We start from the raw sequence: 115,343 nt of genomic DNA, 5'->3' as shown, positions 1-115,343 counted from the left end.
CGCTTGGACCAACTAAGGCAATCTGTTCCCCTTCATAAATATTAAAATGTACATCATCAACTGCTAATCTATCCGCATCCGGATAACGATAGGACACATGGTTCAAACGAATCAATGCTGCTTGTTTCGAATCAATTTCAGGTTGCGTGACTGTGGTATGATCTGCATCTTGATTTAACATTTCAAACACAACATCCGCTGCCCCTTCACTTTGTTTCCCTGTATGGAACGCTTGACCAAGGTCTTTAATTGAGTTGTAGAATTCAGGTGCTAAAATAATCGCAATGGCCGCAGTTTCGAAATTTAAATTATGGAAGAGTACTAAGCCGAGTCCTGCTTCTAACGCAACCAAACCAATCCCTAACAAACTGATAAACTCCAACAATAAACCAGATAAAAACGCACTGCGTAAAATCCGCATGGTTAAATCTCTAAAACGTGTACTTTCCTGATAAATAGCTTGTTTGGCTTGTTTAGAACGATTAAACAACTTCAATGTGACTAAACCTCGCGCTAAATTTAAGAAACGTTGACTGAACTGTGTCAAATAGGTCATTTGTTCTTTAGATTCATCGCGTGTTTTTAATCCGAATATGATATAGAAAACAGGAATAAACGGTGCAGTCACCATCATAATAATAGCTGTGTTTAAATGAACAAAACACATCGTAATGATAATCACGATAGGCACAAGTACCGCTTTGAAAACTTGAGGCAAATAGTCTTGATAAAATGGTGTGACTCCATCAATACTTTCAGTCATCACACTCATTTGTGCACCGACAGGTTGTTTCGTGTGTTGATCTACCAAACGCTGGCGCAATGTCTTTTTCACTTTATATGCCAGTTCTGTTCCCATCCATTGATTAGCCATATTCAATACTGCACGTAGTAATAAGGCAGCCAATAAAATCATTAATAGTGTCTGGATAGTGAAATGTTGTGTCGTTTTCATCAACATGATATCTAACACTTTCGCAATGGCAATGTTTTGAACGACTACAATCACAGCTAATAGCGCACAAATGACACCCATTGCGATGGGGTATTGCTTGAATTTCAGTGCGTAATGCATTAAATGTTTCATCTTCTTCACCCTTTTTATTTAATCAGGCCATCAAATGCTTTTGACACAACAAAGGTGGAACACGTATGTATCTCACGCATACTTGTCCCACCCACTGTACTTTCGTTTCATCTTTAGTTAATAGATGTCAGGACGTCCGGTGTCCCTTGTAGTCATTTGTGTCAAAAATGTCTTACCTTCAACTTAAAACATATAAGTAGAATTTTCAATTTATTCGACTCAAAATTAATTTTAATTAAGAAATTAAACTTCAAACTTTTGTCATAATCAGTGATAGACATACATCTTAAGTCCTATCTTTCAATTTACTGCGAAAATTTGTAGCACAATGAAATTTTTATGTGCTATCATAAAAGTTGTTTCAACTGGTAATTACATACATTAAACGAAAATATACTGAAAATAAGGAAGGTACGCTATGTTATTGTTAGAATTAATCAAAGCGTTGATTTTGGGGATAGTCGAAGGTTTGACAGAATTTGCGCCTGTATCCTCAACAGGTCATATGATTCTTGTAGACGACATATGGTTGAAATCTACAGAATTCTTAGGTTCTGAATCTGCTTTCACCTTTAAAATTGTTATACAATTAGGTTCTGTCTTTGCGGCAGCATGGGTATTTAGAGAGCGTTATTTAGAAATGTTCCATCTTGGTAAATATAAGCACGCTGCACATTCAACGGAACTTACAGAAGGAGAAGCTTTAAGCAGAACCGCACAATCTAAACAAAAACGTCTTACAATTTGGCACGTTTTAGTGGGAATGATTCCTGCTGGTGTTTTAGGTTTATTATTTGATAATGTAATTGAAAAATACTTATTTAGTGTGCCGACTGTTATGATTGGACTTTTATTAGGTGCGTTCTATATGATTTTCGCACAAAAGTTCAGCCGTCGTTACGCACAACGTGAACACCTTGATCAAATCACTTATGTGCAAGCATTTATCATCGGTTTATCACAAGCAGTTGCGATGTGGCCAGGGTTCAGTCGAAGCGGCTCTACAATTTCAACTGGGGTATTAATGAAATTAAATTATAAAGCTGCATCTGACTTTACATTTATTATGGCCGTACCTGTTATGTTAGCCGCAAGTGGTTTATCATTGGTAAAACATATTGGCTATATTCATTTAAATCATATTCCATTTTATTTAATCGGCTTTATTGCCGCATTCTTATTCGGATTATTATCTATCCGTTTATTCTTAAACTTAATTAACCGTATTAAATTAGTACCTTTTGCGATTTACCGTATTATCTTAGTTATCTTTATCGCAATCCTTTACTTCGGATTCGGTATCGGAAAAGGCATTTAATTGATACTAACGCCAGCATTGGATATCAATGCTGGTGTTTTTTATTGCTTCAGCAATAATTACTTTAACTTCCGAAAAAAGTTGTGTATGATACAAATGTATTCGTTTATCCCCTAGTCAGTCGGGGTATTTAAATGTTATATACTAATAAATGGAGGCCATTCAAATGGAGAAGAAACGATTAATTAGAACATTGTTAACGGTATTACCTATCATTCTTGTACCTTTAATTGTGGAAAGAAAACGTATTAAAGATCATCCTGATGTACAAAAATTGAATGATAAAACCGCAGATTTCAGACAAAGTGTTTCAGACAAGTCTTCACAATTTGCGAGCGGTGTATCAGATAAATCTTCACAATTTGCAAGCAGTGTATCAGATAAGTCTTCTAAAGCTGTATCAGCGGTTTCTAATAAATCTTCTGACCTTAAACAATACGTGAGTGAGAAGAAACAAGAAATCGAAGAAAAACGTGAAGCTAAAAAAGAAGCAAAAGCCAATGACCCAGAACGCATCAAAGCTAAAGGCGACAAGTTAGAAAAACAAAACGCTAAAGAAGCTGAAAAAATGGCGAAGAAATTAGAGAAAAACATTGAAAAACGCCATAAACAAGAAGATAAAGATGCGGAAGCAACACGTAAACGTCTCGTTAAAGAGTTAAAAGATGCTCAAAAATACGAGAAAAAAGTCGGACTTGTACCAGGCGGTCCATCTGACAAACAACTTCACAATAAAGGTGAAGACCTTGAAGAAGAAAATAAAGACGAAGCTTATGACATGAACCGTATTTTGGAAGATCGCATTGAACAACGTTTAAAAGCTGAAGAAGAAGCACGACGTGCTAATGAAGAAGAACGTATCGCAGAAATTCAAAAATATGAAAATAAGCCGAATCTCTAAATGACACAAGTCATTATTGATGGTGATGCTTGTCCCGTTACAGATTCAATTATTCAATTGACTGAAGGGACAGGCATTTTTGTTGTGTTGGTACGTAGTTATGCACACTTTTCAATGCGAGATTATCCTGACCATGTACGTGTTGTATATGTCGATGACGGTCCTGATCAAGTAGATTATAAAATTGTTCAATTAGCCAAACCAGATGACATTGTCGTGACACAAGATTATGGTTTAGCTAATCTGTTGATTCAAAAAACACAGTACGTCCTGCATCATAATGGTATGCTATATAGTGATAAGAATATTAACACCTTACTCGAACAACGTTATTTGAATGCACAAACCAGACGGCAAGGCGGCCGTCATAAAGGACCGAAAAAGTTCTCAGAAGAAACACGCAGTCAATTCGAACAAACATTCCAACGTGTAATTAATCAAATTTCTTCATAGGAGATGACATGTATGAGCAAATTAAAAAGTATCGCAGTCTTTTGCGGCGCAAGCAGAGGGAAAGATAAGGTTTATATGGAACAAGGTTATGCGCTAGGTAAATATATGGCAGAACATGGTTATACACTCGTCTATGGTGCTGGTTCTGTTGGTGTGATGGGCGCAATTTCTAATGGTGTCTTAGATAACGGTGGAGAAGCCATTGGCGTTATGCCGAAAAGCTTAGATGATAAAGAAATCACAAGCCAACGTTTAACTGATTTAGTATTAGTCGACTCACTTCATGGTCGTAAAGCCAAAATGAGCGAACTGGCTGATGCATTTATTCTCGCACCAGGCGGTGCTGGTTCACTTGAAGAGTTCTTTGAAACATATAGTTGGGCACAAATCGGTATCCACGATAAACCGATGGCTGTCTACAACATCAATAACTTCTTTGAACCGCTTCAACACCTCATAGAATCTATGATTGAAGCTGGTTTCATCGACGATAAGTATCTTGGCTTAGCACCGCTTTACGATAACATAGATACTTTATTCCACGGCTTAGAACACTATCATTCTGTTGGTACACGGACGTATGATTAATACATCTAAATAAATTAAAACTGCTTCATAACAAAAAGCGAGAAACTTCATCAATAGTTTCTCGCTTTATTCGTTAAGCTGCTTATAATATCTGACTTGTTGTTTTAATGGATGTGCTGCAGATACATTCGGTAATTCATAGTCATCTAAAAACTGCATACCGATTTTCTCCATCACTCTTCTTGAAGCCATATTAGATTTCGAAGTCAGACTATAAACTTCTTCAATACCTTTTTCTTTGGCATATTCCAGCACTGCTTTGGCCCCTTCTGTTGCGATACCATTATCCCAAACTTCAGGGATCAAACGCCAACCGATTTCAAAGAAAGGCAAATCTTTAAATGGATATTGGCTTCGTTTAGGAAGATAGTTCAACCCGATAAAACCAATCCATTCTCCGCTTTCTTTCAATTCTACCGCAAACAATCCAATACCTGATTGTTTCAGTTGTTTCTGCATCGCCTTCATATCTAATTCAGAACGGCGATAACTTAATATACTTGGGAAGAATCTGCGTACTTGTCGATTCGCATTCATTTTTTGAAACGACAATAAATCTTTATCTTCCCAATCTCTTAATTTTAAACGTTGTGTTTCCAAATATACACTCATTTGATTCCACCTCGTACACCCATTCAATCTCTTGTGCTCTATCTAAAAAATTGATATACAAAAAAGCACTTTAGCAAAGTGTTCTCTACTCGTCATAGTAATGTAAAGCGATACGACTTCACTTACAAGCGCCTTTTTCTATCTTTATAAGATTGTCGAAAATGCTGTATCGTTACAATTATGCTTGAGGAAATTCTGAACGTGTATTATAGCTGATTAACTGCACCGTTACAGGCACTTCTTGCAGACGATCACGTTCGCTTTTTAATGCTGTAAATACAACATCCACAAAGTCGCCAAGATGACTTAATTTATATGTTGCTTCAAATGTGTCTGTATCTGATTCAAAATTTGGTTTTTGCGCAACTCTGCGTCTCACTTGTGCTGAAGGCGCTTCATGTTGATAACCTGTAATTTTTTCAATTGCATTGCCGACTTCTCTTAAAGTCATTTTTTTACCTTCTAATTCAAAAAATTGTTGTTCGTACATGATTCAATCGACTCCTTTAGTTCGTTTATCCATTACCTATTTAATACCCTTCTGACTTTTTAAACAAACGCTTAAGGCTGTTTGTTTTCCTTCTGACCAGAATGGGATGTTTGTGATTTTTGATTGCTTTCATTTGATGTGTGAGATGATGATTTTGCTGCTTTTTCCTTTTTATCTTTAGCTTCTTGTTCTTTTTTAGCTTTGTCATCTGCTTCAGATTGTTGTTTAGCACTTTCTGTCGCAACTTTATCTTTCACTTCATTTTCTAACTTATCTACACGTTCTTTCACTGATTTTTCTTCTTTTTCTAGCTTATCTTTTTTATCTTTTAATTGTTTATTTTCTTTCTCTAATTTATTGATGTCATTTTCCAGTGCTGTCTTCTCATCACTCTTGCCACAAGCACCTAACACCAATGTTGAAGCTAATAGCACCATCATCACTTTCTTCATATATCTTTAACTCCTTTAATCATGAATCCAACGCTTATGTAACGTCCATTTACTATGTATATTTTACCATGTATCCGACTGCACTCATAGTTTCCACACATTGTCTTAAAAAAAGAAGTGAAAATATGCATTCAACGATTGATTTATACGCTTAATTTAGTCATAATATGCTTGATTGTAAAATACGAATGGAGGATCGGCAATGGCTAAATCTACAGAACAATTGATGCGCGAAAATAACGTTAAAGCGCTGCATCTTAATAACACAGACCGTGAAATATTTGAAAGCTATATGACTTATATTCGCGCCGATTTACGTGTCAATCCTCATGACTCTGAATTAATGTTGAATCGTATATTAAAAGAGTTGCTGAAATCAGAAAATCAAGGCATGTTAGCAATGGATTTCTTCGATCACAATCCACGTGCACATGCGATAGAAACGATTAAAAAGCTCAAAAACGAAACCATCCAAAACATCTTCAAATATATTATGCATCACATTTTGTTTTTGTTTGGGATCTTTGCGTTCTTTAAAGGCTTTATCGGTTTTTTCATTGGTGAAAAACCTATCTATTATTACACGTTTCCGATCGTTGTATTAATGGGATTATTTATTATCTTCTTGTTTGTATGGTGGCTGTTCAAGACTGTACAGATACAAGCTTTTAATAAGTCTAATTGGGTTTGGCTTTTAACCTATGCGGTGATTTTTGGCTTAATCGCATTATTATTTTATGTCTTGTATATCCCGCAGTCTTATCTAGCCTTTGGGCCATCTATCCATATCAGCAATTGGACTTTTATCATTATTTCTTTCATCATCACACCGATTGCCTTTTATGTCGATCATCATTTTGTGAAAAGCAACAGCAACGCATATTTATAGAATAGCTAAATTAACAGCCTCAAAAGCAAGGAATCTCTCCTGCTTTTGAGGCTGTATTGTTTATAATCTTTCAATTCAATTAGTTAATCAAGATTGCTAAAAAGAACCAAACGACCATAATAATCATGACCAATGCTTGTGCTGCAGTACTCGCTAAGAATCCGACTACAGAACCAAAGCCGGCTTTAACTGCAGTCATTGGATCTCGTGTTAAGACCATTTCTACGACAAATACCGCAATTAACGGAATTAAAATAATACCGAATGGCGGGAAGACAAAACAACCGACAATAACACCAATTAAAGCTGTCAGCTCTCCTGCTTTAGAACCGCCGAAACGTCTTGTGAAATATTGACTCATCATCAGATCAGCCGCAAAAATAAAGATTGTCAAAATAATCATTGAGATATAAAAGACCCAAGATAATTTGCCGTTATGGAAGCCGATTTGATAAATTAAAAATCCAATCCACATCATTGGCATTGATGGGATAACTGGTTTAATTAAACCAATAAATGCGGTAACAAAACACGCAAGTATCAATAACCATAAAATTGTTGCTAGCATGGTAAACCTCTTTCTTATTCAATAAATTTCTGCTCTTTTGTAAAGAAGATTAAAATCATTCCTAGTGCCAAAGAAGCAGCGGATACATAGAATACATTCCCTAATCCTACGATTTGACTCATAGCACCGCCAAGTAAATTTCCGCATAATTGACCTATGACAAGGGCATTCGCAAACAAAGTTGAAGAATAACCCGGGAAATCAGGTAAGATGTCTTGGAAGTAACTGATGCCGATACCTAATAACACAGCTAAAAACATTGCTAAAAAGATTTGTCCAAGCATCATCATATATATATTATCAAATACGCCAATGCTAAAGAAGAACAGTGCACCGAATAACGCGCCGAATATCAACAATGTTCTTGTTTCAAGCTTCGCAGATACTACCCCTAAAATAATCATAAAAGGTACTTCTAAGCCTGCACACAAGCTCGCAAGTACGCCGACATAGTCTTCACTCTCATGAAGATAGTTGGTCACAAACAACGGCATATTGAGCGTATACATCCATTGTCCAATATGCAGTAAAATAAAGGCTACAAACGGTACGATTAGTTTCTTGTGCGTCAGCATACTTGGCGCTTTACGCTCAATTTGTGTCCCTTCTTCAATTGGGTGCTCTGTCTTCACTTCTTTAAAGAAGAACACTTGAAGTAACAAGGTAAATAATAAAATGACAACTGTGCCGCCAAACAAGCCCGCATATCCCATACTTTTATTTAATAAGGCACCAATTAAAGGACCGAATAAGAAACCAAATGAGAACATAGAACGCAGCACTGTATTCGCAAATTTAGCACGGCCACGTGAAGAAGATGCATTAATAGATTCTCGAGCTGAAGCATATAGCTGAGGCATTGCAGGTGCAAACAAACCTTGGAATAAAGCATATAATGCTATATAAAGCCAGATTGTATGCACATAGAAATAAATACCGAAACTCATGGCGCCCATAAACAGCGCACCAATAACTAAAACTTTCCTATTTACGTTTCCTCTATCGGAAAAACGTGCCACAATCGTATTGACTGTAAACTGACTGATTGCGGCAAGTGCTAATAAGATACCAAACTGTGTGGTTGTCATACCGAGTTCGTTTGTCGCAAATAAAACAAGATATGGAATGGTAATCGCAATCCCCATTCCCACCAGCATCATATTAACTGCGAATAATTTATAATTTTTAATATGCAGTAACGCTGCAAACATAGTCTAACCTCTCTCAAAACTTTATTTATATAACTTCTAGTTTAATCAATTTTCTAGTCTATTGGAATAGCTGTACAAAGATTTCACACAAAACCACTCTGCTTCATGAAATCCTATTTCAACACGTAACCATCTAAGAGAAAAAGACACCCTAATTCTAGGATGCCTCACTCACACATTCATTACTCTTGCGGTACTTTCGCAATATCATTCACTACTAGTTCTACAAATGATTCGACTTGTGGTAACTGCATCATACTCGAATCATAACTTAAGTAGGTTGAACGCACTAATGGGTGTGTTTCTATATCGACTTGTTCAAAATCAAAACGTTCTGTATCTAAATCTTTTACCATAATTTCTGGCAACACAGTTACACCTACGCCGCCAACTAACATTTCCTTACATGTCGCAACTTGGTCTACGGAAATCATCGCATGGTAATCGCGCCCTAAATTACGCGCATACCATTCTTTAATCTGATTGATGTAAATCGGGTCTGCTTGAAATTCAATAAATGGCAACTCCGGTGCTTTATCTCTTTGACCCTTCGGATAAATAAAGTAATGCTTATCATTAAATAAATGCTGGTTGTTCAAATTTAAAATTTTACTGCCACGGATAATCATGACGTGATAATCACGATGATGCGCTTTAATATGTTCTGTCGATCCTACTTTCACTTGAATTTCAACATTGGGGTATTGTTCGTTATAGTGACTAAGTATTTGGGGTAATAAAGTTTGGCCGATTAAAGAAGAGCACCCTATAGAAATGGTGCCATTCACTTCGCCCATATGTGCTTGCATCTTATCAAAAAATAAACGCTCACGCTTTAACATATCGCGCGCATGTTCAATAACCATTGCACCTTCAGTTGTAGTGATCAACTGCTTTTTTGTGCGAATGAAAATATCAACACCGAAGGCACTTTCTATCGCCTTCAATCGTTGTGTTACAGCAGGTTGAGAAATATAAAGAATTTCAGCTGCTTTACGCAATGTACGCGTTTCATCTAACGTGATTAACAAACGGTAATCCTCTATCTTCACGCTTTATCCTCCTACTTCCTTCTCCTATTCTATGAATAAAAACCATGCGGCAGTCTTGAGACAGCGACAGCATGGTACCTTTCATACAAACACCCTTTCACACGTTATGCCTGGTTCCTGTGACTGTTATCCTCGGTGATGATGCGTCGTATGTTTATCGTTTAAATACTTATGTTTAATCTTATTATAGCAATACATAATATTTTCTTGCATACTTGGAAAATCATGATCGATTTTCATCATTAACTGATGAGCAATAATGTATGCTTCATGATATTGTTTCTTCGAAATTTGTTTTGTTTCTAATGCACGTAATAAGTCATCTTCATCAACCAGCTCGTAGTCACCGTTAGGTAATACAATGACATCTAAGCATAAGTCTACTGTGCGCGCTTTACCTTTTTGTGTAATATTTTTAATGTTGATATCAAAATAATATTCAAGCGGGTTGCCTTTTTCATCTAGCATCACTGTTATACTGTAACGTTTCTTGTCCGGTACGATTTGTAGCCATTGATAATTATCATCTGCGACAATCATCGTTTTACCGACGACAGAAACCTTTAAAGGTTCTTTTACTTTCTTCATTGTGATTAAGCCAATGATTCCTTTGAATTTATTATTATTCACCTTAACTTCAGTATAATCTCTTTCAATCAGACGACGCCAGTGACGTTTATCGATGTATTTTACTTTCACTGTCACCAACTCCTTGACATTATTATATAAAACTGTCACATACATGTCACTCAATGTTTGATATTATTAATCGCATTACACAAATAAAAAGCTTTTTTACAAGTTACACACATAAAATTGCGACTCACTTAAAGTTAATAGCATACTTAAAATAACAATTAACATTAAAAATGCATTGGTTTTAGTTAAGGGTCGTTCCCATGTAGTGAACCCCAAAAGTTGAACTTTTTGGCTAAACTATTTCTTTAAGGCAAGATTTCTGTATTCAACAGGAGTCTTGCCTTTTAAATTTATTTTTCTTCTTACATTATTATAGTATTCAATATATTTGTGTATTTCTAACTCCAACTCTTCATAAGTATTAAATTCTTCTCCATAAAACATCTCTTGCTTTAAATAATCCGAAGAAATTCTCCATAGGAGAATTATCATAACAATTACCTTTTCGTAACATGTTTTGAAAAATGCGATGATTTTTAAGAGTTTCCACCCAATGTCTGTGCTGATAGTGCCAACCTTAATCAGAATGAACTGTAGTACGATAATTTAATTTCAGGATACTTCTAATAGCTTTATCTAAAGATGATATCGCCAAATCTAAAGTTGGATTTTTGCTAATAGAATAAGCAATAATTTCTTTTGAGAATACATCTAAAACAGGTGACAAATAGAGTTTTGTATCAGTGTTCTTAATGTTGAATTGAGTAATATCTGTTAATAATTTTTGATAAGGTCTATCAGAAATGAATCTACGATTCAGTAAATTTTTAGCGGTTTTTCCAGTATTACCTTATAAGAATTGTAACTTCTGCTTTTATGACTGAACTTTGTACATAAAAGATTATTTTCCCTTGTTAATCTCAAGACCTTCTTCGGTTTTGACTTTAAGCCAAGAATACCATACTCATTAAATTTCTTCTGCCACTGCGCAATAACACTCGAGCTAATAATATTAAATTTTTCAGCAGTTTCTTTATACGATAATTGATGTTTTAATCTGTATTCTAATATTTCAACCTTTTCTTTTTGAGTATACCGTTTTTTTAGTCATACCCGAAGTCAATCCATTGATACCGAAGGTATTATATTGATAAACCCATGTTTGAATATAAGAACAACGAATATTATATTTTTGGGATAATCTTCTATAACCCAGAGGACCTGTTTCATACTCTTTTATCAATTGAAGCTTGAATTCTAAATCATATTTTTTCTCATAAATAAACACCCCTAAAGTTGAATTTTTCGGGTTCAACTTTAGGGGTGCAGCACACCAATAACTAAAACTAGTGCTTTTTTAATTTATGCGCTGTCTTATTAATCAATAGATTTTAGTGCGTATTTTGTAATAACTTCAGTTAAATGCGGATACGCTTTATTAAGTTCAGCTTGATCAAACATTTCAAAGTGGTCAAACATGAAACCAGGTTGGCACATGCATCCAACCAATGCGTAACCTTTTTCAGCTTTAATCGAAGACGCAAAGATTGTTCCAGCCGGCACAACATGTTGGAGTACCTCTCCTTTTGTGACATCAGGTCCAATATCCACGGCTTCATACTGTCCATCAGGATGAATCATATGCACAGTTAAAGTATGACCATAATGATAATACCAAATTTCATCTGCATCTATGCGATGAAAATGTGAGATATTATCATCCGTTAATAGAAAGTAAATACTCGTATACGCTGGACGTGTTTGTCCTTCTGCTTGACGCTCGGCTTTAATTATCTCTTTATAATAGCCGCCTTCTGGATGCGGCAATAAATCTAATTGACGTACCCAATCTTCAACAGAATAATGCATCATTTAATCCAAATCCACGTTGTGATAAACGTTTTGAACATCTTCTAATTCTTCTAATGCATCGATTAAGCCTTCTAAAGTTGCTTTATCTTCATCTGATAATTGAATATCATTTTGAGGCAGCATTTCAAATTCAGCTACTTGGAATTCTTCAATACCAGCTTCTTTTAATGCATCTTGAACTTGGGCAAATTGATCCGGTTCCGCATAAACAATTGTTAAATCGCCATCTTCAACGACATCTCTTACATCTAAATCTTTTTCCATTAAGATTTCTAAGATTTCATCAGCAGATTTGCCTTCAAATGCGAATGTACCTGTATGTGTGAACATATAAGATACTGAACCTGATACACCCATATTACCGCCATTTTTACCGAAAGCAGCACGTACATCTGATGCAGTACGGTTAACATTATTTGTCAATGCATCAACAATCAGCATTGAACCGCTAGGACCAAACCCTTCATAACGTAGTTCATCGTAATTTTCATCATCAGAGCCTTTTGCTTTGTCAATTGCTCGATCAATGATATTTCTCGGTACATTGTATGTTTTTGCACGTTCAAGCACTAAACGTAGCGCTTGGTTCGATTCTGGATCAGGTTCACCAGATTTCGCAGCTACATAGATTTCTTTACCGAATTTTGCATAAATACGACTTGTATTTTTATCTTTTTGGGCCTTTTTCTCTTTGATGTTATTCCATTTACGTCCCATACTTCCATCTCGCTTTCGCTCTCAATTTTTAACATCAACTATTATACATGATTTTCTGCTTAATATATAGTTATTGAATACCTAGTTCCCCTTTTGTGCAGAATTACTTTGATTTAACACAAAAAAACAGCCCATTTGTTTGGGCTGCTCATCCACAATATTATATCTCTCTAGTATGGGGTGCTATGATGTATGATCAACCTAAGAATTTATCGATAGCTTTTAACATTTCATCAAGCTTCTCAATGTTTTTCTCATCCATAAAAATATATACCTTACGTTCGTCACTCTCAGAACGGACTTTGCTGACACGATCTTGATTGACTAATTTACGGATTGAAGCCAACACTTTTGTACGGCTGATTTCAAATGAATCTGTTGCTATCTTTAAAAATGGCTGCATTAACATCTTATCTTCGGTGCAATTCTCATGAACACAATTAAGTATTACAAAATCATTCATGTTAATTTTATACGTTTCTTCGATGAAACGTGTCAAATCCATAAATTTTTTGTATTCATTGAGTAATTTCTCTAAGTTACTTTTTTTCAAAGCATACGCCTCCAGATTTTATATCGATATAATACATTAAGTATGAATATTAAAAGCCTAAAAGTCTTTAGTGTTTTCCCACATTGTCTTTGCAATTTTCCTAAGTACAACAAATTGAATTGCATAAAATACATCTCACTTTTAAATCTTTCAATTTAATTCGTTGTTTTATACAAAGAAATCAACTGAAGTGAATTGTATTCAACATCAACACTTAATGTGCTGTTTTCAAAATTATGTTCAAACACATCAAACTTTGGATTATTGGCATTTTTAATCTTTCGCATAAAATCTTTCGGCCATTTGAAAGCAGACATAATATGAGGTGAAATAATCTCATTGATATTTCCATATTTATAATCTGTTACTTCGCGTGTTATTAAATAATTATCCCTTGAACTTTTATCTTTAAAACCAATATAGAAACGGTGGTTACTTTGGTTATCTTCATGCATTTCATTTTCAATAATACGCCAATCATAAACAATAATACTGTAGTGTTCATCACAACGTGTCATCAGACATGCATCATCTTCATAAAAATAGAACGTTTTAAAACCTGAAAGTTGTCTGTATAAAAAGTATAAGGTAGTCTTAAAACCATTTTTATCGAAAAGATAAGCGGTATTTTTGTCTGAATGTTGATATAAATCAACACCAATTCCAGATAATACACTGTAAAAACGGATAAACATATACATCATTAAGGGCGTACTATCTAAAAGGCTCATATCATCATTTAACAATTTTCTATTCGGCACATTAATTAAGATATATTTCCGTTCTTCTAAATGAGCCTGTCTCATGACTGCTTGCAGTGCATTCAGATTAACCAGTTGTTTCATTGACATAGTCGAATAAGATTTTTCTAAATAAGGATATTTTAATTTTTCGTTATCAATAAAGTAATAATCGAAATTCACACGCTTCATTGGAAGTTCCAATGCTTTAAATTTCTCAGGATCATTAAATAATTTAGTCACATCCAAGTTGAATTTGACATTAAACCCAAGTTCTTTCAGTCGCATTTTTTGAATATTGATGTCTTTCAGCGTTTGGTTCTGCAAGCTAAAAGTAATTGAAATCTTTGACGAATCTTTTTTCAAATCCCGGTATGCTGGATGTTCTATAAAAGTACGTGTTTTTAATAATTCATTTTTGACATAGTCAATATCGTCTTTAGATTCAAGTTCAAATGCTACTCTAATATTCTGTTGATGAATCGTATCCAACATCGCAATCAGTTCACTTGAATTAAACTGCTGATGAATCTGAGGGATACTTGGATGAATTAAAAACATCACTTCTTCATCAAAATCAAAAATCTCTTGGTGTCTGCGATAAACCATCACTTTCTTCAATTCATCAACTGTGTGAATTTGAATCGTCATGACGAAGGGATGTGCTGGTGCATAAACAAGGTTATTATCATCTACATAAATGATGTTTTCTTTATCCTCTGTCCAATTATTAAGTATATCTTTGACTTTAGATAAATATACCTTTTTATCCTCATCACTTACTTCAGAGTCTTGATCTTGTACTAAATAACATAAATCTTTACTTAATTTAGATTTATGTCGGTAATCATTAGGCGTGGTATCTAAATGGCGTTTAAATTTTCTATAATAGCCACTGAAATTGCTGAAGCCTACTTCTTCAGAGATATCCAAAATTTTTCGATCTGTCGTTATCAACATTTCTATAGAATATCCGATTCGCAATGTTTCAATGTAATTTCTGAAACCCATATTAAATATCTTATAAAAGGAAGAAGAGAGTGTTGTCGGAGAAATAAATACTTCTTTAGCAACTCTTTCTAAAGTCAGCTTTTCTCCAATATGTTCATTGATATAATCTACAATTTTCTTATCTCTATAATCTAGCGATGCACCTAACTTGTGTGAAGCATGTTTAATCTCAACACTTGCTTCTTCAATTAAGATATCGCAAATTTCACTAATATATTGTTTAATCATTTTTTCTGTTAAAGTTTCTTCCAGATACTTTTCTAATAAGACCAGCATTGCCTTCTTAATTTTTCTGCTCGACTGAACCATTTGGATATTAAAGCAATAATTAAAAAAAGCAAAATCCTTCTCTGTGAACCAATCACTCGCAATATATATCATCAACATCTTTGTATTTTTAGAAACTTGAAATACTTCATTATGATTGATAAGACGAACAGCATCGTTTACTGTTTCAGCTTGCTCAGATTTCTGGATTTCTGCCGTATCGTTCACTGGCCATAGTAATAATACTCCATCATAACAACGGTTGGCTGGCAAATTTTCAGCTGCATATAAATCAATAATACTACTTCTCATTTACATAACCTTTAATAAAATAAGCTGTTGGTAGTCGTAATGATACTTCTCTCTTTATTTTATTCCTTCCTGTAATTTCTCTAGGACTATACTCTTCAAATTTAGCACACAACGCAATTCGACACAAATTTTAAATTTTAATACTATTTTTATGTTGTTTAAAATTACGTAATGTATGATTAAATCGCACTATTCTTATCAATGATAACAAGATTATATAATATAATGAAGGACTGGAACAATCTTTAACTTGTTCCAGTCCTGTTCTAAAAGATATTAATCTCTAAAACGATTAGCTAAACTTAAAATATTAATAATAATATTCAATAAGTTCACAAATAGATTAAAACCCATTTCGCTAGGTGCGAACTGTCCGCGTTTCAATCGATTAAAATCATATAATGTATATAACAAGAACAAGCCGACCGCTACTACATTGATTACTGTATAGAAAATGGGATTATGCACAAAGAAGCCAATCAATGTCGCGATAATTAAAGCGATTAATACTCCGAATAAGTATTTACCGAGACTTGATGCGTTTTGTACGAAAAAGTACCCTATCACCCCAAATGCGATAAATGCGCCAACTGCAAGCGCGATATTCTTATAAAATAATGCTGGTCCTAAATTCTGCATATATGTTGTGAAAGCGGCATAAGCCAATAAACCAATAGCAACCGCATAGATATTAGAAATTAAAAATCCAAATTTACGCGAACGATTCACAAATAGCGAAATCAAAATTAACACAGTCAGACCGATAGAAAGCGGTCTTCTCCATGCATCAGGCAAATACTGGCCAAAATATGTACCGATACCAAATATAATCCAAAAGTACATGAAATACAGCCATACCTTCGCGTATGCACTCGATCTTGAGGCAACATGTGTTGAATTTACCAAGTTATCCAACTCCTTTTCTAAAACGATTCGTCTCTTATTATTTCACAGAGTGTCTTGTTATTTCCACTTCTTGACTTGACTATGAGCCATTCATATTTCTATTTAATATCGTTCCAACTTTCATTACAAACATTACAATGCAATTGTCAAAACTCCAACTTTTCCCTATTTTGTCAGGTGTTTTCTGACTTTTTAATCATTCTGGTTTTATTAAAAATTATTACAAGCACGTAACAACTGACAAATCATCGCATATTTTTGATAAGATGTGGAAGTATAGAAATAATGATTGATATTCGTATTACATAGTAATCATAAGCGAATGTATAAACATTGAACCGAACATAGAGGAGGAATTTCATTTGAAAAAGTTAGCAGTTACATTTTCAGTTGCAACAGGTGCGGCCTTAGCGCTTACTCAACAAGATGCTGATGCATCGACACAACATACTGTACAAGCCGGTGAATCACTTTGGTCTATCGCACAAGAATACGGCACTTCTATCGAAAGCATTAAACAAGATAACAACTTATCAAATAATATGGTATTCCCTGGCCAAGTCATTACAGTAAATGGCAGCAGTCAAAATTCAAATTCAGGAGCGACTGTTAATACTTCTGGCGGCACACATACAGTGCAAGCAGGCGAATCATTAAATATTATTGCTAATCAATACGGCACATCTGCTGAAGCAATTATCTCAGCTAACGGCTTAAATGGATACTTAATCCACCCAGGTCAACAATTATCAATCCCAGGCGCAGCTGGCGGCTCAGGCGGTACACCAACTGCAACACCTTCAACAAATCAATCACCAACATTTAATCATGCTAACTTATATGACTGGGGTCAATGTACTTGGCATGTATTCAATCGCCGTAGTGAAACAGGTCAACCTATCAGTACATACTGGTGGAACGCCGATCATTGGGCAAACAATGCACAAGCGGATGGTTACTCAGTAAACAATACACCTTCTGCAGGTTCAATCATGCAAAACTATGAAGGACCTGTTGGCCATGTTGCTTACGTAGAACAAGTAAACGGCGACGGCAGTATTCTAATTTCTGAAATGAACTATAATACACCACCAGGTATTGTTGATTACCGTACAATCCCTGCTTCAATGGCTTCAAGCTATAACTACATTCATTAATAAATCTAAAAAGACGATATCGCATCGTCTTTTTATTTTGCCTTACTCACTTAAATCCATATTAACTACTGAGAGTGTTTCTTTTGGTACTATCAATTACTATAAAGATGAATCAAGCGAAAAGGGCATAAAAAAAGGATCATTTTCGATATCTGAAAATGATCCTTTTTTAATGTATTTGACTTACTCTATGTTCATATCTCATTATTTTGTGAATTGAAATTCAATTACAAGAAAATATTCATAATCCAATAAATGGTTGCGGCGACGACTGCTGAAATTGGTAATGTAATAACCCATGTGACAATCATACGTTGTGCTGTATTCCATTTAACACCTTTGATGCGGTTAGAAGCTCCTACACCAAGGATAGATGAAGAAACAACGTGTGTTGTTGATAATGGGAAATGTAATGAAGATGCGACGAAAATTGTTAATGCTGAAGACAAGTCTGCAGCAGCCCCGTTAGCAGGGCGAATCTTCATAATGTTACCGCCGACAGTTTTGATGATTTTCCAACCACCTACTGCAGTACCTAGACCCATTGCGGCAGCACAAGCAATTTTAACCCATAATTGCGGTTCAACATTGTTACCATCTTGTAAGTTCGCAACGATTAAAGCTAATGTAATGATACCCATTGATTTTTGCGCATCGTTTGTACCATGTGAGAATGATTGTAATGATGCTGTGAAAATCTGGAATATTCTAAAGTTACGGTTACTTTTTGTTAAGTTTGCATTTTTAAATACCACTTTAATAATTGAGTACATAATGAAACCTACACAAAAGGCAATTAATGGTGATACGATCAACACAATAATGATTTTAGTGAAGCCTTGGAAATGCAACACTGAAAATGAGCCTTGAGAAGCAACTGCTGCACCAGCAATTGAACCAATTAAGGCATGTGATGATGAACTTGGGATACCAAAGTACCATGTTAATAAGTTCCAGAATATGGCTGCGAAAATAGCCGCTAATACTACGACTAACCCATTTTGCAATTTAAATGGATCAACAATGTCTTTCGTAATCGTTCCTGCTACACCTGTAAATGTCAATGCACCGATAAAGTTCATAATCGCTGCTAAAAAGATTGCGTGTCTTGGTGTCAGTGCTCTTGTCGACACTGCAGTAGCTACCGCATTCGCTGTATCGTGGAAACCATTAATAAAGTCGAACACCAATGAAAAAATAACGATAGCTACAGTGATAATTATAATATAATCCATTTTATATTACTCCTTAGCTATTTTTCATGATAATTGTTTCGAAATTATTTGCGACTGCTTGGCATTTATCTGCAATGTTTTCTAAACCTTCATAGATGTCCTTAATTTTAATCAACGTGATTGGATCTGTTTCACTATTGAAGATATGTTTAATAGATTGTCTTAAAACACCGTCACAATTTGTTTCAAATTCTTTAATATTAATAGAGTGAATACGCATATGAGAAAGTTTCTTTTCTACTAATAAGCCGATAGCTAATTTCATTTCAGCTACTGCTTTTTGAATGTTATCGACAAATTCAGCCATGTATTCATCTGAGTACTCGATTGAATACATTTCGAACATTGCTGATGTTTCTTCCATTGCATCTAAAACGTCATCAATTGCGTTACATAAAGATAAAATGTCTTCACGTTCGATTGGCGTAATGAACGTTTGGTTCAAATCTGAAATCACTTGATGCATTAATTCGTCACCATGCGATTCATACGTTTTAATATTATCAGAATAAGCTTTCAAATCTAGGTGTGTGTTAAAGTCCATTTTCCCGAACTCAATAGCTGCGCGATCTAAATTGAATACCATTTCCTCCAATTTAACCATGAACTTATCCTTTTTCTTGTTAAACATTGAAAATCCTCCATTTTCAGCGATTGCTTCTCAATCACATTTCATAAATTTAAATTCAAAAGTATATAATTGTAAAAAGTAATCGTATAGTACTTTTGAAACTAATATGTATACCATCTTCACACTAGCTTCAAATAAATTTTACCTTCCTAAAAAGAAAATAGCACAAAATTTACACCACTACAATTATATTTACAAAATCTTAACATTTGGACATGTTTGTAATGTTCAATCACTTTGCTAAATTTGCCATAGTTCTAAAATCTACGAGGAAAATGACACTTTCCTCTCTCTTAAAATTTTACCTAACTTCCCCATTCTTACACATTCCTGCTAAAAAAAATACACCGAAAACTCAATCTTTCAAGTTTCCGGTGTTAATTTACTTTTCTATACTAAATTGACTGTTTTATCGTACGTTTTGTATGAATATATGCAATCACCGCAAATAAAGCATAAATCAATGTATACACAGCCATGACAATAAAGACTGGAGAATGATCATCAGAGCCCATTAACTTTAAGAATGACCATGATGCAAAATACGCATGTGCTAAACCAATGACCAGTGGTAGACCGAAGTTAAACAGAATTTTTAGTTTTAAACCACGACGCATGTCATCTTGGGTATAGCCTAACTTTCTCAATATTTTAAAGCTATCGATTTCATCTGTTGTTTCATCCATTTGTTTAATGTAAATGATACAACCTGCTGCAATTAAGAAAGCAATACCTAAGAATGCTGCAACGAATAAGAACATACCTGTATGCTCTCTATTATCCTTAGCTATTTCTTCTCTCGTATCATATCCTGGGTTCACTTCATCCAATGCTTTAGCAGCTGCTTTCATTTGAGATTTATCTTTGATAGTAAAGCCGTATTGTGGTGAAAGATCGTCTTTGTGAATTGGTGCTTTTTCTTTCAATAAGCGATAATCTTCATCATTCACGACTAACAATACGCCGCCTCGTAACGTCATTAAACTGAAACGCGTATCCACGTTTGTAGGTTGTACTTTCACATGCACAAGTGGTTTTTGATTTTTATCTTTAAATTCTACAAAAGAATCGTCTGTAATTGACTTTAAGAATTGGCCTGTCCCAAAAGGTTGTGAGAGTTTAGCGGTATGATCAGAAAGTCCTACATTTCCGACATATTTTTCACTTGTGACACGCATACCTATCATATTGCTGATACGTGAATTATATAAATTATTCTTCTGATCTTGTATCATTACTAGTTCTTTATAGTTTAAGTCATAAGCAATATGATGTTTTTTTAACGCTTTTTCATATTCGTCTACATCATGTTTTGATTGTAAAGTCACATCATATGGTGCAAACAAATTAAGTTGTTCTTTTGCTAATTTCATTTGTATCGCAGCAAAACAAAGGACCGTCACAGTAATCGCAGAAATTACCGCAATAATTGTTAAAGATAAAGCGTTCTTTTTCATACGATACATAATAGATGAAGTGAAAATGACATCATTAATTGAAACTTGTCCTTTTTTACGTTTCTTCAACGTCTTAAACAATAAAGAAACTGTACTTCTAAAGAATAAATATGCCCCGAAAATTGTCAGGAATAAGATTAAGAATGGCATCACCATTAAAGCTAATGATTTAGTATTAAGTGCCAAGACATAACCTGAAATAATCATAATAAGGCCAACAAGACCGCTGATAGTTTCAAGTACTGTGATTTTATTTGTTTTAACATCCGTCGTGCGGCGAGTCTGCATTAATTTTAATATCGAGCGTTTCTTAATAAAGATCGCATTTTGAATAATAACTAAGACGTATGCAAGCACTAACATCAATGTCGTTGCGATAACGGCTTGTAAACTAAAGTTCAGGTGTACAGATTCATTCATCTGCATCAGTTTTGTCACAATTAAAAGCAATAATCTTGAACCTAACAGGCCGACAACCATACCGATAATACCTGTAATGATAAATATTGCGAATTGCTCTAACATCGTCATACGCACAACATTAGCTTTCGTTAAACCGATCAATTGATAGAGCCCGAGTTCTTTATCTCTCTGTTTAATGAAGAGCTGGTTCACATACATTAAAAAGATAATGATGATAATAAACAAAACGACACTACCTATACTTGCGCCTTTTTGTATTAATTTTGATGAATCACTATTATTAATCGCATTCGTATATTTTAACGTCACAAAGCTGAAGTAGAGCGAGATACTCATAATTAATGAAAAGAGATACAGTCCATAATGTCTGATGTTTTGTCTTAAATTCTTTAATACGATATGTTTAAACGTCATAAGACACACCGCCCAAGACGCTTTGTGCTTGAATGATTTCTTTATAGAACGCTTGTTTAGAACGTTCACCTTGATACAACTCAGAATAAATTTGACCATCTTTCAACATAATGACACGGTTTGAATAACTCGCAGCGGCCGGGTCATGTGTCACCATTAAAATCGTAGTATCAAAACGTTCATTCATCGTTTTCAATCGTCTTAATAGATCTTGTGCACTTTTAGAATCTAATGCGCCTGTAGGTTCATCTGCGAAGATAATGGCTGGACGTGTGATAAATGCACGCGCTGCAGAAACCCTTTGTTTCTGACCGCCTGAAACCTCTGATGGATACTTGTCTGCTAAACTTCTAATACCTAATGTTTCTGTTACTTCTTCAAAACGTGCTTCCACTTCTGTTTTAGATAATTTTTGAATCGATAACGGCAACATAATATTTTCTTTGATTGTCAATGTGTCTAATAAATTATAATCTTGGAAGATAAAACCGATTTCTTTTTTGCGCACTTCTGACAGTGCTTTATTGCTTAAATTTTGTAATTGATGTCCATTAAGTTCAACTGAACCTTGAGTAATATAGTCAATGGAACTTAACATATTCAATAACGTCGTTTTACCAGATCCTGAAGGCCCCATAATTGAGATAAACTCACCTTTGTCTACTTTAAACGAGATACCTTTTAGCACTTCTTGCGCCACATGCTTATTTCCAAATACTTTTGTTAAATTGGATACTGTTAGAATTTCCATTTTTTTGCGCTCCTTTTTCTTTTAACACTTGTATTTATAGTGTACGCATAAGTGATTAGATGGTCGTTGATTTGAGATGACAAAACGCATGTTTAAAGTGACGATTTTGTCACTTCAGACATACGTTCCAACATTTCGTTCTGTTTTGGGAAGACAAAGGTTACCGTTGTGCCCTCGTTTGAAACTGATTTAACAGTAACTTGTATATGTAATGGACGCTTAATTTGATCCACTAAATATAACCCTAAGCCTGAAGATATTGTTTCATGTCGATGTTTAGTTGAGGTAAAACCACGTTCAAAAATCCGCGGCAGATCTTGAGAAAGGATGCCGCGCCCCGTATCTTTGATTTCAAGCACACTATGCCCTTCTATTTGCTTAGAAGTAATGCTAATCTCTGTACCCGCTTCACTATATTTAACCGCATTAGAAAGGATTTGACGTATCATCATCTTGCACCATTTCATATCTGTAAAGACATCATCATCCGCTTCAAAATTTAAATCAAATCCGATACCTCGTTGTCTGCAGATATTGCGTGTTAATTGAATCTCTTCAATAACCATACGTTTTAACGATACTTGTTCAAAGTATAAATCTTGATGTTTCTGACTTAGGCGTGCTATATACAATTGCTGATCTAACATTTCATTCATGCGGGACCATTCAAACAACAAAGCATTCCGACGTTGTGTATCTTCTTCATGATCTATCATTAATTTTAAGGCGGTCAACGGGGTTTTAATTTCATGCACAAATTCAGTCAAGCTTTGTTCATGTTCCTTTAATTGTACAGCTTGTTTCGATACGATTTGTTTTTGTCTTTGAATCATCACAAATAGATAGTTCAAAACTTCTTCATCCATAGGCGTATTAGCCGCTTCTTTATGTTTCAGTTCTTCTACTTCCTTCATTTCAGCCAGCTTTTTATTAAAACCTGTTTCGTAATGATAAGAAAAGATCAGAAAGACGCATGTGAAAATCACATTACATAATATGACATACATCACAGACTCCACAGATAAATCTGGATCTAACACAGCTAAAATAACGAGGAAGCCTTGGAATCCCGCAACCAAAACAAGCCAATTCAAGCGAGAGATTAAATAATTTGAGATGCGTTTAAATATTGTCATGTGCTAAATATCCTTTACCAACCCGTGTTTCAATCGCATGCTTCAAACCAAAGTCTGCTAACTTTTTACGCAAGCGATTGATGTTGACTGTTAACGTATTATCACTGACAAACGCTTCATCATCCCATAACGCTGTGATAATCTCATCACGGCTGACAATCTGATTACGATGCTTTAATAAGATTTCTAAAATCAGCATTTCTGTTTTAGACAGATGCGCTGTTTCTTGTCCTCTTTCTAACACACCTTTTCCAAGATCTACTTGGACATCGCCCCATGAGATAATACGTTGTTCTTCTAAATTGAATTGATACACACGACGATAAATAGCTTTAAGCTTCGCAATTAAGACATTGGTATAAAACGGCTTCTGCATAAAATCATCTGCCCCAAGTTCCATACTCATGACTTGATCCATCGGATTGTCTCTCGCTGATAAGAATAAGATTGGCACATTCGATTGATTACGTATCTCGCGACACCAATAAAACCCATCATATTTCGGCAGCTCCACATCCATAATAATGATTTCAGGTTGCTGCTGTTCAAAAGTTTCCATAACTTGATTAAAATCATCAATACCAGACACTTTCAAATCCCAATGTTCTAGCTCTTTCTTTAATTGTTCAAATAAGGATTTGTCATCTTCTACCAACAAAATCTTCATGTTATCACCTATTATTTTTATTTCAAAACTATTTCAAAACTATTTCATTTACATTTCACAAATTTTATCTTACACTTATCTTTGTGCGATTCTCTAACAATCATTGCGTTCTATCATTTTAAAGTAAAATGAAACTAAAAACGATGCAGACAATCGTCATTTACGCTATACTCAGTGTAATACTACCTTATAATATGGAGGGTGTCTATGGAACATACGATTAGAGAAATAAGTATCAATGATGCAGATGCATATATTGCTTTATTAAAAGATATCTATGATGAATCTAGCTATATGCTGTATAGTCCTGGTGAATATGTGCCATCACTTTCAAGTGCATTACAACAGCTTGAACACTTCATCACTTCTCCATCAAATACGATATATCTTGCAGAAATCGACGGCAAGTTGATTGGTTTTGCGATTGTCACATCTCGCGAATATGAACGTACACGCCACGAAACACGCGTGCGTATCGGTATTCGTGCACAATACCGCAGTAAAGGTGTTGGACAATCATTATTAAATGCCGTAGATGCATGGGCATACAACCATGACATTCGTCGATTAGAAGCATTAGTCGTCCCGCAAAATGAGCACGCTGTTGAACTATTCAAATCAGGCGGCTATCAAATTGAGGGCGAAATGCGCGATAAACTCAAAATAGATAATAAATATTATAGTGAATACGTTATGGCTAAACTCTTACACTAGTCTATATCCTGATATGCAGCATACATATCAGGTTTTTTTATTTACTCTCATTTTCCATTTTACATATAACCCACTTATTATCTTATAATAAAAAGAAGTATCTACAAAGCTAACCCCTTTGCGATACTTCTTTTTATATTAGTTGGATACTTTTAGAAACGTGTATCTTCTAATTTTTGTATGGATTTAACTGAATGGGTTCAAATTGTTCATCTGGATTCTTAATTGTTGTTGAGCTGGTATTTCTACTTAAGAAACGTTGAACAGAAAGCAGATTTTCTTTTGATTCCGGTAAATTCAAATGGAATTGATACTGGTGTCTTAAGTGGTGCGAACCATCAAAGAAAAGTGTATCCACTGACGTGCCATCCTCTTCTAAGACTTGCGCAAACTCTCTATTTTGACTGAAGAACGGATCTGCATCCCCAACAGACAAGAATGTCGGCGGATAATCTTTAGTGACATGTTCCACAGTCGACATTTCGGATAAATCTCTGAATTCCGTTTCCCATTCCTCTGTTCCTGTATAACTTCTCATAAAGAGTTGAATACGTGGAAACTCAGTTTCTCTTACTGTATTCATATTATAGAAGCCGCCGAAAAAGATAGCCGCACGGATATTTTTCGGTTTAAAGCGTTGTTTAAAGTTCATATCCTTTCTAAGTTGTTCATCTGTTTGAATCGCAGTATATTGACTGGATAGTTGAGCCCCTGCAGAATCACCGCCAAAGACCACTTGCGTAAAATCAATAGGTAATTGATGCGGATTCTGCTTCACAAACTTCACCGCTTGATCCATTTGAATCAAAGGTGTCGGATATTTATACTGTGGCGCAAGCGCATAATTAATATTTACGACAATGTAGCCCTGTTCTGCAATTTTGGATAAGAGCGGATTTTTATATTGCTTATCGCCTGCGATAAAGCCGCCGCCATGCATCCAGAAGATAACCGGCAATTTCACATCTTTATCTAGTTCTGCTGGCGTAATAATATCGAGTTGACTCTTCGGAAATGCTTTACTATATGTAATGTTATTAAAGACTTTTACATTATCATTGTTGATTGCTACTTTCGGCTTCATATTTTGTTTATGCTGATAATCCATATAGAGTTTTATACCAACACCGACAGCGATGCCTAACAACACGAAGATCATCGCACCGATTGCCAGCCATTTTTTTCTTCGACTGTTCATTTGATTACCAAGTCCTCTCTTTATTCTATCGGCAAGATAATTTCCAATTTGTATTTATTGTACTTTATATTTAAAGTCATCTCAAAGGGTGAAATCAAGAAAAATAGCGCAGCAAAATCTGCTGCGCTATACCTATTGTTTTTATCATTACTGCTTACAAGCAGTAAGTTGACCTTCGCTATTCATAATTCTCTGCTATATCTAGTAAATGTCACACATTGGGCAATTTATGCGATATGTTGTTCATTCTCTTTTTTACGTTTGAAATATTTCACTAACACACTAACAACAATCGCAAGTCCGATAACACCCATTGTTGGGTATAAGAAGTTGATCAGACTTGAGAAACCTACGAAACTTAATACGTAAGCGACAAGCATCATAATCACAATTAAGATGTGATATTTTTTACTGTATGGTGTTGTGAATCTTGCTGCGAATGAATAAAGCAGACCCAAAATTGTGTTATACATTACGGCTAACATGACAATTGATAATACAATCGTTACGATTGGATGAATACCATTTGCTAATGTCAATGTTGGAATAGCCGCGTCTTTGATTGCTGGGAATTCAGTTTGCAACGCAAATGTAATTAATGCTAATAGAATCGTATAGATGATACCGCCGAACATTGCACCGGCACCTGATACTTTTCTACGACTTGCGTCACCGCCGATTGCGACAATGGTACTAAAACCAACCGCAAACGCTAATCCGCCGTATACTGTTCCCATGATAATGCCCCAAAGCGGACTTGTCTTAGGCATTTCTGCGTTAATTTGATTAAATGGTACTTGTCCTTTAAATAAGTAAACACCCGCGATAATAATCACTAAGACGATTAAGAATGGCGTAACCACACCCAGTGCGCGGACAATCTTATTGAAGTCCATTAATAATGTAATATAAATGGCAATCACCATAATCAGTGAACCTAACCATGTCGGAATGCCATAACTTTCATGGAATGCAGAACCTGCCCCTGCAATCATTGTGACAGAAATTCCGAATAAGAAGAAGACCAGTATATAGTCGACGATCCGTCCAACGTATTTTCCAAATAAATATGCCAAAGTTGATTCGTGGTTCTCAGCATCGAAAGCCGTCCCTATTTTTGCGACCTGTCTTCCGATGAATCCTAAGATAACACCTGAAATTAAAACACCGATATATGCCCATAAGCCATATTCAGTGAAGAATTGCATAACCTCTTGGCCTGTTGAAAAACCTGCGCCGACGACTACACCGACATAGGCAAAGCCAATTTTTACTGTTTCTTTATTAAACGTCATAATAACGTTGAATACCTCCTCGTGTAATTAAAACAATGCTTGCCAACGTTAATACTTACTATCCATAGCGTTTGTTTCTGTTTTTTTCGAAAAAGGTCATTACTTATTCCATGAAAAGTATATAGTAACAATAAAACACTCAAGTGCGCAATAGCGCTTAAGTGTAATAACCCAAACACAACAATAAATTACCCTCTATTTGATAGATTTACTCATTAAACTTTATAAACATATACATTAGTAAAACTTATGGATAATAGTTTCTTATTCGCAAAATAAAAAAGGATATCTCGGTTTGAGATACCCTTCAATTCATTTAAATTCATTATTTTGCATCACGATTTTGGTTCAGTTCATCAATGCTGACCACCACGTTATCCATTCGTTTCGCTGTCTGTTTAAGGATATTGCGGGCTACGTTATTATTAGGATCTAATTTTAAGATCTGCTTAGAAATATCGAAAGCTTTTTTATCAGAAATAACAGGTTCAGGAATTGCATGGAGCAACAACATTTGTAGTAAACTCTTCACTTCTTTGCCCTCAGTGAGTTTTATGGAAGCATCTGCATGATAGTACGCAGAATCCAATGCACCTTCTAAGTCACTTAATGGATAAACAAGAAGTAAGAATGCTAAATCATGCATTTCAGCTGTTTCTCCATCTTTGATCATATCTAGGATACATGTATAAAACATAACACTTTCTACTTCATGCGCACTTGAAATGTAATGTTCTTCAAATTCCATAAAATCTGATTCGGACATTAATCGTTTCACAGATTCAAATTCGCCGTTTAAGACATGTCGCTTGATTAAATCTTTCATGCCAATGTCCTCCTATTGTTGAACAGATTTTATCTACAATTAATATTAGTTTACCATATTTTTTTGGATTTCACATTAATAACTATAACCTATAACAAAATTTTATGATATGACACCTTGAGGACATGTTGATGCATCGATGTTAGTTTTGTGATGCTGCTCTTTATCGCTCAATTACAACGTCTTATACTTTTGAATAATGTTTGCACAATAAATCGTATGTGACCAACATCGGTTTACCTGTACGCGGGTCTGTACTTAATTCAGCATCAATATTGAAACATCTTTCTAAAATATCTTTCGTTAAGACTTCTTGTGTATCACCGCTCGATACGATTTCGCCTGCTTTCATCGCAATCAAATGATCTGAGAAACGGATTGCTTGGTTGATATCGTGTAACACCATAACAATGGTACAACCTTGTTCACGGTTCAATTCTTGAACTAATTCCAAAATTTCTAATTGGTGGCTGATATCTAAATACGTTGTCGGTTCATCTAAGAAAATAATATCTGTTTTTTGCGCTAAAGCCATCGCAATCCACACACGTTGTCTTTGGCCGCCACTTAAATCATTGATTGCTCTATGTTTAAAGTCATACGTACCTGTTACTTTAAGCGCCCAATCAATTTCAGCTTTATCTTCAGCAGTTAAACGACCGAAGCCTTTTTGATGTGGAAATCTGCCGTATGAAACTAATTCGCCTGCTGTTAAACCATCTGCAACCTCTGGTGATTGCGGTAAAATAGCGATTTTCTTCGCAATTTCTTTCGTAGATTGTGTATGAATATTCTTACCATCTAATGTAATTTCTCCGCCTTTCACTGATAAAAGACGAGATAATGCTTTTAGTAATGTTGATTTACCGCAACCGTTAGGTCCGATAATAGACGTAACTTTACCGTCAGGGATTTCTACATCTAAATTATCAACAATTACATGATCCCCATATCCGATTGTTACGCGTTGACCATTCAAACGATTTGTCAATATACTTCATCCTCCATTGGATACGACATGAACCTTAAATACAGTTGTTAAAACTACCGTCTCTTTTCAAGGTATGCCGCAGAATTTGTTTCCATACTTTATCTCATTGCATCGATTTATAATGAACTCATGTAAAATGATTTCTTAAAAGCTTTAATACTTTTATCAACTACCGTTTTGTAATTGATAATCATTATCATAGGCTATATTATAACATTTTTTATACTGATTTCCTAACAATTCTTATGTATCAAAACGCAAGAAATCGAGACTTTCGCCTCGATTTCTTGTCCATTATTCATCTACTAAGAAGCCATTGCCATACACATCACGTACATCGTGAATCACTAAAAAGGCATTTTCATCAATTTGTCGAATTAAGCGTTTTGCTCTTGAAACTTGTGTTTTGCTGATGACAACATATAGAATTTCTTTATCCTCTTTTGAGAAATAACCGCGACCATCAATAATCGTTACCCCGCGTCCGATTTTTTGATCAATGACTTTCGCCACTTCATCAGGTCGACTTGAAATTACCGTCATCGCTTTCTTCGTATTCAAACCTTCAATTACGAATTCCATCACTTTTGTACCGATATATAGTGAAATAATCGTTACTAATAACTTGTTCACTGGAATCACTGTAAATGAAATCGCAACAACGATTAAGTCGAAAAATAGTAAAGCGTAAGATGTGCTGACATCTAAATATTTATGTGCTAAACGTGCCAGAATAGTCGTACCTGCTGTTGTTCCCCCTGCCAGTACAATCACGCCGATACCTAGTCCGACTGAAGCACCTCCGAAAACAGCATTGACAATGACATTACCCGTTTCCACATGCCACGATTCTGTTAAACTTAGAAAGATTGAAATTAAAACCGTCGCTAAAATTGTTAAGTACGTACTCCTTTTACTTAAGAACTTATAACCAATGACAATTAACACCGCATTCATCACAAAGTTTGTGATAGCCGGTGAAATATGGAAGGCATAATACAATACGATGGATAACCCTGTTACCCCGCCTTCACCTAATTGTGCGGAAATAATAAACGTATTAACCCCTGCAGAGAACATAAATGAACCAAATACGACTAACGCAAGGTCACGCCAAGTTTTTCGTTTCAAATCAAACCGCCCCCTTATAAAATTGTGTAGTTAAGATAAATACTAGCATAGCCAATCTGAACCAACAATGTAAAATCCCCAAATAACAGTCCTGACCACATTAGATTAATTATTCTGAAAATTTTGTTTACTTTGTGTTAAAGCTTTGCTATAATAAATTTCAACTTCCTTAATCAAGAGATTTAGGAAGTTATCTCCTTTGTGTTGTTTACAATAAACAAGCAAAATTTTCGCTCGAATGCACCATCAGTACCTAGTCCTTACTGATTACGTGCATCAAATTCATTTCCCGTTGAAAGCAGGTAATGTTTGTGTCTCCCCACATCCATTAACCTGTTTTCATTATGTTTAAAAAGAAAAAGCATTGCCTCCAGTCATAATGACCGAAGACAACGCTTCTAGTTATATGCTTACCAAGCGAACAATCCTACGAATGCTGCTGTAAGTAATGAAACTAAAATACCTGATAATAACATCATAGGTACATATTTTGAAACAAAATCAGATGTTTTCTTATCAACAATACCTTTAAGTGTCCCGATAATCATACCGATTGTTGAGAAGTTCGCAAAAGATACTAAGAACGTAGAAATAACTGCACGTCTGTGCGGATCATATGATTTAACTGCATCAGAAATTTGACCCATTACTACGAATTCATTTGTAACAATCTTCTTAGCCATTTGTTGTGCAACTGGCCATGCTTCGCTCCATGGTAAACCAAGTAATAATGAGAATGGTACCATGATGACACCTAAAATTTGGTCTAAACCAAAGCTGAATTTAACATTAAACCAACCAATCACTGTACCAGATAGTACGTGAATTAAGCGGTCAATTAAGTCAGCTAAAGCAACGAAACTGATCACAAATGCGATAATGATTAATACTAATTTACCTGCGTTAATAACTGAGTCGCCAAGGAATGAGAAGAACGGTTGACGTTCAACACCTTCTTGTTGGATGTGATAGATCACATCTTCGCGTTCTTCAACAGTTACTGGGTTTAAAATAGAAGTAACAATAATCGCATTGATAATATTAAGTGGAATCGCTGTTAAAACTAATTCCCCTGGAATCATTGTGACATACGCACCGACAATTGCACCTGATACTGAACTCATAGACATCATCGCAATGGTTAAGACACGCATTTCATTCATACGTTTTAACTGTTCACTTGAAACAGCTAATGCCTCTGTGTTCCCTAGGAACATCATTTCGATACCGAAGAAAGATTCGAACTTTGGTTGACGTGTAATTTTAGCTAACGCCCAACCGATCCAACCGATGAATTTCGGTAAAATATTAAAGTACATTAAAATATCAAATAAAGGTACTACTAATAAAATTGGGAATAAGGCAGCAACCGCCATATCCATTTGTTTTGTAGCTACAAAACTGTGGAATGCAAAGTCTGTACCAGCGTTTGCTGATTCAATCAACCATGCAATACCTTCTGCCATTTTAGAAACTGCCGCATTCCCCCATGGGAAGAAGACAAAGAACCATGCTAAGAATAAGTTTACAATGACTAAGATACCAATAGATTTCCATTGGATCGCTTTTCTATTTCTAGAGAAGAGCACTGCAATACCTAAGAATACAATCAAACCAACAATGTTGATAAGTAAATACATGTTACACCCGCCATTTCTTTTATTTAATTATGTACCAGTCCACACTGATAGAATTATAACCTCCCGATTTAATTCCCTATAATCCATACAATGTCCGCCTGTTACTTGAGATCTTTCGTATTTACAAATTGTAAAAAATTAAAGTGCTTTTTTAGTATATCATGTCATTCCTTACCTTTGAATGAGATTTTTGAGAAATCACATGAAAAATCGCTGATTAAAAATCCATTGTCATAATTCGTCTATATCTCAAAATCATTATAAAAATAAGGTTGAGACTTTTTCGTTTGTCTCAACCTTTATCATTAATCTGTTAGTTTTTGCGTCATCACAAATTCTTTATACTTTTCATGCGACTGCATTAATTCATGATGCTTGCCTATGCCAGTCACACGCCCACCATCTAAGAAGATGATTTGATCTGCTTTCATAATAGTAGAAAGTCGGTGTGCAATGACTACCGTTGTACGTTCTTTCATTAATGTCTCTAATGATTCTTGAATCTTTCTTTCACTTTCGCTATCTAAGTTTGCGGTTGCTTCATCTAATAATAAGATGTCAGGGTTTTTCACAAAGCTGCGCGCGATATCAATACGTTGGCGTTGCCCGCCTGAAAGTTTCAAACCACGTTCGCCCACTAATGTATCGTAACCTTCATCAAAATCCATGATAAAGTCATGACAATTAGCAAGTTGTGTATACTGCATTAATTCAGCATCAGTTACTTTTCGATTAATCCCATATAATATGTTATCTCTAATCGTACCGCTCATCATCGCATTCGACTGCATGACATATCCAATTTTATTTCGCCAATCTGACAGCGGTAATTGATAGATAGACACACCATTATAAAGAATATCTCCATGTGTAACATCATACATACGCTCTATTAAATTAAAAATGGTACTCTTACCTGATCCAGAGGGCCCTACAAAGGCTGTTACTTTCCCTGTCGGGATATCAAAATTCAAATCATGTAAGACTTCTTTTGAATCATAACCAAAAGAAACGGCTTCAAAAGCCATGTCACCGTTATCCAGTTTTTGACCCGTAGGCAAATAAACCTCTTCTAGCGGTTCTTGCATAATTTCATATATACGGCTGCTGGCACCGACAGCTTTCTTATAATCTGTCATCAATGTCGATAAGTTTACGAGTGGCATGGACATTTGAATCACATAGAAAATCATCGCAACAAGTGTTCCTGCAGTAATCGCTCCTGAAGAAATACGAATCCCACCGAAACCTAGGATAATCCCGATTGTCAGCAACATAATCAAACCAGAAATCGGTTGGATGACTGCCGCAATTTTCGCTTGTTTCAAGCCAAGCTTATAAATTTCTTTTAAATTCACATGTGCTTTATCCAGTTCCACTTGTTCCGTATTTGCGACTTTGACTAAACGCATTTCTGTTAAGACGCGACCAAGCAAACCACTGAAGTTAGCAATTTCTGCTTGTGTGCGTGTAGAAATCCTCTGCATCACACGACCTAAAGGAATCATGATAATCACAAATAAAGGAATCGTAATAAACGTTAGTAAAGTCATCTGCCAATCCATAATAAATAACATAATCAGTGAACCGATTAATGTGATAATAGAAGGCAGAACATTCGGCAACTTTTGAGAAACAAATTCGTTAATTACTTTGGTGTCATCTGTTAAACGACTCATCAACTGGCCGCTTTCGTTCACATCAAAAAAACGCATGCGTAATCGAATGATGTGTTCCCATACGACAGTACGAATCGCATAAATAATTTTTTCACCGATTTTACTGAGTAAGTATAAACCAATACCACTTAAAACCGCATTTAGCGCAAAAACTGCGATAAAGATTAAAATAAACTGCATATTAAAAGATGCGCCAGTAAATTTATCAACCATTCTTCCAGTGAATAAAGGAACGATTAAACCACTAATGCTCCCTAAGGAAGAAATAGAAACCGCAATCGCAATTAAACCGACGGGCCATGTCAGTTTCTTCAATAAGAATAAGAGTGGATTAGATTTTTTGTTAGTCTGTTTCATTTTCACGCTTACCTCAATTATAGTTTTATGTTTTCCAATTTACGTTGTTTCATCCCATATTTCACACACATTTAGACATCCGAGCACACTTCGGTCAGACAACCGTCAGACTGACGGCTTAATTTAATGCCGTTCCTTACATTTCTTGTTCTCTTGTATCAAACTACTTTTGTGATAAAATAGTTTTACTGTGAAATTATTATTGTTGAAGGACTGAAACATACATAATGAAAAAGATAGTAATACTGACACTGTTAATATTCTTCGTAAGTACCATTATAACACCATTTTCTAATGCAGACACTGAAACCAAATCACCTGTCCAAATCGCAAACGAGCGTGGCCAAAACATTGGGGAAGGTTTCGAACCAGAAAGCGCAGTGAATATCAGCCAAACTGGACAAATCCTCTATAATTATCACATGGATAAGAAATGGTATCCTGCTTCAATGACCAAATTAATGACGATGTATCTAACTTTAGAAGCTGTTAAAGAAGGCAAACTCTCACTAAATGATAAAGTGAAGATCACAGATAAACACTATGCGATGTCAACACTTCCTGAATTAAGTAACACGAAATTATATCCTGGTGAAACTTATACCATCGCTGAATTACTTCAAATTACTGTTTCAGCCTCTAGTAATGCGGCAGCGTTAATCTTAGCAAATGAAGTTTCAGATTCAACATCCGACTTCACCGACAAGATGAACGAAAAAGCCAAATCTATCGGAATGAACCATACACACTTTGTAAATCCGACAGGTGCTGAAAACAATTTATTGAAAAGCTTTGCGCCAGAACGCTATAAAGACGAGATGTCTAGTACCTCAACCGCAAGAGATTTCGCTATTTTATCGCAACGCGTAGTCCAAGATACACCTAAAGTACTTGAATTCACCAAAGCAATCGCACCTACACAACACGGTGTCACGTATTATACATTCAACTGGTCACTTGAAGGCTCTGAATTAAGCTTACCAGGAACCGATGGATTAAAAACCGGCTCTAGTGATATCGCAGATTATAACCATACTTTAAGTACCAAACGCGATGGTTTCCGTATTGATCAAGCCATCATGGGTGCAGGTGACTTCAAACACTTAGGCGGAGACAAAGAACGCAATAAAATGGGCAACAGCTTAATCAATCGCTCATTTGAACAATATAAATACGTGAAAGTCATGTCAAAAGGCGAACACAAAATCAACAATAAAACGTATTTTGTGAAAAAAGACTTATATGATGTCGTACCAAGCAATTTCAAACCAGATGATTATAAGTTCGTAATAGAAAATGGCAAATTACACATTGATTATGATAGACAATTTATCTCTAAAAATTATGGTCCGCCAACAGTAGACGTTCAACGTCCATTGATGCATAAAGCCACTACCATTGCGGAATCTTCATGGAATACTCATCCGATTCTGACAAGTTTAGGCGCCGCATTTATTGTTGCTGTGGTCGCATATATCATTTTTAAGATACTCTCAGCATTCAGCCGCAAAAAATAAAGTCAATCATATAAATAGAACACAAAAACAGAGATGTCGCTGTCAAAGCATTGACGGCAATATCTCTGTTTTTCATTTTATCTGGCATCTTTGCCATATAATTCTTTTTTAATTTGCGTCGTAGAAATACCTTCTGTACGTTTTAAGTAAATCACTTCGCATTTGTCTTTTAGGAAGTCGAACTCGCCTTCCCAATCATGACCCATCACAAATGTATCTACATCATAACGTTCAACATCTCGTTCTTTTTGACCCCAATCATCCTCAGGGATAACTAAGTCTACATAACGAATGGATTCTAACATCATTTTACGTTGTTCGTAATTGTAGTAAGATTTTTTATTTTTAATGCGGTTAAATTCATCTGTAGAGAGTGCCACAATCAGGTAGTCTCCCATTTCTCTTGCTCTTCTCAGTAATTCAATATGACCATAATGTAATAAGTCATATGTACCGTACGTAATAACTCTCTTCAAATTTAAACCCTCCTTCACAATTTTAAGCTACTGTAAAATTTAACACATTTCAGATTTTAATTCATACAAATCCCATATAAGCTTTTATTTTTTCAACGCACTTTTTAAAGCAGCACGCCCTCTAAATGCCGTTTGTTTAGGTACCAACTGTGCTTTGAACGCTAAATAATTTGGACGTCCGATACCGACTTTATTCAGTGTTTCACGCCATTGTCTGTAATAATGTAACGACCAGCCTTTACAGCCGCCTTCCATCACTTTAACAATTCTAAATAAAGCATCGCCGTCATAATGTGTCTTCTGCATACCTTCAATATATTGAATAACTGTATCTAGGAGTTCTTGTGTCACTTTTGGTTTTTCAGTCACATAGGCTTGAAGCATATAGCTGACAATCAATTCATCCATGCGATAGCTGTAATATTGTTGAACATTGCGAAGTCTTAAGTAATCCATGACACGTCCACGCACAATATACGCATCATGCATATAATCAAAGAAACGTTCAACACTGCGTGCTGTAATAGAGTTCTCTCGCACATTATAACCCGCAATAATATCTGGCAATAGTTGAATATCATGTGCTTGGTTAAAGGCATGTGCCATAAAGGTATGTTCTTCACAGAAGACAATATCTTCGTCAAAGCGTAAATCTTTAAAGCGCGCACTAAACATCTTGTCTCTTGGTCCAATCGACTGCAGCATCGCTGGACATTGTGCTAAATTGACCACTTCATCTTTTTTAATTTCTTCATGCGTTGGGAAAGTACGCCATTCCCCATGATAATCACGGCCTGTTTGCCCGATTACGATTTCAACATCATCGTTTTGTTCATAACGACGTGCCATCACATCGATGCGGCTCGGCAAGAATTCATCATCAGCATCTAAAAACATAAAGACATCGCCTGTAATATGCGATAATCCTACATTACGACTAGCGGCTGCGCCTTTATTAGATTGACTGATAATCTTAACGTGCTTATTTTCTTTTTGGAGCGTTTCAAGTGCTTCTAATGTGCCATCTGTCGAACCATCATTGATACAAATAATCTCATGATCATATTTCGTATCAATGGAGCTGACTGCTTTCTTAATCACTTCTTCTGAGTTATAAACTGGAATAATAATAGAAATTTTCATTGTTTCACCAATTCTTTTATATAATTTGATATTTGATTTAAAGTCTCATCTGTATTGTAATCATGCCATTCTTTAAACAGCGGCGGATAATATTCTAAACCTTCTTTTAACTTATGCAGCAAGTCCGTTTCATTATAGGCTTTATAATTTTCAGGAATTTGCCAGTAAAAATGATTTAAGCCGCGTTCTGCTTCATACTCTGCTTGGTCATAAACATAAAAGAGTGCCGGTTTATTCAATAAACTCGCTTCAATCGCGAGCGAACTGTAATCTGTAATAATGACATCCGCCATCATAAACAAATGCTGCGTCTCAATATCAGAAGTACTGCCTTGTCGTACAGCTGGATGTAATTGATTAATAATTGTATAACCTGGCAACTCTTGTTCAAAGTGCTGTTTATCAATCATTCTATTCGCAGCATGATGTTCGCGATAAGTCGGAACATAAACGGCAAGTTTATCTTTAATACCATAGTGTGCTTTCAATTTTGCTTGTTGTTGTTCTATATTAACTGTAAAGTACTGTTGCATTCTAGGCAAACCAAAGCGTAACATCTGATCTGGTTTTGCATCGAATGCGTTTCTGAAACAAATCTCCATCGGGTCTCCGCCGATGAGATAACGATCTGTCGCATTGTAAACACTTAAATACTGATCCACCATTTTCTTATTAGATAAATCGACTGCGTGGTCTTTCAGCCCAAAGTATTTCAAAGCCCCTGCCGCATGCCATGTCTGTATCACCGTCTGCCCTTTCTTCTTGCGATATCCGCCCATTAACAAGTAATAGTTATCAATGAATATCACTTGAGCAGTAGCCAAGGCTTTTAATTGTGCAATGACATTTTTATTATTGTTGATGACATAATGGATTCCGTCCAACTGTGTGACGTGTGCTTGATCTTCTGCTTTGCCAATCACTGTTAAGCGGTAACCGTCTTGGTGGAACCTTTGAATTAAAGGCCAAACATCCTCTTTAAAGCTCATAAATAACACAATATGGTTATTGTCTATTTTCTTATTAAACCACAAGGTATTACATACTTTGATAATGGTTAAGTACAGCTTCTTGATGACTTGTCTCATGTTTTTCACCTCTGCTTATTGTAAAAAAACTCCAAACACGCGAAAACATGCTTGGAGTTTACTCTTAAATAATCTTACATAAAGTCTGCAAATTGATCTCTGTAGCGCATGTGCAGAATTGAACCTACAAAGAATATAAATACGACAATAAATACGTTATAAAGTGCTAATTGCCAATGATCAATGAAGTACCAATTATGATATAGTACTGCTGCACGGTAAGATTCTGCGATGAAATAAATCGGATTCAACATCAAAATCTTTTGTACAATCGAACCTGGCTTCGCGACCCATAAAATAGGTGATGCATAGAATAACACACGCATGAGCGCTTGCATCATCATTTGTGTATCACGAATCAATACGCCTAGTGTCGACGTTAAAAGAGCGACAGCACTCGTCGCAATGTACGCGAATGGTACGTATAAGAATAATTGGATAATATGTATCGTTGGATAAATACCAGAAGCGATACAGAAAATAATAATAATCCCGAGTAATGCTAAATGTCCATATAATTTTGCGGTTACGGTATAAGTTGGAATAATCGATAATGGGAAATTCATTTTCGCCACTTGATTGTATTTCGATACAATCGAGCGTGTCCCATCTAAAATTCCTTGGTTGATAAAGAACCACATACTGATACCGACAAGCATCCAGAAGATGAAAGGTATCCCATCAACCGGTGCGTTCGTACGAATCCCGAATCCGAACACGAACCAGTAGACTAAAATTTGGATAAGCGGGTTAATCAATTCCCACGCCATACCTAAATAGTTGTTATGGTTAGCAATTTTCAACTCGAATTGTGCTAACCTTTGGACTAAATAAAATCCTTTAATATGTTCTTTTAGAACAGTAATTAATGCTCCCATGTTCAAACCACGCTTTCAAACGATTTGCGCATTTCATTACATATACTTATGTAATTTTTTCTCTATGCTTGAAATATATCCATCTCAACATTATACGTAATTATAATATAGAATGGAATAATTTTCATTACTAATGGCAAAGAAATGACTTTGATAACGAAAATAATGACCAATTCTTCAAGAAATGGTAAAATTTATAGCGTTGAAGTATTCATATGCGTTTTGTCCGCTAGGCACCGCAATATGTACTATAATAGAGTAAATAGAGGTTAAGGAAGAGGTTATACAATGAAAGATGTATCTGTAAAGATGGATAATATTACAAAAGAATATCGTATCTATCGTAATAACAAAGAACGAATTAAAGATGCGCTCATTCCTAATCATAAGAACAAAACGTTTTATGCGTTAAAAGACGTCTCAATGACAGCGTATAAAGGTGATATTATCGGTTTAGTCGGCATCAATGGTTCAGGCAAATCAACCCTCAGCAACATTATCGGCGGTTCTTTATCAAATACCGCAGGTTCTATCGAGAAAAATGGTGAGGTCAGTGTCATTGCGATCAACGCAGGACTTAACGCACAATTGACTGGATTAGAAAACATTGAATTTAAAATGTTATGTATGGGCTTTACACGAAAAGAAATTAAAAAACTTACACCTAAAATTGTAGAATTCAGTGAACTTGGAGAATTTATTTACCAACCCGTTAAAAAGTATTCAAGCGGTATGCGTGCGAAACTCGGCTTCTCTATCAATGTCACAATCGACCCAGATATTTTAGTTATTGATGAAGCATTATCTGTGGGTGACCAAACATTTACACAAAAATCATTGGATAAAATTCATGAATTCAAAGAAGCTGGCAAAACAATCTTCTTCGTCAGCCATAATATCGGACAAGTACGTCAATTCTGTACGAAAATCGCTTGGATTGAAGGCGGCCGATTGAAACAATTCGGCGATGTTGAAGACGTGTTGCCTAAATACGAACAATTTCTTAAAGACTTTAAAAAGAAATCTAAAGCAGACCAAAAAGCATTCCGAAAAAATTTAGATGAAACAAGATTTGTGATGAAGTAAACAAGTGGACTGTAAAAGAAATCGCAGGATAAACTGCTTTTTCTTTTGCGCTTTCGCTTCACTCTTTTAAAGCGATATTGATAACTCATAATCTTTCCACACAAAAAATTTAAACAAACCTCTTTAAATCAAGGTAAAAAAGTATTATCATTAAATACAAGTGTATTAACAACAGGCAAATTAATATTGCACACTTGATTAATGTCAGATGCTCAAATAAAGTGACATTTTGATACAAGTATTTCTTTCAATCGTCGCGCTGCATGCTTCATTTTCTTTAAAGTGAAGGTGTATTACAGACTTGAAAAATTATCAGCCTGAATTTCAATATGTCATATCATTTCTCAAGTAAGCAGGTGATTGATATAGCTAAACAAAATAAGACACAAGCATTTGCGAACCTTGTCCGTGCGTATCGTAAGGAACATATCGGCAAAGGTCCCGAACAAATCAAAGTGTTCTTCAAAGATAACTGGGCCATTGCTCATATGACAGGAAGTCTAAGTAAAGTTGAAAATTTCTATTTACGTAATACTGAAAGTAAGGAATTCGAAAGAATGCTTAAATTCGGACGTACAGAAGAAATTAAACAACTCTACAAACAACATCCGCCTACAGAAATGGAAGCATTGGTAGGTGCGAAGTTTGTAAAATTATTTACAGATGTGAACTTAGAAGATGATGAAGTCATTTCAATATTCGTGTTTGATCGCAATATTGAATCATAAATAGAATAAATTAGGATTGGTGTAAGGTACTCGGTGCTGTTTACTAACCTGCTTTGAAACTCGTAAGACATTTCAAGGAGGTGATGTATGTAAACAGGAGCGAGTTTTTTTATTTCCATAAACGCTAAAATTGAACTTATCTTATTAAATAACCATTCATTTCTATATTTATTTTCAAGACGCTACGCTCACCACTTTAGTAGCCGATTGAAACTAGCCCAATCTGAACAATGCGCTCTATGTATATGAACACAGCCCAATCTCTATACGTAAAGCTGATACAATACAACAGCGATTCACTTGCGCCCTCTTGATTTAAAATATTTGATTGAAAAAGAATAGTACTCACGCAAGTGCTTTCATAGCTGTACAACAAATCCTAACAACAACCGATAAGTTCATTTTAAGTGCCAAATAGCAACCAGTATGCCTATAACAGCAATTGATGGTTTAAATAAACCGCGCTAAAAATTTAAAGCGCACTAAGTTTTGAAATAAGGTAACTCTGTATAGTCATCTGCTGAATGAATCCCACAATTCATCTCGCAGTGCCCTCAACTCTGCTATGCGATACGTTACTATTTCAAACTTACAACCTATACCCTTACTCAATTAAAAACAGAGTTTTAAGTCGCTCTGAATTATAACCATCGATTAAACGCACAAAGCTTATGGAAATCAGCCCAAACCCAATCATTAAACTCAATCTTGAAATCACAAGATAATTCAAAATGTAATTAGCCCAACATTTTGAATCCAACCTTAACTATATAAATAATAAAAATATAAAAAAGTCTGTGTTGAATTAAGCTCCCTCAACTTCTTAATTGAAACACATGAAACCATAAAATAATAACCCTTAAAAAATAAAACGCATTGCAGCTACCCTTTCTACTGCAATGCGTATTTTTTAATATTCAATTCTCGTTTCAAATTTACTCTACAGTGTTTAAAACATCTCTTTCTGCTTTCAATTGTTCAATGAATGCTTTGACGTCTATGCTAGTTTCTTCAGAAGCACCGCGTTTTCTTACCGCAACTGTACCATTTTCAACTTCGTTATCTCCCACAACAAGTGTATAAGGTACTTTTCTTAAGTGTGCTTGACGGATTTTATATCCCATTTTTTCATCTGAAAGATCCAAGTCTACTCTGAAACCTTCTGCTTTCAATTGACGTTTCAAGTCTTTTACCGCATCTAAATGCAAGTCTGCATTAACTGGAATCACTTCTAATTGTACAGGTGCTAACCATAATGGTAAGTTACCGCCGAAGTGTTCAAGTAAGATACCGATGAAGCGATCGCTTGAACCGTAAATTGCACGGTGGATAACCACTGGACGTTCTTTTTCCCCTTCTTTGTTAACGAAAGTTAAATCGAATTTTTCAGGCATTTGGAAATCAAGTTGTACAGTACCGCATTGGTGGCTGCGTCCTAAAGCATCTTTGATGTGAATATCAATTTTAGGTCCATAGAATGCGCCATCTTTTTCATTGACTGTATATTCAAAACCGTGTTGATTTAATACGTTTTCTAATGATTGTTCCGCGAAATCCCAAAGTTCAATTTCACCCATGAAGTCATCTGGGCGTGTAGATAATTCAATACTGTAATCGAAACCGAACACACTATATACTTTGTGAATTAAACCTAAAACATCTAAGATTTCTGATTCGATTTGGTCACGACGAACGAAGATATGCGCATCATCTTGGTTGAATGTTCTTACACGGAATAAACCATTTAAAGAACCGCTTAATTCATGACGGTGAACTTGACCGAATTCAGCCATACGAATTGGCAAGTCGCGATATGAATGTAAATGATTTTTGTAAATCAACATATGTCCAGGACAGTTCATAGGTTTTAATGCGTAAGTTTGTTCATCTACTTCAGTGAAGTACATATTGTCTTGATAGTGATCCCAGTGACCACTGTTTTTCCATAAAGTTTCATCCATGATAAATGGAGTGTAGACTTCTTCATAATCCGCTTCAAACTGTAATTGTCTCAACATATTTTGTAGTTCTAAACGAATGACTTGTCCATTATGCGCATAGAACGGCATACCTGGCGCAAATTCTGAGAATGAGAAGATATCTAATTCTTTACCTAAACGACGATGGTTCACTTGTTCATATTTATCAATAAACGCTTGATGGTCTTCTAACGCTTTCGCATCTGCGAATGCAAAACCTGATACACGTTGTAATGCTTCATTGTTCACATCACGTAACCAGTTAGTTGCGGATACTGCTTGTAAACTGAAGTGTTTCACTTTAGATAAGTTGTGTACTAAAGGTTGGTCGATAACCGCTGCGTAATCTCCATGCACCGCAACTTTCACAGGCTCTGCGGCTTGTTCAATATGATGTTGCATAAAGGCATTTTCATTAAATTGGTCTAATGCGTCTAATTTTGATAATTCACGAACTTCAATAGGATGATTGGCGCTAACTGCTTTTTGAATGTCTTTAGAAACTTTTTCTAAATCCGCTGCTTTCAAGTTTTCTTCAGGTTTGAAGTCTACAAAGAATTGTTCTTTATTTACACCGAATCCCGCAACTTTCGCACCGTGTTTTTCAAGCACCTCTCCTGCTAAATACCCTAAAGTATAACGAATGGCTTCTAGCCCTTTTTCATCTTCATATGTCAAGAATTCAACTTGGCAATCTTCTCCGATGTATTCGTTCAAACCATAAAATGTGCCGTCCACATTCGCAACCGCAACTTTTTTCGCAAAAGAACTGCCGATTTGTTGCGCAACTTGGTAAAGTGTTGTGCCTTGTGCCACCTCCAATTTGCGTTGATCTGGTAAAGTAACGATAACTTGTTCTGCCATAATTATTGCCTCCTTAAATTCTAATGGTTGATTTTATTCAATAAAAAAACTGCACTTATCCTCTGATAACAGGGACGAGTGCAGTTTATGCTCGTGGTACCACCCACATTCGAAACAAGTCGTTAAACAAGACATCATTTGGAGTTGCTCTCCTAGAAGTCTCAACTTGCTTCCTCATTAGAATGACGTAACATGCCATTAGTCGGTATGCTTTCACATACATCTCAAAAGGAGTAAAACACAAGCTTAAGTAATTAGAAAGCTTCCAGCCGCTGACTTTCTATCTCTGACTTAAATCTTGTATTTCATATCTTTTTCATCGAATCCGTTTTTAAATTAAGTACATTGTATCGTAACGATTACGATTCTGCAATATATTTTTTATAAGTTCATCATTTTGTAAAACTTGAAAACGTTTTATTCTCTAAATCATTTCCTCATTATTTTATTTAATGGCTTACCCTTTGCGAGCTCATCTACGACCTTATCTAAATAGCGAATTTCCTGCATTAAAGGTGCTTCGATGTTTTCAACACGAATGCCGCAAATGACACCTGTAATCAACTTGCGGTTCGGATTTAAGTCAGGTGCTTGCGCAAAGAAATCTTCAAACGATACTTGCTTATCTAAAACTTGTTGTAAACCTGCTTCATCATATCCTGTTAACCAAGTCATCACTTCATGCAATTCATCTTTTGTACGCCCTTTTTTCTCAACCTTTGTCACATAATGCGGATAAACACTTGCGAATGCCATATCATAAATTTTATGTCTTGCCACGCACGTCACTCCTTTTCTTATATTTATCTCCATTATACCCCTTCTTCTGATGGCGTGTTGATGCCGTCATCAAACACATCCTTTGGCACAATTTTGGTAAATGTGACCACAATCATGACGAAGATTATTCCTGTAATTAGAAAAACAAGTGTGTAGTTGAAGCCAAGAATAAAGCTGAAGAACATAATACTTAAAGGTTTGGTGAATTGACTGAGCGCAAAGCTGACAGAGAAGACCCTTGCTTTATAACTTTCCTCGATACGTTTTTGGAAGTAGATTTGAAGTGGAATATTACTGTATTGTGCGCTGAAACCTAATACAATATAAACGCCAATCAGTGCTAATACCCCAGTTAAATTTCCAGTTGCCATCATAGTCACCAATGCCAACGCAAAGAAAATCATCGCAATCGTATAACTCGATCCAATTAAATATAAACGTAAATTTTGTTTAGGAGGGAAAATCGCAAGAATAATACTGCCTAACGCCATGCTGATTGTTAAAGAAGCTTCTATCCATCCAAAAGCGCTTGAAGATAAGTGCATCTTTTGAATGGCTAACATTGAAATGCCAATCGGTATCGCATACAAAATAATATTAATCACTGCCAAATAAACCACCATCGTCGCTAAATCCTTTTTTGCCCATATGTAGTGAAAACCATTTTTGAAATTATTGATGAAAGCTTGGTTCTCTTTTTCCACATGTCTGTTTAAAGGTATAAATGCTATCGTCAACATGGCGAGTGATTCAGTCACTAAAATCACATACCCCATTTGTTCAATAGATAGGAATCCTACGACAATACCGCCAATTACCGGCGCTAAAAATGATGTGGCCATAATCACAATATTTCTTAAAGACACAAAGCGCTCTAATTGGTCTCCTGTAATCTTCGCTAAATTAGATTCAATGATTAGACCCACAGGAACATCAGTCGCAGTAAGCATCATCATTAAAACAACCAGTGCCCATAAGTGATTTTGATAACCCACTAAAAATACAGTGATGGATAGCACGCTTAATAATTGCGCAATGAAGATCATCTTTCGATTACTTTTATAATCTGCCAGGTTCCCCATAATTGGACCTAACACAATTTGAACTACAGCCATCATACCTATAACGAAACCGTATAATGTACCATTGCTTGTTTCCCTTAAAATATAAAACGAACAAGCAAAGAAAAAGATTTCCGAACCAAAGGTCGAAACTAAATCGAAAATCAATAATAGAATCCCTTTTTTCATGTTGTCACCTCTTGATGCATTAAATATTATGTATTTCGCAACATTGTTATTATTATAATCTGTTTTTTTATACACACAACAATTCTATATAAGGTTCCACAAAACAGACAAACCCACTTGTTATGGTGTTACAGTCCATATCAAGCGGGTTTGTCATTATGATTTGCGTGAATGTTTGCTTGTTTTCAAGCGTGCTTTAAATACTTTTTTAACAAAGTGTGGCAGTCTTCTCATTCTTGCCATGCGTTTCCAGTCTGTAATTAGGCGGTAAAACCATTCAAGGTTTGTTTTACGGAATAATAGAGGCGCGCGCTTTTTAGTGCCGCTATAAATTTCAATTGATCCGCCTACTCCCATCAACAACGTATGTTGAAGGCGATGACGGTGTCGTTTAATCCATTGTTCTTGTTTGGGATAACCCATACCGACAAAGACATAATCCGGATTGAATTTGCTTACTTTACGAGCTACTTGTTCATCCTTCAAATCAATATAGCCATGATGGGCATCAAAGGTAATATGAGGATAACGCTGTTGTAGTTCTTGTTTGGCTTTTGCGACAACATCTTCTGAAGCGCCTAATAAGAAGACACGTTGATGGTAACGCTCCGCAATGTCTAAACATGTTGCCATAAATTCGATACCTGGCACACGTTCTTTTAAGGGCGTACCTAATATTCTGCCCGCTTGGATAATCCCTGTTCCATCTGGGATGATATAATCCGCTTCACTAATTAAATCATGATAGCTTTGATCTTCTAATGCGTAATCTACAATTTCGGGATTGGCGGTTACGATAAACATGTTATCCGTTGTATCTGCCTCTTTAAAGCGCAACACCGCTTCTCTCATCTCTTCCATTGTCACATTGTCAAATTGAACAGACAAAACATCTACTTTATTTTGTTTATGCTTTTGTTGAATACTCATCGCTTCAAACTCCTAACTTGCACCTCTAATGATATAGATTCATTTCATCTTATTATACACGCCAGTTGAATTGATTGCATTACTCACAATAAGTGGTAATCTGAAATCATTATGACAATCAAAGAGGTTAGATACTATGACAAGTGAAAAAGACAAAATGTTAAGCGGACAGCTCTATGACTCAAGAGATCCTGAATTAGTGAGAGAACGTCATAAAGCACGCCACGCAACAAAAGCCATCAACAATGCCTTTTCTATTAAAGAACGTATGCATTTATTCCGCCAAAGTGTGGGAACTTGCGGAGAAGAAGTCTTCATTGAGCCAGATATCCGCTTTGACTATGGCTACAACATTACCATCGGCAATCATTTCTACGCGAATTTTAATGCGACTATGCTGGATGTGGCCAAAATTACAATCGGTAATCACGTCTTATTAGGTCCGAATGTACAATTGATTACCGCCACACATCCTTTGAATCCGAAGGAACGTGCGACTGGCTTAGAATTAGGTTCCCCCATTACCATTGGTGATCATGTGTGGATTGGCGCAGGTGCAATTGTTTTGCCAGGTGTTACCATTGGCGACAATGTAGTCATTGGTGCGGGCAGTGTTGTCACTAAAGACGTGCCTAAAAATCAAGTGGTCGCAGGCAATCCCGCACGCTACATCAAAGATGTGCCAATTGATTAAAATAGGTCCGAAGACGCAAGACGCAAGCATTTAAAATCTAATACAATAGAGATAACATAAAAGTTGAGATGATGTATCTCAGCTTTTTCTAATTCAAGAAGAGGTTAAATTATGCAGTTGATTAAAGATATTTTAAGTACTTCCATGACCCTCCATCTCTATTGGGTCGTATTAATCGCCATTGCGTATCTATTTGTACATCGCAATCGTCATAAACCAAGCTTTGCGATTTTAGATATTATATTAAATTATATTCCAGTACTTACACATGAATTCGGTCATATTTTATTTAATAAAGCGAGTGGTGGACATACCGAAGACTTAGTCATTGTCACTTCTCCTAGAGAACGTATACAAACATCCAGACAAGGTTTTGCGGTCACAAGAGCTAGCAGCAGAGTAACAATGATTATTACGACACTCGGCGGTTACTTAATGCCGCCATTGATGTTGGCAGTCGGACTCTTTGCGGGATACTACCATTATCCTTCACTCTTTGTATTGAGTTACCTGGCACTCTTTATTTACTTTGTGCTGATTACATCTAGAAAAGGCATTCCAATCTTACTTACTCTCTTATTAGGTATCATGATTTACGGTTTGGTTCAAAATGGCCAACCTGAGTTTATTGTTATTATTTTATCCTTGGTTTATCACTTTATCTTAGGCGTCCTGTTCGGTGAATTACTTCAATCGACTTGGACAATCATTACTTTAACGTTCACGAAACAAATGATTGACTGGGATGGTTTAACTTTACGTCGATTAACTGGCATTCCTGTCGTGTTTTTCAGCTTGTTATGGATTGCCTTTAATATCTATATCGTGTACGCTATTATCAATATTCTACTTTTACAGAATTAAGGTGATATACATGGTAAAACTTCGTCCAGCAACACAAGTTGATTTAGCATTATTTACAAAAGTTTATAATCAATCTATCGCTGCACGTAACATCACAGCAGATATAGATGCGGTCACAGAACAAGACATGGCACACATCTTTGACAATCATGATTCAACACGTCCCTTATTTACAGTGATTGATGAAGAACAACGCCCTATCGGCTACGCAAGTTTGAATCATTTCTATGGCAGACCTGCATACGATGAAACGGCAGAAATAAGTATCTATTTAGACCAGCATATCCGTGGGAAAGGAATCGGTACGAAAGTGATGAAACGCCTTGAACAAGAAGCCAAAGCGTTAGGCATCCATTACTTGACGGGCTATGTTTTCGCACAAAACATCCCGTGCAATAAATTATTTGAAAAACAAGGCTACGTTCTTTGGGGAGAACTACCGCAAATTGCACATATCGATGATGCACGCTTAGACTTAAATATCTGGGGCAAACAAATTTAATAGAATTAAAAAGAAGCTTTGCGGCATTCCACCGCAAAGCTTCTTCATGTTATATCAAATTTCATATGTTTTACCTTGTCGAATTAAGTTAATCTGCGGCAGTTTCATTAATAAATAACGGTATAACATAATTGCGCCCATAACCCAGGCAATACCTAATGAAACACCACCCATGACATCAGTTAAGAAATGTGCATGGAAGTACATTCTAGAGAATAAAATACTCGTCCATAAGACAAAAAGTACGACGCCAATACTCACTTGTATGGCACGTTGTTTCACTCTTGGAAGAAACACCGCAAATATAATAATCACAATTAATGTGCTAGATAATGAGTGCCCGCTTGGGAAAGAAAATCCTGTATCCGCAAGCAAGTGATCGTACGGGCGATGACGATGGATTAGGTCTTTGAAAACAATCCCTAATATACCGCCTGATGCCACTGTGCCTAACAACCACAAACTTAATACATAATAGCGTTTAAATAATAATATAATCGCAATAACGATAGACATGACGACAAACGTCAAAACATCTCCATACGTCGCTAGTGCGTCCATATAATCATTAAGCAGACCATGGCCAAACTGCATTTTGGGTTCGCCAAACGTTTGCGTAAACCAATTTAATGTCGATTGATCCATATGACGTAAGATAACTAATTTCAAATAGGTCCCAACCATGGTAAATAAGAAAATTAATAAACTCACAACTAAAATAGTTTTTTCTGATTGATGTGTTGTATTCCCCTTCATCTTTGTACCTCTTTTATCTCTCTTATCTTTTTTTATCATTATATGACGATTTCTTGAATTATCCATAGGTACAAGGACGGATATCTTTCTCATCAATTTGGATGACCAGACAAAAAAGACGCAACCTTAAAAGATTACGTCACTGGTTCAACCAATTGCTTTCTATTCTATTTACACTTCCACTAATTCTCCAAAAATATGTGCCGCATTTTCATAACTTAAAATAATCAATGGGTCTTCCCCTTTTTGAATCGCAATAACCTCATTGGTATCATCACGAGAAATCACGGTTACGTTATCTCCAATTGAAATAAATTTACTTGAGAGATAAATCAATAACTTCGTACGATCACGTACACGACGAATTATGATTTGATCCCCTGCTTGGAATGATTTTAATGAGTCATTATAAATTTCTTCAAATTTACCATCTCTTGGAATCACACCGCCATGTGGACATGTAGACGGATAATCGAGTAATGAATCTAAACGTTCTACAAACAAATCAGACACTCTATGTTCAAGCACTTCTGCTTCTTGATGTACTTCTTCCCAGTTATATTTCAATATTTCTATCAAGAAAAGTTCTAATAAGCGATGGCGTTTAATAATTTCTAAGGTATGTTCAAAACCTTCTTCGGATAATTTCACACCCTTATAAGGTTTTGTAGTTACGTAGCCTGCTTTTTCTAAACGATTGACCATCTCACTCACGGATGGGGGTTTAATATTTAAGTATTGAGAAAGTTTTTTATTTGTAACGAATGAAGTTGCACCGCCATTATTCAAAATTGCTTTGAGGTAATCTTCTTTTTCTTCCGTTAACATCTTGTCACCGTTCCTTCCATCCAGATTCACTTTATTGTATCACGAAAAGACTTGACACGCGAAAATTCATGCCTTATGATGAAATAAATTAGGTTACCCTAAAAATTATTTTAGGAGGTGTGGTATTGTTAGAAATTAAAGATTTGGATTTGTATTTAGGCAACAAGCATGTCTTACATAACATCAACTTGTCTATCCCTGTACATGGTGAAATTATCGGTATTATGGGTCCGAACGGTGCAGGCAAATCCTCATTAATCAAAGCGTTAATCGGAGAGTTTAAATCACAAGGCATACAATTATTAAACGATCAGCCTGTTGAATCACAACTTAAGAACATCACTTACATACCTCAAAAAGCTTACTTAGATTTAGATTTTCCAATTGACGTTGAAAACGTCGTGATATCAGGTGCTTATAAAGAAATTGGGTGGTTTAAACGTCCTTCTGCATCTATCAAACAGCGCTTAACACAATTGTTAGAAGAAATGCAGTTAACGCATTTACGCAAACGCCAAATCTCTCAATTAAGCGGTGGCCAGCTGCAGCGTGTGTTAGTTGCCCGCGCCTTGATGTCAACGAGCGACCTTTACTTATTAGACGAACCTTTTGTAGGCATTGATTTTACGAGTGAACAATTAATTATGCGTAAAATTGAAGGCTTAAAAGCCGAAGGCAAATTAATTTTAATCGTGCATCATGACCTATCTAAAGCCACTACGTATTTCGACCGTGTCATTCTGCTCAATCAAACTTTACGCTATTTCGGACCTAGCGAAGAAGCAATGACCTCAGCGCGTTTAAACGAAACATTCATGAATCAACCACAGCGCAATTAAAGAATTAGAAAGAGAGTCAGATTTATGTACGAATTTATACAACAACTCACACAGTATCAATTTTTGAATCGCGCCCTGATTATTTCCATTTGTGTCGGCATTGTGTGCGGAACAGTCGGCAGCCTGATTGTATTAAGAGGGTTGTCACTCATGGGTGATGCGATGAGCCATGCTGTATTGCCAGGGGTTGCCCTATCATTCCTGTTTAAAATTCCGATGTTTGTCGGTGCTTTAGTTACTGGAATGTTAGCAAGTCTCTTTATTGGTTTTATTTCAGAAAAAAGCAAAACCAAACAAGATGCAGCCATCGGCATCAGCTTTACAGCATTTTTAGCTACCGGAGTTATTATTATCAGCTTGATTAATAGTACGACGAACTTGTATCATATCTTGTTCGGTAATTTGCTAGCGATTACTAACAGTGCATACTGGTCGACGATTATTGTCAGCATAGTAGTACTCCTGCTTATCATCATTTTCTACCGCCCATTAATGATTTCTACTTTCGATCCAACATTTAGTAGAATGAGCGGTTTAAACACAACAGCCATCCACTACTTTGTGATGCTGCTCTTGTCACTTGTGACAGTCGCAAGCATTCAAACTGTGGGAATTATACTCGTTGTTGCACTATTGATTACACCTGCATCAGCGGCTTTCCTCATTACTAAAAAATTATGGTCAATGATGATTGTAGCCAGTCTGATTAGTGTAATCAGTGCCATTGTCGGCATGTACTTCAGCTACATTTACAACATCCCTAGCGGTGCAACAATTGTCTTGTGTGCGTTTGCTATCTATGTCGGTACATTTATCTATTCAAAATTGACTCTTAAAATCAAAAAAGGAGTTACATCATGAAAAAATTAGTACCATTATTAGCCATCATGTTATTACTATTAGCAGCATGTGGCGGAGGCAAGGATTCAAATTCAACAGCCTCTGATCATCACAAACTTAAAATCGTCACAACCAATTCAATACTATATGACATGGCCGACAATATCGTCGGGGACCATGCGGATATACATAGCATAGTTCCTATCGGCCAAGACCCTCATGAATATGAGGTCAAACCTAAAGACATCAAAGCCTTAACAGACGCAGATATCATCCTTTATAACGGATTGAATCTAGAAACAGGTAATGGCTGGTTTAAACACGCTTTAGACCAAGCTGGCAAAACAACTAAAGATGATAGTGTCGTACGCGTGTCTAAAGACGTTAAACCGATTTACCTGAACGGTGCTGAAGGCGATGAGACAAAACAAGATCCTCACGCTTGGTTAAGTCTAGAGAACGGCATCAAATATGTGAAGAATATTCAACAAGCTGTAATTGAACATGATAAAGCACACAAATCAGACTATGAAAAACGAGGTGATGCTTATCTCAATAAACTTGAAAAGTTAAATAAAGACAGTCACGACAAGTTCGATGACATTCCTAAAGATCAACGCGCTATGATCACAAGTGAAGGCGCATTTAAGTATTTCTCAAAACAATATGGCATTACTCCCGGCTATATTTGGGAAATCAACACTGAAAAACAAGGAACACCAGAACAAATGAAACAGGCCATCAAATTCGTTAAAGATCATAACTTAAAAAATCTATTAGTCGAAACAAGTGTCGATCATAAAAGTATGAATAGCTTGAGCGAAGAAACTGGCGTTCCAATTTCCGGAGAAGTCTACACAGACTCTATTGGCAAAAAAGGTAGTAAAGGAGATTCCTACTACAAAATGATGGAATCTAACATTGAAACCGTTCATCAAAGCATGAAGTAAACAAATTATCCTTCCAATTAGCGGAAAAAAGACCTCCTAGTATGTCCATTACCTTTCCGCTAATCCATAAATAATCTATCCTAAACATAAATAAGCTGTGGTCTTTCCTCCCACTGGACCACACACCACTTTATGAAAATCGGTGCTTGCGATGACATCGATTTTCGAAGCGACAGTATTCCTCAAGTACTGTCGCTTTTTTTGTACATAATACCCTGTTTTAATTCTCGGCTTTAACTATAACGCAACATTGTTTATCAAATTATTATATTTGATAAATTATCTGCAATTATTTATCAACAAATTATTTATAAACTTCCTTTACTTTTATAAAAATAAGCGTTATGATTGTTTTGATTATTAATGGAGGGATACCCAAGCCTGGCTGAAGGGGATTAATATTAAGTTATTGATTAGAAGCACCTTGGTGCTTGCGTTGGTTCGAATCCTTCTCCCTCCGCTATTTTCAATAATATGGACATCGATTGATAAGTTAACAATAGGGTTACTTGGTCAATCGATTTTTTTGTACCTAATTAGTCTTAAAAAACATTATAAGAAAGTAGGTCTTTTTTTGGAATTCTCTAAGTTGAACGTTCATGAATTTGAAAATTTTGTTAACGAATACGCATCACATTACACACAATCTTCTCAACATTTTAATTATCAAAATAGCCACCAACATAATGTCCATTTAGTGGGCGTGAAAAATGAAACAGGCGAAGTATTAGCTGCTTGTTTATTGACGGAAGCACGTTGTTTAAAGTTCTTTAAATATTTCTATACACATCGTGGTCCCGTTATGGATTACAACGACCTTGAATTAGTTAGATTTTTCTACACGCACCTGACTACATACTTAAAAGAAAGAAATTGCTTATTTGTTTTAACTGACCCTTATCTGTTGGAAAGTATTCGAAGCTGTGATGGAGAGGTTATTAAATCGTTTGATAATGAACCGTTTATGCATGTCATGAATCATTTAGGTTATCAGCATCAAGGATTTACGACAGGCTATTCAGAAATGAGTCAAATCAGATGGTTGTCTGTCTTAGACTTAGAAGGCAAAGATGAACAACAATTGTTAAAAGAAATGGATTATCAAACACGTCGCAATATCAAGAAAACCTATGAAATGCATGTGAAAGTCCGAGATTTATCCATTGATGAAACCAACAGGTTCTTTAAATTATTTAGAATGGCTGAGGAAAAACATGGTTTCAAATTCAGAGATCAGCCTTATTTTGAAAAAATGCAGGAAACATATGCGGATAATAGTATGTTAAAACTGGCTTATATTGATTTAGAGGAATTATTAGCAGCACAACAAGCTAAAATCACTGAATTAAATACAGAACTTGAACATGTTCAAGCAGCTTTAACTGAAAATCCGAATTCAAAGAAAAATAAAAATAAGTATGAACAATACCAAAAGCAATTGGCTGCACAAGAGCGCAAAATGAATGAAACGAAAACATTGATGGAAACAGATGGACCTGTTTTAGATTTAGCTGCGGCGTATTATATTTATAACCCCCATGAAGTGTACTATCTGTCTAGTGGTTCAAACCCTAAATATAATGCCTATATGGGTGCGTATAGACTGCAATGGGAAATGATTCAATTTGCGAAGTCTAAAGGAATTGATCGTTATAACTTCTACGGTATTACTGGAGACTTTAGTGAAACAGCTGAAGATTTTGGTATTCAAAAATTCAAAGAAGGCTTTAACGCGCATGTTGAAGAATACATCGGAGACTTTATCAAGCCTATCAAACCATTCTTCTACAAGATTTACCAATTACTCAGCAATTAAAGTTAAACACATACAAAAGCACAGTCTGACTTATAATTTACTTGTCAGACTGTGCTTTTATCTTCTTATTAAGTTAAACGATCCACTAAAACCATTTCATCATAGTTAATCGCTTCACGTAATTTCAGTGCTGTTTTTTCACTGATTTCTTCATCTTCCACTAATTCATTTAGAACATGACGTTGTTCACGTAAGGCATTCAATTTAATTTTAGCCACATTATTACGCGCACTTTGTTTATTAACAAAGATGTTAGAAACCGTTAGATTATCTGAACGCATTAAATAGCTGTCGCAAATCGTACCAATTTCTAATTTATTATCCGCATTGGCTTCTTTAGTTAAACGTTTTACGACGTTATAGTGCACAATGCGCATTATATTTGCGATTTCTTTAACGTTTTGATGCACATCTAATGAAGAAGATGCGTTGGTTTGTACACGGACACGACGTCTTAGAATGGCTACTTTCACACGCATAATGATTCTTCGCATTAATGAAGCTTGGCGATACACTTGTGTTCGTTCAGCATAACGCATGTAGTTATCAAAATCACTTTGTGTAATTCTGCCTTCTTTCACTAATTCATTTAAGGTATCTGTTTCTGTATCAATCGCAATACCTTGTAAACGTTCAAGTTCTTTAGAGTTTTCATCATCATCGTCAATCACTTTCATAAACGCAATGCGATCATGATAAATCTTAATGACATTTCCATAATTAAATGAGGTTTCAGGCGTTGCGTGTCTTCTTAAATAATCAATCGTTTGTTCAAGAATATAAATACGTGCTTCCCTGAAACTCATACCTTCCACTTTTACCTTCTTCATCGCAGGTGTAAGTATCGGTAATAAGACTTGGGCAATAATTAAACTTAACACTACCATACCTGCAGATACAAAAAGCAAGTCGTTACGATAAACAAAAGAAGTATGTTCCCCTAACATATACGGGAAGGTTAAAGCTACCGCTAAGGAAATGGTTCCATGTACACCGCAAAGTGTCATAATCATCGCATATTTACTGCGTTTAGGTTTCGTTTCGCCTTGTTCTTTATCATCACCCTCATTCATTGCACGTTGGAATGGGCTGACAGGTAAATAGAAATACGGATATAGAATATATACCCATAAGAAACGAAAGACATAAACAGCCAGTGCCACTAAACCAGTAATACCGAGTAAGAAGATTAAGTTCTGCGGCTCTGTTTTCACGATGTTTTTAACCGTTTCAGGTACGATATAACCCAAAATAACAAAGACAAAACCGTTTAATACATAGCTCAATAAATTCCAAGTTTGCGTATAACTTAGTTTCAGTTGGTTACTGATTTGATTAATCCGATCACGTTCAAAACCATGGACTAACCCTGAAACCACTGCCGCGATAATCCCTGAAGCATGGAATACTTCCGCTGCAAGATAGGATGCAAACGGTGTCAATAACTGAATAAAGATAAACATATTATTACTTTCGACACCTTTACGTGCCAACACAATACGTAAACGTACTAAAATAATCCCTACAATCAGACCGATAATCAAACCGCCGATTGAAGTAATTAAGAACTGACCAATCGCATCTGTAATAGAAAATGCGCCTGTAATCAGTGCAGCGACAGCAATTTTGAATGAAATGATACCTGCCGCATCATTTAATAAAGATTCACCTTCTAATATAGTCATAGAACCTTTTGGCAGTACTTTCCCTTTCGTAATAGCAGATACTGCTACCGCATCTGTCGGACAGAGTACTGCGGCTAACGCAAAGCCAGCGGGCATCGGCAAGCTCGGCCATACCCAATGAATAAAGAAACCTACCCCTATGACAGTTGTAAATACTAATCCTAACGCCATCATCATGACTGGTTTTATGTAGCGTCTTAAGCTCACTCGGGAGACATTAACACCCTCAATAAATAATAACGGTGCGATTAAAGCAACCATAAAGACCTCTGTATCAAATCTAAAGGTTACCGGAATCGGTGTTGAAAAGATAAGTGCACCTAAAATAATCTGAATAAACGCGAGCGGTACTTTAGGAAGAAATAATGAATGAATGAGTGAACTTAAAATAATTGCTGCGATAAAAACCAAAAGACCTTCAATGATTTCCACAGCGTCACCTCTTTCTGTGTTGTATATACGTCCTATATCTATCTTCATCTCACTGAAGATGCCGTACATATATCAAGTGTCTATATATAATCATACTATAATCAGTTGTGTAAAATCTATATTGAAAACTTCTGTTGTGTATGAATGCCTTACTTGTTGGTTCTATTGATGCAAACAGCTATTTATACAAATTTAAATACCCCATCATCCACTGTTTCAAAAGTTTTTGAAAATAAATTCAAAAAAGGGTGTGCTTTTTTCCTGGAAATTTCGATATATAGAGTGAGCAAGGAGGTGAACAAAAATGAAAACAATCAAAGATCTAGCCGTGACACTTATTCGTGTCGAAGACAAAAAAGAAGCTAAACCCGTTATCAAACGTCGTAGATTCGCTCGCTTAAACCCTCAAAGCACTGAAGCACAATTAAACAGCTTTAAATCAGCGATTGAAAAATTAACAGGCGAAACATTCGACAGCATCGAAGTAACAACAGTAGAAACTTTATAAAAGGAGCACACACTTATGACAAAATCGTTAGAATTGATTTACCTCAATGAAGCACACAAACCCGTCAAATTCCAAGTCCCAGATGTGAAACAACAAGTCTCAGAAGAATCTATACGAAATGCGATGAGCACTTTATTAGAAAGCAATGTATTAAATCCCCCATCAGGTAAGATCATTGCGATTAAAGGCGCACAAATTGTTGAAAAAGAAACACATGTTATTTTCTAATTAAACAAGCCGCGTTTACTCTCAAGATTGAGTAAACGCGGCTATTTTGTTGCTTAATGCCTCTTTTGAATTATATCTCCAAAGAATACACGCTTACTCCCCAACTTCTTACACAAAGCATAATCATCATAAACATCCACGACTTGCGCTAAGTTCTTATATGAATGCTTGGCATTCAATACTTCTATAAATTGGTGCCTTTTAATACAAGCATTATGTCCTGCATCTATAAAGAATGTTTCCTCGTCTAACACCCGAATAATAGTCATTTTTGTCATGATGTGCCCCCCTTTGTCTCTTTAATAAAGTGCTTTATGTAAAACATCTTGTTTCAACAAATTATATATTGATATATCAAAAAAATCTACATTTTTTACAATTTACAAATAAAAAGTGACTCAATTTACCTTTTACTTTACATAGCATGTCATGGTGTTAAGTTAATCATTAATGGCTTTTCAGTGTATTTGTGATAATTTTCTACCTCTTTTTATTTATTAAATACATGAGACACGATTACGAATTTAGGCGTTTCACCAGCCATTATATACATTGTATAATAAATTGAAAATTAAATATGATGAGGTGACCATGATTTTATTTAAAAACCCCTGGTTGATTGCGTTAACGCTCCTTCTCCTGTTAAGCACAACTGCCGTCGGATTATATGCCGCATTCCGACATTACACACTTCAGGCAAACCAAAACGTTAAAACGTACACTGCAACCTATAACCGTCCGATTCAATTTTCTGGTATTCAAACTGCCGAAACCATCCAATCCTTTTACTATGATCCACGTATGGGCAACATTCATGACTGGTATAGTGCTGAAGGTAAGACTATTAAAAAGGACCAACCGCTATTCGAATATTACAATAAGACCCATGAGCAACAATTAACCGTCATACGTAAGCATTTGAATACGCTTGATAGTCATCAGCATCGTCAAAATTATTTAAATATGCATACGTATTTAGAACAAGAATATGATCGACTTCAGCTTGGGCTCAGAACACAAGCCTTCAGCATGTCAGAAGGCATCGTCCATATTGTAGAGAAATATCCTAGTAAGAAGCATCAGTTGATTGCGCAAATCTACAGTCCAAAGCGTGTGATTAAAGCGTATATCTCTGAAGATGAACGTAAGCAGTTAAAACTTCACCAAATGGTTGAAATCAAAACACCCGCACTTGAACATTTCAAAGGTAAAATTTTAAGCATCAGCCAATTTCCTGATATAAAGAAACGAGAACCCAATCTGTCTTATTATGAAGTTCAAATTTCTACAAATGGTGCTCTTCCAATAGGAACACACTTCAAAATGACGATTCCTACGCACTTCATCGCCTTGCCAAAGGACGTGTTATACGATAAAAACGCAATATTAATTAAAAGAAATGAACAAATGGTTAAAAGAATTATTAAATACCGTGAAAAATCGGGTATGATTATTATTGAGGGTTTATTGCCGGGAGAAAAAGTTATTGCTCAACCCAAAAACTTCACTTTAAACTAGAGTTCTTATATAATTAACCCATATCAAAAGGGTAAATAGAAAAAATAGACATTATCTTAATTTATAATGTGTAATTCAAATGATGTTCAATAAATTTTCTGGGTTCATTGGGTAATTTTTTGAAAGTATCATTAGTATGAATTAGCCATTGTTTTATAATGTTTTTTTGTTTACATTTCATTTTTATTTAGTTATAATTAAATAAATAATAGGGGCAGGAATATTTTGATGCAATTGCATCTAGTCCCAATTATGAAATTAATGTTAATATTAGTCTATTTGCCAATAAACGACGATAATGGGAATGTCAAGGGAGGAAATACAAATGGCAGTATCAAAAATCAAAAATTCATCTGATCTTTTAGCAATGGTGACATATGCTGATAAGATGAAAAGCATCATTAAAAAAGAATTTACAATTAGCTTCGAAGAGTTTGCAGTGCTAACTTTCCTTAGCCAATCAAACGACGAGGAATATTTCTTAAAAGATATTATTAATCACTTAAACTACAAACAACCTCAAGTAGTTAAAGCCGTTAAAAACTTATCACAAGAAGATTACTTCGATAAAAAACGTAACGAACAAGACGAAAGAACTGTTTTAATCTTAGTAAATTCTAAACAACGTGAAAAAATCAACGAATTATTAAACCGTATTAACGAACGTATCTTAACTGCAAACAAAGAAATCAAAATCTGATCCGTCGAAGATAGATTATAAAGGATATTATAAAAAGCGTGATGCTTAGAATGAAATGCATTCTAAACATCACGCTTTTTGTGTGTCATGAAATGAAAGCCAAATATCTTTCACATGACTGTTTCTTCTTATTTTCCACGTGTAGAAAGCTTGATAGAGTAATAAATAATCACAGCTAAAATCAATACCCAGATAATAATCGTACCAATTTGTGCGATATTTGGATCTAAAATGACCGCATCAATAGTTTTCTGTGCTAATAATAAGCCCACACCTGTGAATTCAAAACGTTTATAATAAATGCCTAAACCCGCCATAATTAAGCCCAAGAAGAACACAAAGATATGTGCGTATTTCGTTACCACAATGACACCGAGATCAATATTCAAACCATGTAGTGTGACTAAGACAGCCGCTACAATCACAATGCCTATACCTATCATGACTTCTATTCTATTACTATATAGATAATTCTTCCGCACAATCCTGAAATAAACAAAGACAGTAATCGGGAAGATAATTAAACAATAGATAAGTGATAACCCTGTCGCTGCTTGAAAGGGTACAAATTGTTTGTCATAAAGATAAGAGATTAATAAGAAATTGATAATGAAAAAGAGAATCGGATTCAGCTGTAAGCCGAAAAGATTTCTTTGAATGGTTAAAATAATCTCTGCCGGTGACTTTTTACGATACTCGATGTAATCTTCGTCATGCGCTTCAGATTTAGGTAAATCCTGACGAATTTTCTCTTTGATATCGTCAATCATATTAGGCGCAATGCCTTTATAGTTGAAGTAATCACTGATATTTTCTAATAAAATTTTGTCATTCGGTCGCATGATGTGACTCCTTTAAATTTACTATCCTTACCCATTTATCATGGCACAGATAGTGCTTTCAATCAATATAAAGAAGGCAGAAGTGTCTATCACCCCTGCCCTCATGCCATACTTGTTTATTTACCAATATCGATACGATACAGTTTTAAATTCTTGTCTTTTGGTGATTGGCTAGTAAATTGATAAGATGTGTCTTTATCTTTGATATAGCCGAAATTACCTGTGACTTCATTATAGTTATATCTCCAAGTGACCGTATTGCCTAACTGTTTACGTACAGTATTAAAGCTTGGGCCATCTGCTTTGTTGTATTTCATAGTTACATGTGTCACTTTGCCGTGGTCTTTTTGACCATCTGCAGTCACAATCATTAAACCTTTGTCAGAGTTAAACTCATAATAGTGTTTTGTTTTGTCAGGTTTATAAGAGTAACCTGTGAGTTTGTGTGATTTCAAAACATCTTGGATGTTTTGACCTAGCTTAACGCCTTCTAGAGAAGTATCTCCATGATGGATTTGTTGAACGGTTTGAATCGTATTTCCAGACGCTGCATCTGCTTGAGAGATGCCAAGCCCAGTTACCACTGTTGCAGAAACAATAGCCGCTGAAAGTAATTTTTTCATAAGCAATAACTCCTTTGCTCTCTTTTTGTAAATTTCTTGTAACTTTTTCTGCGCTTATTACACTATACCCCGAATTACCCTTGATGTAATCAGTCTCTAGATGTAATCTTTTGTAATATTGTATAATATTTTGGAGTTTAATTGCTAATAAAAATGATTAAAAACATTACTGTTGATGTGTCATGCGTTTCTGTTCATCTTCTAACACTTCATTGACATTAATAAATGCTGTCACTGTTTGTAAGAAAGCTTTCTTCTCTTCCCCCATTGGATATAGACCAGAGTGTTCAAACGTTTCAACCTTTGCTTGAGTTATACCTTGTGTATACGTATTTAACTCTTGTTGTGTTAAACGTTCATCATGTTTTCCGACAATAATCAACGTCGGTGCTTTAATTTGAGATAATGCCACTTCCACTTCAGTTTGTTTAAAAGAGGCTGCGACTGCATTTCTTTCGAGATGTGTCATTAAAGTTAATGTGTCTGAAAAGTTCTTTAACATTTTCCCAGCTTTTTTCGGTGAACCATACGTATGTTTATCTAAAAACTTTTGTTGTTTATTTTCTTCTAACGTTCTGATTTGATCTGCATATTTTCTATACAAACGTGCCTCTGGCAATTCCGCTTGTAATGTTGCTGGATTAATTAAGATAATACCATCGCAATATTGTGTATGTTTAGACGCAAAATCAGCCGCAATCGTTGCACCCAGCTCTTGGCCCATAAAGAAAGCATGTCTGATATATAAGTAATCCAGTAATTCTTTAATATCCTGCGCATAATCTGCAAAATTGATATTTAATGGTTTGTCTGAATACCCATGACCACGTAAATCTACGCTGACTACTTGGTAATCATATGATAATTGCGTCACGATATTATCAAAAATCGAATAGTTCTCAAAAGCAGAATGAAGCAGCACAACAGGTTGTCCGCTTCCCTTCGTCATATAATTCAACGTTGTATTATCTTTCGTCGTAAATAGTTCCATTTGCTTTGTCACTCTCCTTAGAATTCGGGGCTTCTTTCGGCAGTATCTCAAGCAACTCTTCCAAAGTTGAAATCTCAAAATCCATCTCTTCAGGCTCCGGTGCTAACACGACTTCATCATCTTCATGATTGAACCATACACTCACCATACCCATTGCACGTGCTGGCGCAACATCATTCAATGCATCATCGCCAACATACATCACTTCTTCAGGTTTCACATCTAATTGGTCAATAATATCTTCAAAGATTTTAGGATGTGGTTTTCTAAATCCTACCATTTCAGAAGTAGATAAAAAATGAATGTAAGATAAGATACCCAAATTTTCTAAACGATATTGTTTAATTTTAGATTTGCCATTCGCAATCACACCTGTCAAATAGCCACGTTGGATTAAACGTTCTAGTGTATATTGTGTGTCATGATATGGAAAGACGTAACGATAAAAATGTGTTTCAAAATCACGAAATAGATCTTTCCATGTTAAACGGTCAATATGAAATCGTTTGATAATGGCCTTGTAGAGTTCAGGTTTATCATGATCTTCATCATCATCTAATTCAATAAACTGCTTCTTAAAATCGCGCGCTTGAACATGAACAAAATAATCATGAAAACGTTCATACTGTTCTTCAATAAACTTCTCTCTTGATTTATTACGATCTAACAGCGTACCTTCTAAATCGAATACGACGGCTTTAATCCCATCTAAATTCATAAGCTTCTCTCCTATAAATGCTGATTCAGCATCTGTGATTATTTCTTTATTCATCAGATTATTCATACGAGTGTTTCTTTGTTGCTATTAAATACCCAAGTACAGGTATTCCTAATAAAGCAAGAATGATACTTGCTGGAATTTCAATCGGATTCCAAATTTGCGCACCCAGTGTATCCGCAAGGACCATCACTGTGCCGCCGACAATCGCATTCAGCAGCATTTGTACACCTAAAGTTGTGCGGGTGGTTCTTCTAATCAATTGCGGTACTATCATACCGATAAATCCAATAATACCGGTATAAGACACTATAATTGCGGTCATAATCGATGACACCGTTAAAACCATAAATGCCATTTGTCTGACATTTAGACTTAAGGAACGCGCCTTTAAAGTACCGACTTGAAGCAACTTCACTTTCGGCAATAATAAACCAAGCCATAACACACACACTATCATCACAGGTGTAATGACGTATACTTCATGCAATTCTGCATTTGAAAAGCCGCCAAACATATACATCACAATACTTTTCATTCTGCGTTCATCAAGTAAAATCAAAAGATATAAGAACGCATTGAATAATGCACCTATCATAATACCTGATAATATCAATGCACGCATCATATAACCTTGTGAAATTGCGGCAGTCACCCCTAAAACGATAGCTAACGTTACCATACTAGCGACAATGGATGCGAATGGAATCCATAAACTGCTTAATCCGACAAATACTGCTAAACCGCTGCCTAAAACAGAACCGCTCGCTAAGCCTAAAGTCAGGCTGTCTGCAAGCGGATTATTCAAAACGGTTTGAAACATCTGTCCGGCAATCGATAAACCGATACCGGCTAATAATGCTTCAAGTATTCTTGGTAAGCGTACTTCAAACAAAATACTATGATTTAAGGGGTTCGACCAGCTGCCTAAATTCCAAAACAAGCTGATTGTGATACTCGCAATCAAAGCGAGACACCATCCTATAATAATAGCGGTTTGTTTCATATTATTTTTCATCACGGTAAATCGCATCTCTCAATGCTTTAAGACCTTGGTCGATACGAGGACCTGGTCTAGAAATCGTATCACCATCTACCGCTTCCATTCGACCTTTCTTCACAGCTTCTAGATTTTCAAAGCCGCCGCGTTTACGTATCACTTTCAAGTAATCTGAACGCGTAATCCCTTCTGTTGTAATTAACACATTCGGGTTATGTTTAATAATGCTTTCCTTGCTGACTTTCTTCCAACCTTCTAAATCTTCGAAACTGTTTTTCGCATGCAGTTCTTCGATCATGTAGTTGAAGAATGTATTTTTGCCAGCTGTATAAATTTCAGGTTCATGTGAAACTTCTAAAAAGACAGTCGGTGCTTTTTCGTGCTTCGGTACATCTTTTAGCACCGCATCCACACGATGTTTCGTATCATACACTAATGTATCCGCTTGAGATTCACGGCCTGTCACTTTACCGATTTGTTTGAACGTATCATAAATTTCATCAAAGTTATGTGCTTCAGATACATAAACGACTTTAATGCCTTTCTTCTCTAAATCGCTTAATACTTTATCACTTGTTCCTTTTTGCGATTCATGTGCCAAAATCAAATCTGGCTTTGCTTTTAATAATTGCTCTTTATTTAATTTCATCGCATCAAACTTCTGCTTATGTTTAATATCTTTAGGATAGTCGTCCACTGTAGAGACCCCTACGACTTCTTTACCTAAACCAAGTTGATATAAAATCTCTGTATTACTTGGCATCAACGAGATAATACGATGATATTTTTGCGTTTGCTTTGTCTTTTCTTCTGATTGATCTTTATTGTCTGATTTCTCTTTATTACTCGGTGCTGAACACCCAGCCGCAACTAAGATAATTAAGATTAAAAACACCCATAGTTTCTGTTTCATCAACTTCTCCTCATACTTGTATTGTAAATCTCATTTTAGCATATTTACGCGTCCTGAGAAGATGAATCTTACAAAAAAATTACAGGATTAAAAAATAAAAAAGAAGCATCCGTCAAGAATGCTTCTTTATCAAATCTTACATATTATGCGGTGCAGTTACACCTACTAATGCTAAAGCATTGCGTAAAGTGATTTGTACTGCAGCAATCATAGAGACATAAGCTTGTGTTTTCTCTTCATCGTCTGTTAAGACTTTATCCGCATTATAGAATTTGTGGAAAGCTGCTGCTAATTCTTGAATATAATTTGTGACACGATGCGGTGCACGTTGTTCTGCAGCACTTTCAATCATCGGTTCAAATTCTGCAACTTTCTTCAATAAATCAATCGCTTTGTCATTTTTAATGACACTGAAGTCTGCGTTTTCAGCTGGTACTACGCCACGTTCTCCTGCTTGTTTCAAGATAGATGAGATACGCGCATGTGCATATTGTGCATAATATACAGGGTTTTCAGCTGAATTTTCTTTCGCAAGTTCCATATCGAAATCAAAGTGCGTATCTGGGCTGCGCATTGTTAAGAAGTAACGCGCTGCGTCAATGCCCACTTCATCCATGATTTCACGTAAGGTAATTGCGTTACCTGTACGTTTACTCATTTTAACTTCTTCGCCATCTTGCATTAAACGTACCATCTGCATGATTTGGATTTCAAGACGTTCAGCATCAATACCGTATGTTTCAACAGAAGCTTTTAAACGGTTGATATAACCATGGTGGTCTGCGCCAAATAAGTTGATTAAGATATCTTGGCCGCCGTCACGATGGAATTTATCGTAGTGATAAGCCACATCTGGTAAGAAGTAAGTGTATGTGCCGTCTTTTTTGATTAATACACGGTCTTTATCATCATTAAAGTCCGTTGTACGTAACCAAGTTGCACCGTCTGCTTCATACGTATGACCGTTTTCTTTCATTAATTCTAAAACGCGTTTGATTTCGCCAGAATCATATAATGTTGTTTCACTGAACCAATCATCAAAGTGTGTATTGAAGTCAGCTAAGTCTTTTTTAAGTTTTTCCATTTCATAATCGACACCTAATTGTCTGAACACTTTTAAGCGTTCATCATCAGGAAGATCTTGAAGTTCTGGGCGTTTTTCCGCTAAATCTTTACCGATATTCACGATATCTTTACCGTGGTAACCATCTGCAGGTAATTCTGCTTCTTTACCTAAAGCTTGATTGTAACGTGCTTCGATAGAGCGCGCTAAGTTCGTAATTTGGTTACCGGCATCGTTGATGTAGTATTCACGTGTAACATCATAACCTGCCGCATCTAAAATATTACATAATGTATCACCCACTGCCGCATTACGCGCATGGCCGATATGCAAGTCACCAGTCGGGTTCGCTGATACATATTCAACTAGGATTTTTTGATTCTTTTTCTTTTCTGAGCGACCGAAATCTTTGTCTTTTTCTAACGCTTCAGGAATGATTGCAGTTAGGTATTCGTTGTTTAAATAGAAGTTGATGAAACCTGGGCCTGCAATTTCAATTTTCTCAACATTAGCTTTAGATTTATCTAAATGGTCCACAATCGCTTGCGCAATGTCACGCGGATTACGTTTTGCGATTTTTGTTAGCACCATCGCAATGTTTGTAGAGTAATCTCCATTTTTAGGGTCTTTCGGAATTTCCACTTTGACTTCAGGAACTTCTTCTGCAAGTCCAGCGGCTTTAACACTTGCTGTTATTTCTTCAATTAATGTTTGTTTGACTTGATCAATAATATTCACTTACTTCAGCTCCTTATAGGTAATTTGGTAAAGGTATGTGCCCATCTTCTCTTCATTTTGGAAGAGTTCATAACGAATTTTAAGTTTTGATTGGTCTGGTTGTACATAATGATGAATGCTTAAAGTACGAATGGTTAAAGGAATTTTCCCAGTCGGTATCTCGTATAAAGAGACCGTGTCTTTCCCTTCAACAAAATGCAGGTTCTGTTTAATATTCCCGCTGCGCATTAATCTAACTTCATCTTCTTGAATTTTTAATGTAATGTGCACCGTCAAGTCTTCGATTTGTTCATCATAACGGATAAATTCAGCATTCCGCTTCTCTTGCCACGTGCCATCTGTTTCAAATTCAAATTCATCAAACTCATCATCGCGTTCGATCGTTTGAAATGTTTGGATACGAATGTTTTGATTCAAAGACGCGCTCACCCTATTCTGAATTATTCATTAATATACCAAATTATAACATAAAGATACAGCCCACACAGTGACTAAATTCACACTGCGTGGGCTGTATCTAACGAAATCAATTAATTTTTTCTATTTATTTTGATTCATCCTTCAAATAATCTAATACAACCGTTCCTACCGCTTCTGCTGCTGACATCATTGAAGACTCACTGATATTGAATTTTGGATGATGGTGCGGATAAACTTCACCCTCTTCAGGCGCGGCCCCTGCATAGATGAATGCACTTGGCACTTCTTTCGCATAGTACGCAAAGTCTTCTGACGGCGGCCATGGTTCACAACGTTCTACTTTTTTGATAGCTGAACGTTCTGCATGATTTAACGTTTTCGCGACATAACCTGTAAAGTCAGGATCATTATAGACTGCTGGATAATCATCTAAATACTCATAGTCGCATGCCACGTTGAAAGTTGTTTCTAAACCATCGACTACGCGTTGTAATTCTTGCGCAATTTTGTCTTTCGTTTCATCATGCAGACCACGTACATCTCCTTCAATTTCTACTTTATCTTTAATGACATTAAATTGACCTTTCGCATCAAATGAACCAATCGAAACAACCCCTGTTTCAAATGGACTAATGCGTCTTGAAACGACACTTTGGACCGTTGTCACAAAGTTGGCCCCCGCTACAATCGCATCATTGGCTTCATGTGGAGACGAACCATGTCCGCCTTTACCATGGATTACTAATTTAAAGTAACCACGTGCCGTCTGTACGTTGCCTTCACGATAATAAATCGTACCGCGTTCACCGTTACTCATCACATGTACACCTAGGACATGGTCTACTCCGTCTAAGACACCGTCTTTAATCATGCCTAACGCACCACCTGGCGGCATTTCTTCAGCAGGTTGATGGATGACTACGACTTTCCCAGAAAATTGATCTTTCATCTCAATTAAAGTTTCAGCCAAAATCAACATATAAGCCGTATGTGCATCGTGTCCACATGCGTGCATCACACCTGGATTTTCTGATGCGAACGGCAAGCCTGTCGCCTCTTCAATCGGCAAGGCATCAAAGTCCGCGCGAATCGCAATCGTTTTACCCGGTTTACCACTATCAATTGTGACTTTCAGCCCATTGTCACCGACATTCGTTTCAACTTGGCAATCCTTACCTTGATAGAAGTCTGCGATATACTTTGGTGTCTCAACCTCTTTAAACGATAATTCCGGATGTGCATGTAAATAACGTCTGATTTCAACCATTCGTTCTTCTTTCTCTTGTAAACGTTTGATTAATTCTGAACTCATATGCCCTCTCCCCTTTTTATTATTTAACTTTTTCGACTATTCAAAATATAATACTTCCACTTTAACATACTTATTTAGATGATGCTTAGCAATCAATTTTGAAAATAAAAAAACAGAAACCACGTCATGTGATTTCTGCCTTTGATTCATTGTCTTTATTTATCGTGTAATGCTTCTTTTAATTCATCACTTGAGTGATCCCACATGTCTTTATCATGATTTTTAAGGAATTCTCGGATAATCGCAATATTGTCATCACCAATATGGTCAATGACAATTTTATGTTTCATAGATTTATCCATCATGTTGACATGCTCAGGCATACTCTTATAGCCTCTGCGGATTTTCTTATTAACTAATAAATAACATGCCGTCAAACCAGCATAGTAAGCCCCTTGTTCGCCACGTTCAGTTGTGACCCAACATAACCAATAGGCTTTTGCTTCAGGTCCTTCTACAGCTTCTTTGTCCGTAATCCATTTCACGCCTTTTTCAACATCTGCACGCGCATGCATCGCACCGATATCAATAAATGCTTCTTTCTCTTGTAAATCTATAAATACAGGTGCAACGTTATCCAAACTGATTGCCCCGATATTCGTTCCTTTATGGCCATCTAACGGGTCATTTTTAATAATATTGAAATTGAATCCCTTTTTGTCTGCCACAAGTCACACCTCCATTTTAATTACCTTTATCTATTTTACTGTATCATCTGATACTTTTCGAACACAATGGTTTGACCCTCAGTTTAATTCATTCAAAATACCGAGAATACGGTCTCGAATCTCATCATCTTCAATATTATGCACTAATTCCTTAGGATAATATAATTTATAATCTTGACGGTGAATACCTGTAATACTTTGAATGACCATAGACTGACTGCTGATTTCTCTAATTTTGCCATTGTGTTGGAGTAAATGAATCGGCTGGCGGTTAGACCCCGGTCTGTCATAATCATAAGGCAAGTCAGAGAAAGATTCACTGACAAAGTAATAGTCCGGATTAATGCCGCCTGCTTCAAACAGTTCTCTTAATTCGTTCATCGTTATAATCGATCCATCAAACGGTAAATATTTAAATAAATCCCGGTTGATAAAACGACGTGCTAAATCGCTTAAAATCGGATCATCTTCTTTAATCCATGCCTTCAAGTAGTAGAGAACAACCGCTTCATCCAACTCCACATACTGTTCAATTGTCATTGTTCCTTCAAAGAAAGGAATAAAATCTTTAGGAAACAGCTTAAATTCATAACCTGATTCATATAACGCCTTCGCACGTTTTAAACAATTGTTTAATAAGACCTCTCCGCCACGACTGACCGGATGGAAATAAATCTGCCAATACATTTGGTAACGACTCATAATAAAGTTCTCTACCGCATGCATGCCGCTTTCTTTAATCAAGACTTCATCCTTGGTCGGACGCATTAATCTTAAAATACGTTCCATATCAAACTTACCGTAAGATACACCTGTAAAGTAAGCATCACGTTGTAAATAATCCATACGGTCTGCGTCAATTTGTGATGAAATCATAGAAATCACAAGCTTATTCGGATGTGTTTTATTAATCACATCTGCGACAGCTTTAGGGAAATTCGGCGATACTTTACTTAAAACTGCGTTGACCTCTGTATCTCCTGTAATAATCGCTTGTGTAAATGCTTCATGATCTGTATTGAAGATTTTCTCAAAGCTATGAGAGAACGGACCATGGCCTAAATCATGAAGGAGTGCTGCACATAAAGCCAGCAGACGATCATCATTATTCCATGCTTTACGTCCCGCAAATGATTCATCAATAATTCGGCGTACGATTTCATAGACACCGAGTGAATGGCCGAAGCGACTATGTTCTGCCGTATGGAAAGACAAATACAACGTGCCGAGCTGTTTAATACGACGTAAGCGTTGAAACTCTTTTGTCTTCACTAAATCCCAAATCACTTGGTCTTTAACATGAATATAGCGATGAATCGGATCTTTGAATACCTTCTCTTCATATAACTTTTGCGTACCGTATTCTGTCTTTGCCATGAGATTCCCTCCATCGTGTTAACATCATTTGCATTAAAATGCTTTCTTCATCAAGGCAAGGTCCATCACTTCACCATATACTTCGCGATTATAGGCACGTACCATTTCAAACCCTTGTTGACGATAGTATTCTACGCCCTCTTCATTTTGGTTATCTACTTCAAGGTACACTGCATCATATTGCCCTTTAAAATGCTCAAGCCCTTTTTCAAGCAATGCTGTGCCATAACCTTTACGCTGTGCTTTAGGATGAATATAATGTGCAGATAAGAAGAGTTCACTGCCGTTAATAAAGTTCGCAAACCCGACAATTTCTCCATCTTCTTCTGCCACTAAAAATAATTGTTCTTTTAATCGTTTAAGCAAATGTTGCTCGTTATAAGCAGCTGTCAGCAATTCGTTCACTGTTGTAGCTGCGTAAATATTTAAATACGTGTTATACCATGCTTTTGTTGCCACATCTCTGATGCCGACAACATCTGCAGGTGTTGCTTCTCTCACTGTATGCATCGTTAGTCACGTCTCCTTACATAGTTCAACTTTCGAAATGAATAAATTAATTATATCATATAGATTCTAAAATTGTGGCAAAACGTACTCCTGTTTCCCGTGTACTTTTATGCTTTATTTCTCTTTAAATATCAGGCTTTTATCCAAACGCTATTCCTCTATTATACCTCAGTCGACCGTGTCATTCATTGACGCCAATCGTAAATTAACATACTTCCATGAATGCACCTGTGAACCACAACTTTTTACACATAAATTGAACAAAAAGTTAAGTTTTTGTAAAAAAGATGAATAACATACAGATAGCCCGGGTATATGAATTTTGCAAGAGGAAACAAAAAGTACCCTATTTAATTAAGCAAAAGGGACTAAAAACTCAATAAAAGGTGATTAAAATATGGATGATACGAGCTTTGGTAACATTTATATTGACTCACAACCTGTCACATTAGATTGGGACACTTTAGTCACAGATGAATCAGAAATGGCGGTAGACGGAATTCCACCATCATTGATTGACAAATGGGTGAAACGTAAAGAATTAATCCCGTCTTATACTAAAGATAATTTACGCCACTTCTACACTAAAGATGTCTTAAATGCGTGCAGATCCTATGTGGAAGTTTATTAAGAATTTAACATCACGAGTAACGTCACATCTTGAATATTCAACAGTCAATATACAAACGAATCTCGCGATAATTAAAGGATATGAAAACGGACCTGTTGACTGGTAGCACACCAGTCATTCAGGCCCGTTTTTTTTATATACGTGAAGTTATTATTTTGTTTGTTTACGTTTGGCTAATTTTTCTTTTAATTTTCGATCTTGCTCTTCTTTTCTGCGTTTACGTTCTTCATTACGTTTGCGCAAACGTTCTTCCTCTTCAGGGTCGCGAGGTTTTTGAAGTTGCTTCTCAACTTTTTCCATCAATTCATCTTCCGTCAAAGCGGCTAATGGACGGTTATTCACAAAAGCAAATGTCTTTCTGCGACCTGGACCGCAGTATGATTGGCAGCCCACCTCTATTTCAGCATCTGGATCTAGTTTCTTTAATTTTCTTTCCAAAGATTTGCAATTAACGGCTTGGCAATCATCACAAATCAAAAATTTGTTTTTCACTGCTTTGTCCACCTCACTTTATCTCTATCATTTATTTTAAACTATTTCAACTTTATCTATTTTACTCGTTTTCCGTAATTTTTCAAGCAACGATTTTGTGACTGGCCTAACTATCAAAAAAAGTGCCGCACCGTATGTTGACCGGTGAGACAGCCTGACGTCTTATTGTCCTTGGTATACATGGAAAGGCAAAGGTTTAATATTCGATGCTTTCCAACTGTCATAAATTGACTGACGATGTTTCGGGTTACCGATAATTGCGATACCGCAATCTCCGCCGCCTGCACCTGATGTTTTGGCAGCTGCGCCGTATGTTTCTGCGATGTCGCATAATAATTTCAATTGCGGGGTTTCAATGTCTACGACCGCTTCTTTGTCCATCATCTGGATGATTGAGCGGTTGCGTCTGATCATTGCTTGAACCCCTTTTAGGTTATTGGTTTTGAATGCGTAGATGAGACGTTCTACACAAGATTGTGATTGTTCTAGGAAACGGCTGTAGAAATCAATATCTGATTTGAGACGCTTCACTTCACTGACTAAGTAAGGAGAGGATGCGGGTGAGCCGGTCCAACCAATTAAGACTTCCATGTTTTCTGGGGCTTGAAGCGGTTCTGTATAAAGACCTGGCCAGTTTTTCTTCACGACTTCTGCGACAGAGGATGTTTCAATCTGCTGCATAACCCAATCGTGATCAAACGTACTGTAGGCAAGCCAGCCTGTGAAGACACTGACTGCGATATCACCGCATGAACTTAAACTTTGTAATTTCATATTCGCAATGACAGCCAATTTATATATATTCAAATTAGCTAAGTCCAATTCATAAAATTCATTTAAAGCTTTGACAACTGATACTAAGACAGCAGCACTAGAACCTAAACCATATTTATGGCCAGATGCATCATCTAAGTTACTATCAATCACTAAGTTAAAATGACGTAGTGTTTTACCACATGCTTTGGCGTATTGTTCAAATACTTCGACTGCAGTAATGACATACGCTAATTGTTTTGCAGCATCTGCATCTGATACAGATATCTTATCGCCTTCTCTTTGGAACGTAATTGGTTCATGGTGTAACGTCTTAGAATGAATAGAGCCTCCATTTTCTCCAGAAGCTTCAATGCTGGCAGTAACGAAACGATTGACCGCAATCAACACGGATTTGTATCCGGGTTCTGTTACCGCATATTCACCTGCAATATAAAGTTTACCTGGGGCTTTGACTTGAATCATAGCTCATCTTCCTCATTTATAATTTCAACGCCTGTACCGATATCACTTGCGATGATTTGTTCTGAATCAAAATAGGTTGTCAATTTATCAATCACAGCTTGTTGATGCTGTTTTTGTACTAATACTTTCACATTGGGGCCTGCATCCATAGTAAAGTATGCCGGTAAACCTGCTTCACGACATTCATGTACTAAAGCCATCGCATCATAGCTTTCAGGCACCAAATATGTAAATGGAGGTTGTGAACCTAGATTTGTCGCATGCATACGTAAACCATTTTCTTCAAAGACACGACCTAAACGATCGAAATCTTTATCTGCAATCGCTGCTTTCGCTTCTGTAATATCTGCATCTACATGATCCAACCAATATTGATAGAAGCGTGATGTATTTCTCGTTAATGACATGCCTGCACGACTTTTCACTTTTTTAGATTTTTGATTAATCACCACAAAAATCATGGCTAAATCATCTTCCCAGTGATCTGCATCAATCGCATGCGCATAAGAAGTTTCATCATCATGGCCTTTTTCCCATTCTGCGAATCCGCCAAAGATACTGCGACTCGCTGAACCAGAACCACGGCGTGCTAAACGAGATAAATCTTTATCAGACAGATTCATTTCTAACGCCTCATTACATGCTGCAGCTAATGCCGCAAAGGCACTTGCTGAAGATGCTAAGCCTGCTGCTGTCGGTACGAAATTAGTACTTTCAATACGTGCATTTAAGTCAGTCCCTGCACGTGCTCTGACAAGATCTAAATAGGCTGAAATTTTCTGAGTCTCTTTTTCATCTGCTTCTTCACCGTTTAAGAAGAAATAATCTCGATCTAACTGTGCATCAAATGTTGCACGTGTTTCTGTATAAAATTTATCTAAAGTCAACGATAGACTGTTATTCATCGGAATGATCAGTGCTTCGTCAGCTTTCCCCCAATACTTAATCAGCGCAATATTCGTATGCGCTCTCGCTTTGCCCGTCTTCACCAATTGAATTAACCTCCTAAATTCTCAATCCAAGTATGTTGCGCGCCTGCTTCTTTAACTGCTTGTGCGACTTTTTTCGCTGTCGCATAGTCTTTTACTAAAGTAATCACACTGCCGCCACGACCGCTTCCTGTCAATTTACCAGCTACTGCACCAGCTTGTTTCGCCACTTGCAGTAAACGGTCAATCTTTGGATGGCTGACAGTCAATGTAGATAAGTAAGTTTGACATTCATTAAAAATTTCTGCCAAAGAATCAAAGTTATGTGTATTAATCGCTTGGTTCGCTTTATGTACTAAACGTCCAATACGCTCGATAAATGCCATATTCGCTTGATTATTTTTCACTAATTCATGAACATCACTCACTGCCTCTTTGGTATTCCCTTTGATGCCTGTATCTAAAACGACCATATAACCTGCAACACTTAAAGTTTTTAATGGCGTAAAGACACCTTCTTGGAACCATGTCGGTTTATTAGAGACAATCGTTTGTGCATCAATACCGCTCGGTTTGCCATGCGCAATCATTTCCGCCCAGTTAACATGCTCAATCAATGTTTCATCAGATAACGGTTTATCCATAAAATCAAAAGCCGCTCTCGTAAAAGCAACCGCTACTGCAGCGCTAGATCCTAATCCTCTTGAAGGCGGTAATTGTGCATCAATTCTTATCATGACAGGTGATTCAATATGATTTTCTTCTTCGAATCTGCTGATTAAAGCCTGTAAATGTTCAGGGGCATCTGCAATTTCACCTTCAAAAACATCACTAATCATCGTTGACACAGCCAATTCCGGCATTTCTTCAATTGTTACTGTCACTTTTCCAGAAGCAAATGGCATCGCAATGGCAGGTTGTCCAAACGTTACCGCATGTTCCCCTACTAATATTATTTTCCCATTCGATTCCCCGTATCCTGTTCGTGTCATATCTCATCACCTTTAGCACTTTCCTAGTTTGTCATGGTATATCGCTCCACCCTGTTTGTGTGCATGTTAAAATATCCAGTCACTCTCTTTTTCGAGTTCGTAGAAAATGACAGGATGATAAGTCGCACCTCGCGTCTTTTGTCATTGATATACCCATAATCGATTTCCGACATTTTATTTTCAATCAATTAATTCTTTTTCTGTTATCTATTGATTCAAACACCGTTATATTATACCCTATTTCCGGTTTTATTTTATCCTACCTAGGTTGTAAAATTAATACCTGATATTAAACTACTTACTCATTTTACCGAAAATTGATGATGATTTAAACGATTTGTTCATATATCGGTCATAATTTTCACTTTCTAGGGTAAATTACAAGAATATTTTTTAAAACTCTACAAGACAAAAAGGATGTACCTAGCTTTTCAGCTATTTACATCCCTTTGTGCTTAATTGTCCATTTTCGCGTTAATTTTAGCATTACGTTCAATCATACGTTCAAAATATTTCTCGAATCGTTCCCACTCTTCATCACTGATAGCTTCCATATTCAATGTACCACCTAAATCTTTGATGGCATAAAGTAATTTAAACATCACATCTTGAACTGTCAGTTCATGTCCGAATAATGTTTCGAGTGAAGCCATACAAGTTGGATCGATATCTGGATATTTGAACTTTGTACTTTCACCTTGAAGCGCTTTATCATAGAAAGCTTTCATCATTTCAGCACGTTCTTCACCAGAACCTTCAACACACAAATAGACTTGCACAGCAATGCCGCCTCTGACCCTGCGTTGAGAGATGCCCGCAAACTTCTTATCATTGATACTTAAATCAAATTTTCCTGGGCAATAGGACCGTTCAATTTCTTTCGTTTCAATCTTGACTTGTTCATCTTCGAACATCTTAGATACAACGAGATACATCAAATTGAATGCTTCATCAATTGAAACTTCTGTTTTGCCTTTAAATATTAACGAAAAGTTTAAAATGCCTTGATCTAACACGACACCTAATCCACCAGAATTTCGAACTATCACATTATAGCCGCGTTCATCGACTAAATAACGGATACCTTCTTCTAAATGTGGCAAGCGCGCATCATGTGTTCCTAAAATAACCGTATGCTGATGAATCCAAGTGCGGACTACACTGCAAGATAAATCCTTACCCACGCTTTCAGAAAATGTATCATCAAACGCGAAAGATTGCATTGGCGCAAACCCTGTTGAATGGTCTATATAACGCCAATTTTCTCCTTCGAAATAACGTTGTGCTAAATCCATTATTGTAAAGTTTGTGCTGCAGTGATGATTGATAAGTTGAAGACGTCTTCAGTTGAGCAACCACGGCTTAAATCGTTTACTGGAGAGTTTAATCCTTGTAAAACTGGTCCAATTGCTTCATAACCGCCTAAACGTTGTGCAATTTTGTAGCCGATGTTACCTGCTTCTAAGCTTGGGAATACGAAAACATTCGCATCACCTTTAATTTGTGCGTCCGGTGCTTTTTTAGCCGCAACTTCTGGTACGATTGCTGCGTCGAATTGGAATTCACCATCGATCACAACATCTTTTAAGCCTTCTGATTCAGCTTTTTCTTGTGCTGCTTTTGTTGCTTGCGCTACTTTTTCAACATCGTCTGATTTCGCAGAACCTTTAGTTGAGAAGCTTAATAATGCGACTTTAGGATCCATGCCGAAGCTTTTTGCTGTTTTCGCACTTTCAACCGCAATTTCAGCTAAGTCATTTGCTTCTAATGTAGGGTTGATTGCGCAGTCGCCGAACACATATTGTTCTTCGCCTTTAATCATGAAGAATACACCTGATGTTCTTGAAACACCTGGTTTAGTTTTGATGATTTGTAATGCAGGACGAACTGTATCGCCTGTTGAGTGTGCAGCACCGCTGACTAGTCCTTCAGCTTTGCCCGCATATACAAGCATTGTACCGAAGTAGTTGACATTGTTAAGCATATCTTCTGCTTGTTCTTTAGTTGCTTTACCTTTACGACGTTCTACAAATGCCTCTACTAATTCTGGTTTCAAATCACTTGTTGAAGGTGTGATGATTTCAATACCTGAAATATCTAAACCTTTGTCTTTCGCCAACGCTTCAATTTTATCTTGGTCACCTAATACAACAGGTGTTACGAAATCTGAAGCTTGTAATTTTGTTGCTGCAGTCAATACACGTTCGTCTTCACCTTCAGGTAATACAATACGTACGTTCTTTCCTGAAAGTTTGTCTTTCAATACATCTAATAAACTAGGCATAATATCCTCCTTGAAAATCTCGCTTTTTAATATTTTTTCATTGATAATTATACGTCATTTAAGAAGGAATTTCCACGTTCCGACCCTCAATCGATTTGTATGCTTTGTTACTGCCTTTATGATAAAATTTGAATTGAATCAAAAGATATTTCAAAAGGAGCGATATGAATGAGTCAAGCAGCAGAAACATTAGATGGTTGGTACAGCCTCCATTTATTATATGCAATCGATTGGCCGACATTACGTCTTGTACCTAATGAAGACCGTCAAGAAATTGTCAAAGAATTCCAAGATTTCTTAGCTAAATTAGGTTCAGTACGTGAACATCATAAAGGTGATCATGTTCTTTATAATATCACTGGTCAAAAAGCCGATATTTTACTTTGGGTATTACGTCCAGAAATGCAAGAACTGAATGCGATTGAATTAGCTTTAAATAAATTACGCATTGCAGATTACCTAATTCCTACGTACTCATACGTTTCTGTGATTGAATTAAGCAACTATCTTGCTGGTAAATCTGATGAAGATCCATATGAGAACCCTCATGTTAAAGCACGCCTTTACCCTGAATTGCCAGAAAAAGATTATATTTGCTTCTATCCAATGAATAAACGTCGTAACGAAACATATAACTGGTATATGCTTTCAATGGAAGAACGCCAAAAATTAATGTATGACCATGGTATGATTGGTCGTAAATATGCGGGCAAAATCAAACAATTCATCACAGGTTCAGTTGGCTTTGATGATTTTGAATGGGGTGTTACACTCTTCGCTGATGATGTACTGCAATTCAAAAAAATCGTTTACGAAATGCGTTTCGATGAAACAACAGCACGTTATGGAGAGTTCGGCAGCTTCTTTATCGGACATAGATTACCAGAAGATAGCCTAGAAAAATTCTTCAGTCTTTAAACCATATGCTAACCAAAAACTAAGGGATTGACCTCACGGTCAATCCCTTCTTTCATATGAAGCGGCACCTGTTTCAATCAAAGAACAGGTGCTTTTCTATGTATTAAGGTCTCCATTGAACACGCATCATAATATGGAAGAGAACGCTATAGCACCCCTATCGCTATAGGTTCTCTTCAAGTCATCTATAGTATGGTGTTATTCGTTAATTAAAGCAGAAAGCTAACCAGCATTAAGAATTGAACGACACCTATGTACCACATGTACGCTGTCCCAACAGCCTGTACGTTAGCGGCACGTTCTTCGGCATCATCCACTCCTAATGTCGGTAGTTTCTGCCGTCTAAGCGTACACGTGTATGGCTTGAAATACAGTGTCGCTCATCCCTCGTGTAGTGTCCTTGGAGAACTCTGCCACTACTTGTTAAGCTGGCTAACTGATAAGCAGCTACTGTCGCTACTCAGTTAACATGCTTTAACAGCTAACCATTATAACTTTAACCGTTTAGAAATATTTGAAACATTTGATATAGTATACAAGTATATTATGTTGGATAATTAGAAATATAAGTCATAATATATCACTTTTATCTTTTGATACTGTCACCATCCGATTTTAAATCCTTTTCACCCTTCTTATTCACAACTGTCGAACAAACTTTTACCTAATTAAAATCAAATCTTAGGTTGTTTCTTAACCTATTTTCCGACATAATAGATACATTAATTGAATTTTCTAAAATTTGAAACCAGTTATTGAACAAAGGAAAATGAGTGATGTTATGGAATTAGATAATAGATCAAGTTATATCGAAGATACCCCTAAAGAACGTCTTGCGAAAGATACGATTATGTTAGCTGGACGTATCTTATTAGAGTCTGGCGCAGAAGGTACGCGTGTAGAAGGCACAATGACACGTATTGCCGAAACACTCGGCTTTTTCGAAAGTAACAGTTTCGTTACGAACACAGTCATCAACTTCTTATTAGATAATCAAACCACACCAAGAATGTACCGTATTGAATCTCGAGATACTAATTTAATCAAAATCTCTCAAACCAATTCTGTATCTCGTAAACTTGCGGCTGGAAAGATTGACTTAGAAGAAGCCTATGAAACTTTAAAGTCCATTTATGATGCTAAACAAACCCATGATTTAATTTATAAAGGGATTGCGGCAGCAATTATTTCAATCAGCTTCTTATACTTACAAACAGGCAACTTTGTGGATATTGTTGCGACTATCTTTGCGGGAAGTTTAGGGTATTTGTTAGTTGAAATGTTGTATCGTGCAAATTTAAAAACCTTGTTCATCCCAGAATTTTTAGGTTCCGTCGTCATTGGAGGCATTGCGATACTCGGACATAACTTAGTACCAGACGGCTCGCTTTCTGCGATTATCATCGCCGCTGTCATGCCGATTGTACCTGGCGTACTCATTACCAATGCGATTCAAGATTTATTCGGCGGTCATATGATGATGTTTACGACCAAATCTTTAGAAGCATTAGTGACATCGTTCGGCATCGGTGCTGGTGTCGGTACCATGTTGCTAATATTTTAGGAGGGTGATGACAACATGCTATTTTGGATTTCACATTTTTTCTTTAGTTATATTGCATCACTGTTCTTTTGCGTGATATTCGATGCGCCAAAACGCATGTACTTTTATGCGGGCTTCGTAGGGGCATGCGGCTGGATGGTCTATATCTTTTTATATTCCGGCCTACATATTCACACTATCTACGCCTCTTTCTTTTCAAGTCTGACACTCGGCTTAATCAGCCATATCATGGCACGATTAAAGAAAGAACCTGTCATTATCTTTATGATACCTGGTATTATTCCTTTAGTACCTGGAGGCTTGGCCTTTGACACGACTAAAAGCTTAATCATCTTAGAATTCAGCAAAGCTGTTCCTACAATGCTTGAGGTTACATTAATTGCTGGAGCTATCGCAATGGGCTTACTCTTTGCTGATCAGATTGCACGCTTAATCATTACCAGCAAAACGAAATTGACACCTAAAACTAAGCATTAATAGTTTGATACACAGACACCCAATAAAGCAATGATACCTACAATGCTTTATTGGGTGTCCTTATTTTATCAAGATAGAGAACATCTCCATAACGGTCAATCAAATAAAAAAACAATATAAATACACTTGCATAATATAGATATTAAAACTAAAATATAGTTGAAGGGAAATATAACATTAGGAAGAAGGCAAACATCATGAAAAACATCAAATTTTATTTCAAAGGCAGTCCTTCAGAAATTCGTTATTTAGAAAAGCAACAGAAAGAAGGATATGTATTAAAAGACATACAAAATAATATCTATACTTTTGAAAAAGACCCTGAAGTTCAAAACACAACACTTCAGGTGACATTCGCAAGAACAAAAGATTTATTAGAAGAAAGAAGTCAAAATAGAAGTAAAGCTCCTTTCCTCTCAGTCCTAGCAAAAAAACTTTTTTACTCAAAGTATACTGTGCTTTATAGTTATCTTAAAAATAATGACGATCCTATATACAGTACTATTAGCGATACCAAAAACATTGAACATGAATATCTTAGTTTCTTTAAGCGTATAAACTTTACTTTGGCAATTTTGACCATGATAATTTGTGTTGCCTTATGGTCTTATTACACTGCAATTGGCAAACCATCATCTACTTTAATAATGCCAATGCAAATTATGCTCATGATTTTTCTAATCACTTTACTTTTTAGTATTTTAATCAATCGAAGAATTCGTAAATCATGCCCTAAACTTCACGATGAATTATATTTAAGTTATTCTGTTTCCATCAAAAATGAATCAGAACTTCCTAACATTGATTCTCTCAAATATCTTGGTGCTTGGCGTTACCAAACAGAGAAAGACGGCAAACATTATTATAGTCTTTTAAGTAAAGAGACAAAAGACGCTATTATACTGGCACTTCAAAAAGAATTGAATCTTTCAAATGAGGACATTTTTGTCTATTCACAATGGGACTTATTCCCTGTCTATATGCATTTCTAGATACTTAGCACCAAGCAAACAGAGATAAACTATCCCTATAATCACAAAATAAATACGCATACCTTCTCAATTTGGAAAGTATGCGTATTTATTTTACTTATCTTTCGATTTGAACCGCTTCATAACGATATTAAATACCATTACACACGCTGCCCCGAGTATCAATGGAATGGGCTCAAAGATATTGAGTTTATAATTGATCGCAAGTATTATTCCAATAATGACGATGAGTACTACTAATTTTGTTAGATTCATGGTGTCACCTCTTTATTCCTTCATACACAATAGCGTCTTTCTTTTTAATATTAAATTAACGACCTCAACTTACACATCCATATTATAATATAAAAATCGCCGTTATCTCCTTCTTAATTATTAAGAAAATAACGGCGATTGATTATTGATCTGACTTTGAGTTTTTATAACGATTCTTCACATAATATATAATCGCAATCATAAGTAAAATAACTAAGACAATCAATACGATATTTGAAAAAGAATCAAATGCGGCTGAAATTTTAGGCCATGCTTCTCCAGCTTGTTGACCTAAAATAACAAGAACGGTATTCCATATGAATGTACCGAGTGTTGTCAGTATAATAAATGATGTTAAAGGCATATTGGTTGTTCCTGCCGGGATAGAAATCAAACTTCTAATCACAGGAATAAAGCGCGCAAAGAAAACAATCTTCTTACCATGATGATCAAACCAACCATCTGCTTTTTCGATATCACTTGCTTTAAAGCGAAGTATTTTCCCTGTCTTACCATTTGCGAGTTTCTGTAAACGTTCTGTTGATAATAAACGACCAACAAAGTAAAGTACGATTGCTCCGAATACAGAACCTAGTGTAGCCGCAATAATGGCACCTATGATATGCATATCAGAATGTAATGTTAAGAATCCGCTGAACGTTAAAATTAATTCTGATGGGATAGGCGGGAAAATGTTTTCTAGTGCGATTAATAAGAATACACCGAGGTAACCAAATTGATCGATAAACTGCTCGACCATCTTCTCCATATTGTTCCTCCTAAGTGGATTTTGAACAAACACCATGGAATCTCCATTTTATTTGTTCTTAATAACTTATCTAATTCTTTATGTTAATGCAAGAAATTATAGGTACGCTTCATTCTGACTTCTTGTTTTCTTTATATAAACATAGAGCGGTGGCTTACCTTTCAAGCCCATCGCTCTTAATCTATCATTTATGCTTTTGTTTGAGTTGTTTCAGATTCAGGTTCATCCAAGATCTCATCTACTTTTTGTTGACTTGTATCTAAAATCAGTCGACTCAATTCATCTTTATCCATGTTTTTCAATTTAGGATAACGTACGATAAAGAACGCTAAACCTAGAATTAACCATACAATCAGTGCGATGTATGATGGCATTGATAATGCGGCTGGTGATCCTGGGATTAAGAGTAATCCTAAGAAAATAAACGCAAAGATTGAACCGACAATCGCAAACGATTTATAAACCGGTGCGTAAGTATTACTTTCTTTGTTGAAACTGAATAATTTCGTTGCAGATAAACAAGTTACGAGATATGCGATAGATACCCCTGTTGAAGACATATCTACAATCCATGTTAACGCTGTACGTCCTAACCAAGGTGCGATTAATGTTAATGCACCTAAGAATAAGATTGCGACATACGGCGTCTTAAATCTTGGGTGGATTTTACTGAAGACGCTCGGCATAATACCTGAACGACCCATTGAGAATAATAAACGACTTGAACTCATTAAGAAGCCGTTAAGTCCTGTGAAAATCCCCATAATAATCGCGATAGCTAATACAAATAAACCAATATAGCCAAAGGATTGCTGTGTCACAGCACCAGTTACCCATAAGTCACTGTTTTCTGCACCTTTGCTGCTTAACCAGCCAGTATATAAAATCATAATAACGTATGTTCCAGCTGCCGCAAGCAAGCTATAAACAATCAGTTTAAATGTTTTGTTCGGCGCAAAGTCGAATTCTTCCGCAGTTTGTGGAATATTATCAAATCCGACATAGGCCCATGGTGCGACGGCTACAATCATAATAATAGAGCTAAACCACCCTTTTTTCTCATCCGTTAACGGTTGTAAATTGCTTAATGAGAAGCCACTACCGAAAAATGATCCGAAAAACATTAATAATACAACAATCACCATAGCGACACAGAAGTAGAACTGTAAGCTACCTGATACTTGTGCACCACGAATGGTAATAAACGTAAAAAGTAATAGTAAAACTGTTGCGATAATAATTTCAGTAATGTAAACATCCCATCCAGCGATGGTATAAAGCTTACCGTGTTCAAGTACGCCCGGCATCATAAACTTCAAGAGTAAACTAAATGCGGTGGCATTCAATGCGACCACACAAATATAACCAAATGTCAGGAACCATGATGAGAAGAAACTGACGTATCTCCCAAAGCTTAGATAACTAAACGCAAATGCACCCCCAGATACTGGGAAGTGTTTCACTAATGCCCCATAACTCACGCCAATAATAATCATTAGTAATGCACCAATTGTAATACCGATTGCTGCTGCGATAGAACCAGATTGACTAATCCAGTCCCCCGGCAAAATAAATGAGCCCCAACCTATACACGAACCGTAGGCAATCGCCCATACGAATTTCTCTGATAGGTTTTGTTGTAAATCTCCTCGGTCTACTTTTTTATGGTGTTTTTTCTCTATATTTCCCATAAATAAAATTCACCTCATTCGATACATTATACCCTGTGAGGTGAATTTTTGAACCATTTATTTATAATTATTTTAATTTTAATGTTTGTACGAGTAAAGTTACCCAAGAAGCGATAAATAACACGCCACCAATTGGTGTAATCGCACCTAATGGTTTAATTTGTGTTAATGATAAAGTGTATAGTGAGCCGCTGAAAATGACAATACCGCCAAGCATCATCCAACCTGCTGCTTTTAAGTTTAATTTCGTCGTACCACTTAAGATACCAATGCCGATTAACCCTAAGCTGTGATACATTTCATACGTTGTTGCTTTATTCCATACATCTAAATAATGCGGTGTTAGTTTGTCTGCTAAAGCATGTGCACCAAAAGCCCCTGTCGCTACTGAAAGTGCTGCACACCCTGCACCAATAGCTACGAATGTTTTCATAGATTTAAGATTCATACCAAATCTCTCCTTTGTGTTTAAAAGTCAAAAATAGAATCGCCATTTCCTAATTCGTCATCAGTTATCATTTTATTAGAGTTGCCCGGCGGTGTCGATAAATTCGATGGATTATGCTCAGATGATACTTTACCGCCCATCGCTTTGATTTCTTCTGCAGATATTTGCGAATGTGAACTTGCTGTATGACTTTGTGATGTTATTGAAGGCGCTTGATGGTATGTCGTACGCGTTTGTTTAGATGAACGTGTCACTTCAGTAGCATCACTGTCTGTGTAAAGTGATGTTAATGTATGAATCGCATACATATGTTTACTGAATTCCGCTTCACTCGCCGCCTCATCCGCTTGTACTAATTCTTTTTCAATCAATGCGATTAATTTATCTTTATTCATCTCATTGCCTCCTCGCCACACCAATCAATCGTCGTTTGATGATGTGCTTCTAAATAAGCATTCGCTTGAGAATAGGGTTTAGACCCAAAGAAACCGCGATATGCAGACAATGGACTTGGATGTACAGACTTAATCACATCGTGTTTAGAAGTATCAATCAACTTTTCTTTTTGTTGTGCTGGTTTGCCCCACAAAATAAACACCACATGATCACGTTGTTCAGAAACCGTTTTAATAATCTCATCTGTAAAAATTTCCCAACCGATACCACGGTGTGAATGTGCCTCGCCTTTACGAACCGTTAAAACCGTGTTTAATAACAACACACCTTCTTTAGCCCAATCTTGTAAATGAGAGACCGTTCTTTTACATCCAATATCATCCTCAAGCTCTTTATACATATTACGTAAAGAAGGCGGAAATTTACCTTCTGGTTGAACTGAAAATGCTAAACCATGCGCTTGTTTAGGACCATGATATGGATCTTGTCCTAAGATAACGACCTTCACCTTATCAAAAGGCGTTAAATCAAACGCTTGATATATATTTTCTCTATCAGGATAAACTATTTTAGTCGTATATTCTTTTTCTAAAAAATCATGCATTGCTTTGAAATCATGACGACTTGTTATGTCATGAAATACTTCAGACCACTCCATGGTATCACCTCAAAACTATGATAACACAGGATATATCAAAAAGTTCAATCCACCCTAGTAAACGTGTTATTATAGAATAAAAGAAACGTTAGGGAGTGTATGAACATATGGCATTGAAAAAAGTATTAACAATCGCTGGCTCAGATACAAGTGCAGGAGCCGGCATGCAAGCAGATTTAAAAACATTCCAAGAATTAGACACTTATGGAATGGTGGCATTAGCCGCAATTGTGACAATGGATAAAGAAACATGGTCACATGACGTAACGCCAATTCCTTTTGACGTGTTTAACAAACAATTAGAAACAGCGATTTCTATTGGTCCAGACGCAGTCAAAACGGGTATGTTAGGCACTGAAGAAGTCATCAAACGTGCGGGCGAAGCTTTCGAAGAATCAGGCGCGAAATACTTCGTTGTAGACCCTGTAATGGTATGTAAAGGGGAAGATGAAGTCTTAAACCCAGGTAATACAGAAGCAATGATTAAATATCTATTGCCTAAAGCAACTGTTACAACACCTAACCTATTTGAAGCAGGCCAATTATCAGGATTAGGCACATTAAAATCTATCGAAGATATGAAAAAAGCAGCTAAAATCATTTATGATCAAGGTGCACAAAATGTCGTGATTAAAGGCGGTAAAGCATTAGATCAAGATAAATCTTATGACTTATACTACGACGGCGACAAATTCTATCAATTAACAACAGATATGTTCCAACAAAGTTATAACCATGGTGCCGGTTGTACTTTCGCAGCAGCTACAACTGCTAACCTAGCCAATGGCCAATCACCAAAAGATGCGGTCGTTAATGCGAAAGCTTTCGTCGCATCTGCGATTAAAAACGGTTGGAAAATGAATGACTTCGTAGGCCCTGTAGACCACGGTGCTTATAACCGTATCGAAAAAATCGATGTAGACGTTCAAGAAGTTTAATCGTTTAATCAATCAAATAAATATCAGAACATAAGTGTTCCAACATTCAAAAGGACGATTTTCATTTTGCGAAAATCGTCCTTTTACTATTTAATAAACTTTTATATACGTATTTGTGCTTCAAAACCAAGAGAAATCTCAGAAAACCCTAAATGTTTTTGGCTTTGTATTTGGTTGAATCAGCTTAGTGTTATTAATTTGAACACATCCCAAGTTATACTTCCACTTCAAAATCGGTAACATTTGGAATCTTAAGTTCAGGATGCGCTTGTAAATAATCAATAATCAGTTGCGAGCCTTCTGTTTGAATGTCTTTCACAATTTTATCTGCGCTGAACATCGGATAGTTCCCCCCGCCTGCAGCACGATAGTTATTTAAGACAACTTTGTAAGTCTCTTCCATATCGATAGGATGACCTTGATAATCTAATTGTACAACACGTGAACCGACAGGGTTGCTGACTTTAATGGTATAACTGATACCTGAGTATATATCATAGTTGTAGTGTTGCGGCTTAGGATAAACAAATGCTGGATTCACAGTGACTTCGCCATCCGCTACCGAAAAATATTCTGCGGTTAATTCAATCGCATCTTTAATAGCTTGTCCTGTCAGTTCAAGTACATTGAACGTATTAGGGAAAGGATAGTTATTTAACACATCCCGCATCGTCACTTCGTGTCCGAATCCACTAGACAAATCAAACAATGCAGATGCTGCAATATCAGCACCGCTCACATCCATTAAGATGTAATTTAAGAAATTAATATAAGGATGCGGTGTTGTGCGAGCAACAAATGCATCATCTACAATCATCGTCTCCTCTAATCGCGCAATCGGTACATCCAACCAAGCATCCACTTCCGCATCGAAAGCCGCCATTTTCTGCATAAACTCAGGTTCTGCATTGGATGTTGGTGTTAATGTTTCATTACTAAGCAGTCTGACTTCTGTGTTTTGTATTTTGCCTCTTTCAATGTCTAATATGATTCTCCCTACTTTCTCGCCTTTCGCACCAGGTTGGATAACTGGAATACCATAAACAGTGTCCGCAATTTCACGATGTTGATGCCCTGTGATGAGTAAGTCGATATCTTGATAGAATTGTTTTAACATCGCATAACCTTCATTTTCTCCTGTCAGGTCTTCCGTCGGTTCCCCCGTAGTTAAATCACATTCAAACCCACCGTGATAACAAACCGCAATGATATCCGCCTGTGCTTTTACTTCTGGCAGCCAACGTTCTAAAGCGGTTGCTGCACTTTCAAAGGCAAGTCCTTCAATATGTGCTGCTTGTTCCCAATGAGGAATATATTGTGTCGTTAATCCGATGATCCCGATAATCAACCCGCCGCGTTCAATATAGCGTACACCATGACCAGTAAACGGTTCGTCATCTTTTAAAATATTAGCGGACAATACAGGATAATTGAGTGCTTCTAATGTCTGGTTTAAATAAGACATCCCGAAATTGAATTCATGATTGCCAATCACCCCTGCATCGAATTTGAAGTGATTATAGATATACGCTAATTGTTGTGCTGATCCGAGTTCTTTGGCTAGATAATGGCCCAGCGGTGATCCTTGTAAGAAGTCGCCGTTGTCAATCAGTACATGAAGCGGATAATTGACTTTATCCTGATTAATGAGTTGTTCCGCATGTAATAAGCCCATCGGCAATTGTTGTTGTCTTTCTTGATAATTCGTCGGGAAAATATATCCATGCACATCACTGACGATGTAAAAAGCTATCTGTGTCACTGTTATTCCTCCTGCATCCGTTAATTGATTTGAATCGATTGTGTCTTAATTGTTGTATTGCCTTGTTTTAATCTTATATTGGCGTCACCTTTAAAACCAGATGTTGTCTTACCTTTAAATACGACTACCGCATTACCCTGACTATCTGTTTTCACTTGTTGTGGTGTACTGTATCCTGGCGTTGTATTTTCTCCAAAGATACCTAATTGTTGACCGCCTTCTGCATAAATACCCAGACGTATATTTGAGAGCGTTTGATTCTTCAGTTGATGCTTTAATGTTACTTTAACTGAAAAAGTACTGCCTGCCTCTAAATTACTTGGCAAGTCGAAAGACACTCCGCTATTGTTTACTTTTGTATTCGAAGTGTTAGGATCTGGTTTTTGACCATCTTCTGGTTGATCTGGTTTAACAGTATCATCCTTATTCTCCTTTGCACCATAGCTGCCTGCCGCAAAGGTAGAACGGTCATACCACTTATAGTGGTTTGGCGGTGTATTCCAAGGTTCTTGTTGTGGTTCTGTAGACTTTTCAGGTTGCTCGAAATCTTTTAATGCAGTAACTTTATCTTTTGAAACACCTAATCCTGTAATTGAATCTGCACTTTCTGGTTTACCTAACCATGTTGTAAGGTTTTTAAGCAATTGTGCGTTGTCCGCTTCTTTAAAACCATCATACGTCTTCTTAGTTTGGCCATTATCTTCACGTTTATATTTAGGAGAGCTGTCTTCTACTAATGAAGAATCTCCAATAAAAGCCGCTTTACCTTTTCCAACTTTTGAAACCGCAATATAAGGTCCTTCTGCTTTGCCGCCGCCATTATAAATACCTTCATCTACCGCATGTCCCCATTTCTGATTCGCAGTTAGACCTTCAGGTGTAAAAACAATACCCTTCGCTTTATCAGGATTTGTAATCGCAAGCGTTGAACCCGCATGCATTGTAACGCTTTTAACATTGTCTGTAATTCCTAAACTTTCTTTCCCCTTCAACATATGAGAAGTGGTTAAATTATTTAAAGCATTATATCTGAAGCGTACACCAAACGTTTGGGCTAACCAATCTGTACTTTTAACATCTTGCATCGCTTTAGACTGACGTTCACCATCAGTCATCCCTTTTGTCATATCTGAATATGCCCCTCTGCGATAACCGTTCATCGCTTCTGATGAATCAATACGATTTAAATTACGATCGGCGTTATAGTGATCAGAAATAAACAAAATACTGCCGCCTTGTTGTGTGAAATCTGTCAAAGCTTGTTGTTCTGACGTTTTAAAAGGAATATTTGCTTCAGGAATTACTAATAGCTTTTTGCCTTTTAAGGCTTGTGGTGTGATATTAGATTCCCCGCGCAGTTCTGTCACCTTATACCCTTGTTTCGCAATGCTGTCCGCATAATCTGAGAATCCGCCGTCAACCGTCCAATCTGCCGCACCTGCAGTTTGTCCGTGTGAGTTGTCAAACAACACTTCTCCTTTTTGATTCGTGCCAATAGCAGGTGCTGTTTCTGCAGCATTTGAGTATGTATGGAGTGGAGAAGCGGTGAGCGCAATGGTTGTGACCGCTATACTAGCGAAGACTTTGTTTAATTTTCCCATTTAAAAATTACCTCCAAATATAAAATATGTCTTTATTATAAAACCTGTCATAGTTCAGAAACACAAGATGAACACAAATTTACAATAACTAAATTTAGGTTTAATAATATTTATCTAATGATTAATTTAGATTAAATATTTACCTAAACTTCACAATTAATATATTGTATCATATTTACATCGTGTATATAATGAACTTGTAACAAATCTTATACATATGGAAGGAGTTAACAACGTAATGAAAGCACGTTCATCTTTTAAGGCATTACTTATTTTGATGATGACAGTTATTTTATTTGTTTCAGCATGCGGCAAGGGAAGTTCGTTAGACAATAAGAAAGAAAGCGACAGTAAAGGTGGAGATTACAAACCTAAAGAATTAACTGTACAGTTCGTTCCTTCACAAAACGCAGATAAGTTAGAAGCCAAAGCGAAACCTTTAGAAAAATTATTATCTAAAGAATTAGGCATACCAGTAAAAGTTTCTGTTTCTACAAACTACAACACAATCGTAGAAGCAATGAAATCTAAAAAAGTAGATGTTGGTTTCTTACCTCCTACTGCTTACACATTAGCACATGATCAAAAAGCTGCAGATGTGTTACTACAAGCACAACGCTTCGGTGTAAGCAAAGACGGTTCTGATTCTAAAGAATTAACAGACAAATACAAATCAGAGATTTTAGTGAAAAAGGATTCAGGTATTAAAAGTGTGAAAGATTTAAAAGGTAAGAAAATCGCATTACAAGATGTGACTTCTACAGCGGGTTATACATTCCCTGCCGTTGAAATGGATAAAGAAGGCGTGAATGTGCTTAAAGATATGAAAGTCGTTAACATGAAAGGTCATGACCAAGCAATTATCTCATTAATGAATGGCGATGTAGATGCGGCAGCTGTATTCCAAGATGCACGTAAAATTGTGAAAAAAGATGAACCTAACGTCTATAAAGATACAAAAGTATTGAAATTAACTAAAGACATTCCAAATGACACAATTTCAGTACGTAGTGACATGGACCAAAAATGGAGAGACAAATTGAAAAAAGCCTTTAAAGATATTTCTAAAACAAAAGAAGGACATCAAGTGATCAGTGATGTTTATTCACACGAAGGCTATACAGATAGTAAAGACTCTAACTTCGATACAGTAAGAGAGTACGACAAAAAAGTGAAAGAAATGAAATAACTCAAGTTAAGATGAACCAACTGAAACTAAGCGTTGCTCAAAATGATTGAACTCTGTATATAAAGGATGCAGAAGATAATCTTTTGAGTGCGCTTATGTTTTTGTGCATTACTTCATTTAGAAAGGATTACTACTATGAGTCAGATTGAATTCAGAGATGTAAGTAAAGTATATGATAATGGTCATGTCGGTTTAGACCATATCAATTTAAATATTGAAAAAGGCGATTTTGCGGTTATCGTCGGACTATCCGGTGCTGGTAAATCAACACTTCTGCGGTCGATTAACCGCCTGCACGATATTACCGAAGGCGATATTGTGATTGATGGAACATCCATCTCCAAAGCATCAGGTAAGAAATTGTTAGAGATGCGTCGTAATATCGGTATGATTTTCCAAAATTTTAATTTAGTGAAACGTTCTTCTGTGATGCGTAATGTGCTAAGCGGCAGAGTCGGCTATCACCCTACTTGGAAAATGGTCTTAGGCCTTTTCCCTAAAGAAGATAAAATTAAAGCATTAGAGGCTTTAGATCGTGTCAATATTTTAGACAAGTATAAGTCCCGTTCTGATGAATTATCAGGTGGTCAGCAACAGCGTATTTCTATTGCTCGCGCGCTGTGCCAAGAGCCTTCCATTATTTTGGCAGATGAGCCCGTGGCCTCGTTAGACCCCTTAACAACGAAACAAGTTATGGATGACTTGAAACGTATTAATGAAGAACTAGGCATTACCATCATCATCAACTTGCACTTTGTAGACTTAGCACGTGAATATGGTACACGTATTATTGGTTTGCGTGACGGTAAATTAGTCTTTGACGGCGCAGTCGACGAAGCAACAGATGAAGCATTCAATAAGATTTATGGCCGTTCGATTAAAGATGATGAGAAGTTAGGGGTGAATTAAGATGACACCTCACAAAAATTATGCGGAAATGCTGAATCATAAAATGTCATTTAAAACAGCGATGACCACCGTATTAGTGTTGTTTCTAGTGTTTTGGAGCATCTTATATACGGGGTTCAGTTTTAGTGATTTGATTTATGGTTTACCGCAAATTGGGATATTATTTACGCAAATGTTTCCGCCTGACTGGAGTTATCTTGAACAGATACTTAATCCTATGTTAGATACAATCAGAATGGCCATTGTCGGGACCTTTATCGGTTCAATCATCGCAGTCCCTATTGCCTTACTATGTGCAAAGAATATATCTCGTTCTAAATGGATTGCGATGCCTGCACGTTTTATCTTGAATATCGTGCGTACTATCCCCGATTTATTATTAGCTGCAATCTTTGTGGCAGTCTTTGGGATTGGCCAAATTCCCGGTGTGCTGGCAGTGATTGTCTTAACCATCAGTATTGTCGCGAAATTATTATATGAAGTATTAGAAGCCATTGAACCTGGACCGCTTGAAGCAATGACAGCGGTCGGTGCAAATAAAACAAAATGGATTATGTTTGGTGTTGTGCCACAAGCATTAGCTTCTTATGTTTCTTACGTACTCTTTGCGTTCGAAATCAATATCCGCGCAGCTGCAGTATTAGGTTTAGTCGGTGCCGGAGGTATTGGTTTGTTTTACGATCAGACACTGGGATTATTCCAGTATGACCGCACGGCAATGATTATTTTATTTACGCTCGTCATTGTGGTGATTATTGATTACATCAGTTCGAAAGTGAGGGAACAACTCACATGACACAATCTAAAGCAGAATTATTAAAACATTATGGAAGTCCACGCACAAGGTTGAAGTATGTCATTATTTCCGTGGTAATAATTGCCCTATTGCTTTGGGCCTTTGCGGGTATGCCCGCCTTAGAAATCAAACAAAAGTCACAACAAATTCTCGGTTCTATTATGCATGGCTTAACCCATCCGGATTGGGGCTTTGTCTACCAGCCTGGCGGTGAAGATTTATTACGCGGCTTATTAGAAACCTTTGCGATTGCGGTCGTAGGTACCATTATCGCAGCAGTCATATGTATTCCTTTAGCCTTCTTAGGTGCTAGAAATATCATACGTTTCAGACCTGTCTCAGGTACCAGTAAGTTTATTTTAAGTATCATTCGTGTCTTTCCAGAAATTGTGATGGCCTTGATATTTATTAAAGCAGTTGGACCAGGGTCATTCTCTGGTGTACTTGCATTGGGGATTCACTCAGTAGGTATGCTTGGCAAATTATTCGCAGAAGATATTGAAAACATCGATTTAAGTGCCACGGAGTCTTTAAAGGCAAGCGGTGCGAATAAGATGAAGACATTAGTCTTTGCGGTTGTGCCGCAAATCTTACCCACATTCTTATCCTTAATTTTATATCGCTTTGAACTGAATTTACGTTCAGCTTCCATTTTAGGCTTGATTGGCGCAGGCGGTATCGGTACACCGTTAATCTTCGCCTTACAAACGCGTTCATGGGACCGTGTCGGTATTATCTTAATCGGTTTAGTCATTATGGTTGGTATTGTAGATTATATTTCAGGTAAAGTCCGTGAAAAAATCGTCTAATCGCTTTGTTTAGTCATTTTATTGAACAAATCAATCTCAAAAATCAATTGTAACGCTCTCGGCAATTAGTCCTAGATAAAGTTGATACCATAGACTCATGTATTTTATGAGGAGATATCATACAATAATCAATGTAGAGGAAACACATGTAATGGATGAATCCTAAATCAATCCTAAAAGCATATTCTAATAAATAATCGTTACACCTTTCTACCCACCCAAACAAAAGGTCGTTTCCTCTACACCGACATAAACAATGCTAAAAGTCGCAATTAACCTCCTAAATTAATTAAAACATATCCTAAAATATGCATGCGACAGCATTAACAGTTAATCTAATCATTAAATCAAAAACATCGACAAACATGTTTCCCCTGACGTAGATTGTCGATCACCCTAAAATAGAGCACTGCAAAGCTTACGAGGCTGTCCCTCCTCACAAGCAACCTGAAGTCCCAACAGGTTTAAAGCAGTGCTCTTTTTTTATTTGTTTATATATTAAAAGACCTTTTCAAGCTATGAATCCATGACTTGAAAAGGTCTTATTTTGATTGCTTATTTTCTATATTTCAATTTCGCAAATGCATCGTGTTGGTGAATCGATTCTTCATTTCGACATTCAATGTCAAAACCTTCAATCCAATCCACCTCTACTAAGTCGGCTGCGATTAAACGAATTAAATCTTCTACAAAACGCGGGTTTTCATATGCGCGTTCTGTAACACGTTTTTCATCTGGGCGTTTTAAGATTGGATAAAGAATTGAACTTGCGTTCGCTTCCATCGCATCTAAAATCACTTCTTTATAGTCAGATGGTAATGTTGCTTCACGATTCAAGTACGTTTTCACAGTGATAACACCACGTTGGTTGTGTGCAGAATACTCACTGATTTCTTTTGAACAAGGACATAACGTTGTCACTTTAGCTTGCATTGTCAATTCTTTACGTGTCACGTTATCCCCTTCAACTGCCATACCATACGTCACATCCGCATTGCCGACAGCTTTTAAGTTCGTTACTGGGCTATAGCGGTTAAAGAACCACTTGCCTGAAACATCTACACCTGCTGAAGTTTGTTTCATGTGTTTTTGAAGTGTGTCTAACACGGTATGCAAGTTATCAAATGTTAACGCCACACCGTTATCATAATGCTTTTCAACACTTTCTAAGATACGGCTCATGTTAATGCCTTTTTCGTCTCTTGTTAAACTTGTTGAAAATGCGAACGTACCTGCTGTTTGATATTCATCTATAATAACGGGATAAATTAAGTTTTTAATCCCAACTTCTTCAATTTCAAATAGGAAATCTTTGTGCGTGCTTTGTAGATCTGTCATTTCTTCTTTTACTGTTGGTTTTGTACCTTTAATAGGATCAACAGAACCGAAGTGTTTCCAACGACCTTCTCGTGTCGATAAATCAAATTCAGTCATCTGTGTGCCCCTCCACTCATGATTCAAAATTGTAAGTCCAATATGTTTCTTGTTCTAAGAAACTTTTGGCTGTATCTGGAACCTGCGGTTCAGCAAGCTGATGCAAGAACGGTCCAGATTGTGATGCATGTGCTTTGAATGCATCTAATTTTACTTCTCTATAGTCAGTGATATCGTTAATGATATCAGGCATGCCTAACTCATCAATCGCATCGTTGCTGAAAGCGACTAATTGTAAACGCGGACGTTCTGCTTTCGGCATACGTCCAACTGTTCTAACTACCGCTTCTGCCGTTGCTTCATGATCTGGGTGTACCGCATAGCCTGGATAGAATGAAATAATGACAGAAGGATGCAGTTCATCAATTAAACTTTTAACCATTCCATCAATCTTTTCATACGGTTCAAACTCTACTGTTTTGTCACGGTACCCCATCTTTCGTAAATCCTTAATACCAATTGCTTCTGCCGCATCTTCCAACTCGCGTTCTCTGATTTTCGGCAAAGATTCGCGTGTCGCAAACGGCGGGTTTCCTAAATTACGTCCCATTTGCCCCAACGTTAAACAAGCATACGTAACCGGAACCCCTGATTCAATATATCGTGCTAATGTGCCTGCTGATGAGAACGTCTCATCATCAGGATGCGGAAATATAACTAATACATGACTTTCCTCTGACATGATACGTCCTCCTTATATTTCAAACGGTACAGTGCTGATTTCAAGCGCTGCCGCTAATTGCCCTTCATAATTAAAACCTGCGAGCAAAAATTCATTATCTTCGTTCACTTCAAAATGCGTCAGTCCTTGTACATAAACCCATCCATTATCTTGTAGTTTTAATCCTACGCGAAAAGGTTCTTTGCCGCCGCCCTTAAGTTTGGCATGTTCAAAGACTACTTTAATATTTCTTAAAAACGTTCCCGCATTAAAGACACGCTGATCAAAATGGTTCGCATACGCACCATTCGTCGTTTCAACATGCAAGTATACAGGTTGGTCTACATAAGAGGCCAGTAACGTTTGTACCTTCTCATATTCTATCGGCTCCAAGTTGTCACTCCCTTACTCTAAGCAAAAATCAAATGTTGAACCCCATCTATATTGTGTTAGCCTTGATTTATTTATCATTCTTTATCATTTAATTGTACTAAATCCTCGTCAATAAATATAACCTACTGCTCATTCACGATAGAACGATAGGTTTTATCGGTTATCAATTCTTAAATTAGAAACAATATTTACATTATATAACTGTTCTTCTACTTTCTAAAGAGGTTATTGAAATATTCCTATAAATTGAGGGGGATTTACTATCTGTTTATACTACCCATCGTTATAATGGACATGTATGTCTTCATATAGAGATAAATATAAGGAGGTCACACATCGTGAAAATTATTAATTTGGGAGATAAAGAGAAGGCTTCATTTTATACAGCATGTGAATTATTCAATCAAATGAAAAATAACCCTGAAAGTAAACTAGGTTTAGCCACTGGGGGTACAATGGTAGATGTTTATTCAGACTTAGTAAAACTGATGGAATTAAATGACTTAGATGTTTCTAAAGTCGAAACATTCAATCTAGATGAATATATTGGCTTATCTGCCGATCATCCAGAAAGCTATCATCATTATATGCACGAGGTCTTATTTAATCGCTATCCACATTTTAAAGAAGAAAATATCCACTTACCTGAAGGTGATGCGAAAGACTTAGATGCAGAAACAGCGAGATATGAACAACTCGTGAAAGATAAAGGCCCCGCTGACATCCAAATTCTAGGTATCGGTGAAAATGGTCATATCGGTTTCAATGAACCGGGCACAGAAAAAGACAGTATTACACGTGTTGTGGATTTAACAGAAAGTACAATTCAAGCGAACAGCCGTTACTTCGATAACGAAGAAGACGTGCCGAAACAAGCCGTTTCTATGGGACTTTCTACTATCTTATCCGCAAAACGCATCATCTTATTAGCATTCGGCGAGAAGAAAAAAGATGCGATCACAAAACTTGCGAGCGGTATTCAAGATATAAACGTTCCAGCAACCGTTCTATACGATCATCCAAATGTAGAAGTTTACGTAGATGATGCTGCTGCACCGAAACAGTAAAATTCACTGTGGTTTGTCAAAAACAAAAAAGGGTAAATAACTTAAGTAAAGCAAAAGTTACAACATACACATTATGAAAGGATGAATCATTTTGGAACTACAATTAGCAATTGATTTATTAAATAAAGAAGACGCTGCAGAGTTAGCTAACAAAGTGAAAGATTATGTCGATATCGTAGAAATCGGTACTCCTATCATATATAACGAAGGTCTGCCTGCAGTTAAATATATGGATGACAACATCGATGGTGTAAAAGTACTTGCAGACATGAAAATCATGGACGCTGCAGACTATGAAGTCAGCCAAGCTGTTAAATTCGGTGCTGACGTTGTAACAATCTTAGGTGTTGCTGAAGACGCTTCTATCAAAGCTGCTGTCGAAGAAGCACACAAAAATGACAAACAATTATTAGTAGATATGATCGCTGTTCAAGACATTAAACAACGCGCTAAAGAATTAGATGAAATGGGTGCTGACTATATCGCAGTGCACATTGGTTATGACTTGCAAGCTGAAGGTAAATCTCCATTAGAGGATTTACACACAGTTAAATCTGTCATCAAAAACTCTAAAGTTGCAGTGGCTGGCGGTATCAAACCTGATACAATCAAAGATATCGTAGCTGAAGAGCCAGACTTAGTCATTGTTGGCGGCGGTATCGCAAACGCTGACGATCCAGTAGAAGCAGCTAAAGCTTGCCGTGACGCAGTTGAAGGGAAATAAGCTATGGCCAACTTACAATATCAATTGATTTTAGATGAATTAAAAACAACGTTATCTAATGTCAAAGATAAAGATGTTGAAAACTTTGAGCAAGCAATCAAAGATGCTAAGCATATTTTCGTAGCGGGCAAAGGCCGTTCTGGATTCGTCGCAAATGGATTTACAATGCGTTTGAATCAGCTTGAACAACCTGCCTTTATCATTGGCGGTATTACAACCCCTTCTATCCATGAAGGCGACTTGTTTATCATTATTTCAGGTTCAGGCAGTACAGAACACTTGCGCCTATTAGCTGAGAAAGCCAAAGATCAAGGTGCCAAAGTGGCGTTAGTCACAACAAAACCTGATTCTAAAATCGGTGAATTGGCAGATGTCACAATTGAACTGCCTGCCGGCACAAAACATGATGCTGAAGGTTCAGCGCAACCTTTAGGCAGTTTATTCGAACAAGCTGCACAATTATTCTTAGATGCCGTTGTATTAGATTTCATGAAAGCTTTCAATATTGATGAAACTACAATGCAGCAAAATCACGCTAATTTAGAATAAAAACGAAAAAGACCTGTAAGTACTTAAGTATAACGCTTAAGCTTACAGGTCTTTTCTTTATGCTTTTAAGGATAATTAGATAGCCTATTCAATTATATGAACGAACTAAATTTTTATTTTAAATGCTCATAAGGACGGCTTTCCGCAAATGATACAATTTGTTCTACGAATAGACGAGAACGTAATTGGAACTCTTCGTCTTGCAAGAAGAATGTTCCATCGTCTAATTTACCGTAATCTGAATCATGTGTCGCAATTTGCGTTGGTACTGCAATACCAAGCAATGTACGTACAATTAAACGTAAATGAGAAAGTGGTTCTGCACTTACAATACCGCCGCTATTCCCCATTAAGCCGACAGGTTTCATTTTGAAATCATCCATTGTCAGATGATCTAAAGCATTCTTTAAGATACCTGAATAAGAACCGTGATAGTTCGGTGTCCCCAAGATAATAAAGTCCGCTTCTCTCGCCTTTTCTTGTAAGTCTTTCACATTAGCTTGATAAGCATCTGGCGGATTACTTGCGCCAGATACATCTAATGTATGAATCGGACGTTCAGCTAAATCAAAGATTTCCGCTTCTACATCCTTTTCATTGAATTGTCCCTTTAAGTATTGTGCCAGTGCTTTAGTGTGCGAATCGATACGCGCACTGCCTACGATAATGACACCTTTCATTCAAAAGTCACCCCAGTTAATTTATTTTGACTGCTCTTCCAGCATTTTGTTGATAGCTTTGCCGACACCACTATTTTGGTTTGTATCTGTCACATATTTTGCGTATTCCTTTACTTCAGGCATCGCATTTTCCATCGCAACAGGATACCCAGCTTTTTTAAGCATCGACACGTCATTCATGTTATCACCAATTGCCATCACATTTTCCATATTGATGCCTAATTGATTAGAGATTTCTTCTAACGCAATCCCTTTTTGTGCATAGGCATTTGTGATTTCAATATTACCACGTGCAGAAGATGAAATGGCTAGGTTTGTATGTTTTGATAGCTCTGCGCTGACACGTTCAATTTTAGAAATATCACTGTCAAACGCTAAAAGTTTCATCACAATTTCACCAGGTCTTTCAGTGATTTGATCATAATTTTTAACCACTTTTAAAGTTCCTTGTTCAATACGATGTTGGATATGATGACGTATTTTGGTTTCATCTGCTTTTTGACCCGCATGTTCTGCAATATCAATATAAATATCTAAATCTCGTTGAGGATCTTCAGTATAAATACCCAAGTTCGTATACACTTGGTAATAAATATCTTCACGATCAAGCACATGTGTAATTTGTTCAATCATTTCATGATTTAAGCTTGATGTATGCATAATATCGAATGATTCATCACGTACTTCTGCACCATTCAAACAAATATAAGGAACTTTTAAACCCGTCGGTTCAATGGGCGCATTAGCCTCATAGAACGCACGACCCGTAGCAATCACGACTGTAATCCCTTGTGCTTGTGCTGCTTTAATCGCTTTAATATTTTCCTCTGAAATTTCATGTGCTGCATTTAATAACGTACCGTCCATATCTGTCGCAATTAGTTTAATCATGAATAACCCTCATTTCTTTTTTCTTAGCTGTAGTGTCGTGAAAGTAATTTCTACAACATAGTCTACTCTCATTCTATCAAACTTCAATTAAAGACTTCTATCGTCTGTTTGTACGATTTATCCAGTTGACAACAATCGTCTTTATTCATTCTTAACTATCTCTTAATTTTTATCGCTTTTCAAACAAAAAGATGTCTCCTACTAAAAGGCAGACATCTTCAAAAAATCATTTAATTATTTGTTCACTTCATCGTTCATTTCATTAGCGTTTTGTTGCTGCTTGGCTTGTTTCTTTTGATGTCTCAGCTGTCTAAAGAAGTTGCGCAACATTTCACCGCATTCTTCTTCCAATACACCGCTGACAACTTCAGCACGATGATTGAAACGCGACTCTTGAAGCAAGTCCATCAAACTCCCGCTGCAACCGCCTTTTGGATCAGAAGCGCCATAAACCACACGGGGAATACGACTCATGACAATCGCACCTGAACACATCACACAAGGTTCTAATGTGACATATAACGTACAATCTTCAAGTCGCCAGCTCCCTACCGCTTCTGCTGCTTTTTCTATCGCAATATGTTCTGCGTGGGCTGTTGGAAGTTGAATTGTTTCTCTTAAATTATGTGCACGTGCTATAATTTCATCGTCTTTAACGATGAGCGCACCAATGGGTACTTCACCTATGGCTTCAGCTTTCTTCGCTTCATCTAATGCAAGTTTCATATATTTTTCATCTATTGTCATATGTTCAATCCCTTACCATGTGATACAATAACTATTGTCTATTTTAACACTTGGAGTGTTGTTTATGAATCAACCTTATATCGCTATTGAAGGACCTATAGGAGTAGGCAAATCTTCTTTAGCACATCGCTTAAGTCAATCTCTTGATTATCATGAAGCACAAGAAATCGTGGATGAGAATCCATTTTTATCTGACTTCTATGACGACATTTCAACATGGAGCTTCCAAACTGAAATGTTCTTTTTATGTAACCGTTATAAACAAGTACAAGATTTAGAACAACTACATAAAGGTATCGTCAGTGATTATCATGTTTATAAGAATAAAATCTTTGCGCGTCAAACGCTGACAGATAAAGAATATAATAAGTTCGACCGTATTTATGACATTCTGACTGAGGATTTAATGATGCCGAATATCGTTATTTTCCTTGATGCAGATTTAGAAGTATTAAAACAACGTATCGCTAAACGTAATCGCAGCTTTGAAACACAAATTGAAGATGAGTATCTCTTAAACTTAAAAGCATCATACCATCATTTCTACGAGTCATTAAAAGCCGAAGGCAAAATTGTGAAACATATCGATACGACACATTTAGATTTCGTTAATCGTCCTGATGATTACGACTATCTATTAAACCTTGTACAATCCATGATAGGAGGCAACACCCATGAATAATTACGGTATCCCTCAAGATGCGGTGATTACAATCGCAGGTACTGTAGGCGTTGGTAAATCAAGCTTAACACGTGCCTTAGCTGAAAAGTTAAACTTTCGTACGTCTTTCGAGAATGTAGATCATAACCCATATCTCGATAAATTCTATGATAACTTTGAACGTTGGAGTTTCCATCTTCAAATCTATTTCCTAGCAGAACGCTTTAAAGAACAAAAACGCATGTTTGAATATGGCGGCGGCTTCATTCAAGACCGTTCTATTTATGAAGACGTTGATATTTTCGCAAAAATGCATGAAGAACAAGGCACAATGACACCTGAAGACTTCAAAACATATTCAGAACTATTTGAAGCAATGGTGATGACGCCTTACTTCCCAAAACCAGACGTTTTAATTTATTTAGAATGTGACTATGACGAAGTCATTGACCGCATCAAACAACGTGGCCGTCAAATGGAAATTGAAACAGATCCAGAATACTGGAAGAAATTATTCCGTCGCTATGATGAATGGATTTCAAGTTTCAGTGCCTGCCCTGTCGTACGTGTGAATATTAATGAATATGATTTACATGACAGTTTAGACACTTTAGACCCTGTGCTAGATAAAATTGCGCATGTCATTCAGGTCTACCGCAATGTCGATACAAGAAAATAATTCACAAACAAAAATCATGTATCTCCTCTCCGTCTGAGTGAGATACATGATTTTCTTTTACTCTGAATCAACCTACATCAAGCTATTGATTAAAGAATCGCTTAATTTCTTTATTCAAACCTTCATAATAATCTTCCTGTGTGACTGGGAATTTCTCTTTCATGTCATCATCTGTACTATTATGCATCACAAATGGATGACCAATATGGCTCAGATATATCTCATCATTACCACTGTCACCAAAGCCTAACACATCTTCTGACTTCAGGTCATACATCTCTAATAGATAACGTACTGCGAATAATTTGCCAGCGTTTTTCGGTGTGAAGTGCACATCATAAGCATCTTCAGGATCCCCTGCTTTAGGATTGGTTTTATTATAATGCACCGCATAGTCATAAGCAGCCGCTTTATCTTGTAGATCCTTTAAATACGTTTCATCTTCTGTCTCATCACCTTGAGTATAATAATAGTATTCATACAATGTCTCTTCATCTCTAAAATCCCTTTGTGGATGAAGTTCAATATGATGTTCTGACTCAAAACTATCGATAATGTCATCGACTTTTTTCTTAGTGAAAGGTCTTTCTGAAACAGCTTCATCATAGGCTTTAGAACGATGGTACATGCCTTTATCATCTCGCTCAAACATTTTTGAACACAAATCTGAAAAGATATATTGTGGATGATATTCCATTTCCGCATGTTTCATCTTCTCCATAATGCTTTCAAAGATACTGCCAGATAATATCGCTGTAATGACTTGATGTTTTTCTTCAGCTTGTATTAATGTCGATTCTAGTTTGCGTAGTTTAGGAATATCTTCTTTCGTAGTTTGATGCTTATAGTACGTTTCATCAAAATCAAATAAAATTAATTGATGCATCCTATCACTCCTCAAACAATGGTTATAGTTCTACATCTTTACGGTAAATTACAGGTTCATAATCTGTTTCACTAATCGCTTTACTGTAATAACCTTCGTCCGTTTCTGTTAAGCCAAATGCTTCGGCTTTATCCGCTTCACTCGTACCGATATAACTTTGACCTTTCGCGTCAAAATACAAATCAAAGAGTGTTCCTCCATAACGTGCTTCATGTTTTAAATCATATAACGCATCAACCTCTTGACGTTTGACGTCTTTATAGAACAATGTATGACTCGAATACTTCGTTGTTTTCGCTTCAAATCCTAAATCTTGCGCTTTAGAATCTTCTGTGACTAAATGAAGTGTTTTGCCAAAGTCGTTTAATACACGAAATACTTCACCTTGATATTCTGCATAGCGTCCATCTAATACTGTATGTTTCGCATTCATATTTTCACCCCATTTATGTGTGACCTTCGCTTACGCTTCTGAATCTTCACCTTTTAAAATCGGAATAATTTCTGGTGCTTTCTCCACGACATAGTCCGCATGTTTAAATTCATGTGCTTGACCAACGCCAGTCAATACAGCCACAGAGAGCCCTAAGCCTGCATTGATAGCGGTTTGTATATCATTCGGGTTATCGCCCACAATCGCAATTTCTTCCGCTTTAAGCCCCTTCTCTTGCGCAAAGAGCGGGTTTAAAACTGCAGGGTCTGGTTTTTCAGCCGCATGAGACTCTGTAGATATGACACAATCAAAGAAAGCTTCGGTATCTGTAGATTCAATGAATTGGTCAGCGCCCTTTTTCGTATCACTTGTAATAATGCCGATACGATAGCCTTGTGCTTTTAATGTTTCTAACGCGTCTACCATACCTTCAATCCATTTGATTTCAGGAACTCTATGATCAATCAAATATTGACTGGTTTTGCGTGTCCACGCACTAACATCTTCTCCCGCTAATGCGTTGAAATTTTGAATAATTTCATCCAATGATCCACATGCCATCGGCGTACCCGGCTCTATTTGATCAGTTTCTTTATTCACACCCAAAGTTTGGTATGCATGTGCTTGATCTTCTTCTGAGATATAACGTTCCACAAACTGATCCACCATTTGAATACCAACCTTCATCCAACTCAAATCAAAATCAATGAGTGTTCCGTCTTTATCGAATAAGATCCATTTAATCGTCATCAGTTTCCACGCTTCTTTCTTTATACTTTTATTACATTCTATCAATTTATGAATTAAGAAGGAAATCAAAAAAGCTCGCATCCTTTATCATGGATGCAAGCTCAAATAGCATTTAATCTTTTTCACATTGCTTGTTTGTCTTTGTGGGTTCAGGCAATGTTTTAACCAAAGTAAATAATACAATCGTTTGGAACGTTACCATAATCAATAAAGCAATTCTAATATAGAAGTTATCCAGCATATAGAGTGAAAATGCGATAACTATATATAAACTCAATAAAATTTTGAACTTCTTCTTTAACGTAAAACCTCTGTCTCTTTTAAAACTTTCCACATATTCACCGTAAACCTTTGTGCTGACTAACCAACGATTAAACCTTTCAGAACTCCTCGAAAAACAAACAGCTGCTAAAAGTAAAAAAGGTGTCGTCGGCAACAAAGGTACAATGATGCCTATAAAACCAACGATAGCTGCAGATAAACCTATCGTAATTAAAATATATCTCATTCATAGCACCTCTACCGATAATCATTTTCAATTATACAATAGAAAATTTACTTGTAAATACTAAAACGCTTGTTCATCACTTAAGCATACACTGTTTTTCATCTTGTCTTTAATTCTTGTATTCTGTAGTATAGCATTGCAGATTAAAATATTAAGGAGTTTCAATATGAGATTAAATAAAATTAAACTTCAAGCAGACAACTATCCGACAGCACTCGATATATGGGAACGCGCTGTCATCGCAACACATGACTTTCTAAAGGAAGAAGATAGAATCGCTTTAAAACAAGAGATTCCTACCTATTTCCAACAAGTTGAAGCCTATTTATGGTTTGATGGACAAAAACCGATTGGATTCTCTGGAACACATGACGATAACTTAGAAATGCTATTCATAGATCCAAAATACTTTAATCAAGGTTATGGAACAGAAATATTGAAATCTTTAATTCAGCAAAACAAAGTCAAATACGTAGACGTTAACCAAGACAATTCACGTGCGACAAAATTCTATAACAAACACGGATTTAACGTATATAAAACATCTCAAACAGACGCTCAAGGCAGAAACTATCCTATTTTGCATATGAAATTATAATGTATTCGCAAAACAACCCTTTTTTCAATAAATTTTATTATATGAATGACAAAACAGGTCAGAAACACACGCTTAAATGTGCTTCTGACCTGTTCTCTTTAACGTTATTTAATGCTTATTTGAATTATTTTTTAGGTACAACCACGCGCCAGCCGTGTTTGTCCTCTAATTTACCACTTTGGATACCAGTATATTGGTCGTATAAGTGTTGTGTGATTTTACCAGTTTCATTATTGTTGATGACGATTTCACGGTCTTCATATTTTAAGACACCTACAGGTGAAATAACTGCAGCTGTACCTGTACCGAAGACTTCATCTAATTCGCCTTTATCATAAGCTTCGAATAATTCATCTACAGATACACGACGTTCTTCAACTTTATAGCCAAGTTCTTTAGCTAATTCGATAACTGTTTTACGTGTAATACCTGGTAAGATACTACCGTTTAATTCAGGTGTAACAAGTGTACCGTTTTCAACGAAGAAGATATTCATGCTTCCGACTTCTTCGATGTATTTTTGTTCTACACCGTCTAACCATAATACTTGGTCATAACCTTCTTTGTTTGCTTTAGATTGTGCTAATAAGCTTGCTGCGTAGTTACCAGCTACTTTCGCAAATCCAACACCGCCGCGTACGGCACGCACGTATTTATCTTCTACATAGATACGTGTTGGTTTTAAAGCGTCGCCGCCATAGTATGAACCAGAAGGAGATAAAATAATTAATAATTTATAGTGACCTGCTGGGTGTACGCCTAAGCCTGCTTCAGTCGCAAAAACGAATGGACGAATGTATAATGATTGTCCTTCCGCTTCAGGTACCCAATCACGTTCGATATTTACAAGTTCTTTTAATCCTTCTAATAATAATTCTTCATCGATTTGCGGCATTTCTAAACGCGCTAAAGATTGATTAATACGTTTGAAGTTTTGGTCAGGTCTGAATAAATCAACCTCTCCATTATGTTTGTACGCTTTTAATCCTTCAAAGACTGCTTGGCCATAATGAAGTCCTTGTGCAGCGGGATCAAGTTCGATCGGTGCATAAGGAGTAATCTTCAAATCATGCCAACCACCTTTATCTTCATCGTAGTCATAACTTAACATGTAATCAGTGAAGTGTTGACCGAATCCTAAGTTACTTGGATCTGGTTTTTGTTTAAGCTCTTCACGTTTCTCGAATTTAACATTTTCTGACATGATTTCTGCCTCCTAAAATTGTGCTTATAAATTAGATAATACTAAAATTATAGCAATCTGAGTCTGTGTATTCAATGAGTTTTTAGAAAATTTCAAAAATACTTCTCTAATATAACCCTTTTTTCACCACAGTTTTCTCTCTCTTTCCTTTAGCATTCCCCATTGATACAAAGTGAATATTGCTATAGGTTTCTACAATTCCATTATTGTACAGTCTATTTCTGAATGCAACTATGAGCCATTTCCTTCCTAACTTGCACGCCATCATACACAATAAATAACAGGACGAACGATTTTCTTTTGGGAAAAGAGAAAACCATTCATCCTGTGTATTAAATTCATAAGCTTACATTATTTTTGAGTTGTTGCTTCTTTTTCTCTAACGCCTTGCAACATCGCTTCTGTCATTTTATCTAAATCATATTTAGGTGCGAAGCCCCATTCATTTCTTGAACAACTTGTATCAATCGCATCTGGCCAGCTATCCGCAATACCTTGTCTGATTGGATCTACGTCATAATTCATTTTGAAGTCTGGAATTTGTTTGCGAATTGATGCAGCAATTTCTTCCGGCTCAAAACTCATTCCGCTTAAGTTATACGCACAACGATGTTCAAGGTTTTCTTCAGGTGCTTCCATTAATTTGATGATTGCGTCAATCGCGTCATCCATAAACATCATATCCATGTATGTGTCTTTACCAATGAAGCTCGTATACTCCCCTTTACGTACCGCTTCGAAATAAATCTCGCACGCATAGTCTGTTGTACCGCCGCCTGGCTCTTTCACAAATGAAATTAGTCCAGGGAAGCGTACACTTCGTGTATCTACTCCGAACTTAGTATGATAATACTCACATAACAATTCACCTGATACTTTATTTACCCCGTACATAGAAGTTGGTCGTTGAATCGTTAATGCTGGTGTGTCACGTTTAGGTGTTGTTGGCCCGAATGCCCCGATAGAACTTGGTGTGAAGAACTGTACGTTATGATGGCGTGCTGCTTCTAATGCATTTACTAAACCACCCATATTAATATTCCACGCTAACATTGGATTTTTCTCAGCTGTCGCAGACAATAATGCGGCCATATGCATTAAAGCGTCAGGTTGAAATTCCTCTACAACTTCATTCATACGATCAGCATCTGTAACGTCTAATAGCGCAAATGGTCCATCTTTAATCGCTGAATCCGCTTCTGGTTCTCTAATATCTGTTGCTAATACATTCTCTGTGCCATAAATTTCACGACATTTCACCACAAGTTCAGTCCCGATTTGTCCTAGTGCACCTGTAATCATAATTCTTTTCATGCATGTCATCCCCTTGAAAAAAGTCTTAGCGAAAAAACACGCAGTATTTCTGAGGTGTACATTCTATTGTTATTTCACATATTTTTTAAATTTGTACTTACTATTGTATATACCATATGTACAAAAATAAGTAAAGCGCTTACATTTTGAAAGGGCAAAATTATACTTTTTTATTAGTTTCAACTTTGCTTTATTTCGATATACATCATATATGTTTCCGACAATAATGACGTAAGGTGCTATAGCCTTCCTTTAAATAAAAATCACCCACCGTATCATTTTGTCCCCAATAATCCAATTCTACTGTGTCACACTTTTCTTTTTCTGCAATAGCTTCTATATACTGCATTAACGCATGACCATAGCCTTTATATTGATACTCTGGTTCAATACTGATTTGATGCACATACAACGTCTTCTGACCATACCGAAATGGCGTTTCATACAATGTGACCAACTGTGCCCATAAGTATCCAGCCGCCACCCCACTATCTGTTTCAATAATCCTTAAATAATGATTCGGCTCATGCATTAATTTCTGAAACAAATCTAATGTATCTAAATAATCATACGGCTTAAATATGTCTGGATAAGCTTCATAATGTATTGAATGAACCGCTTTGTTTAACCGTGCTAATAACACTGCGTCTTCACATTTCTTAATTTTCATCTTACTCACTCCTCACGCACATTCCATGACATGTCTTTAGTCGCTGTGCTGGCTTCGGTCATGTTATGATTATTGTAACGTTTTTAAGTAGCGATTACTGTTTTAAGGAGGCACACTTATGTGTACGAGTTTTACATATACATCTCAATATGATGCGAACTATTTAGCGCGCACTATGGACTTTTCATTCAATTTGAATTCCTTCCCTAAAGCCATCCCTAGAAATTATGAATGGACGACTAACAATGGCCGTGATTTCAATTTAAGCTATGGCTTTGTCGGCACTGCGATGACCGTAAATGGTGTCGTATTTGGTGATGGCATCAATGAAAAAGGATTGTCTATTGCCGTATTGTATTATCAAGGCGAAGCCTCTTATGCGACTTCTACTTCTAAAGACAATATTAACTTAGAACCTGAAGAATTCATTATGTGGTTCTTAGGTATGAATGCGTCTATTAAAGATTTTAAAGAACAAGCAGATGCTGTGCGCTTGCTTAAACAAGTGAATCCCGCTTTAGACAGCGTGCCCCCACTTCACTTTATGATCACAGACCAAACTGGTCAAAGTATCGTAGTAATTCCTTCAGATGGTCAACTGATTATTAAAGAAAACCCTATTCGTGTCTTAACGAATAACCCTAGCTTAGAATGGCACTATCAAAATGCCAGACAGTACACTAGCTTTAATATCGAAGCACCCACAGCTTCTTTATTAGGGATTGAAAGCGTGAAACCATTCGGTGTTGAATCAGGAACTGAAGTATTACCAGGCGGTTATACCTCTCCGTCACGCTTCGTTAAAATGGCCTATTTCCGTCAATTCATCGAAGATACTGAAGATCCAAACAAACGCCTCAACAATTTATTCAAATTACTCGATACTGTCAGTATTCCAAGAGGTATCATTCTAGACGAAGGAACCATTTATTACACACAATATCAGGCGATTATCGATACACATCACCTCATTTATTACTTTAAAGACTATAATGGTTCAGATGTTTATAAAATCAAATTGACTGACGATATACTAGACGCAAGCGATGCCATTACGTATTCTGTGAAACCACAATTAAACCTTATCGACTTAACAGACGTATCATCTGACAATCAATAATTAGTATCTATTCATCATAAATACTGATTGCTAAATCAAAGCGGAACGGCTCATTAACTGAACCGTTCCGCTTCATTGATTTTATAAACTTGTTTAGATAACGCCTAATTCTTTACCTACTTTTTTATATGCTTCAAGTGCTTCATCTAACATTTCTTTTGTGTGTGCAGCTGTCGGCATATTACGTACACGTCCTGTACCACGTGGTACTGTTGGGAAGACGATTGATTTCACATAAACCCCTTCGTCTTTTAAACGTTTACTAAATTCTTGTGTTTGTTTTTCATCACCAATAATAACAGGTGTGATAGGTGTTTCTGATTCACCAATATCATAGCCAAGTTCTTTCAAGCCATCTTTTAGATAATTCGCATTGTCCCAAAGTTTGTCATGCAGTTCTGTAGAATCCATCAGTTTGCGTACAGCAGCAGTGATTGCGGCTGAAGATTCTGGTGTTAATGATGTTGAGAATAAGAATGGACGCGATTGTACTTTCAACCAGTCGATTAATTCTTGTGTACCTGCAACATAACCGCCAACTACACCAATCGCTTTAGATAATGTACCGATTTGGAAATCAATTTTATCTTGTAAGCCAAAATGTTTTACTGTTCCTGCACCTTTACCCATGACACCAGAGCCATGCGCGTCATCGACATACGTGATTAAGTCAAATTCTTCCGCAATTTCAACGATTTCAGGTAATTTAGCAACGTCTCCATCCATACTGAAGACACCATCCGTAATATACATTACTTTATTGTATTGTCCTGATTCTACAGCTTCTTTTGCTTTTTTACGTAAGTCATCCATATCTGAATGATTGACACGAATAATTTTAGCTTTAGATAAACGACAACCATCGATGATTGATGCATGGTTTAACTCATCTGAAAGAATCGCGTCATTTTTATTCATTACCGCAGAAATCGCAGCCATATTACAGTTAAAACCAGATTGATATGCGATGGCTGCTTCAGTACCTTTAAATTCCGCTAATGTTTCTTCTAACGTTTCATGTACATCTAACGTACCGTTGATTGTACGTACTGCACCTGCACCGACACCATAATGATCGATAGCTTCTTTCGCAACTGCTTTCAAGTCTTCGTTTGTTGCTAAGCCAAGATAGTTATTAGATGAAAGATTGATATACTTTTCACCTTTGATTGTAATCTCTGGCCCATTTGCCCCTTCAACAACATCGATTTCATTGTATAACCCATTATCTTTTAAATATTGAATGTTTTCGTCTAAAAAACCATGTAATGATTGAACCATTGGTTAATTATCCCCCTTGTGTTAGATTACATATATCATAACGCATTTTATTACAATAGAAAAGATAACGCTTTCTAAATATTTTCAAAAGGCAAATTTTGATTATACAAACAGCCAAAATATTGTGTGTAATTTTAACATGGGCCTTTTAAGTTTATTCGACAACACGCGTGCTATAATAAGTACATCTATATTAATTACAGAAGAGGTGAATACCATGTTAGATTGGTATCAACTTGCGCATGATAAAGAAAAAACAATGATTCAAATCAGAAGACATCTCCATCAATATCCAGAGTTGTCGTTCGAAGAACATAATACACATGACTATATCGTCAATCAACTTGAACAATTAGCGTGTACAATCCGCAGACCAGTAGGGAAAAACGGGATTGTCGCAACGTTTAAAGGACAAGAAGCAGGACCAACTGTGGCTTTACGCGCAGACTTCGATGCCCTGCCAATTACAGAGTTGAATGACAAACCTTATCGTTCTAAAAATGAAGGATGTATGCATGCTTGTGGTCACGACGGCCATACTGCGATTCTATTAGGTGTTGCGCAAATCATTAATGAACATTTAGCATATTTAAAAGGCAACGTTGTCTTAATCTTTCAATATGGTGAAGAAATTGTTCCTGGCGGTGCCCAACAAATGATTGATGACGGCGCTTTAGAAGGTGTCGACAGTGTCTACGGCAACCACTTATGGAGCGGCTATCCCACTGGTATTATTTACTCACGTCCTGGGGCGATGATGGCATCTCCCGATGAATTTACCGTTACAATTCAAGGTCAAGGTGGGCATGGCGCTAAACCGCATGAAACCATTGATCCGATTGTGATTCTTGCGGAATTTATTCTTAGTGCACAAAAAATCGTTTCACGTACAGTCGATCCGATTAAACAAGCCGTGGTCACTTTCGGCATGATTCAAGCAGGTTCATCAGACAGTGTGATTCCAGACTCTGCCATGTGTCGAGGCACAGTGCGCACATTTGATTCTGAACTCCAAACACACATCATGAATAAGCTTGATAAGCTCCTACAAGGCTTAGCGCTTGCGAACGACATCGAATACACATTAGATTATGAACGTGGCTATGTCCCTGTACACAACAATGAACAAGCCTATGAAACAGTTAAACAAGCTGCACATGACATGAACTTACGCTTTACAGAAGCAGATATGATGATGGTCGGTGAAGACTTTTCAGCCTATCAACGTGTGAGACCTGGCGCATTCTTCTTAACAGGATGCGGCAATGCACAAAAAGGGACTGATTATCCGCACCATAATCCTTACTTTGATATTGATGAAGCTGCATTGAAATATGCGGCAGCTGAATTTTTAAAAATACTAGAGTTAGAACAAGTCTTAACTTCAGAACGCCTTTAATTTGAATCTATACAATACGCGTACACATTCAATCTATAATGTGTACGCGTATTTTTGTGTGATATCACTACTGATAATTACAAAAAAGAGTGATTCTATGTAAAAAAAGAGCCCCTCAAATGAGGGGCTCTCTCTATTAAAATCAACTTAAGTTAAGTCGAAATTATGCTTGGATTTCAGTAACAACGCCTGATCCTACAGTACGTCCACCTTCACGGATAGAGAAACGAGTACCGTCTTCAATCGCGATTGGAGCGATCAATTCAACAGTCATTTCTACGTTATCGCCAGGCATAACCATTTCAGTACCTTCTGGTAAATGAACAACGCCAGTTACGTCAGTAGTACGGAAGTAGAATTGTGGGCGGTAGTTAGTGAAGAATGGAGTATGACGTCCACCTTCTTCTTTAGATAAAACGTAAACATCAGCTTTGAATTTTGTGTGTGGAGTAATAGAGCCAGGAGCTGCTAATACTTGTCCACGTTGTACGTCTTCACGTGCAACACCACGTAATAAAGCACCAATGTTGTCACCAGCTTCAGCGTAGTCTAATAATTTACGGAACATTTCTACACCTGTAACTGTTGTTTTTTTGCTTTCTTCAGTGATACCGATGATTTCAACTTCTTCACCGACTTTGATTTGACCACGTTCAACACGGCCTGTTGCTACAGTACCACGACCAGTGATTGAGAATACGTCCTCAACTGGCATCATGAATGGTTTGTCAGAATCACGTTCTGGAGTTGGGATGTACTCATCTACAGCATTCATTAAGTCTAAGATTTTTTGTTCGTATTCTGGGTCGCCTTCTAAAGCTTTTAACGCAGAACCAACGATAACTGGTACATCGTCACCAGGGAAGTCGTATTCAGATAATAAGTCACGAACTTCCATTTCAACTAATTCTAATAATTCTTCATCGTCAACCATGTCAGCTTTGTTTAAGAATACAACTAAAGCTGGTACACCAACGTTACGTGATAAAAGAATGTGTTCACGAGTTTGTGGCATTGGACCATCTGCAGCAGATACTACTAAGATACCGCCGTCCATTTGAGCAGCACCAGTGATCATGTTTTTAACATAGTCAGCGTGTCCTGGGCAGTCAACGTGAGCATAGTGACGTTTGTCAGTTTGATACTCGATGTGTGAAGTATTGATTGTAATACCACGTTCTTTTTCTTCTGGAGCGTTGTCAATCATGTCGTATGATTGTGCTACAGTGTCACCATTTTTTGCTAATACAGTTGCGATTGCAGCTGTTAAAGTTGTTTTACCATGGTCAACGTGACCGATAGTACCAATATTGGCATGTTCTTTTGAGCGATCGAATTTTTCTTTAGCCATTATGAAATCTCTCCTCTTCTTGTTAAAAAGTTATTTAAATTATCTCTCATGATAGTTTCTCACCATCATGAGAGGTTTATTGTAAAGTTGTACAAAGGACTAATTCCTTTATAAAGCATTTTCCTCAAAAAATCAATTCATGAGACCTGTCAAGTCAGTTCTTGAACTAGATCTAAAGGGAATTTAATTATTCACCTTTATTTTTCTTGATGATTTCTTCAGAAATTGATTTAGGCACTTCTTCATAGTGATCGAAGTACATAGTGTAAGTACCGCGACCTTGAGTGTTAGAACGTAATGAAGTTGCGTAACCGAACATTTCTGAAAGTGGTACGAATGCACGAACCATTTGAGCGTTACCACGAGGTTCCATACCATCAACACGTCCACGACGAGCTGTTACGTCACCCATGATGTCACCCATGTATTCTTCAGGCATTAAGATTTCAACTTTCATCATTGGTTCTAAGATTACTGGATCTGCAACTTTAGCAGCTTCTTTAAGTGCTAATGAAGCAGCGATTTTGAAGGCCATTTCAGATGAATCGACATCATGGTAAGAACCATCATAAAGTTTAGCTTTAACGTCGATTAATGGATAACCAGCTAATACACCGTTTTCCATAGCATCTTTAAGACCAGCTTCAACTGATGGAATGTATTCACGAGGAACTACACCACCAACGATAGCGTTTTCGAATTCGAAACCTGCGCCAACTTCGTTTGGTGTGAATTCAATGTGAACATCACCGTATTGACCACGACCACCTGATTGACGAGAGAATTTACCTTGAACTTTAGCTGGTGTTTTGAATGTTTCACGGTATGAAACCATTGGTGCACCAACGTTAGCTTCAACGTTAAATTCTTTTTTCATACGGTCTACAAGAATGTCTAAGTGAAGCTCACCCATACCGCCGATGATAACTTGTCCAGTTTCTTCATCAGTGTGTGCATGGAATGTTGGGTCTTCTTCTTGTAATTTAACTAAAGCTTGAGTCATTTTATCTTGGTCAGCTTTAGATTTTGGTTCTACTGACAAGTGAATAACAGGTTCTGGGAATTCCATTGATTCCAAGATAATGTCATTTTTCTCACCACATAAAGTGTCACCAGTACCAGTTTCTTTAAGACCTACCGCAGCTGCGATATCGCCTGAGTAAACTGTGCTGATTTCTTTACGAGTGTTTGCGTGCATTTGTAATAAACG

At 36.6% G+C, this 115,343-nt stretch carries 122 protein-coding genes (2 of these 122 cut by a window edge); 39 read left to right on the top strand and 83 right to left on the bottom strand.

What is annotated here, in order from left to right; all coding sequences use genetic code 11:
* On the bottom strand, positions 1–1,087 hold the 5' portion of the coding sequence (locus ACFCT9_RS11705) for an ABC transporter ATP-binding protein/permease (protein ID WP_412519483.1). 554 nt of this gene lie to the left of the window's left edge; the window shows 1,087 of its 1,641 coding nt (coding positions 1–1,087); it begins with the start codon at positions 1,085–1,087; the stop codon falls past the left edge of the window.
* 418 nt (positions 1,088–1,505) lie between these two features.
* Between ACFCT9_RS11705 and ACFCT9_RS11700 the strand changes: the two genes are divergently transcribed.
* From ACFCT9_RS11700 to ACFCT9_RS11685, 4 genes are all read left to right on the top strand, one after another.
* Positions 1,506–2,405 (top strand): undecaprenyl-diphosphate phosphatase, encoded by a 900-nt coding sequence (locus ACFCT9_RS11700; protein WP_412519482.1) that lies wholly within the window; start codon positions 1,506–1,508, stop codon positions 2,403–2,405.
* A 166-nt stretch (positions 2,406–2,571) separates the two neighbouring features.
* On the top strand, positions 2,572–3,306 hold the full coding sequence (locus tag ACFCT9_RS11695; RefSeq protein WP_412519481.1) for a hypothetical protein: 735 nt from the start codon (positions 2,572–2,574) through the stop codon (positions 3,304–3,306).
* A complete protein-coding gene (locus ACFCT9_RS11690) occupies positions 3,307–3,759 on the top strand; it encodes a YaiI/YqxD family protein (RefSeq protein WP_412519480.1) in 453 nt (150 codons plus the stop codon).
* Between the two features lie 12 nt (positions 3,760–3,771).
* A complete protein-coding gene (locus ACFCT9_RS11685; RefSeq protein ID WP_412519478.1) occupies positions 3,772–4,347 on the top strand; it encodes a TIGR00730 family Rossman fold protein in 576 nt (191 codons plus the stop codon).
* A gap of 66 nt (positions 4,348–4,413) precedes the next feature.
* Here the strand turns inward: ACFCT9_RS11685 and ACFCT9_RS11680 are convergent, their stop codons facing one another.
* From ACFCT9_RS11680 to ACFCT9_RS11670, 3 genes are all read right to left on the bottom strand, one after another.
* Positions 4,414–4,959 (bottom strand): GNAT family N-acetyltransferase, encoded by a 546-nt coding sequence (locus ACFCT9_RS11680; protein WP_412519476.1) that lies wholly within the window; start codon positions 4,957–4,959, stop codon positions 4,414–4,416.
* Positions 4,960–5,137: 178 nt separating this feature from the next.
* The gene (locus ACFCT9_RS11675) at positions 5,138–5,449 is read right to left on the bottom strand and encodes a hypothetical protein (RefSeq protein ID WP_412519475.1); all 312 of its coding nucleotides are present in this window, start codon (positions 5,447–5,449) and stop codon (positions 5,138–5,140) included.
* Between the two features lie 71 nt (positions 5,450–5,520).
* Positions 5,521–5,901, bottom strand: a complete 381-nt coding sequence (locus ACFCT9_RS11670; RefSeq protein ID WP_412519474.1) for an SA0632 family lipoprotein — start codon at positions 5,899–5,901, stop codon at positions 5,521–5,523.
* A 202-nt stretch (positions 5,902–6,103) separates the two neighbouring features.
* Between ACFCT9_RS11670 and ACFCT9_RS11665 the strand changes: the two genes are divergently transcribed.
* Positions 6,104–6,790 carry a DUF1129 family protein gene (locus ACFCT9_RS11665; RefSeq protein WP_412519472.1) on the top strand — a complete coding sequence of 229 codons (687 nt, stop codon included), beginning with the start codon at positions 6,104–6,106 and terminating at the stop codon, positions 6,788–6,790.
* 79 nt (positions 6,791–6,869) lie between these two features.
* Here the strand turns inward: ACFCT9_RS11665 and ACFCT9_RS11660 are convergent, their stop codons facing one another.
* The 12 genes from ACFCT9_RS11660 to ACFCT9_RS11605 all read right to left on the bottom strand — a co-directional run bounded on the left by ACFCT9_RS11660 (position 6,870) and on the right by ACFCT9_RS11605 (position 16,638).
* Positions 6,870–7,358 (bottom strand): DUF456 domain-containing protein, encoded by a 489-nt coding sequence (locus tag ACFCT9_RS11660; protein WP_412519471.1) that lies wholly within the window; start codon positions 7,356–7,358, stop codon positions 6,870–6,872.
* A gap of 14 nt (positions 7,359–7,372) precedes the next feature.
* Complete coding sequence (locus tag ACFCT9_RS11655; protein ID WP_412519469.1) at positions 7,373–8,569, bottom strand: sugar efflux transporter; 1,197 nt, start codon at positions 8,567–8,569, stop codon at positions 7,373–7,375.
* Between the two features lie 182 nt (positions 8,570–8,751).
* Positions 8,752–9,621: a LysR family transcriptional regulator gene (locus ACFCT9_RS11650; protein ID WP_412519468.1), complete on the bottom strand. Its 870-nt coding sequence runs from the start codon at positions 9,619–9,621 to the stop codon at positions 8,752–8,754.
* 126 nt (positions 9,622–9,747) lie between these two features.
* On the bottom strand, positions 9,748–10,320 hold the full coding sequence (locus ACFCT9_RS11645) for a DUF402 domain-containing protein (RefSeq protein WP_412519466.1): 573 nt from the start codon (positions 10,318–10,320) through the stop codon (positions 9,748–9,750).
* 237 nt (positions 10,321–10,557) lie between these two features.
* Positions 10,558–10,704, bottom strand: a complete 147-nt coding sequence (locus tag ACFCT9_RS11640) for an IS3 family transposase (protein WP_412521678.1) — start codon at positions 10,702–10,704, stop codon at positions 10,558–10,560.
* Positions 10,705–10,837: 133 nt separating this feature from the next.
* Entirely contained in the window at positions 10,838–11,014 is a 177-nt protein-coding gene (locus tag ACFCT9_RS11635; RefSeq protein WP_412521677.1) for a DDE-type integrase/transposase/recombinase, read from the bottom strand.
* Positions 11,015–11,076: 62 nt separating this feature from the next.
* Positions 11,077–11,331, bottom strand: coding sequence for a helix-turn-helix domain-containing protein (locus ACFCT9_RS11630; RefSeq protein ID WP_412521676.1), 255 nt, complete (start codon positions 11,329–11,331; stop codon positions 11,077–11,079).
* A 306-nt stretch (positions 11,332–11,637) separates the two neighbouring features.
* On the bottom strand, positions 11,638–12,129 hold the full coding sequence (locus ACFCT9_RS11625; protein ID WP_412521675.1) for a cupin domain-containing protein: 492 nt from the start codon (positions 12,127–12,129) through the stop codon (positions 11,638–11,640).
* A 3-nt stretch (positions 12,130–12,132) separates the two neighbouring features.
* Positions 12,133–12,849, bottom strand: coding sequence for a YebC/PmpR family DNA-binding transcriptional regulator (locus ACFCT9_RS11620; RefSeq protein WP_412519464.1), 717 nt, complete (start codon positions 12,847–12,849; stop codon positions 12,133–12,135).
* A gap of 196 nt (positions 12,850–13,045) precedes the next feature.
* On the bottom strand, positions 13,046–13,402 hold the full coding sequence (locus tag ACFCT9_RS11615; RefSeq protein WP_412519462.1) for a transcriptional regulator, SarA/Rot family: 357 nt from the start codon (positions 13,400–13,402) through the stop codon (positions 13,046–13,048).
* A gap of 155 nt (positions 13,403–13,557) precedes the next feature.
* Complete coding sequence (locus ACFCT9_RS11610) at positions 13,558–15,732, bottom strand: helix-turn-helix domain-containing protein (RefSeq protein ID WP_412519460.1); 2,175 nt, start codon at positions 15,730–15,732, stop codon at positions 13,558–13,560.
* Between the two features lie 276 nt (positions 15,733–16,008).
* Complete coding sequence (locus tag ACFCT9_RS11605) at positions 16,009–16,638, bottom strand: Bax inhibitor-1 family protein (protein WP_412519458.1); 630 nt, start codon at positions 16,636–16,638, stop codon at positions 16,009–16,011.
* A gap of 362 nt (positions 16,639–17,000) precedes the next feature.
* Between ACFCT9_RS11605 and ACFCT9_RS11600 the strand changes: the two genes are divergently transcribed.
* Complete coding sequence (locus ACFCT9_RS11600) at positions 17,001–17,795, top strand: LysM peptidoglycan-binding domain-containing protein (protein WP_412519456.1); 795 nt, start codon at positions 17,001–17,003, stop codon at positions 17,793–17,795.
* A 227-nt stretch (positions 17,796–18,022) separates the two neighbouring features.
* Here the strand turns inward: ACFCT9_RS11600 and ACFCT9_RS11595 are convergent, their stop codons facing one another.
* From ACFCT9_RS11595 to ACFCT9_RS11570, 6 genes are all read right to left on the bottom strand, one after another.
* Entirely contained in the window at positions 18,023–19,030 is a 1,008-nt protein-coding gene (locus ACFCT9_RS11595; protein WP_412519454.1) for an inorganic phosphate transporter, read from the bottom strand.
* A gap of 13 nt (positions 19,031–19,043) precedes the next feature.
* Complete coding sequence (locus ACFCT9_RS11590; protein ID WP_412519452.1) at positions 19,044–19,661, bottom strand: DUF47 domain-containing protein; 618 nt, start codon at positions 19,659–19,661, stop codon at positions 19,044–19,046.
* Between the two features lie 395 nt (positions 19,662–20,056).
* Entirely contained in the window at positions 20,057–21,955 is a 1,899-nt protein-coding gene (locus ACFCT9_RS11585; protein ID WP_412519450.1) for an FtsX-like permease family protein, read from the bottom strand.
* Entirely contained in the window at positions 21,945–22,706 is a 762-nt protein-coding gene (locus tag ACFCT9_RS11580) for an ABC transporter ATP-binding protein (RefSeq protein WP_412519448.1), read from the bottom strand. Before ACFCT9_RS11580 ends, ACFCT9_RS11585 begins: the two co-directional genes overlap by 11 nt.
* Before the next feature lie 92 nt (positions 22,707–22,798).
* Positions 22,799–23,842 carry a sensor histidine kinase gene (locus tag ACFCT9_RS11575; RefSeq protein ID WP_412519446.1) on the bottom strand — a complete coding sequence of 348 codons (1,044 nt, stop codon included), beginning with the start codon at positions 23,840–23,842 and terminating at the stop codon, positions 22,799–22,801.
* Positions 23,829–24,509, bottom strand: coding sequence for a response regulator transcription factor (locus tag ACFCT9_RS11570; RefSeq protein ID WP_412519444.1), 681 nt, complete (start codon positions 24,507–24,509; stop codon positions 23,829–23,831). Before ACFCT9_RS11570 ends, ACFCT9_RS11575 begins: the two co-directional genes overlap by 14 nt.
* Positions 24,510–24,716: 207 nt before the next feature.
* Here ACFCT9_RS11570 and ACFCT9_RS11565 point away from each other — a divergent pair, with 207 nt between their 5' ends.
* Positions 24,717–25,223: an N-acetyltransferase family protein gene (locus tag ACFCT9_RS11565; protein ID WP_412519443.1), complete on the top strand. Its 507-nt coding sequence runs from the start codon at positions 24,717–24,719 to the stop codon at positions 25,221–25,223.
* 169 nt (positions 25,224–25,392) lie between these two features.
* Here ACFCT9_RS11565 and ACFCT9_RS11560 read toward each other — a convergent pair whose 3' ends face one another.
* The 7 genes from ACFCT9_RS11560 to ACFCT9_RS11530 all read right to left on the bottom strand — a co-directional run bounded on the left by ACFCT9_RS11560 (position 25,393) and on the right by ACFCT9_RS11530 (position 34,340).
* Complete coding sequence (locus tag ACFCT9_RS11560; protein ID WP_412519441.1) at positions 25,393–26,421, bottom strand: alpha/beta hydrolase; 1,029 nt, start codon at positions 26,419–26,421, stop codon at positions 25,393–25,395.
* A 227-nt stretch (positions 26,422–26,648) separates the two neighbouring features.
* A complete protein-coding gene (locus tag ACFCT9_RS11555; RefSeq protein WP_412519439.1) occupies positions 26,649–27,716 on the bottom strand; it encodes a hypothetical protein in 1,068 nt (355 codons plus the stop codon).
* A gap of 325 nt (positions 27,717–28,041) precedes the next feature.
* On the bottom strand, positions 28,042–28,542 hold the full coding sequence (locus tag ACFCT9_RS11550; protein WP_412519437.1) for a hypothetical protein: 501 nt from the start codon (positions 28,540–28,542) through the stop codon (positions 28,042–28,044).
* A 184-nt stretch (positions 28,543–28,726) separates the two neighbouring features.
* Entirely contained in the window at positions 28,727–29,533 is an 807-nt protein-coding gene (locus tag ACFCT9_RS11545; protein WP_412519435.1) for an ABC transporter ATP-binding protein, read from the bottom strand.
* 294 nt (positions 29,534–29,827) lie between these two features.
* The gene (locus ACFCT9_RS11540; RefSeq protein ID WP_412521674.1) at positions 29,828–30,613 is read right to left on the bottom strand and encodes a YitT family protein; all 786 of its coding nucleotides are present in this window, start codon (positions 30,611–30,613) and stop codon (positions 29,828–29,830) included.
* A 461-nt stretch (positions 30,614–31,074) separates the two neighbouring features.
* Positions 31,075–32,304, bottom strand: a complete 1,230-nt coding sequence (locus ACFCT9_RS11535; protein WP_412519434.1) for a NupC/NupG family nucleoside CNT transporter — start codon at positions 32,302–32,304, stop codon at positions 31,075–31,077.
* A 305-nt stretch (positions 32,305–32,609) separates the two neighbouring features.
* Positions 32,610–34,340 carry an ABC transporter ATP-binding protein gene (locus tag ACFCT9_RS11530; protein ID WP_412519432.1) on the bottom strand — a complete coding sequence of 577 codons (1,731 nt, stop codon included), beginning with the start codon at positions 34,338–34,340 and terminating at the stop codon, positions 32,610–32,612.
* A 227-nt stretch (positions 34,341–34,567) separates the two neighbouring features.
* Between ACFCT9_RS11530 and pbp4 the strand changes: the two genes are divergently transcribed.
* The gene (gene pbp4, locus ACFCT9_RS11525) at positions 34,568–35,857 is read left to right on the top strand and encodes a penicillin-binding protein PBP4 (protein ID WP_412519430.1); all 1,290 of its coding nucleotides are present in this window, start codon (positions 34,568–34,570) and stop codon (positions 35,855–35,857) included.
* A 77-nt stretch (positions 35,858–35,934) separates the two neighbouring features.
* Here the strand turns inward: pbp4 and tagD are convergent, their stop codons facing one another.
* The 4 genes from tagD to ACFCT9_RS11505 form a co-directional block, all read right to left on the bottom strand.
* Positions 35,935–36,333: a glycerol-3-phosphate cytidylyltransferase gene (tagD, locus tag ACFCT9_RS11520; RefSeq protein ID WP_002481425.1), complete on the bottom strand. Its 399-nt coding sequence runs from the start codon at positions 36,331–36,333 to the stop codon at positions 35,935–35,937.
* A gap of 84 nt (positions 36,334–36,417) precedes the next feature.
* Positions 36,418–37,476, bottom strand: coding sequence for a glycosyltransferase family 2 protein (locus ACFCT9_RS11515; protein ID WP_412519429.1), 1,059 nt, complete (start codon positions 37,474–37,476; stop codon positions 36,418–36,420).
* Complete coding sequence (gene tarB / locus ACFCT9_RS11510) at positions 37,473–38,564, bottom strand: teichoic acid glycerol-phosphate primase TarB (protein WP_412519428.1); 1,092 nt, start codon at positions 38,562–38,564, stop codon at positions 37,473–37,475. Before tarB ends, ACFCT9_RS11515 begins: the two co-directional genes overlap by 4 nt.
* Positions 38,565–38,638: 74 nt before the next feature.
* On the bottom strand, positions 38,639–39,442 hold the full coding sequence (locus ACFCT9_RS11505) for an ABC transporter permease (RefSeq protein WP_412519427.1): 804 nt from the start codon (positions 39,440–39,442) through the stop codon (positions 38,639–38,641).
* 288 nt (positions 39,443–39,730) lie between these two features.
* Between ACFCT9_RS11505 and tagH the strand changes: the two genes are divergently transcribed.
* The gene (gene tagH, locus ACFCT9_RS11500; protein WP_412519426.1) at positions 39,731–40,528 is read left to right on the top strand and encodes a teichoic acids export ABC transporter ATP-binding subunit TagH; all 798 of its coding nucleotides are present in this window, start codon (positions 39,731–39,733) and stop codon (positions 40,526–40,528) included.
* Between the two features lie 356 nt (positions 40,529–40,884).
* Positions 40,885–41,256 (top strand): DUF2294 domain-containing protein, encoded by a 372-nt coding sequence (locus ACFCT9_RS11495; RefSeq protein ID WP_412521673.1) that lies wholly within the window; start codon positions 40,885–40,887, stop codon positions 41,254–41,256.
* Positions 41,257–42,191: 935 nt separating this feature from the next.
* Here the strand turns inward: ACFCT9_RS11495 and thrS are convergent.
* From thrS to tarA, 4 genes are all read right to left on the bottom strand, one after another.
* Positions 42,192–44,099: a threonine--tRNA ligase gene (gene thrS, locus ACFCT9_RS11490; RefSeq protein WP_412519424.1), complete on the bottom strand. Its 1,908-nt coding sequence runs from the start codon at positions 44,097–44,099 to the stop codon at positions 42,192–42,194.
* 429 nt (positions 44,100–44,528) lie between these two features.
* On the bottom strand, positions 44,529–44,879 hold the full coding sequence (locus ACFCT9_RS11485; RefSeq protein WP_412519422.1) for a DUF2200 domain-containing protein: 351 nt from the start codon (positions 44,877–44,879) through the stop codon (positions 44,529–44,531).
* A gap of 32 nt (positions 44,880–44,911) precedes the next feature.
* Positions 44,912–46,129, bottom strand: coding sequence for an MFS transporter (locus tag ACFCT9_RS11480; RefSeq protein WP_412519420.1), 1,218 nt, complete (start codon positions 46,127–46,129; stop codon positions 44,912–44,914).
* Positions 46,130–46,285: 156 nt separating this feature from the next.
* Entirely contained in the window at positions 46,286–47,059 is a 774-nt protein-coding gene (gene tarA / locus ACFCT9_RS11475; protein ID WP_412519419.1) for an N-acetylglucosaminyldiphosphoundecaprenol N-acetyl-beta-D-mannosaminyltransferase TarA, read from the bottom strand.
* Positions 47,060–47,195: 136 nt separating this feature from the next.
* Here tarA and ACFCT9_RS11470 point away from each other — a divergent pair, with 136 nt between their 5' ends.
* The 3 genes from ACFCT9_RS11470 to ACFCT9_RS11460 all read left to right on the top strand — a co-directional run bounded on the left by ACFCT9_RS11470 (position 47,196) and on the right by ACFCT9_RS11460 (position 49,119).
* The gene (locus ACFCT9_RS11470) at positions 47,196–47,753 is read left to right on the top strand and encodes a sugar O-acetyltransferase (RefSeq protein WP_412519418.1); all 558 of its coding nucleotides are present in this window, start codon (positions 47,196–47,198) and stop codon (positions 47,751–47,753) included.
* Positions 47,754–47,864: 111 nt separating this feature from the next.
* Positions 47,865–48,617 carry a M50 family metallopeptidase gene (locus ACFCT9_RS11465; protein ID WP_412519417.1) on the top strand — a complete coding sequence of 251 codons (753 nt, stop codon included), beginning with the start codon at positions 47,865–47,867 and terminating at the stop codon, positions 48,615–48,617.
* A 10-nt stretch (positions 48,618–48,627) separates the two neighbouring features.
* Positions 48,628–49,119: an N-acetyltransferase family protein gene (locus ACFCT9_RS11460; RefSeq protein ID WP_412519415.1), complete on the top strand. Its 492-nt coding sequence runs from the start codon at positions 48,628–48,630 to the stop codon at positions 49,117–49,119.
* A gap of 54 nt (positions 49,120–49,173) precedes the next feature.
* Here ACFCT9_RS11460 and ACFCT9_RS11455 read toward each other — a convergent pair whose 3' ends face one another.
* Both ACFCT9_RS11455 and ACFCT9_RS11450 read right to left on the bottom strand, forming a co-directional pair.
* Positions 49,174–49,875, bottom strand: a complete 702-nt coding sequence (locus ACFCT9_RS11455) for a phosphatase PAP2 family protein (protein WP_412519414.1) — start codon at positions 49,873–49,875, stop codon at positions 49,174–49,176.
* A 171-nt stretch (positions 49,876–50,046) separates the two neighbouring features.
* The gene (locus ACFCT9_RS11450) at positions 50,047–50,703 is read right to left on the bottom strand and encodes a metal-dependent transcriptional regulator (protein ID WP_412519412.1); all 657 of its coding nucleotides are present in this window, start codon (positions 50,701–50,703) and stop codon (positions 50,047–50,049) included.
* 125 nt (positions 50,704–50,828) lie between these two features.
* Between ACFCT9_RS11450 and ACFCT9_RS11445 the strand changes: the two genes are divergently transcribed.
* From ACFCT9_RS11445 to ACFCT9_RS11430, 4 genes are all read left to right on the top strand, one after another.
* Positions 50,829–51,542 (top strand): metal ABC transporter ATP-binding protein, encoded by a 714-nt coding sequence (locus tag ACFCT9_RS11445; protein WP_412519410.1) that lies wholly within the window; start codon positions 50,829–50,831, stop codon positions 51,540–51,542.
* 24 nt (positions 51,543–51,566) lie between these two features.
* The gene (locus tag ACFCT9_RS11440; protein WP_412519408.1) at positions 51,567–52,403 is read left to right on the top strand and encodes a metal ABC transporter permease; all 837 of its coding nucleotides are present in this window, start codon (positions 51,567–51,569) and stop codon (positions 52,401–52,403) included.
* On the top strand, positions 52,400–53,332 hold the full coding sequence (mntC, locus tag ACFCT9_RS11435; RefSeq protein ID WP_412519407.1) for a manganese ABC transporter substrate-binding lipoprotein MntC: 933 nt from the start codon (positions 52,400–52,402) through the stop codon (positions 53,330–53,332). The genes ACFCT9_RS11440 and mntC overlap by 4 nt, the downstream gene beginning before the upstream one ends.
* A 574-nt stretch (positions 53,333–53,906) precedes the next feature.
* Complete coding sequence (locus ACFCT9_RS11430) at positions 53,907–55,148, top strand: aminoacyltransferase (RefSeq protein WP_412519405.1); 1,242 nt, start codon at positions 53,907–53,909, stop codon at positions 55,146–55,148.
* 68 nt (positions 55,149–55,216) lie between these two features.
* On the opposite strand, the gene ACFCT9_RS11425 is transcribed toward ACFCT9_RS11430, so the two are convergent.
* Positions 55,217–57,265, bottom strand: a complete 2,049-nt coding sequence (locus ACFCT9_RS11425) for a cation:proton antiporter (RefSeq protein ID WP_412519404.1) — start codon at positions 57,263–57,265, stop codon at positions 55,217–55,219.
* A gap of 304 nt (positions 57,266–57,569) precedes the next feature.
* Here ACFCT9_RS11425 and ACFCT9_RS11420 point away from each other — a divergent pair, with 304 nt between their 5' ends.
* Both ACFCT9_RS11420 and ACFCT9_RS11415 read left to right on the top strand, forming a co-directional pair.
* Positions 57,570–57,773, top strand: a complete 204-nt coding sequence (locus ACFCT9_RS11420; protein WP_412519402.1) for a hypothetical protein — start codon at positions 57,570–57,572, stop codon at positions 57,771–57,773.
* 15 nt (positions 57,774–57,788) lie between these two features.
* Entirely contained in the window at positions 57,789–58,001 is a 213-nt protein-coding gene (locus ACFCT9_RS11415; RefSeq protein WP_412519400.1) for a DUF2922 domain-containing protein, read from the top strand.
* 53 nt (positions 58,002–58,054) lie between these two features.
* On the opposite strand, the gene ACFCT9_RS11410 is transcribed toward ACFCT9_RS11415, so the two are convergent.
* Positions 58,055–58,279, bottom strand: a complete 225-nt coding sequence (locus ACFCT9_RS11410) for a hypothetical protein (protein WP_412519398.1) — start codon at positions 58,277–58,279, stop codon at positions 58,055–58,057.
* 313 nt (positions 58,280–58,592) lie between these two features.
* Here ACFCT9_RS11410 and ACFCT9_RS11405 point away from each other — a divergent pair, with 313 nt between their 5' ends.
* Together ACFCT9_RS11405 and sarA are read left to right on the top strand one after the other, a co-directional pair.
* The gene (locus ACFCT9_RS11405) at positions 58,593–59,519 is read left to right on the top strand and encodes a hypothetical protein (protein WP_412519397.1); all 927 of its coding nucleotides are present in this window, start codon (positions 58,593–58,595) and stop codon (positions 59,517–59,519) included.
* A 325-nt stretch (positions 59,520–59,844) separates the two neighbouring features.
* Entirely contained in the window at positions 59,845–60,219 is a 375-nt protein-coding gene (gene sarA, locus ACFCT9_RS11400) for a global transcriptional regulator SarA (RefSeq protein ID WP_412519395.1), read from the top strand.
* 128 nt (positions 60,220–60,347) lie between these two features.
* On the opposite strand, the gene ACFCT9_RS11395 is transcribed toward sarA, so the two are convergent.
* From ACFCT9_RS11395 to ACFCT9_RS11340, 12 genes are all read right to left on the bottom strand, one after another.
* The gene (locus tag ACFCT9_RS11395; RefSeq protein ID WP_412519394.1) at positions 60,348–61,061 is read right to left on the bottom strand and encodes a hypothetical protein; all 714 of its coding nucleotides are present in this window, start codon (positions 61,059–61,061) and stop codon (positions 60,348–60,350) included.
* 116 nt (positions 61,062–61,177) lie between these two features.
* On the bottom strand, positions 61,178–61,684 hold the full coding sequence (locus tag ACFCT9_RS11390) for an SA0570 family protein (protein WP_412519392.1): 507 nt from the start codon (positions 61,682–61,684) through the stop codon (positions 61,178–61,180).
* A 166-nt stretch (positions 61,685–61,850) separates the two neighbouring features.
* Complete coding sequence (locus ACFCT9_RS11385; RefSeq protein WP_412519391.1) at positions 61,851–62,675, bottom strand: alpha/beta fold hydrolase; 825 nt, start codon at positions 62,673–62,675, stop codon at positions 61,851–61,853.
* On the bottom strand, positions 62,650–63,393 hold the full coding sequence (locus tag ACFCT9_RS11380) for an HAD family hydrolase (protein ID WP_412519389.1): 744 nt from the start codon (positions 63,391–63,393) through the stop codon (positions 62,650–62,652). Before ACFCT9_RS11380 ends, ACFCT9_RS11385 begins: the two co-directional genes overlap by 26 nt.
* Before the next feature lie 58 nt (positions 63,394–63,451).
* A complete protein-coding gene (locus ACFCT9_RS11375) occupies positions 63,452–64,399 on the bottom strand; it encodes a FecCD family ABC transporter permease (protein WP_412521672.1) in 948 nt (315 codons plus the stop codon).
* A gap of 1 nt (position 64,400) precedes the next feature.
* Complete coding sequence (locus ACFCT9_RS11370; protein ID WP_412519387.1) at positions 64,401–65,306, bottom strand: ABC transporter substrate-binding protein; 906 nt, start codon at positions 65,304–65,306, stop codon at positions 64,401–64,403.
* 136 nt (positions 65,307–65,442) lie between these two features.
* Positions 65,443–67,107 carry an arginine--tRNA ligase gene (argS, locus tag ACFCT9_RS11365; protein WP_412519385.1) on the bottom strand — a complete coding sequence of 555 codons (1,665 nt, stop codon included), beginning with the start codon at positions 67,105–67,107 and terminating at the stop codon, positions 65,443–65,445.
* Positions 67,108–67,524 (bottom strand): DUF1934 domain-containing protein, encoded by a 417-nt coding sequence (locus tag ACFCT9_RS11360; protein WP_412519383.1) that lies wholly within the window; start codon positions 67,522–67,524, stop codon positions 67,108–67,110.
* Positions 67,525–67,651: 127 nt separating this feature from the next.
* A complete protein-coding gene (locus ACFCT9_RS11355) occupies positions 67,652–68,839 on the bottom strand; it encodes an amidohydrolase (RefSeq protein ID WP_412519381.1) in 1,188 nt (395 codons plus the stop codon).
* A gap of 155 nt (positions 68,840–68,994) precedes the next feature.
* Entirely contained in the window at positions 68,995–69,507 is a 513-nt protein-coding gene (locus ACFCT9_RS11350; protein ID WP_412519379.1) for a YwhD family protein, read from the bottom strand.
* A gap of 78 nt (positions 69,508–69,585) precedes the next feature.
* Positions 69,586–70,884, bottom strand: a complete 1,299-nt coding sequence (locus ACFCT9_RS11345) for an HD domain-containing protein (protein ID WP_412519377.1) — start codon at positions 70,882–70,884, stop codon at positions 69,586–69,588.
* A 33-nt stretch (positions 70,885–70,917) separates the two neighbouring features.
* Positions 70,918–71,394, bottom strand: coding sequence for an N-acetyltransferase family protein (locus ACFCT9_RS11340; protein ID WP_412519375.1), 477 nt, complete (start codon positions 71,392–71,394; stop codon positions 70,918–70,920).
* A gap of 397 nt (positions 71,395–71,791) precedes the next feature.
* On the opposite strand from ACFCT9_RS11340, the gene ACFCT9_RS11335 reads away from it, so the two are divergent.
* Positions 71,792–72,025 (top strand): hypothetical protein, encoded by a 234-nt coding sequence (locus ACFCT9_RS11335; protein WP_412519373.1) that lies wholly within the window; start codon positions 71,792–71,794, stop codon positions 72,023–72,025.
* Positions 72,026–72,175: 150 nt separating this feature from the next.
* Here ACFCT9_RS11335 and ACFCT9_RS11330 read toward each other — a convergent pair whose 3' ends face one another.
* The 6 genes from ACFCT9_RS11330 to pta form a co-directional block, all read right to left on the bottom strand.
* A complete protein-coding gene (locus ACFCT9_RS11330) occupies positions 72,176–72,517 on the bottom strand; it encodes a DUF1450 domain-containing protein (RefSeq protein WP_412519371.1) in 342 nt (113 codons plus the stop codon).
* A gap of 162 nt (positions 72,518–72,679) precedes the next feature.
* Positions 72,680–73,756 carry a phosphomevalonate kinase gene (locus ACFCT9_RS11325; RefSeq protein WP_412519369.1) on the bottom strand — a complete coding sequence of 359 codons (1,077 nt, stop codon included), beginning with the start codon at positions 73,754–73,756 and terminating at the stop codon, positions 72,680–72,682.
* Entirely contained in the window at positions 73,753–74,748 is a 996-nt protein-coding gene (gene mvaD, locus ACFCT9_RS11320) for a diphosphomevalonate decarboxylase (RefSeq protein ID WP_412519367.1), read from the bottom strand. The genes ACFCT9_RS11325 and mvaD overlap by 4 nt, the downstream gene beginning before the upstream one ends.
* A gap of 5 nt (positions 74,749–74,753) precedes the next feature.
* The gene (gene mvk, locus ACFCT9_RS11315) at positions 74,754–75,677 is read right to left on the bottom strand and encodes a mevalonate kinase (protein ID WP_412519365.1); all 924 of its coding nucleotides are present in this window, start codon (positions 75,675–75,677) and stop codon (positions 74,754–74,756) included.
* A 455-nt stretch (positions 75,678–76,132) separates the two neighbouring features.
* A complete protein-coding gene (locus ACFCT9_RS11310) occupies positions 76,133–76,972 on the bottom strand; it encodes a biotin/lipoate A/B protein ligase family protein (protein WP_412519363.1) in 840 nt (279 codons plus the stop codon).
* Entirely contained in the window at positions 76,972–77,961 is a 990-nt protein-coding gene (pta, locus tag ACFCT9_RS11305) for a phosphate acetyltransferase (RefSeq protein WP_412519362.1), read from the bottom strand. Before pta ends, ACFCT9_RS11310 begins: the two co-directional genes overlap by 1 nt.
* Before the next feature lie 168 nt (positions 77,962–78,129).
* Between pta and hemQ the strand changes: the two genes are divergently transcribed.
* From hemQ to ACFCT9_RS11285, 4 genes are all read left to right on the top strand, one after another.
* Positions 78,130–78,879 carry a hydrogen peroxide-dependent heme synthase gene (hemQ, locus tag ACFCT9_RS11300; RefSeq protein ID WP_412519360.1) on the top strand — a complete coding sequence of 250 codons (750 nt, stop codon included), beginning with the start codon at positions 78,130–78,132 and terminating at the stop codon, positions 78,877–78,879.
* Between the two features lie 781 nt (positions 78,880–79,660).
* Entirely contained in the window at positions 79,661–80,443 is a 783-nt protein-coding gene (locus ACFCT9_RS11295) for a threonine/serine exporter family protein (protein WP_412519358.1), read from the top strand.
* A gap of 15 nt (positions 80,444–80,458) precedes the next feature.
* On the top strand, positions 80,459–80,920 hold the full coding sequence (locus tag ACFCT9_RS11290; RefSeq protein WP_412519356.1) for a threonine/serine exporter family protein: 462 nt from the start codon (positions 80,459–80,461) through the stop codon (positions 80,918–80,920).
* A gap of 197 nt (positions 80,921–81,117) precedes the next feature.
* Complete coding sequence (locus ACFCT9_RS11285; protein WP_412519355.1) at positions 81,118–81,912, top strand: hypothetical protein; 795 nt, start codon at positions 81,118–81,120, stop codon at positions 81,910–81,912.
* 93 nt (positions 81,913–82,005) lie between these two features.
* On the opposite strand, the gene ACFCT9_RS11280 is transcribed toward ACFCT9_RS11285, so the two are convergent.
* The 6 genes from ACFCT9_RS11280 to ACFCT9_RS11255 all read right to left on the bottom strand — a co-directional run bounded on the left by ACFCT9_RS11280 (position 82,006) and on the right by ACFCT9_RS11255 (position 86,129).
* Positions 82,006–82,167, bottom strand: coding sequence for a hypothetical protein (locus tag ACFCT9_RS11280; protein ID WP_412519354.1), 162 nt, complete (start codon positions 82,165–82,167; stop codon positions 82,006–82,008).
* A 142-nt stretch (positions 82,168–82,309) separates the two neighbouring features.
* Entirely contained in the window at positions 82,310–82,936 is a 627-nt protein-coding gene (locus ACFCT9_RS11275; protein WP_412519352.1) for a DedA family protein, read from the bottom strand.
* 188 nt (positions 82,937–83,124) lie between these two features.
* Positions 83,125–84,627, bottom strand: coding sequence for an APC family permease (locus tag ACFCT9_RS11270; RefSeq protein ID WP_412519350.1), 1,503 nt, complete (start codon positions 84,625–84,627; stop codon positions 83,125–83,127).
* Positions 84,628–84,694: 67 nt separating this feature from the next.
* The gene (locus ACFCT9_RS11265; protein WP_412519349.1) at positions 84,695–85,075 is read right to left on the bottom strand and encodes a DUF423 domain-containing protein; all 381 of its coding nucleotides are present in this window, start codon (positions 85,073–85,075) and stop codon (positions 84,695–84,697) included.
* Positions 85,076–85,095: 20 nt separating this feature from the next.
* Complete coding sequence (locus ACFCT9_RS11260; protein ID WP_412519348.1) at positions 85,096–85,470, bottom strand: DUF5327 family protein; 375 nt, start codon at positions 85,468–85,470, stop codon at positions 85,096–85,098.
* Complete coding sequence (locus ACFCT9_RS11255; protein ID WP_412519347.1) at positions 85,467–86,129, bottom strand: uracil-DNA glycosylase; 663 nt, start codon at positions 86,127–86,129, stop codon at positions 85,467–85,469. Before ACFCT9_RS11255 ends, ACFCT9_RS11260 begins: the two co-directional genes overlap by 4 nt.
* 107 nt (positions 86,130–86,236) lie before the next feature.
* Here ACFCT9_RS11255 and thiD point away from each other — a divergent pair, with 107 nt between their 5' ends.
* The gene (thiD, locus tag ACFCT9_RS11250) at positions 86,237–87,067 is read left to right on the top strand and encodes a bifunctional hydroxymethylpyrimidine kinase/phosphomethylpyrimidine kinase (RefSeq protein WP_412519345.1); all 831 of its coding nucleotides are present in this window, start codon (positions 86,237–86,239) and stop codon (positions 87,065–87,067) included.
* Positions 87,068–87,281: 214 nt separating this feature from the next.
* Here thiD and ACFCT9_RS11245 read toward each other — a convergent pair whose 3' ends face one another.
* Positions 87,282–88,829: a bifunctional metallophosphatase/5'-nucleotidase gene (locus tag ACFCT9_RS11245; RefSeq protein ID WP_412519343.1), complete on the bottom strand. Its 1,548-nt coding sequence runs from the start codon at positions 88,827–88,829 to the stop codon at positions 87,282–87,284.
* 20 nt (positions 88,830–88,849) lie between these two features.
* Positions 88,850–90,430 carry a DNA-binding protein gene (locus tag ACFCT9_RS11240; protein WP_412519341.1) on the bottom strand — a complete coding sequence of 527 codons (1,581 nt, stop codon included), beginning with the start codon at positions 90,428–90,430 and terminating at the stop codon, positions 88,850–88,852.
* A gap of 238 nt (positions 90,431–90,668) precedes the next feature.
* Here ACFCT9_RS11240 and ACFCT9_RS11235 point away from each other — a divergent pair, with 238 nt between their 5' ends.
* The 4 genes from ACFCT9_RS11235 to phnE (ACFCT9_RS11220) all read left to right on the top strand — a co-directional run bounded on the left by ACFCT9_RS11235 (position 90,669) and on the right by phnE (ACFCT9_RS11220) (position 94,133).
* Positions 90,669–91,619 carry a phosphate/phosphite/phosphonate ABC transporter substrate-binding protein gene (locus ACFCT9_RS11235; protein WP_412519340.1) on the top strand — a complete coding sequence of 317 codons (951 nt, stop codon included), beginning with the start codon at positions 90,669–90,671 and terminating at the stop codon, positions 91,617–91,619.
* A gap of 135 nt (positions 91,620–91,754) precedes the next feature.
* Complete coding sequence (gene phnC, locus ACFCT9_RS11230; RefSeq protein WP_412519338.1) at positions 91,755–92,528, top strand: phosphonate ABC transporter ATP-binding protein; 774 nt, start codon at positions 91,755–91,757, stop codon at positions 92,526–92,528.
* Between the two features lies 1 nt (position 92,529).
* Positions 92,530–93,324 carry a phosphonate ABC transporter, permease protein PhnE gene (phnE, locus tag ACFCT9_RS11225; protein ID WP_412519336.1) on the top strand — a complete coding sequence of 265 codons (795 nt, stop codon included), beginning with the start codon at positions 92,530–92,532 and terminating at the stop codon, positions 93,322–93,324.
* Entirely contained in the window at positions 93,321–94,133 is an 813-nt protein-coding gene (phnE, locus tag ACFCT9_RS11220) for a phosphonate ABC transporter, permease protein PhnE (RefSeq protein ID WP_412519334.1), read from the top strand. The genes phnE (ACFCT9_RS11225) and phnE (ACFCT9_RS11220) overlap by 4 nt, the downstream gene beginning before the upstream one ends.
* A 555-nt stretch (positions 94,134–94,688) precedes the next feature.
* Here phnE (ACFCT9_RS11220) and folE2 read toward each other — a convergent pair.
* Genes folE2 through ACFCT9_RS11205 form a run of 3 tightly spaced genes read right to left on the bottom strand, consistent with a single transcriptional unit; the run spans position 94,689 to position 96,621 of the window.
* Positions 94,689–95,567, bottom strand: a complete 879-nt coding sequence (gene folE2 / locus ACFCT9_RS11215) for a GTP cyclohydrolase FolE2 (RefSeq protein ID WP_412519332.1) — start codon at positions 95,565–95,567, stop codon at positions 94,689–94,691.
* Positions 95,568–95,583: 16 nt separating this feature from the next.
* Positions 95,584–96,249, bottom strand: coding sequence for a bacillithiol biosynthesis deacetylase BshB2 (bshB2, locus tag ACFCT9_RS11210; protein WP_412519330.1), 666 nt, complete (start codon positions 96,247–96,249; stop codon positions 95,584–95,586).
* A gap of 12 nt (positions 96,250–96,261) precedes the next feature.
* Positions 96,262–96,621 carry a YojF family protein gene (locus tag ACFCT9_RS11205; RefSeq protein ID WP_412519328.1) on the bottom strand — a complete coding sequence of 120 codons (360 nt, stop codon included), beginning with the start codon at positions 96,619–96,621 and terminating at the stop codon, positions 96,262–96,264.
* A 338-nt stretch (positions 96,622–96,959) separates the two neighbouring features.
* Between ACFCT9_RS11205 and nagB the strand changes: the two genes are divergently transcribed.
* From nagB to hxlB, 3 genes are all read left to right on the top strand, one after another.
* Positions 96,960–97,688, top strand: a complete 729-nt coding sequence (gene nagB / locus ACFCT9_RS11200) for a glucosamine-6-phosphate deaminase (protein ID WP_412519327.1) — start codon at positions 96,960–96,962, stop codon at positions 97,686–97,688.
* A 91-nt stretch (positions 97,689–97,779) separates the two neighbouring features.
* Positions 97,780–98,412: a 3-hexulose-6-phosphate synthase gene (gene hxlA, locus ACFCT9_RS11195; protein ID WP_412519325.1), complete on the top strand. Its 633-nt coding sequence runs from the start codon at positions 97,780–97,782 to the stop codon at positions 98,410–98,412.
* 3 nt (positions 98,413–98,415) lie between these two features.
* On the top strand, positions 98,416–98,961 hold the full coding sequence (gene hxlB, locus ACFCT9_RS11190) for a 6-phospho-3-hexuloisomerase (protein WP_412519324.1): 546 nt from the start codon (positions 98,416–98,418) through the stop codon (positions 98,959–98,961).
* Positions 98,962–99,074: 113 nt separating this feature from the next.
* Here the strand turns inward: hxlB and ACFCT9_RS11185 are convergent, their stop codons facing one another.
* The 3 genes from ACFCT9_RS11185 to tadA form a co-directional block, all read right to left on the bottom strand.
* Positions 99,075–99,641, bottom strand: coding sequence for an NADPH-dependent FMN reductase (locus ACFCT9_RS11185; RefSeq protein ID WP_412519322.1), 567 nt, complete (start codon positions 99,639–99,641; stop codon positions 99,075–99,077).
* 21 nt (positions 99,642–99,662) lie between these two features.
* Positions 99,663–100,532, bottom strand: a complete 870-nt coding sequence (locus tag ACFCT9_RS11180) for a Cof-type HAD-IIB family hydrolase (RefSeq protein ID WP_412519320.1) — start codon at positions 100,530–100,532, stop codon at positions 99,663–99,665.
* 234 nt (positions 100,533–100,766) lie between these two features.
* Positions 100,767–101,279: a tRNA adenosine(34) deaminase TadA gene (tadA, locus tag ACFCT9_RS11175; protein ID WP_412519319.1), complete on the bottom strand. Its 513-nt coding sequence runs from the start codon at positions 101,277–101,279 to the stop codon at positions 100,767–100,769.
* A gap of 64 nt (positions 101,280–101,343) precedes the next feature.
* On the opposite strand from tadA, the gene ACFCT9_RS11170 reads away from it, so the two are divergent.
* Entirely contained in the window at positions 101,344–101,961 is a 618-nt protein-coding gene (locus ACFCT9_RS11170) for a deoxynucleoside kinase (protein WP_412519317.1), read from the top strand.
* Positions 101,954–102,619, top strand: coding sequence for a deoxynucleoside kinase (locus tag ACFCT9_RS11165; RefSeq protein WP_412519315.1), 666 nt, complete (start codon positions 101,954–101,956; stop codon positions 102,617–102,619). Before ACFCT9_RS11170 ends, ACFCT9_RS11165 begins: the two co-directional genes overlap by 8 nt.
* A gap of 82 nt (positions 102,620–102,701) precedes the next feature.
* Here ACFCT9_RS11165 and ACFCT9_RS11160 read toward each other — a convergent pair whose 3' ends face one another.
* From ACFCT9_RS11160 to ACFCT9_RS11145, 4 genes are all read right to left on the bottom strand, one after another.
* The gene (locus ACFCT9_RS11160; RefSeq protein ID WP_412519314.1) at positions 102,702–103,505 is read right to left on the bottom strand and encodes an HAD-IIB family hydrolase; all 804 of its coding nucleotides are present in this window, start codon (positions 103,503–103,505) and stop codon (positions 102,702–102,704) included.
* Between the two features lie 22 nt (positions 103,506–103,527).
* The gene (locus ACFCT9_RS11155; protein WP_412519312.1) at positions 103,528–103,938 is read right to left on the bottom strand and encodes a hypothetical protein; all 411 of its coding nucleotides are present in this window, start codon (positions 103,936–103,938) and stop codon (positions 103,528–103,530) included.
* Positions 103,939–103,968: 30 nt separating this feature from the next.
* Positions 103,969–104,688 (bottom strand): HAD family hydrolase, encoded by a 720-nt coding sequence (locus ACFCT9_RS11150; RefSeq protein ID WP_412519310.1) that lies wholly within the window; start codon positions 104,686–104,688, stop codon positions 103,969–103,971.
* 112 nt (positions 104,689–104,800) lie between these two features.
* Entirely contained in the window at positions 104,801–105,196 is a 396-nt protein-coding gene (locus ACFCT9_RS11145) for a YbaN family protein (RefSeq protein ID WP_412519308.1), read from the bottom strand.
* Between the two features lie 166 nt (positions 105,197–105,362).
* Here ACFCT9_RS11145 and ACFCT9_RS11140 point away from each other — a divergent pair, with 166 nt between their 5' ends.
* Positions 105,363–105,794: a GNAT family N-acetyltransferase gene (locus ACFCT9_RS11140; protein ID WP_412519306.1), complete on the top strand. Its 432-nt coding sequence runs from the start codon at positions 105,363–105,365 to the stop codon at positions 105,792–105,794.
* Positions 105,795–105,918: 124 nt separating this feature from the next.
* Here ACFCT9_RS11140 and ACFCT9_RS11135 read toward each other — a convergent pair whose 3' ends face one another.
* The 3 genes from ACFCT9_RS11135 to ACFCT9_RS11125 form a co-directional block, all read right to left on the bottom strand.
* On the bottom strand, positions 105,919–106,998 hold the full coding sequence (locus ACFCT9_RS11135) for a branched-chain amino acid aminotransferase (RefSeq protein ID WP_412519305.1): 1,080 nt from the start codon (positions 106,996–106,998) through the stop codon (positions 105,919–105,921).
* A gap of 351 nt (positions 106,999–107,349) precedes the next feature.
* Entirely contained in the window at positions 107,350–108,312 is a 963-nt protein-coding gene (locus ACFCT9_RS11130; RefSeq protein WP_412519303.1) for an L-threonine 3-dehydrogenase, read from the bottom strand.
* Positions 108,313–108,517: 205 nt separating this feature from the next.
* The gene (locus ACFCT9_RS11125) at positions 108,518–108,982 is read right to left on the bottom strand and encodes a GNAT family N-acetyltransferase (RefSeq protein WP_412519301.1); all 465 of its coding nucleotides are present in this window, start codon (positions 108,980–108,982) and stop codon (positions 108,518–108,520) included.
* 118 nt (positions 108,983–109,100) lie between these two features.
* Here ACFCT9_RS11125 and ACFCT9_RS11120 point away from each other — a divergent pair, with 118 nt between their 5' ends.
* Positions 109,101–110,102, top strand: a complete 1,002-nt coding sequence (locus ACFCT9_RS11120) for a choloylglycine hydrolase family protein (protein WP_412519299.1) — start codon at positions 109,101–109,103, stop codon at positions 110,100–110,102.
* A gap of 93 nt (positions 110,103–110,195) precedes the next feature.
* Here ACFCT9_RS11120 and ACFCT9_RS11115 read toward each other — a convergent pair whose 3' ends face one another.
* Positions 110,196–111,383 carry a glycine C-acetyltransferase gene (locus ACFCT9_RS11115; RefSeq protein WP_412519297.1) on the bottom strand — a complete coding sequence of 396 codons (1,188 nt, stop codon included), beginning with the start codon at positions 111,381–111,383 and terminating at the stop codon, positions 110,196–110,198.
* Between the two features lie 217 nt (positions 111,384–111,600).
* Here ACFCT9_RS11115 and ACFCT9_RS11110 point away from each other — a divergent pair, with 217 nt between their 5' ends.
* Positions 111,601–112,782, top strand: coding sequence for a M20 family metallopeptidase (locus ACFCT9_RS11110; protein ID WP_412519296.1), 1,182 nt, complete (start codon positions 111,601–111,603; stop codon positions 112,780–112,782).
* Between the two features lie 163 nt (positions 112,783–112,945).
* On the opposite strand, the gene tuf is transcribed toward ACFCT9_RS11110, so the two are convergent.
* A complete protein-coding gene (gene tuf, locus ACFCT9_RS11105; protein WP_412519294.1) occupies positions 112,946–114,133 on the bottom strand; it encodes an elongation factor Tu in 1,188 nt (395 codons plus the stop codon).
* Positions 114,134–114,320: 187 nt separating this feature from the next.
* A protein-coding gene (gene fusA / locus ACFCT9_RS11100) for an elongation factor G (protein WP_412519292.1) crosses the window boundary here: on the bottom strand, positions 114,321–115,343 show its 3' portion. The gene runs 1,059 nt beyond the window's last position; only the last 1,023 of its 2,082 coding nucleotides appear in the window; its start codon lies beyond the right edge, outside the window; its stop codon occupies positions 114,321–114,323.

The organism is Staphylococcus simulans (genome assembly GCF_047037175.1).
GTDB lineage: Bacteria > Bacillota > Bacilli > Staphylococcales > Staphylococcaceae > Staphylococcus > Staphylococcus simulans_C.
The sequence above is the reverse complement of the archived record's forward strand: the minus strand, read 5'-3'. Positions and strand labels throughout refer to the sequence as shown.

What these genes read in the sequence shown, in the direction of transcription:
- ACFCT9_RS11700 (WP_412519482.1), top strand. Translation starts at nt 1,506, where the DNA reads ATGTTATTGTTAGAATTAATCAAAGCGTTGATTTTGGGGATAGTCGAA.
- ACFCT9_RS11695 (WP_412519481.1), top strand. Translation starts at nt 2,572, where the DNA reads ATGGAGAAGAAACGATTAATTAGAACATTGTTAACGGTATTACCTATC.
- ACFCT9_RS11690 (WP_412519480.1), top strand. Translation starts at nt 3,307, where the DNA reads ATGACACAAGTCATTATTGATGGTGATGCTTGTCCCGTTACAGATTCA.
- ACFCT9_RS11685 (WP_412519478.1), top strand. Translation starts at nt 3,772, where the DNA reads ATGAGCAAATTAAAAAGTATCGCAGTCTTTTGCGGCGCAAGCAGAGGG.
- ACFCT9_RS11680 (WP_412519476.1), bottom strand. Translation starts at nt 4,959, where the DNA reads ATGAGTGTATATTTGGAAACACAACGTTTAAAATTAAGAGATTGGGAA.
- ACFCT9_RS11675 (WP_412519475.1), bottom strand. Translation starts at nt 5,449, where the DNA reads ATGTACGAACAACAATTTTTTGAATTAGAAGGTAAAAAAATGACTTTA.
- ACFCT9_RS11670 (WP_412519474.1), bottom strand. Translation starts at nt 5,901, where the DNA reads ATGAAGAAAGTGATGATGGTGCTATTAGCTTCAACATTGGTGTTAGGT.
- ACFCT9_RS11665 (WP_412519472.1), top strand. Translation starts at nt 6,104, where the DNA reads ATGGCTAAATCTACAGAACAATTGATGCGCGAAAATAACGTTAAAGCG.
- ACFCT9_RS11660 (WP_412519471.1), bottom strand. Translation starts at nt 7,358, where the DNA reads ATGCTAGCAACAATTTTATGGTTATTGATACTTGCGTGTTTTGTTACC.
- ACFCT9_RS11655 (WP_412519469.1), bottom strand. Translation starts at nt 8,569, where the DNA reads ATGTTTGCAGCGTTACTGCATATTAAAAATTATAAATTATTCGCAGTT.
- ACFCT9_RS11640 (WP_412521678.1), bottom strand. Translation starts at nt 10,704, where the DNA reads ATGTTTTATGGAGAAGAATTTAATACTTATGAAGAGTTGGAGTTAGAA.
- ACFCT9_RS11625 (WP_412521675.1), bottom strand. Translation starts at nt 12,129, where the DNA reads ATGCATTATTCTGTTGAAGATTGGGTACGTCAATTAGATTTATTGCCG.
- ACFCT9_RS11620 (WP_412519464.1), bottom strand. Translation starts at nt 12,849, where the DNA reads ATGGGACGTAAATGGAATAACATCAAAGAGAAAAAGGCCCAAAAAGAT.
- ACFCT9_RS11610 (WP_412519460.1), bottom strand. Translation starts at nt 15,732, where the DNA reads ATGAGAAGTAGTATTATTGATTTATATGCAGCTGAAAATTTGCCAGCC.
- ACFCT9_RS11595 (WP_412519454.1), bottom strand. Translation starts at nt 19,030, where the DNA reads ATGGATTATATTATAATTATCACTGTAGCTATCGTTATTTTTTCATTG.
- ACFCT9_RS11590 (WP_412519452.1), bottom strand. Translation starts at nt 19,661, where the DNA reads ATGTTTAACAAGAAAAAGGATAAGTTCATGGTTAAATTGGAGGAAATG.
- ACFCT9_RS11585 (WP_412519450.1), bottom strand. Translation starts at nt 21,955, where the DNA reads ATGACGTTTAAACATATCGTATTAAAGAATTTAAGACAAAACATCAGA.
- ACFCT9_RS11580 (WP_412519448.1), bottom strand. Translation starts at nt 22,706, where the DNA reads ATGGAAATTCTAACAGTATCCAATTTAACAAAAGTATTTGGAAATAAG.
- ACFCT9_RS11575 (WP_412519446.1), bottom strand. Translation starts at nt 23,842, where the DNA reads ATGACAATATTTAAACGCATCTCAAATTATTTAATCTCTCGCTTGAAT.
- ACFCT9_RS11570 (WP_412519444.1), bottom strand. Translation starts at nt 24,509, where the DNA reads ATGAAGATTTTGTTGGTAGAAGATGACAAATCCTTATTTGAACAATTA.
- ACFCT9_RS11565 (WP_412519443.1), top strand. Translation starts at nt 24,717, where the DNA reads ATGGAACATACGATTAGAGAAATAAGTATCAATGATGCAGATGCATAT.
- ACFCT9_RS11560 (WP_412519441.1), bottom strand. Translation starts at nt 26,421, where the DNA reads ATGAACAGTCGAAGAAAAAAATGGCTGGCAATCGGTGCGATGATCTTC.
- ACFCT9_RS11555 (WP_412519439.1), bottom strand. Translation starts at nt 27,716, where the DNA reads ATGACGTTTAATAAAGAAACAGTAAAAATTGGCTTTGCCTATGTCGGT.
- ACFCT9_RS11550 (WP_412519437.1), bottom strand. Translation starts at nt 28,542, where the DNA reads ATGAAAGATTTAATCAAGCGACATGTCTTAAACGGCGAATTTGAATCT.
- ACFCT9_RS11540 (WP_412521674.1), bottom strand. Translation starts at nt 30,613, where the DNA reads ATGTTCTCTGCAGGGGTTAATACGTTTATTATTTCCGCACAATTAGGT.
- ACFCT9_RS11535 (WP_412519434.1), bottom strand. Translation starts at nt 32,304, where the DNA reads ATGTATTTACTTATCAACATTGTTGGTTTGATTGTATTCTTAGGTATT.
- ACFCT9_RS11530 (WP_412519432.1), bottom strand. Translation starts at nt 34,340, where the DNA reads ATGAAACAGACTAACAAAAAATCTAATCCACTCTTATTCTTATTGAAG.
- pbp4 (WP_412519430.1), top strand. Translation starts at nt 34,568, where the DNA reads ATGAAAAAGATAGTAATACTGACACTGTTAATATTCTTCGTAAGTACC.
- ACFCT9_RS11515 (WP_412519429.1), bottom strand. Translation starts at nt 37,476, where the DNA reads ATGAAAATTTCTATTATTATTCCAGTTTATAACTCAGAAGAAGTGATT.
- tarB (WP_412519428.1), bottom strand. Translation starts at nt 38,564, where the DNA reads ATGAGACAAGTCATCAAGAAGCTGTACTTAACCATTATCAAAGTATGT.
- ACFCT9_RS11505 (WP_412519427.1), bottom strand. Translation starts at nt 39,442, where the DNA reads ATGGGAGCATTAATTACTGTTCTAAAAGAACATATTAAAGGATTTTAT.
- tagH (WP_412519426.1), top strand. Translation starts at nt 39,731, where the DNA reads ATGAAAGATGTATCTGTAAAGATGGATAATATTACAAAAGAATATCGT.
- thrS (WP_412519424.1), bottom strand. Translation starts at nt 44,099, where the DNA reads ATGGCAGAACAAGTTATCGTTACTTTACCAGATCAACGCAAATTGGAG.
- ACFCT9_RS11480 (WP_412519420.1), bottom strand. Translation starts at nt 46,129, where the DNA reads ATGAAAAAAGGGATTCTATTATTGATTTTCGATTTAGTTTCGACCTTT.
- tarA (WP_412519419.1), bottom strand. Translation starts at nt 47,059, where the DNA reads ATGAGTATTCAACAAAAGCATAAACAAAATAAAGTAGATGTTTTGTCT.
- ACFCT9_RS11470 (WP_412519418.1), top strand. Translation starts at nt 47,196, where the DNA reads ATGACAAGTGAAAAAGACAAAATGTTAAGCGGACAGCTCTATGACTCA.
- ACFCT9_RS11465 (WP_412519417.1), top strand. Translation starts at nt 47,865, where the DNA reads ATGCAGTTGATTAAAGATATTTTAAGTACTTCCATGACCCTCCATCTC.
- ACFCT9_RS11460 (WP_412519415.1), top strand. Translation starts at nt 48,628, where the DNA reads ATGGTAAAACTTCGTCCAGCAACACAAGTTGATTTAGCATTATTTACA.
- ACFCT9_RS11455 (WP_412519414.1), bottom strand. Translation starts at nt 49,875, where the DNA reads ATGAAGGGGAATACAACACATCAATCAGAAAAAACTATTTTAGTTGTG.
- ACFCT9_RS11450 (WP_412519412.1), bottom strand. Translation starts at nt 50,703, where the DNA reads ATGTTAACGGAAGAAAAAGAAGATTACCTCAAAGCAATTTTGAATAAT.
- ACFCT9_RS11440 (WP_412519408.1), top strand. Translation starts at nt 51,567, where the DNA reads ATGTACGAATTTATACAACAACTCACACAGTATCAATTTTTGAATCGC.
- mntC (WP_412519407.1), top strand. Translation starts at nt 52,400, where the DNA reads ATGAAAAAATTAGTACCATTATTAGCCATCATGTTATTACTATTAGCA.
- ACFCT9_RS11420 (WP_412519402.1), top strand. Translation starts at nt 57,570, where the DNA reads ATGAAAACAATCAAAGATCTAGCCGTGACACTTATTCGTGTCGAAGAC.
- ACFCT9_RS11415 (WP_412519400.1), top strand. Translation starts at nt 57,789, where the DNA reads ATGACAAAATCGTTAGAATTGATTTACCTCAATGAAGCACACAAACCC.
- ACFCT9_RS11410 (WP_412519398.1), bottom strand. Translation starts at nt 58,279, where the DNA reads ATGACAAAAATGACTATTATTCGGGTGTTAGACGAGGAAACATTCTTT.
- ACFCT9_RS11405 (WP_412519397.1), top strand. Translation starts at nt 58,593, where the DNA reads ATGATTTTATTTAAAAACCCCTGGTTGATTGCGTTAACGCTCCTTCTC.
- sarA (WP_412519395.1), top strand. Translation starts at nt 59,845, where the DNA reads ATGGCAGTATCAAAAATCAAAAATTCATCTGATCTTTTAGCAATGGTG.
- ACFCT9_RS11395 (WP_412519394.1), bottom strand. Translation starts at nt 61,061, where the DNA reads ATGCGACCGAATGACAAAATTTTATTAGAAAATATCAGTGATTACTTC.
- ACFCT9_RS11390 (WP_412519392.1), bottom strand. Translation starts at nt 61,684, where the DNA reads ATGAAAAAATTACTTTCAGCGGCTATTGTTTCTGCAACAGTGGTAACT.
- ACFCT9_RS11385 (WP_412519391.1), bottom strand. Translation starts at nt 62,675, where the DNA reads ATGGAACTATTTACGACGAAAGATAATACAACGTTGAATTATATGACG.
- ACFCT9_RS11380 (WP_412519389.1), bottom strand. Translation starts at nt 63,393, where the DNA reads ATGAATTTAGATGGGATTAAAGCCGTCGTATTCGATTTAGAAGGTACG.
- ACFCT9_RS11375 (WP_412521672.1), bottom strand. Translation starts at nt 64,399, where the DNA reads ATGAAACAAACCGCTATTATTATAGGATGGTGTCTCGCTTTGATTGCG.
- ACFCT9_RS11370 (WP_412519387.1), bottom strand. Translation starts at nt 65,306, where the DNA reads ATGAAACAGAAACTATGGGTGTTTTTAATCTTAATTATCTTAGTTGCG.
- ACFCT9_RS11355 (WP_412519381.1), bottom strand. Translation starts at nt 68,839, where the DNA reads ATGAGTTCAGAATTAATCAAACGTTTACAAGAGAAAGAAGAACGAATG.
- ACFCT9_RS11345 (WP_412519377.1), bottom strand. Translation starts at nt 70,884, where the DNA reads ATGGCAAAGACAGAATACGGTACGCAAAAGTTATATGAAGAGAAGGTA.
- ACFCT9_RS11340 (WP_412519375.1), bottom strand. Translation starts at nt 71,394, where the DNA reads ATGCATACAGTGAGAGAAGCAACACCTGCAGATGTTGTCGGCATCAGA.
- ACFCT9_RS11335 (WP_412519373.1), top strand. Translation starts at nt 71,792, where the DNA reads ATGGATGATACGAGCTTTGGTAACATTTATATTGACTCACAACCTGTC.
- ACFCT9_RS11325 (WP_412519369.1), bottom strand. Translation starts at nt 73,756, where the DNA reads ATGATTCAAGTCAAAGCCCCAGGTAAACTTTATATTGCAGGTGAATAT.
- mvk (WP_412519365.1), bottom strand. Translation starts at nt 75,677, where the DNA reads ATGACACGAACAGGATACGGGGAATCGAATGGGAAAATAATATTAGTA.
- ACFCT9_RS11310 (WP_412519363.1), bottom strand. Translation starts at nt 76,972, where the DNA reads ATGGATTTAGCACAACGTTATTTCGAAGGAGAAAATTGGCGTTATATA.
- pta (WP_412519362.1), bottom strand. Translation starts at nt 77,961, where the DNA reads ATGCCTAGTTTATTAGATGTATTGAAAGACAAACTTTCAGGAAAGAAC.
- hemQ (WP_412519360.1), top strand. Translation starts at nt 78,130, where the DNA reads ATGAGTCAAGCAGCAGAAACATTAGATGGTTGGTACAGCCTCCATTTA.
- ACFCT9_RS11295 (WP_412519358.1), top strand. Translation starts at nt 79,661, where the DNA reads ATGGAATTAGATAATAGATCAAGTTATATCGAAGATACCCCTAAAGAA.
- ACFCT9_RS11290 (WP_412519356.1), top strand. Translation starts at nt 80,459, where the DNA reads ATGCTATTTTGGATTTCACATTTTTTCTTTAGTTATATTGCATCACTG.
- ACFCT9_RS11285 (WP_412519355.1), top strand. Translation starts at nt 81,118, where the DNA reads ATGAAAAACATCAAATTTTATTTCAAAGGCAGTCCTTCAGAAATTCGT.
- ACFCT9_RS11280 (WP_412519354.1), bottom strand. Translation starts at nt 82,167, where the DNA reads ATGAATCTAACAAAATTAGTAGTACTCATCGTCATTATTGGAATAATA.
- ACFCT9_RS11275 (WP_412519352.1), bottom strand. Translation starts at nt 82,936, where the DNA reads ATGGAGAAGATGGTCGAGCAGTTTATCGATCAATTTGGTTACCTCGGT.
- ACFCT9_RS11270 (WP_412519350.1), bottom strand. Translation starts at nt 84,627, where the DNA reads ATGGGAAATATAGAGAAAAAACACCATAAAAAAGTAGACCGAGGAGAT.
- ACFCT9_RS11265 (WP_412519349.1), bottom strand. Translation starts at nt 85,075, where the DNA reads ATGAATCTTAAATCTATGAAAACATTCGTAGCTATTGGTGCAGGGTGT.
- ACFCT9_RS11260 (WP_412519348.1), bottom strand. Translation starts at nt 85,470, where the DNA reads ATGAATAAAGATAAATTAATCGCATTGATTGAAAAAGAATTAGTACAA.
- ACFCT9_RS11255 (WP_412519347.1), bottom strand. Translation starts at nt 86,129, where the DNA reads ATGGAGTGGTCTGAAGTATTTCATGACATAACAAGTCGTCATGATTTC.
- thiD (WP_412519345.1), top strand. Translation starts at nt 86,237, where the DNA reads ATGGCATTGAAAAAAGTATTAACAATCGCTGGCTCAGATACAAGTGCA.
- ACFCT9_RS11240 (WP_412519341.1), bottom strand. Translation starts at nt 90,430, where the DNA reads ATGGGAAAATTAAACAAAGTCTTCGCTAGTATAGCGGTCACAACCATT.
- ACFCT9_RS11235 (WP_412519340.1), top strand. Translation starts at nt 90,669, where the DNA reads ATGAAAGCACGTTCATCTTTTAAGGCATTACTTATTTTGATGATGACA.
- phnC (WP_412519338.1), top strand. Translation starts at nt 91,755, where the DNA reads ATGAGTCAGATTGAATTCAGAGATGTAAGTAAAGTATATGATAATGGT.
- phnE (WP_412519336.1), top strand. Translation starts at nt 92,530, where the DNA reads ATGACACCTCACAAAAATTATGCGGAAATGCTGAATCATAAAATGTCA.
- phnE (WP_412519334.1), top strand. Translation starts at nt 93,321, where the DNA reads ATGACACAATCTAAAGCAGAATTATTAAAACATTATGGAAGTCCACGC.
- folE2 (WP_412519332.1), bottom strand. Translation starts at nt 95,567, where the DNA reads ATGACTGAATTTGATTTATCGACACGAGAAGGTCGTTGGAAACACTTC.
- bshB2 (WP_412519330.1), bottom strand. Translation starts at nt 96,249, where the DNA reads ATGTCAGAGGAAAGTCATGTATTAGTTATATTTCCGCATCCTGATGAT.
- hxlB (WP_412519324.1), top strand. Translation starts at nt 98,416, where the DNA reads ATGGCCAACTTACAATATCAATTGATTTTAGATGAATTAAAAACAACG.
- ACFCT9_RS11185 (WP_412519322.1), bottom strand. Translation starts at nt 99,641, where the DNA reads ATGAAAGGTGTCATTATCGTAGGCAGTGCGCGTATCGATTCGCACACT.
- ACFCT9_RS11180 (WP_412519320.1), bottom strand. Translation starts at nt 100,532, where the DNA reads ATGATTAAACTAATTGCGACAGATATGGACGGTACGTTATTAAATGCA.
- tadA (WP_412519319.1), bottom strand. Translation starts at nt 101,279, where the DNA reads ATGACAATAGATGAAAAATATATGAAACTTGCATTAGATGAAGCGAAG.
- ACFCT9_RS11170 (WP_412519317.1), top strand. Translation starts at nt 101,344, where the DNA reads ATGAATCAACCTTATATCGCTATTGAAGGACCTATAGGAGTAGGCAAA.
- ACFCT9_RS11165 (WP_412519315.1), top strand. Translation starts at nt 101,954, where the DNA reads ATGAATAATTACGGTATCCCTCAAGATGCGGTGATTACAATCGCAGGT.
- ACFCT9_RS11160 (WP_412519314.1), bottom strand. Translation starts at nt 103,505, where the DNA reads ATGCATCAATTAATTTTATTTGATTTTGATGAAACGTACTATAAGCAT.
- ACFCT9_RS11155 (WP_412519312.1), bottom strand. Translation starts at nt 103,938, where the DNA reads ATGAATGCGAAACATACAGTATTAGATGGACGCTATGCAGAATATCAA.
- ACFCT9_RS11150 (WP_412519310.1), bottom strand. Translation starts at nt 104,688, where the DNA reads ATGACGATTAAATGGATCTTATTCGATAAAGACGGAACACTCATTGAT.
- ACFCT9_RS11145 (WP_412519308.1), bottom strand. Translation starts at nt 105,196, where the DNA reads ATGAGATATATTTTAATTACGATAGGTTTATCTGCAGCTATCGTTGGT.
- ACFCT9_RS11140 (WP_412519306.1), top strand. Translation starts at nt 105,363, where the DNA reads ATGAGATTAAATAAAATTAAACTTCAAGCAGACAACTATCCGACAGCA.
- ACFCT9_RS11135 (WP_412519305.1), bottom strand. Translation starts at nt 106,998, where the DNA reads ATGTCAGAAAATGTTAAATTCGAGAAACGTGAAGAGCTTAAACAAAAA.
- ACFCT9_RS11130 (WP_412519303.1), bottom strand. Translation starts at nt 108,312, where the DNA reads ATGAAAAGAATTATGATTACAGGTGCACTAGGACAAATCGGGACTGAA.
- ACFCT9_RS11125 (WP_412519301.1), bottom strand. Translation starts at nt 108,982, where the DNA reads ATGAAAATTAAGAAATGTGAAGACGCAGTGTTATTAGCACGGTTAAAC.
- ACFCT9_RS11120 (WP_412519299.1), top strand. Translation starts at nt 109,101, where the DNA reads ATGTGTACGAGTTTTACATATACATCTCAATATGATGCGAACTATTTA.
- ACFCT9_RS11115 (WP_412519297.1), bottom strand. Translation starts at nt 111,383, where the DNA reads ATGGTTCAATCATTACATGGTTTTTTAGACGAAAACATTCAATATTTA.
- ACFCT9_RS11110 (WP_412519296.1), top strand. Translation starts at nt 111,601, where the DNA reads ATGTTAGATTGGTATCAACTTGCGCATGATAAAGAAAAAACAATGATT.
- tuf (WP_412519294.1), bottom strand. Translation starts at nt 114,133, where the DNA reads ATGGCTAAAGAAAAATTCGATCGCTCAAAAGAACATGCCAATATTGGT.